Raw genomic sequence first — 115,343 nt, 5'->3', positions numbered from 1 at the left:
CTGCATCAACGATCCCCGGTACGGGCTTGCCGCGATCGGGTTGTTCCTCGGGCTCAGCCTGCTCGGCCTGGACGGCCCGGTGCTGCCCTGGCTCTGGGCCGACCTGGTCGACGGGACGGGCAACGCGTACCTGCCGGCGATCGGAATCGTGGCCGGACTGCTGATCACGCTGCCGCTGCCGTATTACACGCACGTCTGGTTCCCGCACTGGTGGGTACGGCAGATGCTGCGGATCGGCCTGCGCCTGGTGCACGGCCAGACCGGGCCGCGCCGGGTCAGCTCGCACACCCCGGCGGAGGTCGTGGCGCAGGGCGGTGACACCGAGCGGGTGGTCCAGCTCGCCGACAACGTGCTGGACCAGGCCGTCGCGCTGGTCCTGGTGGTCGCCATGACGGCGGTCACCGGCAGCGTCGTACCGGGGCTGTTCTTCCTCGGCACGATGGTCGTCTCCGGGCTGGCCGCGACGCTGTTCGGGCCGAAACTCGAACGTGCGGCACGGGCGACGGTGGCGGCGCGGGCCGCCTTCGCCACGGCGCTGGTCTCCGCGCTCTCCGGGGCGCGGACGGTGAAGCTCGCCGGCGCGACCACCGCGGTGCTGCGCCACCTGGCAAGCCTGGACGTGCTGCGCAGTGACCGGCAGCGGCGGGAGATCTCCGTGCAGGTGTGGGCGCGCTCCACGCCGTCGATGGCCAGCGGCCTGTTGCCGATCGGCGCGTGGGCGCTCTACCTGAGCGGCTCGCTCTCCGCCGGGGCGGTGCTGGTGGCCGTCTCCACGTTGGGCGCGGCGCGCTGGTTCGCCTGGACCACCGCCTCGTTGATCTCCCAGCTACCGTCGGCGCGGGTCTGGACGCGGCGCACCGTGGCGATGACCGGCGTGAGCGCGTACTCCGCGGGGGTTGCCGCGGTCGACCTGGCCGCCGGGACGGCGCCCGCGCCGACGCCCGCGCCGCGGCATCCGTTGCGACGGCTGGAGCTGCGCGGTTTCGGGGTGGTGCACTCCGACGGCACGGTGGCCGTCCGCAACGTGGACCTGACCGTGCGGCGGGGGCAGTTGGTGCTTGTCGTCGGGCCGGTGGGTTCGGGCAAGTCCTCGCTGCTGCGGGCGCTGGCCGGGATCGTGCACCACACCGGTGAGCTGGCCTGGAACGGCGACCCGGTCACCGAGCCGGAGCTGTTCCTGCGACCCAACCAGGTCGGCTACGTCGGTCAGCTGCCCCGGGTGCTGTCCGGCACTGTCGCCGACAACATCGCGCTCGGGCACCAGGTGGACGCCGCCGACGCGGTCAGCACCGCCCAGCTCGACCACGACCTGGCCGCCGCCGGCGGTGGGCTGGGTCTGCTCATCGGGCACAAGGGCACGAGGCTCTCCGGTGGGCAGTTGCAGCGGTTGGCGTTGGCTCGGGCGCTGGCGCCGCGTACCGAACTGTTGGTCGCCGACGACGTGTCGTCGGCGCTCGACGTCACCACCGAGCTGGCGTTGTGGCAGGCGTTGCGCGGACACGGGGTGACGGTGGTCGGCTCGACCGCGAAGCGCGCCGCGCTGGTCCGCGCCGACCACGTGGTGGTGCTGCTCGGTGGCACGGTGGCCGCCCAGGGCAGGTGGCAGGACCTGGAGGGCGACTGGTCGCACCTGGCGGGCTGACCCCCTCGGACGGCTGCCGGTCCCGGCAGCCGTCCGAGCGGCGGGGATCAGGCGCGGGCGTACTGCGGCGGCCCGGAGTAGACGACGCCGAGCTTGGCGGCGGCCCGGCGCGGCCAGTACGGGTCGCGCAGCAGCTCCCGGCCCAGCAGCACCAGGTCGGCCTCGCCGCCCGCGATGATCTGCTCGGCGTGCTCGGGCTCGACGATCAGGCCCACCGCGCCGGTGGGCACGCCCGCCTCGCGGCGGATCTGGGCGGCCAGCGGCACCTGGTAGCCGGGGCCGAGCGGGATGCGCTGGTCCGTGCTGACGCCACCGGAGGAGGTGTCGACCAGGTCGACGCCGACGCCGGCCAGCTCACCGGCGAGCACCACGCTGTCCTCGATCGTCCAGCCGCCCTCGACCCAGTCGGTGGCCGAGATGCGGGTCAGCACCGGCACGTCCTCGCCCACCGCGGCGCGTACCGCGCGGGCCACCTCCAGGGTGAGTCGCATCCGGGCGGTCCGGTCGCCGCCGTAGCCGTCGGTGCGCGTGTTGGTCAGCGGTGAGAGGAACTCGTTGAGCAGGTAACCGTGCGCGGCGTGGATCTCCACGGCGGCGAAGCCGGCGGCCAGCGCGCGTTCGGCTCCGGCCGCGAACGCCTCGACCACACCGGCGATGCCGGCCTCGTCGAGGGCGGTCGGCGTCCGGTAGCCGGCGGTGAACGGCTCCGCGCCGGGGGCGGTGGGCGTCCAGCCGCCCTCGGCGTCCGGCACGCCACCGCGCTCCGGCGCCCACGGCCGGTAGGTGGAGGCCTTGAACCCGGCGTGCGCGAGCTGCACGGCCGGCACCGCGCCGTGGGCGGCCACGAACGCGGTCACCGGCCGCCACGCGTCGACGTGCGCGCCGGACCACAGCCCGGTGTCCTGCGGGCTGATCCGCCCCTCGGGGAGCACCGCGGTCGCCTCGGTCAGCACCAGCCCGGCGCCACCCACCGCGCGGCTGCCGAGGTGGATCAGGTGCCAGTCGGTCGGCAGACCGTCCGGGCCGGCGGAGTACTGGCACATCGGCGCCATGGCGACCCGGTTGGGCAGGGTGACGGCACGCAGGGCCAGGGGAGTGAACAGGGAACTCATGGGGGTCATCCTCTCGAAGACGGCGACCGGCCCCTCCGGGGAGGGGCCGGTCGCCGTCGGTGTGCTCCGGTCAGGCGGGAACAGGAGTCAGCTCGTCGTGCCGATCCGGCCGGGGCTCGGTGGCCGGCTCCGGGTCGATCAGGTCGCGACGACCGGCGGACTCGTACGCGACCCGGTCGAGGGTGCCCTCGCGGGCGGCGACGACTGTCGGCACCAGGGCCTGCCCGGCCACGTTGGTGGCGGTGCGGATCATGTCCAGGATCGGGTCGATGGCCAGCAGCAGACCGGCGCCCGCCAGCGGTAGGCCCAGCGTGCTGAGGGTCAGGGTGAGCATCACGATCGCGCCGGTCAGGCCGGCGGTGGCCGCCGAGCCGACCACCGAGACGAACGCGATGAGCAGGTAGTCGGTGACGCCGAGGTGCACGCCGAACACCTGGGCCACGAAGATCGCGGCGAGGGCCGGGTAGATGGCGGCGCAACCGTCCATCTTCGTGGTGGCGCCGAAGGGCACCGCGAACGAGGCGTACTCGCGGGGGACGCCGAGCCGCTCGACGGAGCGCTGCGTCACCGGCATGGTGCCGACCGAGGAGCGCGACACGAAGGCCAGCTCGATCGCCGGCCAGGCGCCGGCGAAGAAGCGCAGCGGGTTGAGGCGGCCGGCGAGGATCAGCACCAGCGGGTAGACCACGAACAGCACGATGGCGCAGCCGACGTAGACGGCGGTGGTGAACTTCGCGAGGGGGGCCAGCAGGTCCCAGCCGTACGAGGCGACGGCGTTGCCGATCAGACCGAGGGTGCCGATCGGGGCGAGGCGGATGACCCACCAGAGCGCCTTCTGGACGATCTCCAGCAGGGAGCGGTTCAACGCGACGAACGGTTCGGCGGCGTCGCCGACCAGCAGGGCCGCGGCACCGACGACGAGGGCGAGGAAGACGATCTGCAGGACGTTGCCCTCGACGAACGCGCCGACCGGGTTGGTGGGCACGATGCCGGTGAGGAAGTCGGTCCACGAGCCGGTGTTCTTCGGCGGTGTCGCGCCACCCACGTCGAGGGACACGCCCTTGCCCGGGTTGGTGAGCAGGCCGATGCCGATGCCGATGCTCACCGCGATCAGCGCGGTGATGCCGAACCACATCAGGGTCTTGAGGGCGAGCCGGGCGGCGTTGGCCACGCCGCGCAGGCTGACGACGCTGACCACGATGGCGGTGAAGACCAGCGGCGGTACGGCCAGCTTGAGGAGCTGGATGAAGAGGCCACCGACGGTGTGCAGGGTGCTGGTCAGCCAGCTCAGGTCGTTGGCGCGGGCCAGGAAGCCCAGCGCGACGCCGAGCACGAGGCCGAGCAGGATCTGCACGGAGAAGGGAATCTTGCGCAGGCTGAAGGGCATGAGGAATCTATCCAATTGTCCGGGTCTGATCGGGGCAGGCGTGGAAGCGCAGCTAGCCCGGACAGATGCCGCTGGCCTGCAGTCGGAGATCGACATACAGGCGGACGGTGAGGCCCCAGACATTTGTCATCGCTAGGCGAGAATACGCCGCTGGCCGGGTATCGCAAGGAGCGGTCGGCGTGAGGATCCTTACTGGGAGCGTGCCTGCCCGCGGTCCAGGGCCAGGGTGGTGGCGGTGGCGAGACCCCAGGCCACGAGCAGCACGAGGACCACCCGTTCCAGCACGCCCACCACCGCGCCCCGGCCGACGACGAGCATGCACAGCCCGACCGTCGCGCAGAGTGGCAGGGCCAGCGCGGCGCTCCCACCGGCCAGGCGACGCACCGCCGTGCCGACCGACCCGGACACGGCGAGCGCGAGCATGGCGAAGACCACCGACGCGGTGGCCGCGATGCTCGCGCCGCCGTGCACCAGATCCGCGGTCGTGGCGCGCTCGAACGGCGGCAGTGGGCAGCCGGTGGAGCAGGTCACCGCGCCGGAGACCGCCGCGAACACGGCGCCGGTGGCGAGCAGCGCCGGCGCCGCCGACCACACCCCGGGAGGCAGCGCGGCGCCGATCAACAGCAATGCGGCGGCCAGGGCGAGGACTCCGATCCGGTACGTCGCGGCGTGTCCACTGCCGGCGATGCCGGCCTCGCTGACGTACCCGGTGAGACCGGGACCGGGACCGGCGACCACGGCGACCGTCACCGCCACCGCGCCCGCGAGCGCGCAACCCGCCGCGGCGGAACCGGCGGCCCGGCGGGCGACGTCCGCACCGGACCTCGGCGCGGTCGTGGTGCCGGGACGACCCGGCTCAGCCACGCCCGTGTGGCGTGTGCCAACCGGACTCGTCCGGCCCGAGTGGCACGATGCCGCTCGGGTTGATCTGCCGGTGGGTGCCGTAGTAGTGCCGCTTGATGTGGTCGAAGTCCACCGTCTCGCCGAAGCCCGGGGTCTGGAAGAGATCCCGGGCGTACGCCCACAGGACCGGCATCTCGGTCAGCTTGCTGCGGTTGCACTTGAAGTGGCCGTGGTAGGCGGCGTCGAAGCGGACAAGCGTGGTGAACAGCCGCACATCGGCCTCGGTGATCGCGTCACCCATCAGGTAGCGCTGCCCGGCCAGCCGCTCGGACAGCGCGTCCAGCCGGGCGAAGAGCGCCCGGAACGCCTCGTCGTACGCCTCCTGGGAGGTGGCGAACCCGCACCGGTAGACGCCGTTGTTGACGTCCGCGTGGATCTCGGCCATCAACGCGTCCAGCTCGGGGCGCAGCGCGACCGGATACAGATCCGGCGCGTCGGGCGCGTGCAGGGACCGCCACTCGGTGGAGAAGTCGAGGGTGAGCTGCGGATAGTCGTTGGTGACCACCCGGCCGGTGAGCGTGTCGACGAGCGCCGGCACGGTCACCCGGCCGGTGTAGTCCGGGTCGGTGGCCAGGTACGCCTCGGAGAGGAACCCGACGCCGAGGACCGGGTCGAAGCCGTCCGGGTCGAGGGCGAACGCCCAGCCCCGCTCGTCACGGATCGGGTCGACGGTGCCCAGCGAGATCGCGTCGTCCAACCCGAGCAGGCCGCGCACGATCCTCGCCCGGTGCGCCCACGGGCAGGCCCGGCACCAGATCAACCGGTAGCGGCCGGCCTCCAGGGGCCAGCGGTCCTGCTCGTCCGGACCGCCGCCGGGCGGGGAGGTCGAGTCGGCGGTGACCCGCCCGGTGAAGCGGTTGGGCTGGCGGACGAACGCGCCGCCGCCACTGGTCTCTGCGCTGAACTGGGCCCGAGCCATGCCGTCAACCTATCCGTTGCCGGCGCGGATATCCTGGCGGCCGGCAGCCCCCGCGACCCGGTGGGCGTGCCCACCCCCCGCCGTCTGCACCCCGAAGGACTCGCGATGACCGTGGCATACCTGGTGGCCGGTGTCCGCACCCCGATCGGCCGGTACGCGGGCGCGCTGGCCGCCGTCCGCCCCGACGACCTGGCCGCGTACGTGATCCGTGAACTGGTCGCCCGCCACCCGTCGGTGGACTGGGCGCGGGTGGACGACGTCGTGCTCGGCTGCGCCAACCAGGCCGGCGAGGACAACCGCAACGTGGCCCGGATGGCGGCGCTGCTGGCCGGCCTGCCCGAGGAGGTGCCGGGCAGCACTGTCAACCGGCTCTGCGGCTCGGGCCTGGACGCCCTCGCCATCGCCGCCCGAGCCGTCGTGTCCGGGGACGCGGAGCTGATGATCGCCGGTGGGGTGGAGAGCATGAGCCGGGCGCCGTTCGTCATGCCGAAGGCGACGTCGGCGTACTCCCGCTCGGCCGAGGTGTACGACACCACACTGGGCTGGCGGCTGGTCAACCCGTTGATGCGCGACGGGTGGGGCGTCGACTCGATGCCGGAGACGGCGGAGAACGTGGCCGCCGAGTACGGCGTGAGCCGGGCCGAGCAGGACGCCTTCGCGTACCGCTCCCAGCAGCGCGCCGCCAAGGCGCAGGCCGACGGCCGGTTCGCCGAGGAGATCGTGGCGGTGTCCGTGCCGGCCGGCCGGCGCGAGACCCGGCTGGTCGAGGTCGACGAGCACCCCCGGGAGACCACGCTGGAGAAGCTGGCCGGGCTGCCCACCCCGTTCCGCGACGGCGGCACGGTCACCGCCGGCAACTCCTCGGGCGTCAACGACGGCGCGGTCGCGCTGCTGGTGGCCAGCGAGGCGGCGGTGCACCGGTACGGCCTCACCCCGCTGGCCCGCATCGGCGGTGCGGCGGTGGCCGGCGTGCCGCCCCGGATCATGGGAATCGGCCCGGTGCCGGCCACCCGCAAGCTGCTCGACCGGGTGGGCGTCGAGGTGGGCGCGGTGGACGTGGTGGAGCTGAACGAGGCGTTCGCCGCGCAGTCCGTGGCGGTGTTGCGGGAGCTGGGCCTGCCCGTGGATGCCGAGCACGTCAACCCGAACGGCGGGGCCATCGCGCTGGGGCACCCGCTCGGCGCGAGCGGCGCGCGGCTGGCGCTGACGGCCGCCCTGGAGCTGCGCCGTCGCGGCGGCCGCCGGGCGTTGGCCACCATGTGCATCGGCGTCGGTCAAGGCATCTCGCTGATCCTGGAGTCAGCCGCCTAGAGTGGTGCACACCACACGACCCGCGGGTCGGCCGGTGCTCGCGAACGCCCGTCGACGCCGGTGCCGTCCCGCGCCGCGGCGATGAACTGGGGAGCACGCTGATGCCGGACGGACTGCCGACCGAGATCGATCTGACCAGGCCGAGCGCGGCCCGGGTGTACGACTATTTCCTGGGCGGGGCGCACAACTTCGAGATCGACAGGCAACTGGCCGAGCAGATCGCCAGCATGACCCCGAACCTCGCCGCCACCATGCGGTCCGGCCGGGAGTTCCTGCGGCGGGCCGTCCGGGTGCTCCTCGACGCCGGTATCGACCAGTTCCTCGACATCGGCTCCGGAATACCCACTGTCGGCAACGTGCACGAGGTGGCCCAGGCGGTCAACCCGAAGGCCCGCGTGGTCTACGTCGACATCGACCCGGTGGCGGTCGCCCACAGCCGGGAGTTGCTCGCCGGCAACGAGTTGACAGGTGTCATCCACGCCGACCTGCGCGAGCCGGAGCGGATCCTCGCCGCGACCCGGCAGCTCGGGCTCATCGACTTCAGCCGGCCGATGGGCATCCTGCTGGCCGGGGTGGTGCACTTCATCCCGGACCGCGACCGGCCCGAGGAGATCCTGACCACCCTGCGGGCCGTCGCCGCGCCGGGCAGCTTCCTGGTCGTCTCGCACTCCACCTTCGAGGACCAGCCACAGGAAATGCTGGACGCCCAGCGGCTCTCCGCACGGACCGACACCGAGATCACCCTGCGCTCCCGTGCGCAGGTCACCGGCTTCTTCGGCGACTGGACGGTCCTCGAACCGGGCGTGGTGCACATGCCGCTCTGGCGTCCGGACTCACCGTCGGACGTGGACGAGCACCCGGAACGGTTCGGCGCCTTCGGTGGCGTCGCCCGGTACGACCAGCCCGCCGGCTGATCGACATGACCGCCGTCCCGGACTCCGTCGGCCGGGCCGATGCCCAGGGGTACGCCGCCGACTGGGCCCGCGCGATCCGCCGCCTCGGTTTCGTGCCGCTCAGCGTGACCGAGACCGAGCGGCTGCTGCTGGCGCACACGAACCGGTTGGCGCAGGCGGTGCGGGCGGAACCGTTCCGTGTCGAACCGGCGGAGGAGGTCGGTCGGGCGCTTGTCGAGGCGCACCTCACCGCGCCGCAGGCCCTGGACTGGACGCTGCGCGCCCTCGGTACGGACTTCCCGGGCCGGGTGCTCTCCACCGTCGATGAGCCGGCGGACCTGACCGAGCGGATCGCGGCGCTGCAGGGCGGGCTGGCCGCCGGGTTCGCCCGCGCGCTGCGCGACCGCACGTTCAGCCAGCAGGAGCAGATCGCCAGGTCCGCCTGGCAGGCACGGGACCGGGTCGAGCAGGCACTGCGCGACAGTGAGGCCCGCTTCCGGGCGGTCTTCACCGGGGCCGCGATCGGCATCGGCATCGCCGGCGTGGACGGTCAGATCATCGACGTCAACCAGGCGTTCGCCGACATGCTCGGCTACTCGATCGAGGAGTTGCGCGGCAGCAACGTGGCGGCGCTGTTCCACGCCGACGACGCCGCCGGGATGTGGGAGCTCTACCAGGAGCTGATCGACGGCAAGCAGGACGCCGCCCGGGTGGAGAAGCGCTACCACCGCAAGGACGGCAGCGTCGTCTGGACGGATCTGGCCGTCTCGCTGATCCGGCACGGCGACGGGCGACCCCGGTTCACCGTCGCGATGATCGAGGACATCACCCAGCGGTACGAACTCCAGCAGCGGCTGCGTTTCCAGGCGCTGCACGACCCGCTGACCGGGCTGCCCAACCGGACGTTGTTCTTCGAGACGCTGGGCCGGGTCCTCGACGGCGCGGGCACCGGGCAGCGGGTCGGGGTGTGCTTCCTCGACCTGGACGGCTTCAAGGCGATCAACGACAGCCTCGGCCACGACCTCGGCGACCGGCTGCTGGTGATGATCGGCCGCAGGCTGGCCGCGTGCGTGGCCGACCACGGCCACCTGGTCGCCCGGATGGGTGGCGACGAGTTCGTGATCCTGGTCGACGGCGGGGACGACATCGACGACGCGGTGGCCGTCGCGGAGTCCGCGTTGGCCGCCGTCGCGGCCCCGGTGCACGTCGGTGACCACCAGTTGGCCGTGACGGCCAGCGTGGGCATCGTGCAGTGCCCGGCGGCGGAGACCACCCCGTCCGAGCTGATGAAGGCGGCGGACACCACGCTCTACTGGGCCAAGGGGGCGGGCCGGGGCCGCTGGGCGGTCTACGACCCGGAGCGCAGCGCCCGGGACATCGCCCGGTCGGCACTTGTCGCCGGGCTGCCGGCCGCACTGGACCGGGGCGAGTTCGTGCTGCACTACCAGCCGATCGTGTCGCTGCTGGAGGGCACGATGCTCGCGGTGGAGGCGTTGGTCCGGTGGGAGCACCCGGAGTTGGGCCTGCTCGGGCCGGACGGGTTCATCGGCCTGGCCGAGGAGACCGGCCTGATCGTCCGGCTCGGCGAGTGGGTGCTGCGGCGGGCCTGTCAGGACGCCGAGCGGTGGCGGCGGGAGTTCCCCGACGCCCGGCTGGTGGTCAGCGTCAACCTGGCGGCGCGGCAGGCCGACGACCCGGCGATCGTGGACACGGTGGCCGACGTGCTGCACACCAGCGGCCTGCCCGCCGACCTGCTCCAGTTGGAGCTGACCGAGAGCGCCGTGATGGGCAGCGCCGGTGAGCCGCTGCGCAGCCTGCATCGGCTCGCCGCGCTCGGCGTCCGGCTGGCCGTGGACGACTTCGGCACCGGTTACTCGAACCTCGCGTACCTGCGGCGGTTGCCGATCCACTCGCTGAAGCTCGCCGGCCCGTTCGTGGAGGGGATCCGCGCCGACGGGACCGACGTCGCGGCCGACCACCGCGACGAACGGATCGTCGATGCGTTGGTCCGGTTGGCGCACGCCCTGGAGCTGTGGGTCACCGCCGAGGCGGTCGAGACCGGCGTGCAGGCCGAACGGCTGCGGGCGCTACGGTGCGACACCGGGCAGGGCCGGTACTTCGGCGCCCCGGTCCCGGCCGACGCGATCACCGCGCGGCTGCGGGGCGGGGCGGCGTGAGCGGGGATCGGGTTGCCGGCGGCCGGCGCGGGCGCGCCACGGTGGACCGCCCGCAGGACGGCGTGCGCGAGGGGTCCCCACGGTCCGGTTGGCTCGGTTGGCGGCGATGGAGGGTGACGGCGTGGACCTGACGGATTCGCAGACGGCGGTGACAGTGGTGGCCGGGCTGGCCATCCTGGCCGGACTGGCCGGCGTGGTGGTGCCGGGTCTGCCGGCGTTGCCACTGTGCTGGGGCGGCGTGCTGGTCTGGGCGATCTTCGGCGGCGCCGGGGTGGGTGGTTGGGCGGTGTTCGCGGCCGCCACTGTCGTCGCGGCGGGCGGCACCGTGATCAAGTACGCGTGGCCGGGCCGCAACCTGAAGAACACCGGCGTGCCGATGTCCACCCTGCTCGCCGGCGGGGTGCTCGGCGTCATCGGGTTCTTCGTGGTGCCGGTCGTCGGGCTGGTGCTCGGCTTCGTCGCCGGGGTGTGGGCGGCGGAGCGGCTGCGGCTGGGCAGCAACCGGCTCGCCTGGCCGTCCACGGTGCAGGCCCTCAAGGCGGTCGGCCTGTCGATGCTCGTGGAGTTCCTGGCCGGTCTGACCGTCGCGGCCCTCTGGGTGACCGGCCTCCTCCTGACCTGACCCCCAAACTCCCAGACCCGCCCCTCTCCTCCGCGATCTTGCACTTTCTGCCGCGATATATGGGGCATACCCGCAGAAATCGACGACAGAAACTGCAAGATCGACGCGCGCGGGGCGGGCGGGCGCGCGCGCCGGGGCGCGCGCGGGGCGGGCGGGCGCGCGCCGGGGCGGGCGCGGGGCACTTTTTTGGGTACGGCGATGAGCCGTACGTGAGAGAGAGGCGTGCCCCGCGCCGTGGTCCGGGCGGTCCGAGCGCCCGGGAGCGGCCCCTGGATCGGGCCTGGTCACGGGGTCAAGGATGCGGGTCGGAGCGGCCGGCCGGCAACGCAATTAGCCCTCCGGCGGAGAGTTTCCCACCCGCGACGTATTGACCGTCTTGATCAGCCGGGACGACACTTTGCGCACTCGCACGCGGAACCACCTCAGGGAGGTGTGCAGTGGCCACGACGCCCGTGCCGACCGCCGAGCAACCGATGGACGACGACGCCCGACGGCTCGCCGAACTCGGCTACAAACAGGAGTTGCGCCGCAAGTGGAGCGGCTTCTCCAACTTCGCCATCTCGTTCTCGATCATCTCGATCCTGGCCGGCTGCTTCACCACCTTCGGCCAGGCGTGGAACAACGGCGGGCCGGTCGCCATCTCCTGGGGCTGGCCGCTGATCTCGCTGTTCATCCTGATCATCGGCTTCTGCATGGCGGAGCTGGTGTCGGCGTACCCGACCGCGGGCGGGATCTACTGGTGGGCGGCCACCATGGGTCGCCCGGTGCACGGCTGGTTCACCGGCTGGTTGAACCTGATCGGTCTGGTGGCGGTCACCGCCTCGGTCGACTACGGCTGCGCGACGTTTCTCAACCTCACCCTGTCGGCGCTCTTCGACGGCTGGGCCGGGACGCTGCGACAGGCGTTCGTGCTCTTCGTGATCATCCTGATCCTGCACGGCCTGATCAACATCTTCGGGCACCGGATCATCGACGTACTCCAGAACGTCTCGGTCTGGTGGCACGTGGCCGGCGCGGCCGTCGTGGTGGCCATCCTGGTCCTCGTGCCCGACAACCACCAGAGCTTCCAGTTCGTGTTCACCGAGCGGTTCAACAACTCCGGCTTCGGTGACGGGGACATCGGCGGACTGACGTTCTGGTTCTACGTGCTGCCGCTGGGCTTCCTGCTGACCCAGTACACGATCACCGGCTTCGACGCCTGCGCGCACGTCTCCGAGGAGACCCGGGGCGCGTCGCAGGCCGCCGCGCGGGGGCTCTGGCAGTCGATCTTCTATTCGGCGGTCGGCGGTTGGATCCTGCTGCTGGCGTTCCTCTTCGCGGCCACCGACGTCGAGGCGGTCAACGCGGCGGGCGGGTTCTCCGGCGCCATCTTCGAGTCGGCGCTGACCCCGGTCTTCTTCAAGATCGTCATCATCATCTCCACGATCGGCCAGTTCTTCTGCGGCATGAGCTGCGTGACGTCGATGAGCCGCATGGCGTACGCGTTCAGCCGGGACCGGGCGGTGCCGGGCTGGCGGCTCTGGTCGACAGTCGACCGCAACGGCACCCCGGTCAACGCGATCATCGGCGCCACGGTGGCCGGCCTGGTGCTGACCCTGCCGGCGCTCTACGAAAGCTCGGCCGGCATCCCGATCGCCTTCTACGCGGTGGTCTCCGTGGCGGTGCTCGGGCTGTACCTGTCCTTCCTCATCCCGATCGCGTTGCGACTGCGGATGGGCGACCGGTTCGTGCCCGGCCCGTGGACGCTGGGGCGGAAGTACAGGCTGCTGGGCTGGATCGCGGTGATCGAGATCGCGGTCATCGCCGTCTACTTCGTGTTGCCGATCGTCCCCGCCGGGGTGCCCGGCAACGACGGCTTCACCTGGTCGGCCGTGAACTACGCGCCACTCGCCGTCGGCGGGGTGCTGCTCGTGGTCGCCGTCTGGTGGTACGCCTCGGCCCGCAGGTGGTTCACCGGCCCGGTCCGTACCGTCGAGGAGTCGGCGGGGGTGACCGACCCGGCGCCGGCCGACGACCCGGTCTGACCGGCCACCGGGCGGGACGGACGGCGCCGTCCGTCCCGCCCGGTGGCCGTCGGGTTTGCCGCGGGTGCCGCCGGGGGCATTGACGGTGATCCGGTTTGCCAGTAGACCTTGGTGATGGAGGCCCGCGCATGACGAAAGCTCCGTTCACGCTTGAACAACTGCGGGTCGCTGTCGCCGACGGTGAGATCGACACGGTGGTGCTGGCCCTTGTCGACATGCAGGGTCGGTTGCAGGGCAAACGGTTCCACGCGCCCTTCTTCCTCGACCAGGTGGTCGCCAACGGCAGCGAGGGCTGCAACTATCTGCTCGCCGTCGACGTCGACATGAACACCGTCGACGGGTACGCGATGTCGAGCTGGGAACGCGGCTACGGTGACTTCGCGATGGTGCCGGACTTCGCCACGTTGCGCCGGATGCCCTGGCAGTCGGGCTCCGCGTTGCTGCTGGCCGACCTGGCCTGGCTCGACGGCTCCGGAGACGTGGTCGCCTCGCCCCGGCAGATCCTGCGACGGCAACTGGACCGGCTGGCCGAGCACGGGCTGACCGCGTACGCCGGCACCGAGCTGGAGTTCGTGCTGTTCCGCGACTCGTACGAGGATGCCTGGCGGCGCGGCTACCGCGACCTCACCCCGGCAAACCAGTACAACGTGGACTACTCGCTGCTCGGCACCGCCCGGGTGGAGCCGCTGCTGCGCCGGATCCGCACCGAGATGGCCGGCGCCGGGCTCACGCCGGAGAGCGCCAAGGGCGAGTGCAACCTCGGCCAGCACGAGATCGCCTTCCGCTACGACGAGGCGGTCGCCTGCGCCGACCACCACGTCATCTACAAGAACGGGGCCAAGGAGATCGCCGCCCAGGAGGGGATGGCGATCACCTTCATGGCCAAGCCGAACGAGCGGGAGGGCAACTCCTGCCACATCCACTTCTCGTTGCGCGACAGCTTCGGTGACTCGGCGATGCTCGGCGACGGGCCGGCGCACCTGTCACCGACCGGGCAGCGCGTGCTCGCCGGGCTGCTCGCCACCATGCGGGAGTTCAGCCTGCTGTTCGCCCCCAACATCAACTCCTACAAGCGCTACCAACCCGGCTCGTTCGCCCCGACCGCGCTGCGCTGGGGCGTGGACAACCGCACCTGCGCGCTGCGGGTCGTCGGGCACGGGCAGGGCATGCGGGTGGAGAACCGGGTGCCCGGCGCCGACGTCAACCCGTACCTGGCGATCGCCGGGCTGGTGGCGGGCGCGCTGCACGGCATCGACGGCGAGCTGGAGCTGGGCGCGGAGTGCACCGGCAACGCGTACGACGACCCGGAGGCCGAGCGCGTCCCCGGCACCCTGCGCGACGCCCTGACCCTGTGGGAGAACTCCACGGTGGCCCAGGAGGCGTTCGGCCCCGAGGTGGTAGCCCACTACGCCAACCAGGCGAGGGTAGAACTGGCCGCGTTCGACGCGGCGGTGACGGACTGGGAGCTGACCCGTGGCTTCGAACGCCTCTGACCCGCAGCCCCCCGCCGCCGCCACGATCTTGCACTGTGTGTCGCCGTTCTGTGGTGAATCGTCGCTGATGTCGGGGCAGTAAGTGCAAGATCGCGTGGAGGAAGGGTGGGTTGGGGCGTGAGCGTTGTCGTGGATCCGGCGAGCGGGGTTGGGTTTCGCGAGGTTCCTGCGGCGTCGGTGGCTGACGTCGACGGGGCGATCTCGCGGGCTGCCTCGGCCTTCGAGACGTGGCGTCTCGTCGCCGCGGGGGATCGGGCGCGGTTGCTGCGGCGGTTCGCCGCCGTGGTCGACGCCCACCTGGACGAGTTGGCCGCGCTGGAGGTGCGCAACTCCGGGCACACCATCGGCAACGCCAGGTGGGAGGCCGGCAACGTCCGCGACGTCCTCGACTACTACGCCGGGGCGCCCGAGCGGCTGACCGGGCGGCAGATCCCGGTGCCGGGCGGGTGGGACGTCACCTTCCACGAGCCACTCGGCGTGGTCGGCGTGATCGTGCCGTGGAACTTCCCCATGCCGATCGCCGCCTGGGGGTTCGTCCCGGCCCTCGCCGCCGGCAACACGGTGGTGCTCAAGCCCGCCGAGTTGACCCCGCTCACCGCGCTGCGGTTGGCCGAGCTGGCCCGCGAGGCGGGTCTGCCCGACGACGTGTTCACCGTCGTACCCGGTGCGGGTGCGGTGGTGGGGGAGCGCTTCGTCAGCCACCCGGCGGTCCGCAAGATCTGCTTCACCGGCTCCACCGAGGTCGGCACCCGGATCATGGCCGGCTGCGCGGCCCAGGTGAAGCGACTCACCCTGGAACTGGGCGGCAAGAGCGCGAACATCGTGTTCGCCGACGCCGACCTGGAACGCGCCGCCGCGACCGCGCCGGGCGCGGTCTTCGACAACGCCGGCCAGGACTGCTGCGCCCGGTCGCGGATCCTGGTCCAGCGTTCGGTGTACGACAGGTTCCTGGCACTGCTCGAACCTGCGGTACGCGCCTTCCGGGTGGAGGACCCGTCCCGGGAGACCGCCGAGATGGGTCCGCTGATCTCCGCGGCCCAGCGGGACCGGGTCGCCGGCTACCTGCCCGACGCGCGGGTCGCCTTCACCGGCTCCTGCCCCGACGGCCCCGGCTTCTGGCACGCGCCCACGGTGCTGCTCGCCGACTCACCGGCCGACCGGCACTGGCGGGAGGAGATCTTCGGCCCGGTGGTCTCGGTGCTGCCGTTCGACGACGAGGCCGACGCGGTCCGGCTCGCCAACGACACCGAGTACGGGCTCTCCGGCTCCATCTGGACCCGGGACGTGGGGCGGGCACTCCGCCTGGCCCGTGCCGTCGACTCCGGCAACCTCAGCGTCAACTCGCACTCCTCGGTGCGCTACTGGACCCCGTTCGGCGGGATGAAGCGTTCCGGGCTCGGCCGTGAGCTGGGCCCGGACGCGCTGCACTCCTTCACCGACGTCAAGAACGTGTTCATCGCGACAGAGGAGTGACGCCTGTGCAGGGTCGGTTGCAGGACCGGGTGGCCGTGGTCACCGGAGCGGGCAGCGGCATCGGGTTGGCCACCGTGCGGCGGTTCGCCGCCGAGGGCGCCCGGGTGGTCTGCGTGGACATCGACGCGGCGGCCGGCACGAGGGCCGCCGAGGAGTGCGGTGGTGAGTTCGTGGCCACCGACGTGGCCGACGAGTCGGCGGTACGCGACCTGTTCGACGGGGTGGCCGACCGACACGGTCGGGTGGACGTCGCGTTCAACAACGCCGGCATCTCACCCCCGGACGACGACTCCATCCTGGACACCGGCCTCGACGCGTGGGAGCGGGTGCTCCGGGTCAACACCACGAGCGTCTACCTCTGCTGTAAGTACGCCATTCCACACATGCGCCGCCAGGGCAAGGGCTCGATCATCAACACGGCGTCGTTCGTGGCGCTGATGGGCGCGGCGACGTCACAGATCGCGTACACCGCGAGCAAGGGCGGGGTGCTGGCGATGACCCGGGAGCTGGGTGTGCAGTTCGCCCGCGAGGGCATCCGGGTCAACGCGCTCTGTCCCGGCCCGGTGGCCACCCCGTTGCTGCTGGAGCTGTTCGCCGCCGACCCGGAGCGGGCCGCCCGCCGGCTCGTGCACGTGCCGATGGGACGCTTCGGGCAGCCCGAGGAGATCGCCGCCGCGGTGGCGTTCCTGGCCAGCGACGACGCCTCGTTCATGACCGCCGCGCAGTTCGTGGTCGACGGCGGCATCACGGGCGCGTACGTCACACCGCTGTGAGCACACCGGTCGTGCGAGCCCCGCGGTCGCGAACGGCGCCGGCCCGGCGGCGGCCGCTGATCGGGATCAGCGCGTACGTCGAGCCCGCCGCCTGGGCGAGCTGGCAGGGCGTACGGGCCGTGCTGGTGCCGGAGGCGTACGCCCGGGCGGTGACGGCCGCGGGTGGCCGCGCGGTGGTCCTGCCGCCGGACGACGTGGACGCGGACGTGGTGGCCGTCCTCGACGGGCTGCTGCTGGCCGGCGGCGCGGACGTGGGTCCCGGGCGCTACGGCCAGCGGCCCGACCCGCGTACCGAGGATCGGCCGGAGCGGGACGCCGGTGAGCTGGTGTTGTTGGCCGCCGCGCTCGCCGCCGGGCTGCCGGTGCTGGGCGTGTGCCGGGGCATGCAGTTGCTTGCCGTCGCCTACGGCGGCACCCTGCACCAGCACCTGCCCGACGTGGTCGGCCACGAGGGGCACCGGCCGGCGCCCGGCGTCTACGGGACCCATCCGGCACGGTTCGCGCCGGGGAGCCTGGCCGCGACGGTGCTGGCCGGGGTGGACCGGGTCAACTCGTACCACCACCAGGCGGTCGCCGATCCCGGTCGACTCGCGGTCACCGGGTGGGCGGAGGACGACGTGATCGAGGCCGTCGAGGACCCGACGCGGCCGTTCGTGCTGGGCGTGCAGTGGCATCCGGAGAACGAGAAGGAGCCGCGGCCGATCACGGCGCTGGTCCGGGCCGCCGCCGAGCGGCTGGCCAGCGGTGTGAGCTAGGTCGCCCCGACGGGTGGTGGGGCCGGTGGGAGGATCGCCGCATGGGCAAGGTCTATCCGGAGATCGATTCTCGACTACGTGACTTCATCGCGGACCAGCCGGTCTTCTTCGTGGCGACCGCGGCGTCCGGTGCCGAGGGGCATGTGAACGTCTCCCCGAAGGGCATGCGGGGCACGTTCGTGGTCCTCGGCCCGCACCGGGTGGCCTACCTCGACTATCACGGCAGCGGGGCGGAGACCATCGCCCACCTGCGGGACAACGGCCGGATCACGCTGATGTTCTGCGCCTTCGACGGGCCGCCGAAGATCGTCCGGTTGCAGGGCCGGGGCCGCAGCGTGGCGGTGACCGAGGACGACTTCGCCGACCGGCTCGCCGAGTTTCCCGCGCCGCCGGACGTGCACGCCGTCCGGGCCGTGATCATCGTCGAGGTGGAACGGGTCAGCGACTCCTGCGGCTTCGCGGTGCCATTGATGGACTTCCGCGCCGAACGCGACCTGTTACTCACCTCACACTCCCGTCGCACCACCGACGACCTGGCTGTCTACCGGGCCACAAAGAACGCGGCGAGCATCGACGGGCTGCCGGTCTTCTGACTCGTCGGGCGCTCTGGCGACCGCCGTTCGACGCCGGCGCGCCCGGCGTACCGTCCCGTGCCCGACGGCTCGGGCGGACGTCAACAGCGTCCAACTGTCGTCTTGCGTTACGTTGCTGGTCCGCTGGGGTACAAGTCGAAGCACGGCGGGTGAAGATCAACGGTCGCGGGGTGCCGGCCGGAGCGGGAGGCTGTATGAGCTCGGCCCAGGGGGGCGCGGACACTGGGCAGTCCGTCGCGCCCGGCCCGAAGGCTCCTCCGATGCTGGCGGCGGCGTTCGTGGCCGGCGGCGAGATGGGTGAGCTGCTGAGCCGCTTCGACTGGTCCACCGGCCCGCTCGGCGAGCCCGGCCGCTGGCCGCTGGCGCTCTCCAACGCGGTCGGCATGATGCTCACCTCCAGCGCGCAGGTCGTGATGTTCTGGGGCGACGAGCAGCTCGCCTTCTACAACGACGCCTACCGGCCGACAATCGGCGGCAAACATCCGGACGTGCTCTGCCAACCGGCCCGACACCACTGGGCGGAGACCTGGTCGGTGCTCGGCCCGCTGCTCGACGGCGTGCGGAGCACCGGGCGCTCCTACCGCGGCGACGACCACCCGTTCCTGCTGGACCGGCACGGTTTCGTCGAGCAGACCTACTTCAACGTCTCGTACGACCCGATCCGGGGCGAGGACGGCTCGGTCAGTGGCGTGTACTGCATCGTCAACGAGACCACCGGACGGGTCCTCGGCGAGCGCCGGCTGCGGGCACTTGCCGAACTGGGTGTCGAGTTGACCGACACGGGCAACGCCGCCGACCTCGGTCGGACCGCCGCCGAGGCGCTCGGCCGGCACCGGGCGGACGTGCCCTTCGCCGTGATCTACCTGGCCGACGAGAGCGGTCAGCTCGCCCTGGCCGGGTCCACCGGCATCGCTCCGGCCACTCTCGGCGACACCGCCGAGCTGCTGGCGCGGGTCACCGCCGACACCGCGCCCGCGACCGTCGACGTGGCCGAGCTGCTCGATCCGCCGCCGGCCGACGCTGCCGACCAGGCCCTCGTGCTGCCCCTCACGGCGGCCAACCAGACGGTCGGCGCGCTCGTCGTCGGCGTGGCCCGCCAGCATCCGCTCAGCGACGACTACCGCAACTTCCTGGAGCTGATCGCCGCCCAGATCTCCCGTGCGGCAGGCACCCAGCGCGCCTACGAACAGGAGCGGGCCCGCGCCGCCGAACTGGCGGCGCTGGATCTGGCGAAGACCAACTTCTTCGCCAACGTCAGCCACGAGTTCCGCACCCCGCTGACCCTGGTGCTCGGCCCGCTGGAAGACATGCTTGCCGACCCGGCCCGGCCCGCGGCCGAGACCGACCGACTCACCATGATGCACCGCAACGCGCTGCGCCTGCTCAAACTGGTGAACACCGTGCTGGACTTCTCCCGACTGGAGTCCGGTCGGCTCGCCGCCCGCTACCAGCCCACCGACCTCGCCAGCTACACGGCCCGACTGGCCAGCACCTTCCGTTCGGCGACCGAACGGGCCGGGTTGCGGTTGGTGGTGGACTGCCCACCGCTGCCGGCGCCTGTCGTCGTCGACCGGGACATGTGGGAGAAGATCGTCCTCAACCTGGTGTCGAACGCGGTCAAGTTCACCTTCGACGGTGAGATCCGGGTGCGGATCCGGGCCGTGGACGACGTGGCCTGCCTGGAGGTGACCGACACCGGCATCGGCATCCTGCCGGACGAGCTGCCGCACGTCTTCGAGCGGTTCCACCGGGTGCCGGGGGTGCGTGCCCGCACCCACGAGGGCACCGGGATCGGCCTGGCGCTGGTCCGGGAGCTGGTCGAGATGCACGGCGGCACCGTCGGTCTGACCAGTCAGGTCGACGAGGGCAGCACCTTCACGGTGACCGTTCCGTTCGGTGACGCACACCTGCCCGCGGACCGGGTCGTGGCCTTCGACCCGCTGCCGCCCGGTGAGCCCGAGCAGGCCCGGCTCTACGTGGCGGAGACCGCGCTGTGGACCGGCGTCGCGCCGGCGCCCGGGTTCGACGGCCGGCCGACGGACGGCGCTCCGGCCGGCCGGATCCTCGTCGTCGACGACAACGTGGACCTGCGCGAACACGTCACCAGACTGCTCTCCCCGACCTGGGAGGTGGTCACCGCGAACGATGGGGTGGTTGCCCTGCCGCTGGCCCGCGAGGGCGGCTTCGACCTGGTGCTCAGCGACGTGATGATGCCCCGACTGGACGGGTTCGGGCTGGTGAGCGCGCTGCGGGCGGACCCGCGTACCCGTCACGTGCCGATCGTGCTGCTCTCCGCCCGAGCCGGCTCCGCGGAGGCCGTCGCCGGCCTCTCCGCCGGGGCCGACGACTACCTCACCAAGCCGTTCTCCAGCCAGGAGCTGATCGCCCGGGTCCGGGCCAACGTCGAGCTGGGCCAACTCCGCGGCCAGATCATCCGTCGGCTCCGGGGGCTTGCCGACGCGGCGGTGGCCGTGAACACCGCCCGGTCCACCGCCGACGTGCTCCAGGTCGCCGCCCGGCACGCGCTGAGTCTCGCCGAGGCCGCGCGGGTGGTGGTCACCACCACCGGGGCCCGGGCCGAGGCGGACAGCGGCGGCGCCACCGCCACCGATCCGTCCTTCGTGGCCGACCTGACCGGCACCGCCGGCGAGCCACTCGGCGAGCTGCGGGTCTGGCGGCCGGCCGGCGACGGCGCACAGGCCGACGAGGCCGCGTTGACCCAACTGGCCCGCCTGGTCGGGGTCCGCCTGGAGAACGCCCAGCTCTACGAGGCCGAACACCGCATCGCGACCACCCTGCAACACAGCCTGCTGCCCCGGTCGCTGCCGCAGCTCCCCGGAGCGGTGGTGGCCAGCCGCTACCTGCCCGGCACCGCCGACGTCGAGGTCGGCGGTGACTGGTACGACGCGATAAACGTCGAGGACGACGACCTGGTGCTTGTCATCGGCGACGTGGTCGGCAAGGGCGTCCAGGCCGCCGCGGCGATGGGACAACTGCGCAACGCGCTGCGGGCGTACCTGCTGGAGGGCTACGGCCCGGGCGAGTCGTTGACCCGGCTCAACCGGCTCGTCGACTCCACCGAGGGCCGCTCCTTCGCGACGGTGGTCTGCCTGCTGTTCAACCCGCGCACCGGCCGGCTGCGGTACGCGAGCGCCGGTCACCCGTCCCCGCTGCTGGTCCGGGCGGGTGAGGTGTCGTTCCTGCACGACCGTGCGCTCGGCCCACCGGTCGGCGCGATCCCCGGTGCGACGTACGAGGCGGTCGAGGGCGAGCTGGCGCCCGGCGACCGACTGGTGCTCTACACCGACGGGTTGATCGAGGACCGCCAGCTCGGCATCGACGCCGCGCTGGCCCAGCTGTGCGTCGACGCGGCAACCCCCAGTGAGCACGTGGCGGACCTGATCGACGCGGTCGTCGCGCGGGTCGACGGGCGTCCGCGCCGCGACGACGTGGCGGTCCTCGCCCTCGAGGCGGCCGAGCTGAACCGTTTCGCGTTGCGGCTGCCGGCGGACCCGACCCGGCTCAGTGTGCTGCGCAAGCGCCTGGAGGACTTCCTCGTCGCGCACGCGGTCGACGAGACGGACGTGTTCGACCTGACCGTGGCCGTCTCCGAAGCCGCGGCCAACGCCATCGAACACCCGGTTCATCCCGCCGAGGCGGTGATCAGCGTGGAGGTGGGCATCGAGGATCGGACGGTGACGGCGACCGTGCGCGACAGCGGGCAGTGGCGTGCGTCGACCGGCTCCGGGTTCCGGGGGCGTGGCCTGGCGCTGATCAGGGCGTTGGGTGAGCTGTCGGTGCGGCGTACCGACGCGGGCACCGAGGTGACGCTGCGCCGGGAGTTGCGGAGCTGATCGTGCGGCCGGCGGCGGCCGGATCGACTCAGGTGGGCCGGAGCCAGCTCTGCTCGCCCAGGCCGGAGATCTCCAGCACCCGGCGGACCTGCCGCGACGGCAGGACGGTGAGCGCGCCCGAGAACTGCTGGGCGAGCCGGACCAGGGCGTGGATGGCGGCCGAGTCGAAGAAGGTGACGGCGCTCAGGTCGAGGGTGATCCGCTCGGCGGGCTCGCGCAGCGCCGTCTGGAGCATGGTGTCGGCCGTGGCCATGTCGACCTCACCGGCCACCACCACCTGGAGGTGGTCACCGTCGATCTCCGCGCTGGCGGAGAAGACGGGTGGTGCTCCCCCTTGATCCACGCTGACACCATGGCACAGCCGACCTGACGGGGCAACAACCCCCTTCCAGCGCCCGTGGCGCGGGTCACCAGCGGCCCCGGCGATAGGCTGACGGCATGACCGTCCGTCCGCCGCTGACACCAGGCACGCTCTCCCCGATGCGTCCGGTGCCGTCCCAGATCGCCCGACCGGAGTACGTGGGCAAGGAGCGTCCCGCCCAGTGGCGCGGCTCGCACGTGCAGACGCCGGAGACCATCGAGAAGATGCGGATCGCCAGCCGGCTCGCCGCCCAGGCGACCCAGCTCGCCGGCGAGCACTGCAAGCCCGGCGTGACCACCGACGAGATCGACCGGGTGGTGCACGAGTTCCTCTGCGACCACGGCGCGTACCCGTCGACGCTCGGCTACAAGGGCTTCCCGAAGTCCTGCTGCACGAGCCTCAACGAGGTCATCTGCCACGGCATCCCGGACTCCACGGTGCTGCAGGACGGCGACATCATCAACGTCGACGTCACCGCGTACATCGGTGGGGTGCACGGCGACACCGACGCCACCTTCTGCGTCGGCACGGTCAGCGAGGACGCCCGGCTGCTTGTCGAGCGGACCCACGAGGCGATGATGCGCGGCATCCGCGCGGTCGCCCCGGGCCGCCAGATCAACGTGGTGGGCCGGGTCATCGAGTCGTACGCCAAGCGGTTCGGCTACGGCGTGGTCCGCGACTTCACCGGCCACGGCATCGGCGAGGCCTTCCACAGCGGGCTCTACGTGCCGCACTACGACAGCCCGCGGCCCACGGACATCATGGAGCCGGGCATGACGTTCACCATCGAGCCGATGATCACCCTGGGCACCTACCAGTACGACATGTGGGACGACGGGTGGACGGTGGTCACGAAGGACCGGAAGTGGACGGCCCAGTTCGAGCACACGATCGTGGTGACCGACGACGGCCACGAGATCCTGACCCTGCCGTGACCGACACCCCAGCGGCGCTGCGCGAGGCGCACCACGCGGACGTCTCCGGCGGGTGGCTGCGCCCGGCCGTCTTCGGTGCGATGGACGGCCTGGTCACCAACATCGCCCTGATCGCCGGTGTCGGCGGCGGCGGGGTGTCCCCCCGCAACATCGTGCTCACCGGCTCCGCCGGCCTGGTGGCCGGCGCGATCTCGATGGGGCTCGGCGAGTACACGAGTGTCCGCTCCGCCAACGAGCAGGTCGCCGCCGAGGTCGCCAAGGAGCGACGCGAGCTGGAACGGCACCCCGAGGCGGAGGCCCGGGAGCTGGCCGACGCCTGGGTGGCCAGGGGGCTTCCCCGGGACCTGGCGACCCAGGTCGCCGAAGCGGTGCGGCGCGACCCGGAGGAGGCCCTGCGGGTGCACGTCCGCGAGGAGTTGGGCGTCGACCCCGACGACCAGCCCAGCCCGTGGGCCGCGGCGATCTCGTCGTTCCTGTTCTTCTCGGTGGGTGCGCTCGTGCCGCTACTGAGCTACCTGTTCGGCGCCACCGAGCTGTGGCTGGCACTCGGTGTCGGCGGGCTCGGCCTGTTCGTCGCCGGTGCGGTGGTAGCCCGCTTCACCCAACGCCCATGGTGGACCAGCGGGCTGCGGCAACTGCTCCTGGGCGCCGCGGCCGCCGGCGCCACCTACCTGGTCGGCACGCTGATCGGCGTGCCGGGCGGGCTGTGACGCCGGTCAACCGCTGAGCAGGTCGTCGATCGTGCCGTCGACCGCCCGGCCACGGGCGGCCAACTCCTCGGCCTGTCGACCGAGCACCACACCCACCTCGGTCATGTCCGCGCCGGCCAACCCGGTCCGTCGTACCGCGTCGCCGGGATCCCGGTAGTAGGTGCGGCTCAGCAGGCCCGTCACCGTGGCCGCCGCCAGCCGGGCCTCACCGAGCATCAGCAGCGCCTGGTCGGTCTCGTACCACTCGGCCAGCCGGGCGGCCCGAGCGTGCGCCGCGCTGCCCCGGTACCAGGCCTGCCGGGCCGGGGTGCTGAACTCCGCCGGCCGGGCCCGCGCCAGCCGGCCCAGATGCTCGTCGCGCAGCGTCCGCAACCAGCCGGTCGGATCGTGCAACGGCTGGGTGGTGACGTACCGGTCGGCGGTCAGCGGCCAGAGCGGGGAGATGACCCGGGCCTGCGCCAGGTAGTCCTCGGCGGCGGCCACGGTCAGATCGACGAGCACCCCGTCCACGCGCCGGGTCGCCGGCCGAGGGCCGGCCCGGGGCCGGTAGGTGACCACCAGCAGGCCCGCCTCGCGATCCCCGCCGCCGTCGTCGTCACCGTGCGCGAGCGGGCCGTGCACCGCGACCGCGAGCACATCGGCCGGAAAGCGCCGGCGGACCGCCTCGCCGACCCGCTCCGCGACCGCCCACCGACTGTCGTCGAGGCCCCGGCCGACCTCGGCCGGCCCGCCGCCTGCGCTCATCCGGCCACCAGGGTGCGCGACCGCGCGGCATGCGGGGCTGTCGCCGTGCGCGATCGCGCGGCTTGCGGGGCTGTCGCCGTGCGCGACCGTGGGTCTCGCGGGGGCGTCGCCGTGCGCGATCGCGTGGCTTGCCAGCCCGGCTCACTGCTCGCGCTCACGGGACCCGCCTCTGTTCGCGACCGAGCGTCAGCCTAGCCAGCCGACGGGGGACCGGCCGGCACGCCGCGCCCGGCCGGCACGAGCCGGAAGATGTGGATCTCCCGGCCGCCGGCCCGCCGCACGTACGTGTGGTACGCGGGCCACTCGGTGACCAACAGCTGCCACAGCCGGTCCCGTTCGGCGCCGGACGCCCGCTCGGCCCGCACCGGGATCCGCCGGCCCTTCAGCTGCACCTCGGCGGCGGGATCGGCGAGCAGGTTCATCGCCCAGCCGGGGTGCTGGGTCTGCCCCCAGTTGGAGCCGATCACCACGTAGGCGTCGTCGTCGGGCACGTAGAGCAGCGGGTTGCTGCGTGGCTTGCCGGAGCGGCGGCCGGTCGTCGTGATCACCAGGGACGGGATCAGGCCGAGCGCGACCACCCGCCCCCGGGTGAGTCGACCGACCACCCGGTCGGCCGGGACCAGCAGACGTGCGGCGGCGCCGAACCAGCGATGATGACCGACTCGACGGGTGAGGGTTCCGAGCACTGACACGCGGATCAGTGTGCCGGCTGCCGGGCCCCGCCGGCACCCCCCGTACGCGCCCGGCTTGCCAACCGGGCGGTCGCGCCACCAGTCAGTCCAGTCGACGTTCGATCGGCAGCCGGGCGCGGGTGAACAGGCCCGCCCCGAGCATCGCCACGATCGGCACCAGGACGAGCACCCCGAGCGCGGGCCACGGCACCACGTACGGGTACCGGTCGGGTACCGGCCAGTCGTTGGCGTACTGCCGGTTCGCCGAGAACAGCACGATCGCGGCGGTGCCCAGCCCGGCCACGATGCCGAGCACCGAGCCCAGACCGGCGATCACCCCCGCCTGGCAGATCGCCAGCATCCGGCGGAGCGCCGGTGCCGCGCCGACGGCCGCGAGGGTGGTCAGCTCGGCGCGTCCCTCGGCGGCGGCGAGCGCGGTGGCGATCCCGGCCGCGCCCATCGTGATGACGCCGGCCGCCGCAGCGAGCAGCAGCAGCAACGGGGAGATGTCGTGCGAATCACGGCCGTACTCCACGGACATCGAGAACGTGCCGAAGGGTCGCAGCGCGCTGGCGAAGCGTTCCCGTTGCTGCCGGTCCGGCGGTGTGGGAGCGCCGATCACCCAACCGGCCGGTGACCAGGTCAGGCCGAGGTGCCGGGCCGCGGACCCGGAGAGCAGCAGGTGGGACTGGCCGGCCACCCCGTGCAACGCGTACCCGGGGAAGTCGGCGGTGGGGCCCGGCCGGTCCGTCCCGGGATCCACCTGGTTCACGCGTACGGTCACCAGGCCGTCGTGCAGGTAGCGCGGCTCGGTCACCACCACACCCCCGGCACGCAGCACGGCGGTGGCGGCGGCTGTCGTCGCCGGGTCCGCACCGGTGAGCAACGGCAGTGCGGCCCCGTCGTCCACGCCCGTCTGCACGTAGCCGCCGTCGTAGTTCATCGGGTCGATCCGACAACGCCTGTCGGCCCGCGCCTGCCGACGGTGCGCCGCGGAGAGCTTGTCCCCGGGCTGCCAGGGGCAGACCTGCGCGGGCGGCAGCACCGGCGCGACGTCGCAGTAACCCACCTCGGGTGCGCAACTGACCGTGTTGACCGGGGCGATCCGATCGGCGCCCCACTGGTCCCGGGCCATGGCGGCGAGCTGGGTCAGCGAGGGCTGCCGGACCGACTCGCCCGCGTAGACGAGCACATGGCCGGTCGGCAGCATCGGCCGGTAGGCGTGCGAGCTACGGGCGTCGCTGCTGGCCAGGAACCCGCCGAGCGCCACACTGCTGGCAACCGCCGCCATCACGGCGCAGATGGCGGGCGCGGCGGCGGCGCGGTTGCGGCTGGCGTCGCGCAACGCGATTCGCGGTGCCAACGGCAACGCCCGACCGAGCCGGGCGAGCGCGCCGATCAACGTGGGCGTGCAGCACACCAGGCCCAACTCGCCGAGGATCAGGCCGGTGAGGATCACCACGGTGGAGGTACGGGACGCCCCGAACGCCGCCAACCCCACGCCGCCGGCCACCAGCGACAGCCCGAAGGCCAACCAGCGGATCTGGGACACCGGGGGAGTGCGTCGCCCGGCGAGGCCGGCGCTGACGTCCTGCCGCGCGGCGGTCCAGGCCGGCGCCAGCGCGGCGAGCACCCCGGCCAACACCGCGACGGCACCCAGCAGCAGCAGCGCGATCGGCCAGCAGCGGTACCCACCGAAGCGGGCGTCGAAGACGTACTGCTCCATCAGCGGACGACCGGCGAACGCCGCGCCGACGCCGACCAGCAGACCGGTGGCGGCACCCAGCACACCCAGCACCACGCCGTCGGCCAGCACGACCCGACGAAGCTGGGCGGCGTCCCCGCCGGCCACCGCGACGAGCGCCAGATCGCGCCGTCGGCGACGGACGCCGACCGCGAAGGCCGGCCCGACCAGCAGGACGACCTCCAGCAGCCCGAGGCCGGCGATGAGCACGCCGGTGCCCAGGTCGGTGGTTTCGCCCGGGTCGACGGGGCCGAGCCAGATCCGCTTCCGTTCGGCGGCCGACTCGCTCGGAGGACGGGCGGCGACCAGCACACCCCGGTCGTTGAGTCGGGACACCAGCGCCGCATCGATGGTGCCGGGCACGTCGACAAGCCAGCTGCTCTCCGGTTCGGGACCGGTCCGGGGCACCGCACCCGGGTGCAGCGCCACCACCGCGCCGAGGTCGTCGGGGAACTCGACCACCCCCACCACGGTGTACGCCCTGCTTCCGTCGGCGAGGGCCACGGCGCGACCAAGGCGCAGGTTCAGAAGGCGCAGCGCCGCCGGACTCACCGCGACCTCGCCGGGCTGCTCGGGCGCCCGTCCCGCCCGGAAGCGCACCAGCCCGCGGGCCAACGGGTCGCCGAGGTCCAGCACTCGCCCCTGCATGTCCTCGTCGCGGTGTGGGCCCCGCAGGGTCAGCCGGACGCCGCTGCGCATCTCGGTGACTCGACTGCCCGGCCCGAGCAGGGCGCTCACCTGGGCGGTGGTGGCTCGGGCGGTCGTGGGTCGCTGCGTCCCGTCGCGGGCGGTCCAGCTGTCCCCCCACTCGTCCTGGTCCAGCGGGGTGTCGGAGATCCAGCGCAGCTCCGCGTCGGCCACGCCGAGCCGGCGATCCACCTGTTCCTGGCCGGTCAGCACGGCCATGTCGTAGCTGGCGGCCAGGAAGGCGAGCACGGCCACCGGCAGGGCGATCATCGCGAGCACCAGGGCGGTCCGGCGCCGGGCGCGGCGGGACTCCCGGCGGGCGATCCGCAACGCCGCCCGCCACGAGCCGGTCAGCTCGGCGAGCCGCCGACGACCGGCCCGGACCGGTGGCGCGGCAGGTCGTGCCGCGGGGGTGTCGAGCCGGGAAGGCGCCGGCCTGGTACGGCGGACGGTCACCGCTCGCTGCCGGACAGCAACTGCTCGACGCTGCCCAGCGGCGTGGTCGTGTCGACGAGGACGCCGTCGCGCAGGAACACCACCCGGTCCGCCCAGCCGGCATGTCGGGCCTCGTGGGTGACGAGCACTCCGGCGGCCCCCGCGTCGATCCGGCGGCGCAGGAGGTGCAGCACCGCCTCGCCGGTCTGCGAGTCCAGGGCCCCGGTGGGCTCGTCGGCGAGCACCAGCCGGCGTTCGCCCACCAGCGCGCGGGCGATGGCCACCCGCTGCTGCTGCCCGCCGGAGAGCTGGTCGGGGAAGCGGTCACCAAGCGCGGGTAGACCCACCTCGGTGAGCGCGGCCATGGCCAACGTCCGGGCCCGACGTCCGCTGGTGCCGTCGAGCTCCAGCGGAAGCGCCACGTTCTCCAGCGCGCTCAGGCTACCCAGCAGGTTGAGCTGCTGGAAGATGTAGCCGATCCGACGGCGCCGCAGCTGGGCCAGCCCGCGACGGTCCAGCGCGCCCAGCGGTTGCCCCTCCACCCGGACCTCCCCGTCGGTCGGGCGGTCCAGCCCGCCGGCGAGGGCCAGCAACGTCGACTTGCCGGAGCCGGACGGGCCCATCACGGCGACCAGCTCGCCGGGCCGCACGACAAGGCTGACCCCGCGCAACGCGTGCACCGCCGCCGGTCCGGCGCCGTGGGTGCGGTGGACGGCGCGAAGCTCCAGCACCGCGTCGTCCGATCCGCTCACCGTCGCGCCTCCTCGCCGGCCCAGTGCGCCGCGTCCCGCGCGTCGGCGTCGCCCGGCCCGGGTGGGGGAGGTGCCGGGCCGCTGGGCTGGTGCCGCACCAGACTTGTCTCGCAGTGGTCCAGCCAGCGGACCTCGGCCTCGGCCTGGAACACCATCGAGTCCAGCACGAGACGCCAGGGCAGGTCCTCCGGTCGGTTGCTGCCGTACTTCAACCGGGTCAACTCCTGCAGAGCCCGCATCGTCGCGCTGCGCTGGGCCTGCACCACCGAGCGGACGTCCACGCCCGGGGTGGTCAGCGCCAGCGCCAGTTTGATCGCCAGCTCGTCGCGGGGCCGGTCGTTGCGGTTGACCGGGGTGGCGAACCAGAGCGTCAGATCCGCCCGGCCGGCGTCGGTGATCTCGTACGGGCGCTGCCCGGCCTCGCTCTCCGGCAGCGGGCGCACCAGACCGTCGCGTTCCAGCCGGGACAGTGTGGTGTAAACCTGCCCGATGTTCAGCGGCCAGGTCGAGCCGGTCGACTCCTCGAACGCGGCGCGCAGCTGGTAGCCGTACATCTGGCCGCGTTCGAGCAGGGCGAGCAACCCGTGACGGATGGACATGGCAACGGAGTATGCATACCTGGTATGCGCACCGCAACCGGAGTGGAACGGTTCAGGTCGGCCGACCGGGAAATGGGACAGTCAGCGGGGTCAGCCCGGCCGTCTTGCGCCACCTGGTGGCCCGTACCGCGTACTCGACGAGGGCGGCCAACGCCTGGTTGCGGTCGGCGCCGGTGGTGGACGCCAGAGCCGCCCGCCAGTGCGCGGCCGTGCGCTCCTCCACCTCCGCGGCGAGCCGCAGGGCGCTGGCCCGGTCGGTGACCGGGAACGGCAGCGCGTAGCCGGCGCGGTCCGGCGGCACGACGCCGCCAGCTGCGCTCAGTTGCACCACGAGGGCGTCGCGCCGGCTGCGATGTGCGGCCTCGGCCTGGTGTGCGGCCTCCCGCGCCGCCCCGGTGAGTCGGACCCCGATCCGCCCGTAGGCGTAGATGGCCGCGTACTCGGCGGACAGGGCGGCGGCGAGCGCCTCCCCGGCGGACGGCTGCCTCACTTCAGTGCCTCCTGGTGGGTGGCTCGGGCGGCGGCGATCGACCCGAGCAGCGCGGCCCGTTCCGCGCTCGCCGACCCGCAGGCGGCGGTGGCGGACTTCTGGGCGGTCTTCTCCAACGCGCGCAGGGCGGCGAGCGCGCCGGCCGGATCGGTTGCCGGGGCGGTGGTCGGCGCGGCCACAGTGCTGGGCAGGGCGACACCGATCACCCGGGCCAGTTCGGTGGCGTGCGCGGTGTGCGCCTCGGCGATCGGGCCGAGCCGGGCGGCCAGGTCGGGATGCGCGGCCGCGCCGGCCTGGTATGCGGCGGCCAGCGCGAGTGACTCGTCCACCATCGGCCGCAGCGGGTCCGGTGGTGGCGCCGGCTGGTCGTCACGGTCGAAAAGATCACAGCCGGTCAGCGGCGCCGCGGCGCCGCCGAGCGCCAGCAGGGCCCCGGCACGCAGGAGCTTTCGCCGGGAATGTCTGGATGCTTGGTCGCGCTGTGTCGTTCTGCCGGTCCCCACCCGGCAAGTCAACACCATCCCCGTCGGTCCGGGGGCCACCGACGTCGGTGCGCCGCCCGGCCCGCCGACGGGCAGGCGCGTTACGCTCTGCGCAGCCACCGGCGCGTCCGCTCCGGTGGTATGCCGGCATGTCGGGACGACCGATCACCGTCGACCAGGGAGAGGGTGCGGAGATGACGCAGCGTGGCCGTGCCACCAGGTCGACAGGGCGACCCCGCGATGCCGCGGGTCCCCGCGGTGGTGATCTCGCAGCGCGACGCACGCGACTGCGGGCCGTGATCGAGCCCGTGGTCAACGACGCCGGCTACGACCTGGAAGACCTGTCGGTTTCCCGGGCCGGTCGCCGGCACGTGGTGCGGGTGATGGTCGACACCGACGGCGGGATCGACCTGGACGCCGTCGCCGACGTCTCCCGCGCGGTCTCGGCCGCACTGGACGCCGCCGAGGAGGCCGGTGGCGACATCGTCGCCGGGGAATACCAGCTGGAGGTCAGCTCGCCGGGCGTCGACCGGCCACTCACCCTGCCCCGCCACTGGCGGCGCAACGTGGGCCGGCTGGTCAAGGTCACCGCCCGGGGCGCGGCCGCGTTGCCCGGCCAGCGTGGCGAGCAGCCCGCCGGTGACCGTCAGCTGACCGGCCGGGTGGTCGCGGCCGACGACGAGGGCGTGCAGTTGGAGACCGACGGCGACCGTAGCTCCTGGGCGTACGCCCAGCTCGGCCCCGGCCGTGTGCAGGTCGAGTTCACCCGGCTCGCCGAACTCGGCGAGCCGGACGAGGAGTTCGACGACGCGGACGACTCAGACGAGATCGACGATTCAGACGACATCGACGACGAAGATGATGTGGAGGACGAGGAGAGGTGAACATCGACCTCGCGGCGCTGCGCGCACTCGAGCGCGAGCGGGAGATCCCGTTCGACACGATTCTCGCGGCGATCGAGACCGCGTTGCTGACCGCCTACCGGCACACCGACGGCGCCGAGCCGCACGCCCGGGTGGAGATCGACCGCAAGTCGGGCGCCGCCCTGGTGTACGCGCAGGAGATGGACGCCGACGGCAGCCTGGTGCGGGAGTGGGACGACACCCCGCACGACTTCGGCCGGATCGCCGCCATGACCGCCAAGCAGGTGATCCTCCAGCGCCTGCGGGAGGCCACCGACGAGGTCCACTTCGGTGAGTACGTGGGCCGCGAGGGTGACCTGGTCACCGGCGTGGTGCAGGCGCACGAGACGCGTACCGAGAAGGGCATCGTCAGCGTCGACCTCGGCAAGCTCGAGGGCGTGCTGCCGCAGTCCGAGCAGGTGCCCGGTGAGCGCTACGCGCACGGTGAGCGGGTGCGCTGTGTCGTGGTGCACGTGGCCAAGGGCATGCGCGGGCCGCAGATCACCCTGTCCCGGTCGCACCCGGCGCTTGTCAAGAAGCTGTTCGCGTTGGAGGTGCCGGAGATCGCCGACGGCACGGTGGAGATCGGCGCGATCGCCCGTGAGGCAGGTCACCGTACGAAGATCGCCGTACGCTCCACCACCCCCGGGGTGAACGCCAAGGGCGCCTGCATCGGCCCGATGGGTCAGCGGGTGCGGGCCGTGATGAGCGAGCTGCACGGTGAGAAGATCGACATCATCGACTGGTCGGACGACCCCGCCACCTTCGTCGGTAACGCGTTGTCGCCGGCCAAGGCGCTGCGGGTCGAGGTGGTCGACCTGGCCGGTCGTGCCGCCCGGGTGACGGTCCCCGACTTCCAGCTCTCCCTCGCGATCGGTCGGGAGGGGCAGAATGCCCGGCTCGCGGCCCGTTTGACCGGTTGGCGGATCGACATTCGGTCCGATGCGGAGCAGACCGCGCCGGCCGCGCGTGCGGGAGCTGATCACGTGCGGGAGCCGGGCGGCGCGATCTCGGGCGGCTAGGGGTAGACTTCTTCCAGTGGTACGACGCGCAACGCCGGAACGCACCTGTGTGGGTTGTCGGCAACGTGCGCCGGCCAGCGAATTGCTGCGGATCATCGCGGTCCGGGACGAGGCTGGTTTCAGTCTTCGACCTGATCCGCGCCGCAGGCTGCCGGGTCGGGGAGCGAACATGCACCCGGATCCGGCCTGCTTCGCGCTGGCGGTGCGTCGCCGCGCCTTCGGGCGTGCGCTGCGCATCACCGAGGTCCTTGACCACGGTGTGCTGGCGGAGCACGTCGATGCGCCAACCACTACGTCCGGTCAGCCCGACCGGGCGAGGGTCGCTAGCAGGGTAGGACGACCGACATGAGCACACGATGAAGTCCCTGAAATGACCAGGCTTCAAGTGCACGAGTGAGGTCGCTGCGGGTGCTGCCCGCACGACCTCGGAGTGAGGAGTGCAGTGGCAGGCAAGGCCCGCGTACACGAGCTTGCAAAAGAGCTCGGGGTCGAGAGTAAGACCGTTCTCGCCAAGCTGAAGGAAATGGGCGAGTTCGTGAAGTCCGCGTCGAGCACCGTCGAGGCGCCCGTCGCCCGGCGGCTGCGTAACGCATTCGTCGCGTCCGCCGGTGCTCCGGCACCGGCCGCCGCCCCGTCGGCGCCCGCGCCGACGCCGGCTTCCAACCCGACCCCGACGCTGTCCCCGACCCCGGGCGCGCCCCGGGTCTCGGCCAAGCCGATGCCGCCCCGGCGGCCGACCGCGCCGGCTCCCGGCCCGAAGCCGAAGGGTCCGGTGCCTGGTGCGCCGCAGCCCGCGGCTCCGGTCGCCAAGCCGGCGAGTGCCCACGACATCGAGGTGGCGGCCGCCGAGGCGCGTGCCGCCGCGCTGAAGGCTGAGCAGGAGGCCGCGGTCAAGGCCGCACAGGCCGCCCGCCAGCAGCAGCGGGACAACCCCGTTCGCCGGGAGCCTCCGGCCGACGGCGGCAACCGTCCCGGCCCTCGGCCGGGTCCCGCCGCGATGCCACCCCGTCCCGGTTCACCGGCCGCTCGTCCGAGCACGCCGGCTCCGGGTCCGGGTGCCCGACCCGGTGGTCGCCCGCCGGCGCGCGGCGCCGGTAACAACCCGTTCGGCATCCAGGGCGGCCAGCAGCAGCGGCCCCCGGCCGCCGGTGCGGGTGGTCCCCGGCCCAACAGCCCGGCGGGCATGCCGCCGCGGCCCAGTCCCAACTCGATGCCTCCGCGGCCCAGCCCGGCCTCCATGCCGAGCCAGCGTCCGGCTGCCGGTCGTCCCGGTCCCGGTGGCGCTGGTCGCCCCGGTGGCGGCGGCGCCGGTCGTCCCGGTGGCGGCGGCGGTGGCTTCCGTGGCGGTCCCGGCGGTGGCGCCGGTGGCGGTGGCGGTTACCGTGGCGGCCCTGGTGGCGGCGCGGGTGCCGGCGGTGGCGGTGGCTACCGTGGCGGTCCCGGCGGCGGTGGCGGTGCCCCCGGTGGCGGTTTCCGTCCGGGTGCTCCGTCCGGTGGCGGCGGTCGTCCGGGTGCGGGTGGTCGTGGCCGTGGCGGCGGCGCAGCGGGTGCCTTCGGGCGTCCGGGTGGCCGGCCGACGCGCGGTCGCAAGTCCAAGAAGCAGCGCAGACAGGAGTTCGACAACCTGTCGGCTCCGACCATGAGCTCGGGTGCTCCCCGGGGTCAGGGTCAGATCGTCAGGCTCTCCCGTGGCGCCTCGCTGTCGGACTTCGCCGACAAGATCAACGCCAACCCGGGTTCGCTGGTCCAGGAGATGTTCAACCTGGGCGAGATGGTCACCGCGACCCAGTCCTGCTCTGACGACACCCTGCAGCTGCTGGGTGAGCACCTGGGCTTCGACATCCAGATCGTCAGCCCGGAGGACGAGGACCGCGAGCTGCTCGCGCAGTTCAACATCGACCTCGACGCGGAGGTGGCCGAGGAGCGTCTGGTCAGCCGTGCGCCGGTGGTGACCGTCATGGGTCACGTCGACCACGGTAAGACCAAGCTGCTCGACGCGATCCGTAAGGCGAACGTCGTGGCCGGTGAGGCGGGTGGCATCACCCAGCACATCGGTGCGTACCAGGTGCACGTTCCGCACGATGGTGTGGACCGCGCGGTGACCTTCATCGACACCCCCGGTCACGAGGCGTTCACCGCCATGCGTGCCCGTGGCGCGCAGGTGACGGACATCGTGATCCTGGTGGTGGCGGCCGACGACGGCGTGATGCCGCAGACCATCGAGGCGTTGAACCACGCCAAGGCGGCCGACGTGCCGATCGTGGTCGCGGTCAACAAGGTCGACAAGCCGGAGGCCAACCCGGACAAGGTCCGCCAGCAGCTGACCGAGTACGGCCTGGTCGCCGAGGAGTACGGCGGCGAGACCATGTTCGTCAACGTGGCCGCCAAGCCGGGCATCGGCATCGAGGAGTTGCTCGAGGCTGTCCTGCTGACCGCCGACGCGTCGTTGGAGCTGACCGCTCCGATCGACGGGCCGGCGCAGGGTGTGGCCATCGAGGCGCACCTGGACAAGGGCCGCGGTGCGGTGGCGACGGTGCTCGTGCAGAAGGGCACCCTGCGGGCGGGCGACTCGATCGTCGCCGGTGGGGCCCACGGCCGGGTCCGGGCCATGCTCGACGAGAACGGCAACCAGCTCTCCGAGGCTGGGCCGGCACGTCCGGTCATGGTTCTGGGTCTGACCGCGCCTCCCGGTGCGGGTGACACGTTCCTCGCCGCGGCGGACGACCGCACGGTGCGGCAGATCGCCGAGCAGCGGCAGGCGCGGCGGCGGGCGGCGGCATTCGCCAACTCCCGTGGTCGGGCCACTCTTGAGACGCTCATGGAGCAGCTCAAGGAGGGCGAGAAGACCTCGCTCAACCTCATCCTCAAGGGTGATGTCTCCGGTTCGGTGGAGGCCCTGGAGGACGCGCTGTTCAACCTCGACATCCCCGAGGAGGTCCAGCTCAAGGTCCTCGACCGGGGCGTCGGCGCGATCACCGAGAGCAACGTCATGCTCGCGAGTGCGTCGTCCGAGCCGGTCACGATCATCGGCTTCAACGTGCGGGCCTCGAACAAGGTCCGCGAGATGGCCGACCGCGAGGGCGTGGAGATCCGGTACTACACCGTCATCTACCAGGCCATCGAGGAGATCGAGGCAGCGCTCAAGGGCCTGCTCAAGCCGGAGTACGAGGAGGCCGAGCTGGGCAGCGCGGAGATCCGCGACGTCTTCCGCTCGTCCAAGATCGGCAACATCTCCGGTTGCATCGTCCGGTCGGGCATCATCCGACGCAACGCGAAGGCTCGGCTGCTTCGGGACGGGACGGTCGTGGCGGACAACCTCACGATCACCTCGCTCAAGCGGTTCAAGGACGACGCCACCGAGGTCCGCGAGGGCTTCGAGTGTGGTCTGACCCTGGGTGGTTACAACAACGTCCAGGTCGGCGACGTCATCGAGACCTTCGAGATGCGGGAGAAGGTTCGCGCCTGATCCGGCAGTGACACGCTGATCGAGGGGTTTACGCCACGCGGCGTAAACCCCTTGATCATGCGGGGTGGGTTGGCGGTATCGTCCGGGGCGATGTTCACCGGAACCGCGGTCTTCGACCTGCTGCTGCCGGGCGACTCCCGGTCGCTCAAAGCCAAGAGATCATATGTACGGCCGATCGTGGCGGCGTTGCGTCGCTTCGAGGTCTCGGCCGCCGAGGTGGGTGCGCTCGACCTGCATGGTCGGGCGCAGCTGGCGGTGGCCGTGGTGGCCGCCGAGACGGCGCACGTCCGCGAGGTGCTCGACTCCTGTGAGCGCCTGGTGGCCAATCGCCCCGAGGTCGAGTTGCTGTCGGTCCGACGCCGGTTGTACGGCGTGGACGACGACTGACCATGGTGCCGGCTGTGCCGGGCGACCGGTGCGGCCGCGAAGGTAGTGTTCGAGATGTTGGCCGGTCGGCCGGCGACCCCCGGGTCGTCGGCGCGACCGGGAGCAGGACGCCGTGGAGGTGGCGAGATGTCTGATCCGGCCAAGGTACGCCGGCACGCGGAACGGGTGCGTGAGCTGGTCGCGTCGGTGGTGCGGAGCCAGATCAAGGACCCGCGGCTCGGGATGATCACCATCACCGACGCCCGGATCACCGCTGACCTGCGCGAGGCGACGGTCTTCTACACGGTGCTCGGTGACGCGGTGGCCCAGGCGGACACCGCCGCGGCCCTGGAGAGCGCCAAGGGGCTGCTGCGCAGCACTGTCGGCAAGGCGCTCGGGTTGCGCCACTCGCCGACCCTCACGTTCGTCCTCGACGACGTGCAGGACCAGGTCAAGCACATCGACGACCTGCTCGCCGCCGCCCGTAACGCCGACGCCGAGGTGCAGCGACTGGCCGCCCAGGCGAAGTACGCGGGCGAGGCCCAGCCGTACCGGGTGGATGACGAGGACGACGAGACAGACGAGACGGACGAGGCCGACGAGGCCACCGACGTCAAGGACGCCCCGCGGGGTGGGGAAACGCGGTGACCAGCACCGCCAGCGCCCCGCTCGCCGGGGCAGCCGGGCTCGGCCCGGCCGAGAGTGACTGGGCTGCGGCCGAGGCGCTGGTGCGGGCTGTCCCGCCGGGTGGCCGGGTCCTGCTGATCTGCCACATCAACCCGGACGGTGACGCGCTGGGCAGCATGCTCGGCTTCGGTCTGGGCCTGCGGCAGTTCGGCGTCTTCGAGCTGCAGGCGACCTTTCCCGGGCCGCCGGAGGTGCCCGAGCCGTTCCGGGGTCTGCCCGGGCTGGACCTGCTGGTCCCGGCGGACGCCGCCGACCCCGCACCCGACCTGGTGATCTGCTTCGACGCGGCGAGTGAGTCGCGCCTCGGTGAGCTGGCCGGGCGGTTGTCGTCGGCGGGTGCGGCGCTGGTGCTCGACCACCACGCGTCGAACTCCGGCTTCGGCACCGTCAACCTCGTGGATCCGGGCGCCGCGGCGACGTCGGTCGTGGCGGAGCAGTTGCTGGCCCGGCTCGGGGTGGTGGTGGATCCGGCAATCGCGGAGTGCTTCTACGTGGCCCTGACCACGGATACCGGCTCGTTCCGGTTCGCGGCGACCACCCCGGCGGTGCATGAGATGGCCGCCCGGTTGTTGGCGACAGGCATCTCGCCCGGAGACATCTCCCGACAGGTCTTCGACACCCGGCCCTTCGGGGCGGTGCGTCTCTTCGGCGAGGTGCTCGGCCGGGCACGGCTGGAGCCGGCGGCTGCGGGCGGCCGAGGGTTTGTCTGGACCTTCGCCACGCTTGCGGATCTGACCCGGCACGACCAGCGGCCGTACGTGCTGGAGGCGCTCATCGACTCGGTGCGGTGCACCGCCGAGGCGGATGTGAGCTGTGTGCTCAAGCAGACCGCTCCCGCCGAGTGGGCGGTGTCCATGCGCAGCAAGGGCGCGGTGGACGTCAGCCAGGTCGCGGTGACGCTCGGCGGTGGTGGCCACCGGTTCGCGGCGGGGTTCACCGGTCGGGGCACCGTCGAGCAGGTGGTCGAGTCGATCCGCGGCCAACTGGACGCGGCGTTGCTCGACCCCGGCGCCTGACGGCGACGTTCCCCGTCATCGATCGCCCGGTCCGCAGGATCAGGGTCAACTCCGGGGAGTGTCGGTCTTCCCGCGCTCGGTGAGACCGGGAAGAATTGCGGGATGGAGCAGCCGCACGACCTCACCGTGGAGGCCCCCCGTGCCTGGGACCGGCCCACCGTCTCCGTTCCCGTCCTCGTCTGCCTGTCGCTCGTCGGTGGTCGGTTCGCGTCCTTCTCCACCGAGGCGAATCTCTTCACCATCGGCACCGGCGGGGTGCTGATCTGGCTCGGTCTGAGCAATCGGGTGCCTCGCCGACCGGCGCCGCGCCGGCTGGGCCCGGGGGCGGTCTGGTGGGCGGTGCCGGTGGTGGTCTTCGGGGTCTTCGAGGGCGTGACCTTCGTGCTGGCCGCCGGTGACGACTTCCCCACCTTCTCTCGGCTGGCCGACCCGCTTCTGGAAGATCATCTGACGCGGTCGGCGGTGTGGTTCGCCTGGCTGGCCGCCTTCTGGGGGCTGGTGCGTCGATGATGCGGGCGCTCGCCATCGGTGGTTTCCTCACCGCGTTGGCGCTCTTCGCGGTGGTCGAGTGGATGGCCCGGCGGGAGGGTTCCCGGATCCCCACCCTGGGCGAGGTCTGCGCGTACGTGATGCGCTACGAGGTCGGGTCGGTGCCGGTGGGCCGGATCGGTCTGTTCGGGTTCTGGTGGTGGCTGGGCTGGCACTTCCTGGCCCGCTGAGCCGGGTCTCCGCCTGTCCACATGGCGGGAACCGAGAGCAGCATGTGGACCTGAACGATAACTTGGGAGACGGCCGGGTACCGCGTCGCGGTGCAGGTCATGGGTGGTGGTGCCACACCTCGTGCTGCCTCCCTCCAGGGTCGGACCGACCCGGGCTCACGCTGCCCAGTCGGCTGCTCCGGTAATCCCGGACCGCCGTGGGACGCGCAGCACGACCGCCCGCGAGGGCCACCGCGTGTCGGTGGCTCGCTCCCTGGAAGGACCACCACCATGCCGAACAAGCCCAAGCCCGAGACCACCGACGACGCCCGCGAGCAGGCCCGCCGCGCCCTGCAGACGTCGATGGACACCCGTCAGTGACTCATCTCGACACGTGGTGACGCCGCCCATGCGCCGCGCTGACGGCGTCACCGCCCGGCCACAGGTGGGGATCGGGTCGTTCAGGACAGGAACGTGTCCAGGGCCGCCTCGATGGTGCCGGAGTCCGGCGTCGCGTACGCCCTCATTGTGGTCCTGTCGTACGAGATGAAACTCGGGCACCTGTTCGTCGGGGCGGTCACGGTGCCGCCGTCGCCGATCTTCTCGGCGGTCCGGGCCGCGTAGAAGGTCAGGGTGTAGCGCGACGAGACGTAGTCGACGCTTACCTGCTTCTCCGCCTTGTCCTTGTACTGACACTTCTTCGGGGCGCCCTGGCTGCCCTCGACGAATCTCAGGCAGCCGACCACCGACACCTTCTGGTAGTCCGCGCCCTTCGCGTAGTAGGACTTGTCCGAGGGGACGTACGTCGACGACCAGGACGTCGGCCGGTCGGGGTTGTTCGAGAACGTGTACGCCTTGGCGCCGGCCCGGCCCCCGTAGGGCGCCGCGTTCAGGATCGGGCTGCCGTCGCAGACGTTCGCCAGGTCGCTCGAGTAGCGGGCGGTCATCGAGTTGTTGTTCGGTGGATCCGCCTGCCCCGGCGTGGGGACGGTCCCCGTGCCCGGAGTGCTGGCGGCGCCGGGCGTGGGGGTGGAGGACGTGCCCCGTGCCGGCTCGTCGTTGTCGTAGGCGAGCAGGATGCCGATTCCCGCGCCACAGATGGCGAGTATGACGACCACCGCGCCGGCGACCAGCCCGATGATCAGGCCCTTGTTCGACGTGTTCGGCGGCGGCGGCGGCGGTGGCGCGCCGTAGTACGGCTGGGGTGGTGGCTGCCCGTACGGCGGGTAGCCGCCCTGCTGCGGCGCCGGGGGGCCGCTCCAGGGGGTGACGTTCGGGCCGGGCGGCGGGTAACTGTCGCTCACTGTGGTCAGGCCTATCGCTGTCGGGGTGCCCCCCGCGTGGGAGCCTCGGACAGGGTAGTGAGCGCCGCAAACCGGGATGCCGGCGACACCGAGCGCATCGGGCCCGCGATCCTCGATGCCGTCCACCGAGCCGGGCGAGAGCTGGGCCCGTAAGTTCCCGGTGGCCTTGTGCTCCTTACCGCAGTCGTGCCAGGATCGGCGGCGATGAACCACGCCGCCACCGCTCACCGACCCGCCTCTCCTCGGCGGATCGCCGCGCTCGCCCTGCCGGCCCTCGTGGTGCTCGCCGCCGAGCCGCTCTACGTGCTCGTCGACACCGCGGTGGTCGGACACCTCGGCCGGGTGCCGCTCGCCGCGCTCGCCGTCGGCGGCACGGTGATGACCCTCACCGCCTGGGTCGGCACCGTCGTCGCGTACGGCACCACCGGTCGCGCCGCCCGTCGCTTCGGCGCGGGGGACCGGGCCGCCGCGGTAGCCGAGGGAGTGCAGTCGTCCTGGCTGGCGTTCGGCGTCGGCCTGCTGATCGCGATCGGCATGCAGGTCGGCGGTGGCGCGCTCGCGCGTACCCTCGCCGGTGGCCCTGGCGACGTGGCCGACGCCGCCGCGCACTGGCTGCGGATCGCGGCCCTCGGCGCCCCCGGCCTGCTGCTCGCCGCCGCCGGCAACGGCTGGCTGCGCGGCGTGCAGGACACCCGACGTCCCCTGTTCTTCGTGCTCGGCCCCAACCTGCTCTCCGCGCTGCTCTGCCCGCTGCTGGTCTACCCCGGCGGCCTGGGCCTGGTCGGTTCGGCGGTGGCCAACGTCGTCGCGCAGACGCTCTGCGGGGCGCTGTTCGCCGCAGCGCTTGTCGCCGAGCGGGTGTCGCTGCGGCCCCGGCCCCGGGTGATCCGTCAGCAGTTGGTGCTCAGCCGCGACCTGCTCATCCGAGGGCTGGCGTTCCAGGCCAGCTTCCTCTCCGCGACGGCCGTCGCCGCCCGCTTCGGCGCCGCCGCCGTCGGCGCCCACCAGATCGCCCTGCAACTCTGGTTCTTCACCGCGCTGGTGCTCGACGCCCTCGCGATCGCCGCGCAGTCCCTGGTCGGTGCCGCGCTCGGCGCCGGCGACGACGCGGGCGCCCGGGCACTGGCCCGCCGGATCGGGCTGCTCGGCGGCGTCTGCGGCGTCGCCTTCGCGCTTGTCGTCGCCGCGGGCGCCGGCGTCGTGCCGTCCTGGTTCAGCTCCGACGAGGGGGTACGCGAGCAGGCCATGGTGGCCTGGCCCTGGTTCGTCGCCATGCTGCCGCTGGCCGGGGTGGTGTTCGCCCTCGACGGCGTGCTGATCGGCGCGGGCGACGTGCGTTACCTGCGCAACCTCACCATCGTGGCGGCGCTCGGCGGCTTCCTGCCGGCCATCTGGCTGGCCTACGTGCTCGACCTCGGGCTGGGCGGCATCTGGGCCGGGCTCACCCTCTTCGTGGTGGTCCGGCTGGTCGCCCTGCTGCTGCGGCTGCGCAGTGGCGGCTGGGCGGTAACCGGGGCCGTCCGCTGACCGACGTGCCCGCCGATCTTGCAGTTTTTGTCGTCGAAATGAGGTGGACGGCGCCTTATGTCGGGACAGCAACTGCAAGATCGCGGAGGGCGGGGGTGGGATTAGCAGATTTCTGCTTCTTCGGGGCTCCAGTGCGGGTCGTAGATGCTCTTGGTTGACCCTGCTGGCAGACCCTTTTCGAACCCGATCTCCAGGTCGATCATTCCCCGGAGGATCGCGGCGCAGGTCGCGTTGAGCACGTTGAAGTCGGTGCCTGTCAACCACAGGCCGGCCGAGCTGGCCAGGACGTCGTCCGGGTGCGGCACCTGCCAGACCACCTCGTCCCGGATGGTGACGAGCCCGGTGCCGGGCGGATGTGCCTGCCGTCGGGGCAGGGCAAAGGAGTACACCCACAGGAACCGGGTGGTGATCTCCAGGTTCCGGACACCGTCGTCGGTGACCGACCGGTACTCCATGGTGCCACTGACGCGGATGCCCGCCGCGGGGTCGAACCGCGGGTCGGCGGCGGGGTCGATGCGGGTGGCGTAGTCCAGGTTGTCCCCGGCCGCGAAGTGCTTGTCGATCTGGTACCGACCGTCCGGTGCCAGCAGGGCGATGAACTTCGCGGGGTCGCCGGCGAGCATGGACGGCTCGAGTCGACCGTGGATCAACGCCTGCTTGACCTTCGTCAGCGCGTCCGCGACCTGCTGGGCGGTGAACGGCGCGGCGGCCCGGGCTGTCGGGAGGGTGATTCCCGCCTCGCCCACGGCGAACGTCTCCGCCGGAGTGCCGGCGAACGGGCCGAGGGCGTTGCCGCTCCCGTCGACCGGCCGGGAGTTCGACTCGCGCCGCGCCAGGTTGATGCCCTGCCAGGTCAGCACCGTGACAAGCGTCAGCGTGACGAACGCGGCGGTCCCGCCGAGCACCTTTCCGGCGTGCTGCTCCCACCCCAGCCGCAGGCGTTCCACCCTGGTCAGCGCGCGTTCGGTCACCGGCTCGCGCATCCAGTCCGCCACTCGCAGTGGTTCAGGTTCGGCGGCATCCGGGGGGCGGGCCGGGGTGACGGGCGGGCTGGCGGGCTCTTCGCTTGTCATCTGTCGTCCTGGTCCGACGGGAGCGGGCGAGTGATCTTCGCATCCGCCGCGACGTCGTGGTGTCCCCTCCGCGATCGAGCCAGCGGGGTGTGGCGCCCGGCCGAGAGCCACCGCGACGACCGTCGCCGACTGGCGGTCTGGCAGGCTTGGCCGACGTGAGCACCGATGGTCTGATCGTGGTCGACAAGCCCGGCGGCATGACGTCGCACGACGTGGTGGCGCGGATCCGCCGACTGGCGAAGACCCGACGGGTCGGGCACGGCGGCACCCTCGACCCGATGGCCACCGGCGTGCTGGTGATCGGCGTGGGCCGGGCCACCCGGCTGCTGACCTACGTGATCGGCGCGGGCAAGAGCTACACCGGCACCATCCGGCTCGGTCAGGCCACCGTCACCGACGACGCCGAGGGCGACGTCATCGCCACCACCCCGGCCGGCCTGGTGACCGACGAGGCGATCCGGTCGGCGCTGGCCGGGTTGAGCGGCGAGGTCGACCAGGTGCCGAGCGCGGTCAGCGCCATCAAGATCGACGGGCAGCGGGCGTACAAGCGGGTCCGCGACGGGGAGAGCGTCGAGCTGCCCGCCCGGCGGGTCACCATCTCCCGCCTGGAGGTGCTGGCCATCCACCGCACCGAGCCGGACGTGGTGGACGTGGACGTGGACGTGACCTGCTCCTCCGGCACGTACATCCGGGCCATCGCCCGGGACGCGGGCCTGGCGCTCGGCGTCGGTGGCCACCTGACGGCCCTGCGCCGGACCGCCGTGGGCGGTTTCACCCTGGCCGAGGCGGCGACCCTCGACGAGTTGGAACAGCGTGCCCCGGACGTGGTGAACCTGCCGTTGGACGCGGCGGCCGACCGGTTCTTCCCGCGCCGGGAGGCCACGCCCGACGAGGCGAAGGTGCTGGCCCACGGCGGGCCACTGGACCCGGCCGGCATCACCGGGCCGTACGCCGTCTTCGGGCCGGCGGGCGGCCTGATCGCTATCGTCAGCGAGCGGGACGGACGGGCTCGGGCGGAGATCGTGCTCGCCCCGGCGTGACGGGTCGCAAGGCAGTCCCGCCGGCCCGGCCGGCGGTGTTGGGGACACCAGAGAGGAACGGCATGCAGCGGTGGCGGGGGTACGACGCGGCGCCCGGTGGGTGGGGACGCTCGGTCGTCACCATCGGCGTGTTCGACGGCGTGCACAAGGGGCACCAGGCGACCATCGGGCACACCGTGGCCCGCGCGCGGGAGTTGGGCGTGCAGTCGGTGGTGGTCACCTTCGACCCGCACCCGGCCGAGGTGGTCCGCCCCGGTTCGCATCCGGCGGTGCTCACCGAGCAGGCCCGGAAGGCGGAACTGGTCGAGGAACTCGGCGTGGACGTGCTCTGTGTGGTGCCGTTCACACCGGAGTTCTCCCGGTTGCCCGCCGAACAGTTCGTGCACGACGTCCTGGTCGAGCACCTGCACTGCGCGCTCGTGGTGGTCGGCGGCAACTTCCGGTTCGGGCACCGGGCGGCCGGCGACGTGGCGCTGTTGGAGCGGCTCGGTCAGACCTTCGGCTTCGGGGTGGAGGGCAGCCCGCTCGTCGCCGAGGACGGCACCGTCTTCTCCTCCACGTACATCCGCTCCTGCGTCGACGCGGGCGACGTCGGCGCCGCCGCCGCCGCGCTCGGCCGCCCACACCGGTTGGAAGGTGTGGTGGTCCGCGGCGACCAGCGGGGGCGGGAACTGGGCTTCCCCACCGCCAACCTGCTCTGCCACCGGTACGCGGCGGTCCCGGCCGACGGGGTGTACGCGGCCCGGCTGATCCGTCGCGGGCAGCACGAGCCGCTGCTGGCGGCGGTGTCGGTGGGCACCAACCCGACGTTCTCCGGGCGGGAGCGGCGGGTGGAGGCGTACGCGCTGGACTTCGCCGGTGACCTGTACGGCGAGCGGCTGGCCCTGGACTTCGTGGCGCACCTGCGCGGTCAGATCCGGTACGACTCGATCGAGCCGTTGATCGCCCAGATGAACCAGGACGTCGAACGCACCCGGCGCGCGCTCGCCTGAGCGCCGTGGGCTGCGCCGCCGAGCCCTTCGCCGGGTGTTACCGGCGAGTGCTGGTAGTCTTGCCCAGACGTCGGGAGACCGGCGTGGGGCCTCGCGTGCCTGCTCGACGCCGCGGGTGCGAGGTACCGGTCCGTTCCCGGTCCATCGGGACGACGGACACCTACTTGATCAACCCATCGAAACAGGGAGAACATGGCGCTCGACCAGGAAGCCAAGGCCAGCATCCGCGCGGAGTACGCGACCGCCGAGGGCGACACCGGTTCGCCGGAGGTTCAGGTCGCGGTCCTCACCAAGCGGATCGCCGAGCTGACCGAGCACCTGAAGGTGCACAAGCACGACCACCACAGCCGCCGTGGGCTGCTGCTGCTGGTCGGCCGTCGCCGTCGGCTGCTCAACTACGTCCAGAAGAAGGACATTGCCCGCTACCGGTCGCTCATCGAGCGGCTCGGCCTGCGCCGGTGACGTGACGGGGGAGTGGCCGACCGGCCGCTCCCCCGTACGGCGTCCCACCTGAAGAAACACGGGCCGCGCGACCACCCGAGAGGGAGCCGGTCAGCGTACCGGTCTCCGGTAGTGGCCCCCGGGAACCCCGGCATCGAGCCGGCCCCCGGGCGCTTCGATCGAAGACCGGCCGGCTGAGCAGCTCCCCGATGTCGTGGGCCCACGACGCGAAGGAGCACGACAGCACATGACCGAGACCAAACTCGGCACCGAATCCCGCACCGCCGTGATCGACAACGGGTCCTTCGGCACCCGCGAGATCACCTTCTCCACCGGCCGGCTGGCTCGCCAGGCCGCCGGTTCCGTCATCGCCCAGCTGGGTGAGACGGTCGTTCTCTCCGCCACCACCGCCGGTAAGCACCCGAAGGAGCAGTTCGACTTCTTCCCGCTGACCGTCGACGTCGAGGAGCGGATGTACGCCGCGGGCCGCATTCCCGGCTCGTTCTTCCGCCGTGAGGGCCGGCCCAGCGAGGACGCGATCCTCACCTGCCGCCTGATCGACCGGCCGCTGCGCCCGTCGTTCGTGAAGGGCCTGCGCAACGAGGTCCAGGTCGTCGAGACCATCCTCGCGCTCGACCCGCAGCACCCGTACGACGTCGTGGCGATCAACGCCGCCTCGATGTCGACGAAGCTGTCCGGCCTGCCGTTCTCCGGCCCGATCGGTGCGACCCGCGTCGCCCACATCGACGGCCAGTGGGTCGCCTTCCCGACCCTGGAGGAGCTGGCCCGCGCCACCTTCGACATGGTCGTGGCCGGCCGCACCCTCGAGGACGGCGACGTCGCGATCATGATGGTCGAGGCCGAGGCCACCCCGAACGCTGTCGCCCTGATCTCGGCCGGCGCCACCGCGCCGACCGAGGAGGTCGTCGCCAGCGGCCTGGAGGCCGCCAAGCCGGCGATCCGTGAGCTGTGCCGCGCGCAGAGCGAGCTGGCCGAGGTCGCCGCCAAGCCGGTCACCGAGTTCCCGGTCTTCCTGGACTACCAGGACGACGTGTACGACGCCGTCTCCGAGCTGGCCCGCGGCGAGGTCGCCGAGGCGATCACCATCGCCGGCAAGGCCGACCGCGAGGAGGCCCTGGACCGGGTCAAGGCCCGCGTCGCCGAGGAGTTGGGCGCTCGGTTCGAGGGTCGGGAGAAGGAGCTCAGCGCTGCCTTCCGGTCGCTCACCAAGTCCGAGGTGCGCAACCGCGTGCTGCGCGAGCAGGTCCGCATGGACGGCCGGGGCCCGCGCGACATCCGGGAGCTGACCGCCGAGGTCGGCGTGCTGCCCCGGGTGCACGGTTCGGCGCTGTTCGAGCGGGGCGAGACCCAGATCCTGGGCGTCACCACGCTGAACATGCTCCGCATGGAGCAGATGGTGGACACGCTGTCCCCCGAGAACCGCAAGCGCTACATGCACAACTACAACTTCCCGCCGTACTCGACCGGTGAGACCGGCCGGGTCGGCTCGCCGAAGCGTCGCGAGATCGGCCACGGCGCTCTCGCCGAGCGTGCGCTGATCCCGGTGCTGCCGTCGCGCGAGGAGTTCCCGTACGCCATCCGGCAGGTCTCGGAGGCGCTCGGCTCCAACGGCTCCACCTCGATGGGTTCGGTCTGCGCGTCGACGCTGGGCCTGCTCTCCGCGGGTGTCCCGCTGAAGGCGCCGGTCGCCGGCATCGCGATGGGGCTCATCTCCGACGAGGTGGACGGCAAGACCCAGTACGTGACGCTGACCGACATCCTCGGTGCCGAGGACGCGTTCGGTGACATGGACTTCAAGGTCGCCGGCACGCCGGAGTTCGTCACCGCGCTGCAGCTCGACACCAAGCTCAACGGCATCCCGTCGGACGTGCTGGCCGCCGCGCTGCAGCAGGCGAACGAGGCCCGGCAGGTCATCCTCGGCGTCATGAAGGCCGCGATCGAGGCTCCGGCCGAGATGTCGGACTACGCGCCGCGGGTCACCACCGTCAAGATCCCGGTCGACAAGATCGGCATGGTGATCGGCCCGAAGGGGCAGACCATCAACGCGATCCAGGACGAGACCGGCGCCGAGATCTCCATCGAGGACGACGGCACGATCTACGTCGGCGCGACGAACGGCCCGTCGGCCCAGGCGGCCGTCGACCGGATCAACGGGATCGCCAACCCGACGCTGCCGAAGCAGGGCGAGCGGTTCCTCGGCACGGTGGTCAAGACCGCCGCGTTCGGCGCGTTCATCTCGCTGCTGCCGGGCCGTGACGGTCTGCTGCACATCTCCAAGGTGGGCGACGGCAAGCGGGTCGAGCGCGTCGAGGACTTCCTCAACGTCGGCGACCGGGTCGAGGTCGAGATCGCGGACATCGACGCCCGCGGCAAGATCTACCTCGACAAGGTCCGCCCGGAGGGCGCCGAGGCGCCGCCCGCCGGTGAGGCCGCCGGCGGCGACCGGCCGGCCGGTCGGGACCGGGGCGACCGGGGTCCGCGTGACCGTGGCGACCGCGAGCGTGGCGGCGACCGGGGCGGCGACCGAGGTGGCCGTGGTCCGGAGCGTGGCGGCGAGGGCGGCAACGGCGGCGGCGAGGGTGGCGAGGGCGGCGAGCGTCCGCGCCGCCGGACCCGGCACAGCTGATCGTCGTACATCGCATCACCCACCCCTCGTCGAACCGGGAGCAAGTCGTGAGTCGGGCCATCAGCGCGCCGTTTCCACCGGATCGACGGGGGGTGGCCGCGTCCCCGGGGAATGGGACGGGCCGCTCCGGCGGCACCGCCCGTGCGGTGACCCGGACGCTCAGCGACGACCCGCTGGGTGGCACGGTACGACGTACCGTGCTGCCCAGCGGCCTGCGCGTCCTCACCGAGGCGATTCCGACGATGCGCAGCGTCTCGTTCGGCGTCTGGGTGGCGGTCGGCTCCCGCGACGAGACCGGCCCGCAGGCCGGTGCCGCGCACTTCCTCGAGCACCTGCTCTTCAAGGGCACCCACAAGCGCACCGCGCTGGAGATCTCCTCGCAGATCGAGGCGGTGGGTGGTGAGACGAACGCGTTCACCACGAAGGAATACACCTGCTACTACGCCCGCGTGCTGGACGAGGACCTGCCGCTCGCGGTCGACGTGATGTGCGACCTGGTCGCCGACTCGCTGCTGGAGCCGGCCGACGTCGAGACCGAGCGCGGCGTGATCCTGGAAGAGATCGCCATGCACGACGACGAGCCCGGTGACGAGGTGCACGACCTCTTCGTCCAGGCCGTCTACGGCGACCACCCGCTGGGTCGGCTGATCTCCGGCACCGCCGAGACCGTCACGCCGATGACCCGCAAGCAGATCCAGAGCTTCTACCGCGGCCGCTACACCGCGCCGCAGATCGTCATCGCCGCCGCCGGCAACCTGGACCACGCCGAGGTGGTCAAGATGGTCCGCCAGGCGGTGCGGGGCACTCCACTGGACAGCGACCCGGCCACGCCGGCGCCGTACCGGGCGGCCACCCCGGCGGTACGCACCAAGGCGGCGACCACCCTGGTGGAGCCGAAGGAGACCGAGCAGGCGCACATCATCCTCGGCTGCCCCGGCATCGACCGCCTCGACGACCGGCGCTTCGCCCTCGGGGTGCTCAACAACGTGCTCGGCGGTGGCATGTCCAGCCGCCTGTTCCAGGAGATCCGCGAGCAGCGCGGCCTGGCGTACTCGGTCTACTCCTACGCCAGCCAGTACGCCGACACCGGCCTGTTCGCCGTCTACGCCGGCTGCGCGCCGGGCAAGGTGGACGAGGTGCTGGCCCTGACCCGCGCCGAGCTGGCCCGGGTGGCCGCCGACGGGTTGACCGAGGCCGAGGTGGCCCGGGGTAAGGGGATGAGCAAGGGCTCGTTCGTGCTCGGCCTGGAGGACACCGGTTCCCGGATGAGCCGACTGGCCAAGGGTGAGCTGCTCTACGGTGACCTGATGCCTGTGGACGAGTTGCTCCGCCGGGTCGACGAGGTCACCGTGCAGGACGTGAACGTCCTCGCCGCCGAGTTGCTCAGCCGGCCGATGTCGCTGGCCGTGGTCGGCCCGTTCGGCGCGGGCGACTTCACGGTCTGAGGTCTGCCGCCCGACTCGTCGAGGGCGTCCCGGTCGGGGCGTCCCGGCCGGTGGAGCGCACCGGATCCGGCCCGAGGGGCGCGTCCCGATTGGGATAGGTTGTGCCCCGTGACTGACGAGCAGGAGAAGACCCCGGCCGGGACGTTGCGGGTCGGCGTGTTTGGTGCGCGCGGCCGGATGGGCATCGAGGTCTGCAAGGCGGTCGAGGCCGCCGACGACCTCGAACTGGTCGCGGCCATCGACCAGGGCGACGACCTCTCCGCCGCCTCCGGCGCCGACGTGGTCGTCGACTTCACCACCCCGGACGTCGTCATGGACAACCTCAGGTGGTGCGTCGACCAGGGCATCGACGCGGTGGTCGGCACGACAGGCTTCACCACCGAGCGGTTGGAGCAGGTGCGCGGCTGGCTGGCCGACAAGCCCGGCGTGGGCGTCGTCATCGCCCCCAACTTCGGCATCGGCGCGGTGCTGATGATGCAGTTCGCCGCGCGGGCCGCCCGACACTTCGAGTCCGTCGAGATCATCGAGCAGCACCACCCGGGCAAGCTGGACGCCCCCAGCGGCACCGCCACGCACACCGCCCGGAAGATCGCCCAGGCCCGCGCCGAGGCCGGCCTCGGCCCGGTCCCGGACGCCACAAAGGACGAGGTGGCGGGTGCGCGCGGCGCCGACATCGACGGGGTACGCGTCCACGCGGTGCGCGCCAGGGGGCTCGTCGCCCACCAGGAGGTGCTCTTCGGCACCACAGGCGAGACGCTCACCATCCGGCACGACTCGTACGACCGGGTGTCGTTCATGCCGGGCGTGCTGCTGGCCGTCCGCGCGGTGCGCAACCGCCCCGGTCTCACCGTCGCCCTGGACGCCCTGCTCGACTGACCGGTCCGCACGTCCGCCTCGCTGCCCGGGCCGGGCAACATCCCCGCGCGATCTTGCACTTACTGTCGCGACGTAAGGGACATTCCGTCCATCTCGACAACAGGAACTGCAAGATCGCCGGCGCGGGAGGGGGCGGGTCAGTCCTCGGTCGGGACCTTCTCGGTCGGAACGCCCACGTGCAGGCGTACCTGGGGCACGAGCATGTCGTCGACGTCCAGGGCACGGGCCGCGCCGTCGAGCTCCCAGCCGGTGCTGGTGAGGAACTTCCGGGTCGCCTCGTCGCCCTCGAACGCCCAGGCCACCGCCCGGCTCAGCCCGTCCTCCCGCCACAGGTCGACGGCGGCGGCGAGCAACCGGCTGCCGTGCCCGCGCCGGCCCCACCGCGGCTCCACAAGCAGATCGGTCACCGCGGCCACGCCCGGGCCGAGCGCCTCGGCCGGCTCGTCCGGGGCCAGCGCCTCGGCGTCGGCCGGCCCGGAGGCGGCGAACCCCACCAGATACGATTGCTCGGCCTGTTCGACGGCGACCAGCACCCGGTGCGCGCGCGAGGGCGGCTCCAGCACCGCGGCGTTCCACCGCCGGGCGAGGAACGCCTCGTCCAGGTTGTCGAGCACGTGCCGAGGCAGGATCCGGCGGTACGCGACCCGCCAGGTCGCGAGTTGGATGCGTGCGATCTCGCCGGCGTCCTCAGGACGCGCCGGGCGGACGTACCCGAGAGCCATGGGACGGAAGCCTACGCAGGGCGAGGGAGGCGACGGTGGCGCAGGGTGCCAGGAGGACGACCGGGCAGGTCGTCGGGGTTGTGGTGCTCGCCGCGGCGGTCACCGCGTTCCTCGCCGTCGCGGCGGTGCGGCACGGCTTCTTCGACCTGAAGGTCTACTACGGCGCGTTGACCTGGTGGGTGCACGACGGCGGGGAGATCTACGACTACCTCAAGCCGGGCACCCAGTACGGCTTCACCTATCCGCCGTTCGCCGCGCTGGTGATGCTGCCGATGGCGTACCTGCCGTGGTCGGCCGCGATCGTGGTGAGCGTGCTCGCCAGCGTGGTCACCACCACGGTACTGATCTGGTGGTGGGTCGACCCGATCGCCCGCCGGGCCGGCTGGACCCGGTGGTTCGCCCTCGCGGTGGCGCTCTGCCTGGTCGCCGCGTTCGAGCCGATGCGGGAGACCGTCAACTTCGGCCAGGTCAACACGCTGCTGCTCTTCCTGGTGGCGGTGGACCTGCTGCGGCTGCTGCCGGCCGGCAACCGGTGGGCCGGGGTGGGCATCGGGCTCGCCACCGCGATCAAACTGACCCCTGGCGTCTTCATCGTCTACCTGCTGGTGACCGGGCGATGGCGGGCGGCGCTCACCGCCTGCGGGACGGCCGCCGGGGTGTCGCTGCTCGCCGGTGCGCTCTTCCCGGACGCGTCCCGGGAGTTCTGGACCGAGGCGCTGTGGAACACCGCACGGGTGGGGGAGCTCGCCTTCGTCTCCAACCAGTCACTGCGGGGGGTGGTCGCCCGACTCGACCCGGAGCACCCGAGCACCCTGCTGTGGCTGCTGCTGGTGCTCGGCACCCTGGCGCTCTGGGCCTGGCGTTCCCGGGCCGCCGTCTCCGCCGGTGACGAGGCCACCGGCCTGGCGTTGACCGGTGCGGTGATGTGCCTGGTCAGCCCGGTCACCTGGGTGCACCACCTGGTCTGGCTGCTGCCCGCGCTGATCCTGCTCGTCGACAACGCGATGGCCGCGCCGGCCGGCCGCCGCCGGCGGGTCCTGCTGGTCGCCGCGACCATCGGGTACGCGCTGCTGATCAGCCGGACCGTCTGGTTCTGGGAGAAGGACTTCAGCGGTCTCGGTGGCTTCCTGGGGAGCAACGCCTACGTGTGGATCAGCCTCGCGTTGCTGGCCTTCCTGCCGATCCGTGGTTGGCTGACCCCGCCCGGGTCAGGTGTCGAGGAGCCCGACGTACCGCAGCTCGACAAGGCTGACCGGGGGTTGCCCACCGGCGAGCGGCACATGGTAGGTCGACCGCTCACCGTCCGCTGACAGCCCGGCCCGCGCGCAGAACCGGCGGGCCCGCCGGTTGTCCGCCAGCACCCACGCCCGGTATTCGCTCCAGCCCCGCTCGGCGAGCCCGGCCCGAGCGGCGGCCAGGAGAGCGGCGGCGCTCCCGTCCCCCCAGTACGCCGGCTCCACGTACAACGCCACCACCTCGCCGACCGTCGGGTCCAGGTCGTCCCGGTCCTGGTCGCGGCGGTACGGCCCGAAGGTGGTGAAGCCGACGACCAGCCCGTCCACCTCGGCGAGCAGTGTGGTGAACGGATGGTCCGGGTCGGCGGTGCCGAGGTCGCGGCGACGCTGCGCCCAGGCCGCCACGTTCAGCCGCGCCAGCACCTCGTCCGGCATGAAGCCCGCGTAGCCCGCCTGCCAGCCGTGCACGTGCACCCGGGCGACCGCCTCGGCGTCGTCCGGCTCCTCCCGACGGATGGTCAGCATTGCACCGTTCTATGCCCCGTTGGTCGTCACGTCCAGCTTCCCGCACCGGCGTCGTACCGATGAATTAAGGTCGCCGACGATGGCCGCACCGGAATCACTCTCGCTCGCCCAGGCTCGTCGGGTGGCGCTCGCCGCCCAGGGCTTCGCCGACCCGGCGCCAGCCGGCGTGCCCACCCGCCGGCACCTGCGTCGGGTGCTCGACCGGGTCAACCTGATCCAGATGGACTCGGTGAACGTGCTGCAACGCGCGCACTACCTGCCGCTCTACAGCCGGCTCGGGCCCTACCCGACCACGCTGCTCGACCAGGCCGCCTACCGCCGCCCACGGGAGCTGTTCGAATACTGGGGCCACGAGGCGTCGCTGGTGCCGGTCGAGCTGCACCCGATGCTGCGCTGGCGGATGGCCCGCGCGCACAGCGAGTCCTGGGGCGGCATGCGGCGGATCGCCCAGGAGCAGCCGGACCTGGTCGCCTGGGTGCGTGACGAGGTGGCCGCCCGAGGCCCGCTGACCGCTGCCGAGATCGAGCACGACGCACCGCGGGAGACCGGCAACTGGGGCTGGAACTGGTCGGCGGTCAAACGGGCGTTGGAGTTCCTCTTCTGGGCCGGCGAGGTGACCGCCGCGGAGCGCAGCACCTCCTTCGCCCGCCGCTACGACCTGCCCGAGCGGGTGCTGCCCGCGGCGGTGCTGGCCGCGCCCACCCCGACCGACGCCGAGGCGTACCGCACGCTTGTGGCCCTTGCCGCGCGGTCGCTGGGGGTGGCCGCCGAGCCGGAGTTGCGCGACTACTTCCGGCTGCCGCTGGCCGGCGCCCGGCAGGCCGTCGCCGAGCTGGCCGAGGCCGGTGAGCTGGTGCCGGTCACCGTGGCGGGCTGGCGTCAGCCGGCCTGGCTGCACGCGTCCGCCCGGCTGCCCCGGTGGATTCGCGGCAACACACTTGTCAGCCCCTTCGACCCGCTGATCTGGGAACGGGCCCGCACCGAGCGGCTGTTCGGCTTCAGCTACCGGATCGAGATCTACGTCCCCGCGCCGCAGCGGGTCTACGGCTACTACGTGTTGCCCTTCCTCCAGGACGACCGGTTCACCGCGCGGGTCGACCTGAAAGCCGACCGCAAGGCCGGCGTGCTGCTGGTGCCGGCCGCCTGGATCGAGCCCGGCGCCGACCCGGCGGAGACCGCGGTGGCGCTCGCCGCCGAGCTGCGCCGGCTCGCCGGCTGGCTCGGCCTGGACGCGGTGGCGCCGCCGCTGGCCGGCGACCTGGCCGGTCCGCTCACCGCCGCGTTGGCCGGCGTGCCCGGTGTACCGTGAGCGCGTGACGAGCGCTCCCGGTCCGGTCGACCAGCCGCAGCCCGCCCCCGGGGCGGTACACACCGTCCCGGCCGATCCGGCTGGCCTGGGTCCGGCCGGCGTGGGTTCGCCGGGTGTGGGTCCGGCCGGTTGGCCGATGACCCCGCCGAGTGAGCACCCGGGGGACCGGCTCACCCGCTTCGTGCTGCGGCTCAACGAGCGTTCGCCGCGCTGGGTGGGGCCGCTGGCCGCGGTCGGTTGCGTCGCCGTGGGCATGGGTTACGCGCTGATCAGCGACCCGGCCGACGCCGCCCCGGACGCCGCGCCCACCTGTCTGCTCAAGCTGACCACCGGGCTGGACTGTCCTGGTTGCGGCGGCACCCGCGCACTCTGGTACGTGCTGCACGCCGACCTGCCGGCCGCCGCCCGGCACCACTTCCTGTTCGTCTTCGCGCTGCCGTTCCTCGCGTACCTCTTCGTGGCCTGGGCGGCGAACCAGGCGTTCGGTTGGCGACTGCCGGAGCTGCAGATCAGCTCGAAGGTCATCATCGGGTTCATGGGCGTGTGGCTCGCCTTCTCGGTGCTGCGCAACCTGCCCTGGGCGCCGTTCACCTCCCTCTACGTCTGACCCTTCCGCCCTCTGGGCTGTCAGAGGGCCGGCGCGTCGTCGAGATCTTGGACACCTGCGACCCCCACGGTGTCGGGTAAGCGTCGCGGATTTGGTGGTAGCTGGGCGGTTTCTCTACCGCGAGCCCGAGTTGGGCCAGGGACCGACGGCCACTACAGTCCCAGGAATGCCGGAGATGGTGCAGCCCCAGGTCAAGTTGATCGCGTGGACCCAGTTCGCGGCCCCGGACGACGTGCCGTGGTCGACCGATGCGGAGGGTGGCCAGGCCCTCGCCGAGTTCGCCGGCCGGGCCTGTTACCAGTCCTGGAAGAAGCCGAACCCGGCGACCGCCACCAACGCCGGCTACCTGGCGCACATCCTCGACGTCGGGCACCTGTCGGTGCTGGAACACGGGTCGGTCACCTTCTACTTCACCGGGGTGTCCCGCTCCTTCACCCACGAGTTGATCCGGCACCGGCACTTCTCGTACTCCCAGTTGTCCCAGCGCTACGTCCCGGAACGGGACGCGGCCATGGTCGAGCCGGCGGTCATCGCCGACGACCCGGAGCTGCACAAGAAGTTCGTGGCGGCCGCCGAGGCGAGCGTTCAGGCGTACACCGAGTTGCTTGAGGGCCTTGAGCAGCGCTTCTCCGACGAGCCGAACCCGACGCTGCGCCGCAAGCAGGCCCGGCAGGCCGCCCGGGCGGTGCTGCCCAACGCCACCGAGACCCGGATCGTGGTCAGCGGCAACTACCGGGCCTGGCGGCACTTCATCGCGATGCGGGCCACCGAGCACGCCGACGTGGAGATCCGTGAGCTGGCCGTGGAGTGCCTGCGCCAGCTGCAGGGGGTCGCCCCGAACGTGTTCGCCGACTTCGTGATCTCCACGCTGCCGGACGGCACCGAAGTGGCGGCCAGCCCGCACGAGGCGTCCTGAGCCCTTCCCCGGCGGGCCCCGGCTGGTCGTCCGCTAGGTTGGAGGGTATGACGCACGACCACCTCGACGCCGCCGCCCGACCGGCGTCCCGCCCCTTCGGCCGGGTGCTCACCGCCATGGTGAGCCCGTTCACCCCCGACGGCTCGCTCGACCTGGACGGCGCCGCCCGGCTGGCGAGCCACCTGGTCGACGAGCAGGGCAACGACGCGCTGGTGGTCAACGGCACCACCGGCGAGTCGCCGACCACCACCGACACGGAGAAGGAACACCTGATCCGGGCGGTGGTGGAGGCCGTCGGCGACCGTGCCAAGGTGGTCGCCGGGGTCGGCACCAACGACACCCGGCACACCATCGAGCTGGCCACCGCCGCCGAGAAGGCTGGTGCACACGGCCTGCTGGTGGTCACCCCGTACTACAACAAGCCGCCGCAGGCCGGGCTGCTGCGACACTTCACCGCCGTCGCCGACGCCACCGGCCTCCCGGTGATGCTGTACGACATCCCACACCGCTCCGGCGTGCCGATCGACACCGAGACGCTGGTCCGGCTCGCCGAACACGGCCGGATCGTCGCGGTCAAGGACGCCAAGAGTGACCTGATCGCCACCGGCTGGGTGACCAGCCGGACCGCCCTCGCCTTCTACTGCGGCGAGGACGCCCTCACCCTGCCGGCGCTGGCCATCGGCAGCGTGGGGGTGGTTGGCACCTCGACGCACTTCACCGGGGCGCTGACCGCACAGATGATCGAGGCGTACGACGCGGGGGACATGCCGGCCGCGCTTGCCCTGCACCGGCGGCTGCTGCCGCTGTTCACCGGCATCTTCCGCACCCAGGGAACCATCCTGGTGAAGGCGGGTCTGGCGTCGCTGGGCCTGCCGGCCGGCCCGGTGCGCCCCCCGCTCGTGGACGCCACCACCGACGAGATCGCCCAGCTGCGCGCGGACTTCGCCGCAGCGGGCCTGGAGCTGCCCGAATGAACGAACGACACGATGGGCGCCGAGTGACGGCGTCGCAGAATGAGGTGGACGCGTGACCGAGGCGCACATCGAGGCGGAACTACCCCCGCCGCTGCCGGAAGGCGGCCTGCGGATCATCCCGCTCGGCGGGCTCGGCGCCATCGGTCGGAACATGACCGTCTTCGAGTACGACGGCAAGTTGCTGATCGTCGACTGCGGGGTGCTCTTCCCCGACGTCGAGCAACCGGGCGTGGATCTGATCCTGCCCGACTTCGGTCCGATCCTGGACCGACTCGCCGACGTCCAGGCCATCGTGCTGACCCACGGCCACGAGGACCACATCGGCGCGGTGCCGTACCTGCTCGCCCACAAACCCGACATCCCGCTGGTCGGCTCACAGTTCACCCTCGCGCTTGTCGAGGCGAAGTTGGCGGAGCGGCGGATCCAGCCGTACACGCTCACCGTGCGGGAGGGCGGCCGGGAGCGGCTCGGCCCGTTCGAGTGCGAGTTCTTCGCGGTCAACCACTCGATCCCGGACGCTCTCGCGGTGGCCATCCGTACCCCCGCCGGCCTGGTGCTGCACACCGGCGACTTCAAGATGGACCAGCTGCCGCTGGACGGCCGGATCACCGACCTGGCCGGCTTCGCCCGGCTCGGCGCCGAGGGCGTCGACCTCCTGCTGTCCGACTCCACGAACGCGGAGATCCCCGGCTTCGTCACCCCGGAGCGGGAGATCGGGCCGGTGCTCGATTCGATCTTCGCGAAGGCGAAGGGCCGCATCATCGTGGCCTCGTTCGCCTCGCACGTGCACCGCGTGCAGCAGGTCTTCGACTCCGCCGGCGAGCACGGCCGCAAGGTCGCGCTGATCGGCCGGTCCATGGTCCGCAACATGGGCATCGCCCGGGACCTCGGCCTGCTCAACATCCCGGCCGGCCTGGTCATCAGCATCGACGAGGCGACCACCCTGCCGCCGGACGAGATCGTGCTGATGTCCACCGGTTCCCAGGGTGAGCCGATGAGCGCGCTGGGCCGGATGGCCAGCGGCGACCACCGGCACATCACCATCGCCCCCGGCGACACCGTCGTGCTGGCCTCCTCGCTGGTGCCCGGCAACGAGACCTCGGTCTACCGGGTGATCAACCGGCTCGCCCGGGCGGGCGCGGTGGTCGTGCACAAGGACGTGGCCAAGGTGCACGTCTCCGGGCACGCCCCCGCCGGAGAGCTGCTCTACCTGCTCAACGTGGTCCGCCCCAGCAACCTGATGCCGGTGCACGGCGAGTGGCGGCACCTGCGTGCCCACGCCCGGCTCGGCATCGAGTCCGGGGTCGCCGCCGACCGGGTGGTGATCTGCGAGGACGGCGACGTGGTCGACCTGGTCGAGGGTCGCGCCACACTGGTCGGGCACGTGAAGAGCCGGTACGTCTACGTGGACGGCCTCGCCGTCGGTGACGTCAGCGAGTCGCTGCTCACCGAGCGGCGGATCCTCGGTGACGGCGGCTTCATCGCCACCACAGTGGTCGTGGACTCGGTCACCGGCAAGGTGGTCGCCGGCCCGACGCTGTCCGCGAAGGGCTTCTCCGAGGACCCGGAGGCGTTCAACCCGGTGGTCCCGCTGGTCACCGAGGCGCTCAACCGGGCCGCGGCGGACGGCATCACCGATCCGCACCAGCTCCAGCAGATCGTCCGCCGGACCGTGGGTCGGTGGGTCAACGACAAGTACCGTCGTCGCCCGATGATCGTGCCTACCGTCGTCGAGGTCTGACACACGGCTGACCGGGCCGGTCACCGACACCCCCTGTGGTTGTCGGTGACCGGCCCGGCCCGTACCGCGACCAGGCACCCGGTGTGCGACTCAGGGGAGCGCGGCGACCGCCTCGGCGTAGGCGACGCCGGTGGCGATGGCGGCGTCGACGAGCACCGTCAGTTGGGCCGGGGCCACACCGTGGCCCAGGTCGGTGGCCACGTCCCCGGCCAGCACCAACTCCCCGCCGATGTCGTGCACGTACGCCTTGGGCAGCAACCGGTCGTGGTTCCAGGCGTTGCAGAAGGCGTACGCCTCGGCGCGGCGGGTCGCCGGCAGCCGGCGGGTGGCCATGGCACGGGCGTGCAGCACCTCACCGCGTTCGCCGGCCCGCTGGAACTGGATCACCACGCCGTCCCACCGGCCGACGACCCGGTCGCCCTCCTCCACCAGATATCCGTCGCCGCGCCGGTCCAGTGACGCGGTGATCAGGTCGAGGGTCAGCGCCATCAGCTCCCGCCCGTCCGTCCCGCTCTCCCCGGCGGACTCCTCGGCGTACCCGTCCGGCTCCTCGTCGGCGGGTAGCGGGACCGGCGCCGCGAGCGGTCGCTCGGCGAGCCAGGCGGCCATCCGCCCGGAGTGGTGGCCGGTGCCGTTGCGGGCGTCGAAGCTGCCGGCCAGCTCGTTGGCCACCCCCAGCAGCAGCGCGCCGAGGCTGGCCACGTCCGGTTCGGTGGCGGGCCGCCCGCCGTACGCCGGGCGTGGCATCGTTCGCCCGCCCAGCCCGGCCGCCACGCCCAGACCGCAGACCAGCGCCCCGGCGGCGGCGAACTCCATGGCGGCGAGGTCGTCGGTGGGCCGGTCCCACCGGGGTAGTTGCTCGGCCAGGATGGTCAGCCCGCGCTCCACGTGCCCGCTCAGGGCACAGAACCGCAGGTGCGTGGCGAGGTGCGCGAACGCGGCGGGCTCGCGCCGGTGCCGGCGGTAGGCCCGCACGTGTGCCGTCGCGGCCCGCTCTGGCTCGCCGACCCGCAGAGCGGGCAGCAGGCTGGCGACCAGATTCCGTTCGGGCTGGTCGGTGCAGGCCTCCGGGTCGTCGTCGGTCGCCGGCAGCTCGTCCAGCGCGGCTCGCCACTCGCCCCAGCCGGCCAGCAGCTCCGCGCGCCGGGCCGGGGCGCAACCGGGGCAGCCGCCGGCCGGGCCGGGCCGCCGGCCGGACCACCGCTCGTACCAGTGTCGGGCGGTGGGTTCGTCGCCGAGGTGGTCGGCGATCCGGCAGTGCAACTCCGCGACCGTTGGCGTGTCCGGACCGTTCGCGCCGACCCGGTGGGCCAGGTCGTGCAGCAGGGCACGGGTCTGGTCCAGCCCGACCCGCGGGGTGCCGAGCAGCGCCTCCACCGCGTACCGCTGGTAGCCCAGCAGCAGCCCGGACTCGACGTCGGTGAGCAGGTCGGGCCGGTGGTCGGCGGCGGCCCGGCACCGCCGGACCGGCTCGACCAGGCGCCACCGCTCCCCGTGCAGCAGGTACGCCTCGATGAGCGCGAACCGTGCGTCCACCCCGGAGCGGACGTCCCCGGTGGCGTCGGCGCGTTCGGCGAGCCGTTCCAGGGCCACCTGCCGGGCCGGGCCGTCGGGCAGGTCCCGAGCGTCGGAGAGCGCGACAGCCAGGGCCGGCGGGGCGGCCGGGTCGACGGGACCGGTGGGTGGCGCGTCGCGGTGGCCTGCCCGGTCGGTGCGACTGCCGGTGAACTCGTCCCGGCCGGTCACGACGGCACCGCGCCGGGCAGTCGACGGACCGCCACGGCGAGCTGGCACCCGGTGGAGATGCCACAGTCGAGCAGGTGGTCGAGTTGGTGTGGGGTCACCCCGCGTTCCAGGTCGGTGACCACCTCGCCGTAGACCCGGGCCCGACCGTCGTCGTCGACGTGCACGAACGCCTTGGGCCAGAGCCGGTCGTGGTTCCACGAGTTGCAGAACGCGTACAGGGCGGGCACCTGCTCGATTCCGAAGGTGGGAGTGACCATCGTGCGGACCTGGAGCAGCTCGCCGTCCCCGCCGAGGCGGAGGAACCAGATCATGTTGTCGTCGAAGCGACCCACCAGTTCGCCGTCCTCGGTCCGGCCCACGGGCCGGCCCCGGGCGGCGAGCACCGCGGCGACCAGTTCGCCGCTCAACGGGCGTAGCGCGCCCGGGTGCCCGGCCAGCGGATCGTTCGGATCGCCCTCGTATTCCGGCGACGCCATGGGGCATCCCTTCTGAGGCGGATATCACGACCGGCGGCGGGGTTCGTGTTACGACGCGCGGACACGACCCGGAAAAGCGGGGATCTGCCCGGCCCCACCGTTACCGTGACTCTATGGCGGGCCGTACCTCTCAGGCGAGCCGGCGGCGCGGCGCGTCGCCGCGCGGTGGCACCAACAGTCGTGCCCGTCAACCGGCGAAGAAGACCCGGGCGCCGGTCCGTCGTCGTACGACGCCGGCGCGACCCGGCGCGGCCGTCTACGTGGGCCGCGCGGTGGGCGCACTGTGGATGGGCGTGGCACACGGGATGGGCTGGGCGGTGCGGGCCGCCGGTCGGCAGGCCGCCTCCGCCCGTGACCTCGACCCGGAGCACCGCCGGGACGGCGCCGGGCTGCTGATGTTCGGGTTCGCCCTGCTCACCGCCGTGGCGCTGTGGCTCTCCGGAGCGGGTCCGGTGGGCGCGCAACTGGCCGACACGATCCGGCTGTTCCTGGGCGCGATCTCGGTGGTCGTACCGGTGCTGCTGATGATCGGCGCGTGGCGGTTGATGCGTCAGCCGGCCGACCCGGAGCACCGGGGTCGCGGGTTGATCGGCTGGAGCTCACTGCTCGTCTCGACCGCCGCGCTGCTCCACATCGGTCAGGCCCCGGGCAACCCGCTGCAGCGGGACTTCGCGGGCGGGCTGGTCGGCGCCGGCATCGGCGGGCTGCTGGAACGCGCGGTCACCGCCTGGGTGGCGGTGCCGCTGCTGATCCTGCTGCTGCTCTTCGGTCTGCTCGTGGTGACCGCGACACCGATCAACAAGATCCCGGAGCGGCTGGGCCTGTTGGCCGGCGGGCTGGTCGCCACACCGGAGGCCGCCGAGGAAGCCGACGAGCCGGCCGCCCAGCGGCCGCGGAAGCGGCCGGCGAAGCGGACCCCTGCGCCGGTGGACCCGGACGACTTCGAGGACCTGGACGGCGCGGACCTCCAGGAAACCATGGTGCTGCCGCGCAAGTCCCCGGCGAAGGTGCCGGCGAGCCGCCGGCCGCCGGTCGAGCCGCCGGAGCACTCGCCCGCGCCGACGCGCGCCGAGCAGCTCGCGCTCACCGGACTGGCCGGCGACTACACCCTGCCACCGCCCAACATGCTCAGCGCCGGTGCCGCCGCGAAGACCCGCAGCAAGGCCAACGACGAGGTGATCGCCGCGCTGACCGGCGTGTTCGACCAGTTCGACGTGGACGCCGCGGTCACCGGCTTCACCCGTGGCCCGACGGTCACCCGCTACGAGGTCGAGCTGGGCCACGGCGTCAAGGTCGAGCGGATCACCCAGCTCTCCCGCAACATCGCGTACGCCGTGAAGTCGCCGGACGTGCGGATCCTCAGCCCGATCCCGGGCAAGAGCGCGGTCGGCGTGGAGATCCCGAACACCGATCCGGAGAACGTCGCCCTCGGCGACGTGCTGCGCTCACGTGCGGCGACAAGCGACCACCATCCGATGGTCGTGGCGCTCGGCAAGGACATCGAGGGCGGCTACGTGGTGGCCAACCTCGCGAAGATGCCGCACATTTTGATAGCCGGGGCCACCGGCGCGGGCAAGTCGAGCTGCCTCAACACCCTGCTGGTGTCCGTCCTCACCCGGGCCACCCCGGACGAGGTACGCCTGCTGCTGATCGACCCGAAGCGGGTCGAGATGACCGGCTACGAGGGCATCCCGCACCTGGTCACCCCGATCGTGACGAATGCCAAGAAGGCGGCCGACTCGCTGGACTGGGTGGTCCGCGAGATGGACATGCGCTACGACGACCTCGCCGCCAACGGGGTCCGGCACATCGACGACTTCAACCGCAAGGTCCGCAACGGCGAGATCAAGGCCCCGCCGGGCAGCGAACGGGAGATGCGCCCGTACCCGTACCTGTTGGTGATCGTGGACGAGTTGGCCGACCTGATGATGGTCGCTCCGCGCGACGTGGAGGACTCGGTCGTCCGGATCACCCAGTTGGCCCGCGCGGCCGGCATCCACCTGGTCCTGGCCACCCAGCGGCCCTCGGTCGACGTGGTGACCGGTCTGATCAAGGCGAACGTGCCGTCCCGGCTGGCGTTCGCCACCTCCTCGCTCGCGGACTCCCGGGTCATCCTCGACCAGCCGGGCGCGGAGAAGCTGCTCGGTCGCGGCGACGGGCTCTTCCTGCCGATGGGCGCCTCCAAGCCGGTACGCATCCAGGGCGCCTGGGTCACCGAGCGCGAGATCGCCGACGTCGTGAAGTTCTGCAAGGACCAGCGCGAGCCGGAGTTCCGCAAGGACGTGCTGGCCCCCGCGCAGGAGACCAAGAAGAAGATCGACGAGGACATCGGCGACGACCTCGACCTGTTGGTGCAGGCGGTGGAGCTGGTGGTGACCTCGCAGTTCGGCTCGACCTCGATGCTCCAGCGCAAGCTGCGTGTCGGTTTCGCGAAGGCGGGCCGGCTGATGGACCTGATGGAGACCCGTGGGGTGGTCGGGCCGTCCGAGGGATCGAAGGCACGTGACGTGCTGGTCAAGCCGGACGAGTTGGAGGAGGTCCTGTCCGGCCTGCGCGGTGACGTGGACTGATCGGCGGTCACCCGCACCACGGTTCCTCAGTGGAAGATCTTCAGGCCGATCACGCCGGCGACCACCAGCAGCAGGCACAGGATCCGGGGCAGACTCGCCGACTCGCCGAGCACCAGCATCCCGACCAGCGCCGTGCCGACCGCGCCGATGCCGACCCAGACCGCGTACCCGGTGCCGACCGGGATCTCGCGCAGCGCGTACGCCAGACCGGCCATGCTCAGGACCAGCGTCACCGCGAACACCACGGACGGGACGAGCCGGCTGAGGCCGGCGCTGCGGTCCAGGGCGACCGCCCAGGCCGTCTCCAACAGTCCGGAGATCACCAGTACCAGCCAGGCCATCGTTCACCTCACGCGGGAGTGCCCGGGCCGCCGGGGCCGGGGACGAGTCGGGTCTGCACGTCGCGGGGCGTCTTGGCCTGACCGGGTACGCCCACCACTCGTCCGGGGTGGCCGCGGGCCACCGAGGCCGACGCTAGCACCGGTCGGCCGTCGTGGCGGCTGGACGGGTGAGGCGCTGGCGGGTGGACGGGTCGGGTGCCGGTGGGCGCAGTGACTCCCGCCACCCCGTCTTGACCTGCACTTGACTCTAACTTGCAGGATGACCACCATGACGCTGATCTATGCCGACTCCGAGGTCGCCGCCGCGCTGGACGCCGCCACCACCGTCGACGTCATGCGGGCCGCCCTCCTGGCCGCGTACGAGGGACGTCTCGTGGCCCCGCCTCGGGCCGCCGCTCCGCTCAGCGGTGGGCGGCTGGTGCTCACCGCCGGGCACCTGGTCGGCGAGTGGTACGGCTTCCGCTCCTACGACACCTTCGGCCACCCACGGAGTGAGCAGGTGGTGGTGCTGCACGACGCGGGCACCGGGGCGATCCGGGCGGTCGCGGTGGGCGAGGAGCTGGGTTCCCGTCGTACCGGAGGACTGGGTGGCCTGGCGGTCGACGCCCTGGCCCGCCCGGACGCGGCCACCCTCGGCGTGGTCGGCTCCGGCCGGCAGGCCTGGACCCAGGTCTGGGCCGCCGCCGCGGTCCGCCCGTTGCGCGAGGTGGTGGTGCACAGCCGCTCCGCCGCCCGGAGGGACGCCTTCGCCGCGCGGGTCCGCGCCGAACTGGGCGTGCCCGCCCGGACGGTGACCGACCCCGGCTCGGCCGTCGCCGGGCGGGACATCGTGGTGCTCGCGACGACAAGCCCGACCCCGGTGCTCCGCGCCGCCGACCTCAGCCCCGGCACGCACCTCAACGCGGTCGGCTTCAAGCAGCGTGACCGCAGCGAGTTCGGCACCGACCTGCTGGACGCCGCCGACCTGCTGGTCACCGACTCGCCAGCACAGGCTGCGGACTACCAGCCGCCGATGCTCGCCGCCACGCCCCCGTACGCCGGGCGGTTGCGCGACCTGGGCGGCGTCCTGGCCGGCGCCGTTCCCGGCCGGACCACCGCGGATGAGATCTCGGTCTTCTGCTCCACCGGCCTGGCCGGCACCGAGGTCTTCCTGCTCGACGCGTTGACCCGCATGGGCGCCGTGGCGCGCTGAGCGCCGGCGGGGGACCCGGTGACCGATTCGGTGCCGGGCCGCGTGGCCGGGTCGTCACCGCAGCCCCGCGTGCGTGGGCTTCCCCGGACGGCCCGGTACCCTCGGATGGTGTCTGCCACCTCTCCCGCTCCCTCTGACAACGCCGAGGGCCGTCGCGTCGCCCTGCTGACCCTGGGCTGCGCCCGCAACGAGGTCGACTCGGAGGAGCTGGCCGCACGGCTGCACGCCGACGGCTGGCAGGTGACCACCGACGGCGAGGGCGCCGACGTGGTCGTCGTCAACACCTGCGGCTTCGTGGAGAAGGCCAAGCAGGATTCCATCCAGACCCTGCTCGCCGCCGCCGGGACCGGCGCCAAGGTGGTCGCGGCGGGCTGCATGGCCGAGCGGTACGGCCGGGAGCTGGCCGACAGCCTGCCCGAGGCGCAGGCGGTGTTGAGCTTCGACGACTACCCGGACATCGCCGCCCGGCTGAACGCGGTCGTCGCCGGTGAGCAGGTCACCGCGCACACCCCGCGAGACCGGCGTGAGCTGCTGCCGCTGACCCCGGTGAAGCGGCGCGACAGCGCCGTGTCGCTGCCCGGTCACGGCACCGTGAGCCGCACCGCCGTCGACACCGACGAGCACACCCCCGCGCACCTGCGGCAGATCCTGCGCCGCCGACTGGACACCGGCCCGGTGGCCTCGTTGAAGCTGGCCAGCGGCTGCGACCGGCGCTGCGCGTTCTGTGCCATTCCCGCCTTCCGGGGAGCGTTCGTCTCGCGTACCCCGGACGAGTTGCTCGCCGAGGCGGAGTGGTTGGCCAAGACCGGCGTACGGGAGCTGGTGCTGGTCAGTGAGAACTCCACCTCGTACGGCAAGGACCTGGGCGACCCCCGCGCGCTGGAGAAGCTGCTGCCGCAGCTCGCCGCCGTGACCGGCATCGTCCGGGTGCGGGCGAGCTACCTCCAGCCGGCGGAGACCCGCCCCGGGTTGGTCGAGGCGATCGCCAACACCCCGGGCGTGGCCCCGTACTTCGACCTGTCGTTCCAGCACTCCAGCGAGCCGGTGCTGCGCCGGATGCGACGTTTCGGCTCCACCGACCGTTTCCTGGAGCTGCTGGCGGGCGCCCGGGCGTTGGCCCCGGACGCGGGCGCCCGGAGCAACTTCATCGTCGGTTTCCCCGGCGAGACCCGCGCCGACGTCGACGAGCTGGTCCGGTTCCTGACCGAGGCCCGGCTGGACGCGATCGGCATGTTCGACTACAGCGACGAGGACGGCACCGAGGCCGCCGGCCTGCCCGGCAAGGTCTCCGCCGCGACGATCAAGCGGCGCTACGACCGGCTGAGCGCGCTCGCCGACGAGCTGTGCTCGCAGCGGGCCGAGGACCGCCTCGGCTCAACCGTCGAGGTGCTCGTCGACTCGGTCGAGGACGGCGTGGTGGAGGGTCGGGCGGCGCACCAGGCGCCGGAGGTGGACGGTTCCACCACCCTGGTCGCCCCGGCCGAGGGTGGGGTCGACCTCGCCGCGCTGCGACCCGGTGACCTGGTACGCGCAACGGTCACCGGCACCGAAGGGGTGGACCTGCTGGCGGTGCCGGATGAGATGATCTCGGCGGCGCCCGGCGCGGCACGGTGACGGTGGGCCCAGGCGGAGCGGGGGAGCCCAGTGGTGCGGTGCCGGGTACGCCACGGAGCGCGGCGGTGACCGGGGCGACGGAGTCGACGCCGGCCCGGGTGGTCGCCGTGGTGCCGATCGTCAACGCGGCCAACGCGCTCACCGCCCTGCGGCTCGCGTTGGTGCCGGTCTTCGCCGCCTCGGTGATCATGTCCGGGATGACCCACGCCGGCTGGCGGATGGCGGCCTGTCTGATCTTCGCGGTGGCGTCGGCGACCGACCTGGTGGACGGCTGGATCGCCCGCCGGTTCGGGCTCGTCACGTCGGTCGGCAAGGTGGCCGACCCGATCGCCGACAAGGCGCTCACCGGCGCCGCCCTGGTGTTGCTCTCCTGGTACGGCCAGGTGCCCTGGTGGGTGACCGCGCTGATCCTCGTCCGCGAGCTGGGCATCACGGGGCTGCGGTTCTGGGTGATCCGGCACGGCGTGATCGCGGCCAGCCGAGGCGGCAAGGTCAAGACCGCGCTCCAGATCCTGGCCATCGCCTGGTATCTCTGGCCGATGCCCGCCGCCCTCGCCGCCGTCGGCCCATGGATCATGGCCGCCGCCGTCCTGGTGACGGTCGCCACCGGCTTCGACTACATAGCCCAGGCCCTCCGCCTCCGCCGCCCCCGCTAAAGCCCCACCCCACCCCCACCCCCACCCCACCCCACCCCCACCCCCACCCCCACCCCGGCCCCCGGCTGCCCCCGCCCCCACCCCCGCCCCGCCCGAACCCCGTTGATCATGAGGTTATCGGCGTCCGGCGCGGCGTGTCGCAGCTATAACCTCATGATCGACGCGATCGGGGGGGGTGGGTGGGCGACGCGATCGGGGCGGGTGGGGTGGGTTGGGTGGGGTGGGGGTGGCAGGGTTGGGGGTTGGTGGGTGGGGAAGGGTGTGGGTGTGGCGGGAAGGACTTGTTGATGCAGCGGGATACTGGTCGTGAGCGGCCGGCGGATGGTGGGGCGGATGACGCCGAGGTGGGTAGTGCGGCAGCGGGAGTCGTGCACCGGCTGGTGCAGCGGCACGAGACCCTCGCCACCGTCGAATCACTCACCGGCGGGCTGCTGGCCGCGTCGATCGTGGACATCGCCGGCGTCAGCCGGATCTACCGGGGCGGCCTCGTGGTCTACGCCACCGAGTTGAAGGGCACCCTGGCCGACGTGCCCGCCGACCTGCTGTCCGAGCGGGGGCCGGTGGACCCGGACGTGGCGGCGGCGCTCGCCGCGGGTGGCCGCCAGCGCTGCGGCGCGGACTGGGGAGTGGCCACCACCGGCGTCGCCGGCCCCGAGCCGCAGGACGGCAAGCCCGTCGGCCTGGTCTACGTCGCGGTCGCCGGCCCGAACGGCGGTGCGGTCCGGCAACTCGACCTGGGCGGCGGGCGCGACCACGTCCGCGCCGCCGCGGTGGTCGAGGCGCTGCGGCTGCTCGCCGAGCGGATCCACGCCGCCGAAACCGCGACCCCCGCGCTGCCCACGACCTAGGCGACGAAGCGGGGGCGGACCGACGCGGTAGCGGCCCTCGCCAGGAAAACCGACTCCGCGACCGGCCCCGGGCATCCGGGCAGTTGGGAACGGTCGACGCCGCCCGACGTGAGCTGGTCTCGGCGAACCGACGGGCGGGGCGGGATGTCGGCTGGGCTCACAACGGGTACGGTTGCGGGAAGGCTCCGACGTTTCGGGGTCGGCGCGGTCCGCCGCGGCCGGCCGCCCAGCGCCGGGCGCGAGGTATCCCTCAGGGGGAGGTGCGATGATCCTGCTACGCCGGGTGATCGGTGACGCACTGCGGGCGCGCCGGCAGGGGCAGCAGCGCACGCTGCGCGAGGTCTCCACCGCCGCCAACGTCAGCCTCGGCTACCTCTCCGAGATCGAGCGGGGGCACAAGGAGCCGTCCAGCGAGCTGCTCGCCGCGATCTGCGACGCCCTCGGTGCCCGTCTGTCCGAGCTTCTCCGTGAGGTGAGCGACACCGTGGCGCTCGCCGAGCAGATGCCCGAGGTGCTCGTCTCGATGCAGGACGAGTCGGCCGACGCCGGGGCGGTGTCCAAGAACACCGGCCGGGGCGTCCGTCAGGTCACCTCCGATGGCAAGGTCGCCGTCTCGGTCCGCCAGGACTCGCCGCTCAAGGCCACGCTGCGCAGCTCGCGCGTCCGCCCGACCGAGCGCGACCGGGACGTGGTCTGCGCCGCCTGAGCCCGCCGCTCGGTCGGACCGTGGGAGGGCTGGCTCCGGCCGCGTAGGGTGGCCCACAGGAGCTGCCGGCGCGGTCGACCGCCCGGTACGGATGCCTCGTTGGCGTTCGGCTGGGACGATGGAGATCGGCCGGTGGTGGCCAGTCGGTCCATCCGGCCCGGCCGGCCGTGGTGGAGCGACGCTACTGAGGGGATACGGCGGAGATGGCGAACCCGTTCGTCAAGGGTTGGAACTACCTGATGGCGCTCTTCGGTGCGAAAATAGACGAGCATGCCGATCCGAAGGTGCAGATCCAGCAGGCCATCGAGGATGCCCAGCGGCAGCACCAGGCGCTCGTCCAGCAGGCTGCGGCGGTGATCGGCAACCAGCGTCAGCTGGAGATGAAGCTGTCCCGGCAGATGTCCGAGGTCGAGCGGTTGCAGGGCAACGCCCGGCAGGCCCTGGTGCTGTCCGACCAGGCCCGGGCCAAGGGTGACGAGGCCGAGGCCGTGCGGTTCGAGCAGTCGGCGCAGACCCTGGCCACCCAGTTGGTCTCCGCCGAACAGGCCACCGAAGACCTGAAGACCCTGCACGACCAGGCGCTGGGCGCCGCCGCCCAGGCCCGCCGTGCGGTCGAGAACAACTCGATGATCCTCCAGCAGAAGCTCGCCGAGCGCACCAAGCTGCTCAGCCAACTGGAGCAGGCCAAGATGCAGGAGTCGGTGGCCCGCTCGCTGGAGTCGATGTCGTCGCTCACCGCGCCCACGAACACCCCGTCCCTGGACGAGGTGCGCGATCGGATCGAGCGGCGGTACGCCAACGCGATGGGCCGTGCCGAGCTGGCGGGCAACTCCGTCGAGGGTCGGATGTTGGAGATCCAGAAGGCGACGATCGACTCAGCCGGTTCGGCCCGGCTGGAGCAGATCCGGTCCAGCATGGCGGGGGAGCAGCTCGGCGGCGCGTCGCAACGACCCGCCGTGCCGCAGGCCGAGAAGGCCGGCCCGGCCACCGACCCGACGGCCGCCGCCCGACTCGACGAGCTGCGCGCCAGCATGGCCCGTGAGCGGGGCACCGGCGACCCGACAGCCGCCGGCTGAACGACCGGACCGAGGAGGTCAGGGTGGCAGACGAGCGGACACGCTACTTCCGCAAACTGGGTCGGCTTCGCCGCTCCGCCCGACGGTGGAGCGTGCTCGCCGGTGGGCTCGGCGGCGCGGCTGCGGTGCTGACCCCGTACGCCGGCCTCGGTCTGCCCGACGCGGCCTGGGCCGGTGCCGCGGGCAGTGCGGTGGCGCTCGCCGCCTGGCGTTGGATCGACGTGCGTGCCCTCGCCGCCCAGCCGGCACCGCCCGCCCTCGACCCGGCGGAGGCCGCGGCCCGGTCGCGGGCCCGGCTGATCGCCGCCGTGGAGCGGCTGCCGGTCGGCCCGGGGGTGCTGGCCGAGGTCCGCCGGGTCCGCTCCCGGATCGCCCTGCGCGGCACCAGCGCGGGCGAGCAGTGGGCCCGACTCGACCGGGCTGCGCTCACCCTGGCCGGCATGGCTCCCCGGCTCACCGGGCTGGCCGAGCCGGCGGTGCTGGAGGCCGCCGCCGCCGACCGTTCGCTGCGTGACCTGGCCGCACGGGTGGCAAGCGTCGAACGGGCGTTGCGGCTGGCCCCGGCCGACGCCCGCCCGCCGCTGGCCGAGGCCCACGCCATGTTGACCGCCCAGTTGGAGGGCGGGGTGGCGGCCTACGAACGGCTGGTGGTGGCCGCCGCCGGTTACCTGGCCGAGGACGCCCGACCGGAGCCCGCGCACCCGGCGGCCGACCGGCTCACCGAGGCGACCGACCTGTTGCACGGGGTGGCCGGTGCGCTGGCCGAGCTGCGCGGCGTCGGCACTCCACTGCGCGCGCCGACCCGCTGAGAGCTGCGCGGCCTCGGCACTCCGCTGCGCGCGCCGACCCGCTGAGAGCACCGCGCCGGCCCGGTCACGGCGGCGTCGTGACCCGGACCGGTTCCGTGTACGGCGAACTGCCCACCACGTTGAACGACCTGATCCGGTAGTGGTAGGTGACGCCCCGGGTCAGTCCCGTGTTGCTGAAGCCGCGACCGGTCACCGTGAAGGTGGCCACCTCCCGGTCGAACGCCGGGTCCAGCGCCCGCTGCACGATGAACCCCGACCCCGGGCCGGCGGGGGTGCTCGCCGCCCACACCAGGACCACAGTCGCGGTGTCCGGCCCGGGTGCGCTCGCCGTGGCGTCCACCCCGTTCGGGGTGCCCGGCGCGGGCGGAGAGGTCACCGTGGCGACCGTCGACCAGGCCGAGGCGGCACCGAGGTAGGTGGTCCGCACCCGGTAGTAGTACGTGGTGTCCGGCGCGATCGAGACGTCCAGGTGGTTGTCGCCGGCACCGATCGCCGTGATGCCCGGCCCGCTGGTGAACGTCGGGTTGGTGGCCCGCTGCACGTCGATGCCGGTGGCGAACGACCGGTTCGTCCAGCGCAGGCCCGCCCGCAGCGGCGCGGCGGGCGGCAGTGCCGCGACCAGGCCACTCGGCGCGGCCAGGTGCACCGAGGCGGGCACCCCGTTGGACCAGGACGAGTAGCTGACCGCGTTCTCCGCCCGGATCCGGTAGTGGTAGGTCACCCCGGGAGTGACCGACGCGTCCGTGTACCGGCTGGCGGCCGCCGCGACGGTGATCGTGGTGACCTCCCCGTCGAATGTCGCGTCGGTGGCGCGCTGCAGCAGGTGACTGGTGGCCGGTGGACGGCCACCGTTGCTGGTCCAGGCGAGCGCGATCGCGGGTAGCGCGGTGGCCGAGCCCGGCACCGGCGTGGCGGTCAGCCCGGTCGGCGCCTTCGGCGTCACCCGCAGCACCAGTGGCCGGGTCATCCCGCCGTCGCGGTGGCCGGCGAGGTGGCTGTGCCAGCGGTATTCCCAGCCGAGGTTGACCAGCTGGTTGACCACTGTGGCGGGTCGCCCGTCCGCCGGGCTCACCGGGGTCGAGCCGGTCCGGGCACCGGCCGGGCGGCAGGGATCGAGCAGCCGGACGCTGTCACCCAGCTTGAACGGCAACGCCGGGGCGACCGGGCGCAGCGCCACGACCACGTCCTCCCGGGGGTTGACCCGGACGATCTGCTTCCAGCCCAACTCGGTGCCGTGCGGGAGCCGCAGCGTGCCGTCCCAACCGACCCGGTTGACCACCTGCACGTCGCAGCCGCCGAAATGCAGCGGTTCGGTCTGCCGGACGTTGCCGCTGATCCGCCAGAGCTGGGTGCCGTCGGTCGCGCTGCCCAACGGCACGGCCGGGTCGGTGGCGAAGAGCACCTCGGTGACCGGGTCGGTCGGACCGAGGGGCAGGGTCGTCGGGTTGAGCGGCCCGGCGTGCGGGTGTCCGACGCCGAGTCGGCCGACCAGCCGGCCGTGGTCGGGCTCGAAGACCTGCTGGACGGCCTTGACCGCGATCGGCAGCGTCACCGGGCCCGCCGCGGCCGTCGGTGTGATCGTCACCGAGGTGGCGTGCACCGGCACCGTCGTCGTCGACGCGGTACGGGTGCCGAACGCCGGGTCGTACGCCGGTTGCGGCACGATCGGCGGACGTTGACTGGCCGCGTACGCCACGGGCAGCCGGTCCCGCAGCCGGCCCAGGTCGTACGTCGGCGCCGGGGCCCCCGCCACCCGGAACTGGAGCAGGGTACGGGTGTTCGGGCCGTACCCCGGCTCGGTGCCCGGCGGCCCACCCTCGGCCGTCCGGTCCGGTGCGTCGGTGTGCTGGTCGTAGCGTGGGTCGAAGCCGGGCAGCGGCGCCGGGGCGTCGTTGTACAGGATCAGCGTGCTGCCCGGCGCCACGGTGGAGAAGTCGACAAGCACGTCGGCCCGTTCGCCCGGGGCGAGCAGCAGGGTGTGCCCGTCGACGTTCAGCACGGTGGGGTCGAGCCGGTCGTAGCGGTAGCCGACCGGCCGGTTCGGCAGCACCACCGGGGCGGGCAGCAGCCCGGCCTCGTTGCCGATCTGGATGAACTCCGGCCCGGCGGCGCGCGGATCCGGCACACCGCCGTCGCGTCCGTCGGTCGGCCACCCCGGCGGCCGGTCCGCCGCCCGCACCGCCGGCACCATCGGCACCTCCCCCGCTTCGGCCTCGGCGAGCGCCCCGTCGGCGGTCCACATCGGCGCGTCGGAGCAGGCCCGGTAGAGCTGGAGGTTGAGGCTGCGGTCCAGGCAGGCGTTGAGGATCCGGAACCGGTACGCGCGCGGCGCCACCTCCAGGTACGGGTAGGCGACGCCGTTGACGAGCGGGGTGTCGCCGTACGCCTCGGGCACCGCCGACGGGTACGGCACGCCGGGGCGCAGCGGTGGCTCGTCCGGTGCGTCGACCGGATCGTGGTGCGGGTTGGCGACGCAGCCGTCGGCGCGTGCGCTGTCCGCGGCGGGATCACGCGACCAGGGGCCGTAGTCCCACCGGCCGGTGGGGTTGCGTCCGCCGGACCGGTACGGGTTCTGCCGCGGCTGGTAGACGTGCGGGTGCCAGAGGCTGCCCCGGGCCCCCCAGCGTTCCCGGTCCCAGGTGGGGTCCTCGGCGGCGAGTTGGGCGTCGTCCGGCACGAACGTCTTGTCCTCGATCACCAGCGGCAGCTGGTCGGCCGGCAGCACCGCGTCGGCGACGAGCTGCTCCTCGGCCGGGTCGGTGAGCAGGTAGAGCGCGAGCTGTCCGCCGTACACGGTGAGCCGGGCCAGTCCGAGGGTGTTGTCGTGGAACCACAGCAGCCGGCCGCTCTGCTCGTTCGGGTAGTACAGGGTGGTGGCCCCGGCGCCCGGCGCCGGCATGTCCGGCACGTCTGTCACGCCCACCCCGATCGGGTACGGGGTGATCTCCCCGGCCGGCGTGATCCACTGCCCCGGGTTGCCGGCGCTGTTCCAGCCGGTGTGCGCCCCGGCCAGGTGCAGCACGGCGCGGTTCTGCGGAAACGGGGCGGGCCCGTCCAGCGGGCCGATCCCGGCCCCCTCGACGGTGTCGTCGACCGGCAGGAACAACTCGCCGGCCCGGCCGGTCGGCAGGTGGTTGATGAACTTCACCCGGACCGGTCGGCCCCGCCGGGCGAGGATCATCGGGCCGAGGTGCCAGGGCCGCTCCGGGGGCGCCACCGTGTTGTGGCCCGCCGGGTCGGTGCCCAGGTTGAGCTGCCGGTAGCCGCGCAGCCGGGTGGCCGGCAGGTCCCGGTGCAGCCGTTGCGCGTACTCCTGCACGACGATCTCGTAGTAGTCGCAGCCCGGAAAGGTGATGGTGTCCGGCGTTGCCACCGGCAGGTGGCCGCCGAGGTCGGTGCCGTCGCGCCGGCCCGGGACGGGCAGTGGGTCGACGAACTTGCGCAGCCCGCTCCCGGGCGTCAGCCGCCCGGCGGTGTCGCGCGTCGGGCGAGGGCTGTGGGCGAAGTTCGGCACCGGCCCGAAGCAGCGGGGCGGCACGGCCGGGTCCAGGCTCGGTGCCGGGGCGGTCTCCTCGGCGGTACGCGCGGCCGGCACGGACGCCGTCGCGCCGTTGACACGGCCGTCGGTGTCGCGGGTGGCCCGTTCGAAGAAGGTGGAGCGGAGTCTGCGGAACAACGCCATGACTCTCCCCGGGTCGGGGCGCGAGGGTCACCACCCCGGCGTGGCTGCCTCGGCGCTCTGTTGACGATCGGTGAGCACTCAACCGCAGCATGCGACTCCGACGGCCGGATAGGAATTACCCAATCGTCCGTATCTGGGCCGGACTTCGTAGATCGCCGCCCTGGTCAGCCGGATTCTGGGGTGCCGGGGTGGTCGGGCTGGCAGACCGGGCACCAGTAGGTGACCCTCTCGCCCAACTCCTCCTTGCGGATCGCGGTGCCGCAGCGGCGGCACGGCTGGGCGCGGCGACCGTAGACGTAGCTGGTCTGGCCCCGGTGCAGGGATCCGGTGCTGCTCTGCGTCCACCGGCCACGGTTGGCGGCGAGCAGCCGCTGGGCGAGGGCCACCAGGCCGGGCAGGTCGGGCACCGCGCCGACCGGCGTCCACGGGGACACCCCGCGCAGAAACAGCACCTCGCACTTGTAGAGGTTGCCCACCCCGGCCAGGTTGCGCTGGTCGAGCAGCGCCTCGCCGATGGTCTGTTCCGGGTGGCCGGCGAGTCGGCGGACCGCCTCGTCCGGGTCCCAGTCCGGGCCGAGCAGGTCGGGGCCGAGGTGGCCGACCAGCTGGTCCTCCTCGGCGGTCGGCACGAGGGTCAGCTCGTGCAGGTGATAGCCGACCGCGACCGCGCCGGGGCTGCGCAGCACCACGCGGATCAGGTGCGCGGGCCGGCCGGTCCAGCGTTCCCCCGGGGCGTACGCCCGCCAGGCCCCGTCCATCCGCAGGTGCGAGTGCAGGGTCCAGTGCGCCTGGTCCGGGGCGCAGAGGCGGAGCAGCAGGTGCTTGCCCCGGCTGGCCGACTCGCGGACGGTCCAACCGGTGAGGTCGGTGGTCGCCAGCCGGGGCACGCGGAAGTCACTGTCGGTGATCCGCGCGCCGGCGAGCGCGCGGTGCAGCACACGCGCGGTGTTCCAGACGGTGTCGCCTTCGGGCACCCTGTCATTCTCCCTCATTTGAGTGGCATTCGCATGTGTCGCTATTTGTACACCGGTTCCTCCTGATCTCCCGACATGCGATGGTCAGGGAGTTCTGAGGAGAATGCCTATGTCCAGGCTGCATTGTCGTACTCGGTCCCTCGCCCTCGTCGTCCCCCTCGCCCTCGCCCTCACCGCAACCCTCCTACCCGCCGCCGGCCAGACTCCCGCCGCCGGAAGCCCACTCACCCGCACCGCCGCCGCACCTGGCGGCGAACGGTGGAACGCCGACCTGTCCGTCGTCGACCGGGACGACGTAAACGTCCGGCGCACCGCCGCCGGGCTGCGCCTGCGCGAGGCCCGGCCCGCCGGACGCAGCCCGCGAAGCGCAGTCGCCGAGGGGATGCTGCTGAGCGCTCCCCGGACCCTCAGTCGGCCGGCCACCCGGGTCCGCGCCCAGGTCAGCGCCCATACCCCGGCGGGCGCCACAGTCGAGGCCCAGGTCCGTGGTTGGCGGGTCAGTGGCTGGACCGAGTGGCGGACCGCCACCGCAGGCGCCGTCTTCGACCACCCGGTGAGCCGGGTGCAGAGCAGGGTCGTCCTGACCGCCACCGCCGGCGGCGCCACCGCGACGGTACGGGGCGTCCAGCTCACCGCCGACACGACCGCCGCCGTCGCCGTCGCCACGCCGGGCCTCACCTACCGGGTGTACGCCACCCGCATCGGCCTGGTCGGCCAGCAGACCGCCAACGGCCGCACCGTGCAACCCCGGGACCATTTCGTGGCGCTACCGTCGCGGCGCAGCCTGTCCCCGCTCAACTCGGGCGACTACTCCGTGCGGGTCTGCACCACCAGCGGCTCCCGCTGCGAGTACGCCCCGGTCTGGGACGTCGGGCCGTGGAACACCCGCGACGACTACTGGAACCCGTCGGCGGTGCGGGAGAACTGGAAGATCCTGGGGCAGGGCCGACCCGAGGCGCAGGCCGCCTACCAGTCCGGCTTCAACGGCGGGCGGGACCAGTTCGGCAGGACGGTGCTCAACCCGGCCGCCGTCGACCTGGCCGACGGCACCTTCTGGGACGGTCTCCAGTTGACCACCAACGCGTGGGTGGACGTCGCCTACCTGTGGACCGGTGGCGGGCTGCGCGGCGTGGTCGGTGACGGGCCGCTCACCGTCCGCGCCGGGGCCAGCACGTCGTACCCGAGCCGTGGTCTTGCTGCCCGGTTCGCCAACGTGCCGATCCAGTGCTACGTCACCGGCCAGTCCGTGGCCGGTCCCTACGGCACCACCACCCGTTGGGACCGGCTGGCCACCGGCCAGTACGTCAGCCACGCCTACATCTCGGTCGTCTACGGAGGCGTCGTGCCGGTCTGCTGACCCGTGCTCGCCCCGGCGGGTGCCCTCAGGGGCGCTCGTCGGGGCGGGCCGGGCGCACCATGTCCTGGTAACGCGGGTGGCTGGCGCCGTAGACGGCGTAGTTGAGTCGAGCGTGCGAGAGGCTCAGGTCGCCGTTGGGGCCACCCCGGACCGCGTCGGCGTCGGCGTCGGTCTGGCCGTCGTCGGTCCAGAAACAGACCGGGCAGGTCCCCCCACCGGTCCGGGATGCACAGCAGGGACAGCCCACGGGAACCACTTGTTCACCCACCGGGGCAGCATTCCACAGTCGAATATCAGCGGGAAACCCGCAGGACGTCACCCGGGGCCACCCGAAGGAGGTCCACCGCCCGCCCGCCGTTGACCGCGACCGCGACGAGCCCGGCCGAGTCGACGTACACCACCAGGCCATCGGCCGGGGCGTCGCCGAAGGTCCGTCCCCGGACGGCCGTCCGGGTCGGCTCCGCACCGGGCGGCCCGACCCGCAGCTCCGCCGGAAGCCTGTCCAGCAGGTGCGCCGGTGCGGCCACCTGGACGTTGCCGAAATGGTCCACGGTCAACACCTCGGCGGTGAAGCCCTCGTCGTCGCGGGCCAGCGTCGGCGTCGGCAGCCGGACCAGGCCGTCCGGGTCGACCGGCGGCCCCGCCTCGGCCAGGGGCGCGCCGAGCGCCAGCCGGGCCGCCACCGGCGCGAAGACGTCCCGTCCGTGGAACGTGGCGGACACCCGCTCGGCCAGCCAGCGCGGCTCGGTCAGCCGCACCGCCGCGGTCACCCCGCCGAGAGCGGCGGCGGCGTCCGGCAGCAGCCCGTTGTCCGGACCGACAAGCAGCCCACCAGGGGTGGCCAGCGCGACCCCCCGCCGGGCGGTGCCCACCCCAGGGTCGACCACCGCCACGTGCACACCCACGGGCAGGTACGGCACCGTCTGCGCCAGCACGGCGGCGCCCCGCCGCACGTCCGCGGGTGGCACCAGGTGGGTCACGTCGAGGACCCGGACGGTCGGCGCGAGCCGGGCGATCACCCCGTGGCAGGCGGCCACGAAACCGTCGGTGAGGCCGTAGTCGGTGGTCAGGGATATCCAGGGCGTGTCGGACATCCCCGCAGGCTAACCCTCGACGTCGGTGCGCCGTTCCAGGACGAGTTCGTCGTGCAGCGGGATGCCGTCCTCGCCCACCAGCGGGATCTCCGGCTTGAGTCGACGGGCCCGGTCCACCGCGCCCCGGTCCACGTGCACCAGCCGCATGCCGCGCCGCTGGTAGAACCGCAGCGCCCGGAGGTTGTCGTTGGAGGTGATCAGCCACACCCGGGCCAGTCCCGCCTCCGCCGCGATCGAGGTCACCGCCTCCAGCAGGGCCGTACCGACGCCACCGCCGGGCGAGGCCGCGACGAGGGTGACCACCTCCAGGCCGTCCTCGTCGGTGCGGTAGGTAAGCGCCCCGAGCACCGCCGCGCCGTCGACCGCCACCAGGGTTGGCAGGGTACGCACGTCGTGCCGGGTGTCGTGGGCGACCACGTACGGGCCACCCCACTCGCGCTCGTGCAACGCGTCGACGGCCGCCCGCTCGGCGGATCGCGCCGCCCGTACCCGCACTCTGTCCACTGTCGACCCCCGGTCCCTCGCCGGCCCTGGAGCGTACCGGCGACGCGCGGTCGACCCGCGGATGGCGGAAATGGGACAGCGCGGTGGCCGACCGGCCCCTCCCGTCGCGCAGCGGTGCGGGGCAGACTGCCCTGGTGACCCTTCGGAGCGTGCCCGCCGTCGCGGTGCTGCTGGCCGCCGTCGCCCTCACCGCCGGCTGCGGCGGTGACGACGCCGACCCGCCGCGCGCGGTTCCCACCGCCTCGTCCGCCTCGCCGGCGTCGCCCGACGTGGCCCCGACGGCCGCCGTGTCGCCGAGCGCGCCGACGCCCTCGGTGGCCCCGCCCGGCACCGGCGGTGCGCCACCCCCACCGGCCGCACCCTCCGTTGTCCCGCCGGGGCCGCCGCAGCGCCGGCCGGCCAGTCCGCCGCCTGTGGTGCTGCCCAAACGACCGGCCGGGGCGCCCGGGGCGAAGCAGGTCGTCGACGCGTTCCGGGCCGCCGGCCTCAAGGTGCCGCGCCCGTTGGACCGCTCGGTCGACTGCGGACCGGACGGGCTCGGCCTGGGTTGCTCCGAACTGATCGCCACCGACGCCGTCACCGTGTACGTCTTCCCGGACGAGACAAGCGCCGGCGACATCGCGGAGACCTGGGGTGGCCAGTCGTACCGCCGTGGCGCGGTGGTGCTCAACTACCTTGAGGCGAAGACCCCGGCGGCCGACCGCCCGCGCTACGAGAAGGTGCTCGACGGCCTTCGCTGAGCAGTGCGCCGGGGCGGGTCAGCCGCGCAGGCGCAGGCCGCGCGGGGTCGCCCGGAAGCCGGCGGCGGTGAGCGCGTCGCGCAGCGGCGAGGAGTGCACCGCCTCGCCGTCGGCCCGCTCCACCGACAACGCGCCCAACGCGCCGGAGTGGACGGCGTCGGCGAGCGCCTTGCCGGCCACCGCGAGCGTCTCGGTGTCGTCGGTGAAGGACAGCAGCGTCCGGCCACCGCGTTCCACGTACAGCACCAGGTCACCGCCGACCTGCACGACCAGCGCGCCGGCCTTGCGGCCGGCCCGGTGCCCGGTTGCCGGGGTGGCCCCGTCGCCGGAGTCGACCACCCGGTCCGGCCAGGGCAGCGCGGCGCCGTACGGGTTGGCCGGGTCGGTGGCGGCGAGGACGGTGGCCGGCGCTCCCCGGGCCCGGGTGCCGTCCATCGGCTCGGCCAGCGCGCGCAGCCGGTCCACCGCACCGGGCACCGCGAACTGCGCCGCGCCCAGCCCCTCGACGAAGTAACCCCGGCGGGCGGCACCGCGCTCCTCGAGCGCCGACAGCACCGGGTAGACCGCCGAGAACCCGCCGACCACCTGTTCGGCCATCACCGCGCCGCGGGTGACCACCCCGTGCCGCTCCAACAGGACGTCGGCGAGGGCGGCCGCACGCCGGGTCGGGTCGACGTCGCGCTCCGGGAGGCGGGACCAGCGGCCGGCGACGGTCGGCGGACCACCCCGGGTGGGCAGCGCCACCCGACCGGGACGCCGGTAGCGGGTGCGCGGCGCGGACGGCCGGGATCGGTGCGCACCGCCGGCGCCGAGGACCGCGCGCAGCGGGGCGAGGGTGTCGTTGGTGAGGTGCCCGGCCCAGACCAGGTCCCAGATCACCCCGGTCAGGGCGGCGTCGTCGGTCGCGCCGACGCGGTCGGCCAGCGGCCGGAAGAACAGCGCCTGCCCGTCGCCGAGCGCGTCGAGCACCGCGTCGTGCAGCGGGGTGCGGGTCAGCGCCTCGTCGGGCGGCGGGAGCAGCAGCGGGGCGGCGTCCGCGTACGCCAGGGTGACCCAGCCGTCGCCCCCGGAGATCGCCCCCGACCCGGCCCAGAGCACCTCCCCGCTGGCGCACAGCTCGTCGAGCTGGGCGGGGGAGTAGTCGGCGACCCGGCCGGGCAGCACCAACCGTTCCAGGGCGGACGCGGGCACGGCCGCACCCTGCAACTGCTCGACCGTCGCGGCGAGCGCCTCCACCCCGCGGGCGGACGAGCCGACCTGCTGCCAACGGGGCAGGAACGCGGCCAGCGCCCGGGGCGGCACCGGCTCGATCTCCCGGCGCAGCGCCGCGAGCGAGCGGCGGCGCAGCATCCGCAGCACCTCGGCGTCGCACCACTGGGCGCCTGCCGAATCCGGGGTGAACTCCCCGGAGACCACCCGCCCGGTGGCGCCGAGCCGGCGCAGCGCCTGCTCGACGACGAACACGCCCAACCCGAAGCGGGCCGCGCAGCTGGCCGCGGCGAACGGCCCGTGGGTGCGGGCGTAGCGGGCCACCAGGTCGCCGAGGGGATCGGCCACCGGGGCGAGGTACGCCTCGGCCACCCCGACCGGCAACGCCACGCCGAGGGCGTCGCGCAGCCGGGCGGCGTCCTCGACACCCACCCAGCGCTGCTCGCCGGCGATCCGCACCCGCAGCACCCGCCGGGTGGCCTCCAGCCCGGTCAGCCAGGTCTCCGGCACGTCCCGCTCGGTCAACTCGGCGTCGCTCAGGTCACCGAGCACCCGCAGCAGCTCGACCACGTCCTCCGCGTCGCGGGGTCGGCGCTGCTCGGTCAGCCACCGCAGCTGCCGGTCGGTCTCGGCGAGCACGGCGGGGTCGAGCAGCTCGCGCAGGTCGACCCGGCCGAGCAGCTCACCGAGCAGTGTGGAGTCCAGGGCGAGCGCGGCGGCGCGCCGCTCGGCGAGCGGGGCGTCGCCCTCGTAGAGGAACGCGCCGACGTAGCCGAAGAGCAGCGACCGGGCGAACGGCGACGGCGCGCTCGTCTCGACCTCGACCAGCCGTACCTTCCGGCTGGCCAGGTCGCGCATCAGCCCGGCCAGCGCCGGCTGGTCGAAGACGTCCTGGAGGCACTCCCGGGCGGCCTCCAGGGTGACCGGGAAGTCCGCGTACTCGCGGGCGACGTCGAGCAGTTGCGCGGCGCGCTGCCGCTGCTGCCACAGCGGTTGCCGGCGGCGTGGGTCGCGGCGGGGCAGCAGCAGCGAACGGGCGGCGCACTCGCGGAAGCGCGCGGCGAACAGCGCGGAGGTGCCGACCGACTCCTCGACCAGCTGGGTGATCTCGTCCGGCTCGAAGACCACCACGTCGGCGCCGGGCGGCTCGTCGGCGGTGTCCGGCAGGCGCACCACGATGCCGTCGTCGGAGGGCATCACCTGGGCGTCCACCCCGTACCGCTCGGCCAGCCGGCGGCCCACCGCGAGCGCCCACGGCCCGTTGACCCGGGCACCGAGGACGCTGTGCACGGCGAGTCGCCAGTCGCCCAGCTCGTCGCGGAACCGCTCGACCACGACCGTGCGGTCGTCGGGCAGCGAGCGGGTGGCCTCGCGCTGCTCGCGCAGGTATGCCATCAGGTTGCCGGCGGCCCAGTCGTCCAGCCCACCGTCCCGCAACGTGGCCAGGGCCGCCTCGTCGCTCTGCCGCAGCAGGGTGCGCACCCGGGCGCCGATGGCCCGGCCCAGCTCCACCGGGCGGCCGAGCTGGTCGCCCTTCCAGAACGGCATCCGGGCGGCCTGCCCGGGGGCGGGCGAGACCAGCACCCGGTCGGGGGTGATCTCCTCGATGCGCCAGGAGGACGAGCCGAGCAGGAAGACGTCACCGACCCGGGACTCGTAGACCATCTCCTCGTCCAACTCGCCGACCCGGGCGGCCCGTTCGGCGCCGGCCAGGAAGACCCCGAACAGCCCTCGGTCCGGGATGGTGCCGCCGCTCGTCACCGCCAGTCGCTGCGCGCCGGGACGGCCGGTGAGCAGGTCGGTTGCCCGGTCCCAGACCAGCCGGGGGCGCAGCTCGGCGAACGCGGTGGACGGGTAGCGGCCGGAGAGCATGTCCAACACGGCGTGCAGCGCGGAGTCGGGCAGCTCGGCGAAGGGCGCGGCCCGCCGCACCAGGACGGCCAGGTCGCCGAGCGGCCACGGCTCCAGTGCCACCATCGCGACGATCTGTTGGGCCAGCACGTCCAGCGGGTTGCGCGAGTAGTGCAGCTCCTCGATCGCGCCGTCGGTCATCCGCTCGGCGACCACCGCGCAGGAGAGCAGGTCGCCGCGGTGCTTGGGAAAGACCACCCCCCGGGAGACGGCGCCCACCTGGTGCCCGGCCCGGCCGACCCGTTGCAGCCCGGCGGCCACGCTCGGTGGGGCCTCGATCTGCACCACGAGGTCGACCGCGCCCATGTCGATGCCCAGCTCCAGGCTGGAGGTGGCCACCACCGCGGGGAGCTGGCCGGACTTGAGCGCCTCCTCGATGTGCTTGCGCTCCTCCCGGGAGACGCTGCCGTGGTGGGCGCGGGCGATCACCGGCGCCGCGCCGCCGGCCGCGCCGGACTGGGCCATCACCTCGGCCGGCGGCCGGTTGCGCAGCGGACCGGCGGGCCCACCCCACCGCTGCGCGCCGGACACCGGGTCGTCGTCGGCCGCCGGGTCGTCGCCGGCCGACAACCCCTCGGGTACGACGATCGCGTCCTCGCCCGACGCGGAGGCCAACGCTTCGGCGGCCACCGCCTCGGCGGCCAGCTCGTTGAGCCGGGCGCAGAGGCGCTCGGCGCTGCGGCGGGAGTTGGTGAAGACGATTGTGGAGCGGTGCTGCCCGATGAGGGTGAAGACCCGTTCCTCCACGGCCGGCCAGATCGAGGCGCGCCGTGGCCCGGGGCCGCCCAGATCGTCCTCCGGTGGCTGCTCCCGCTCGTCCAGGCGGGTCATGTCCTCCACCGGGACCTGCACGCTCACCTCGATCGTCTTCGAGGTGGCCGGCTGCACGACGTCGACCGGGCGGGCGCCGCCCAGGAACTGCGCGCAGGCGTCGATCGGCCGGACGGTGGCGGAGAGGCCGATGCGCTGCGCCGGAGCGGGCAGCAGCTCGTCGAGGCGTTCGAGGGAGAGGGCCAGGTGGGCGCCGCGTTTGCTGCCGGCCACCGCGTGCACCTCGTCGACGATCACCGTCTGGACGCCGCGCAGCGAATCGCGGGCGGCGGACGTGAGCAGCAGGAACAGCGACTCGGGCGTGGTGATGAGGATGTCCGGTGGGGTGCGGGCGAAGGCGCGTCGCTCGTCGGCCGGGGTGTCGCCGGTGCGCATGCCGACGGTGATGTCGGGCGGTGCGACGCCCAACCGGGTGGCCGCCTGCCGGATGCCGGCCAGCGGCGCGCGCAGGTTGCGTTCCACGTCGACGGCGAGGGCCTTGAGCGGGCTGACGTAGAGCACCCGGCACCGCTGCCGCGCCTCGGCCGGCGTGGGCTCGCGGGCCAGCCGGTCCAGTGACCAGAGGAAGGCCGCGAGTGTCTTGCCGGAACCGGTGGGTGCGACCACGAGGGCGCTGCGGCCGGCGGCGACCGACCGCCAGGCGCCGGTCTGCGCGGCGGTGGGAGCGGCGAAGGCGGCCTCGAACCAGGCGCGGGTGGCCGGGCCGAAGCCGGCGAGCACCGCGCCGGCGTCTGCGTCTGCCCCGGTCACCGGTCCATCCTGCCCCGCCGGTACGACAACGACGACCGAGCGGCGGTGGAATGCGCCGGACAAAAGCAAAAAGCATGGAACGTGCGCTTAATACGTTAAGTCTCACTTAACTGCTTGCTTCCAAGGAGCAACATAAAGTAACTTCACTGCCAACGCGAACCGGGGGTGAGGGGATTTGATGGCCGGCGAGCAGCACACCGTCGAACCCGGCACCGACGTGCTGATTCGCAAGGTCGACAGCCACCTCGCCGCGCTCCGTGGCGGCCTGCACGGCGCCGAGTTCGAGCTCGCCGAACGCCTCGCCCGCTGCCTTCGGGAGCTGGTCCTGTGCACCGCCCAGGCCAGCGCCGCCGATCGCGGCCAGGTCCGCGCCGCCGTCCACTACTTCGTGCTACGCCGGGAGAGCCGCGGTCGGTTGCTCTCGGTGCGGTCGCTGGCCGCCGCGGAGCGGGTGGTCGACCGGGTGGCACGCCAGCTCGGCCGAGCCGACCTGCTGACCGAGCTGCGCCAGGACCGCCCCACCCCCGAAGCCCCCCACCCCCAGACCCTCCTCCACTAGCCCACCCCCACCCCACCCGGGTCGATCATGCAGTCGTGGTGGGTGACAAAGCCCCCGCCGTGGCACCAAACCGGCACCACAACCGCCTGATCGGCGGGTGGGGGACCCGCGATCTGCGGGGGGATTCCGGCAAAACCGCCCGAAGGGCGATGAACTGGCGTCTGATCGCTGCTAGGGGCCGCCGCTGCACGGGCGTCGGCCACCTGGATCGGGAGCGCAGGTGCTGGTACTGCTCGTCCTCCACCTCGTGGCGGCCCTCGTCGCACCCCTGCTCGTCCGGTGGTGGGGATCGGGCGCGTGCTACGCGCTGGCGCTGGCACCGGCTGCCGCCTTCGGCTGGGCGCTGGCCCGCACCCCGGCCGTCGCGGACGGCGGGGCGGTGGTCGAGACGTACCGGTGGATTCCGCAGTTGGGCCTCGACGTCGCGTTCCGGCTCACCACGCTCTCCTGGCTGATGACGCTGCTGATCGGGGGCGTCGGCGCGCTGGTGCTCGTCTACAGCGCCCGCTACTTCAGCACCGGATCGAGCGGGCTGGCGCAGTACGCCGGGGTCCTGGTCGCCTTCGCCGGCGCGATGCTCGTCCTGGTCTTCGCCGACGACCTGCTGCTGCTCTACGTCGGCTGGGAACTCACCACGATCTTCTCGTACCTGCTGATCGGGCACAGCACCGAGCGGCGGTCCAGCCGGTGGGCGGCGGCGCAGGCGTTGACGGTCACCACGCTGGGCGGGCTCGCCATGCTCGTCGGGTTCATCATGCTCGGCGTGCACGCGGGCACCTACCGGTGGTCGGAGATCGCCGCCGAGGCACCGCCCGGCGGCGGATACCTGGTGGTCGCCGTGCTGCTGATCCTGGCCGGCGCGCTGTCCAAGTCGGCGGTGCTGCCGTTCAGCTCCTGGCTGCCGGTCGCGATGGCGGCGCCCACGCCGGTCAGCGCGTACCTGCACGCCGCCGCCATGGTCAAGGCCGGCGTCTACCTGGTCGGGCTGCTCGCGCCGGTGCTCGCCACGGTCGGGCCGTGGCGCCCGGTGGTGCAGATCGCCGGCGTGGCCAGCATGCTGCTCGGCGGCTGGGCCGCGCTGCGGCAGACCGACCTGAAGCTGTTGCTGGCGTACGGGACGGTCAGCCAGTTGGGTCTGCTGGTCGCGGTGACCGGCTCGGGCACCCCGGACGCCGCCCTGGCCGGCACCGCGATGCTGCTGGCGCACGCCCTGTTCAAGGCGGCGTTGTTCCTGGTCGTCGGCATCATCGACCACGGCGCCGGCACCCGTGACCTACGTGAGCTGTCCGGCCTGCGGCACTGGTCCCGGCCGCTGTTCGTGGTCGCGGTGCTGGCCGCCGCGTCGATGGCAGGTGTGCCGCCACTCGTCGGCTTCGTCGCGAAGGAGGCCGTCTTCGGAGCGTTCACCGATCGGCCGCTGCTCCTCACCGGCCTGGTCGCCGGGACGGTGCTCACCGTCGCGTACAGCGCCCGTTTCCTCTGGGGCGCGTTCGCCGACCGCCCGGGTGTGGCACCGGCCCGGCCCGGCCCGATCGCCGCGTCGCTGCTGGTCCCGCCGGCGGTGCTCGCCGGGGTGGGTCTGCTCGCCGGCCCGGCCGCGAGCGTGATGGACGAGCTGCTGCGTCCGTACGCCGATCTGCTCGGTGGGGTCGACGCGCACCTGGCGCTCTGGTCCGGGCCGACCCCGGCGCTCGGCCTGTCCGTGCTGGCGCTCGTCGGCGGCGGCGCGCTCTTCGCCGTGCGGGGACCGCTGGCCCCGCTGCTGGCCCGGCTTCGGTCGCCGGTGACCGGCAACCAGGGGTACGAGTGGATCGTGGGCCGGTTCGACCGGCTGGCCATCGAGGTCACCGGCGCGACCCAGCGCGGCTCGCTGCCGCAGTATCTGGGGATCATCCTGGTTACGCTGGTGCTGGTGCCCGGCGCGGCGATGCTCTCCGCCGGCCCGTGGCGGGCCCGGATCCCGCTCTGGGACAGCCTGCTCCAACCGGTGGTCGTGGTGGTGATCGCGGTGGCCGCGGTGCTGGCGGTGGGCGCCCGCCGTCGCCTGACCGCGATGCTGCTGGTGGGGATGACCGGCTACGGCACCGCGATGCTCTTCGTCCTGCACGGCGCACCCGACCTGGCGCTCACCCAGTTCCTGGTGGAGACCGCGACGATCGCGGTCTTCGTGCTGGTGCTGCGTCGCCTGCCGGAGCGGTTCTCGGCCCGCCCGTTGCGGCGTACCCGCTGGGTCCGTCGGGCGATCGGGGTGGCGGTGGGTGTGGTGGCCGCCGGGCTGGCCCTCACCGCCGCCGGGGCCCGCCGAGCCCCGGACATCTCCGCCGCGTTCCCCGATCTGGCGGTGGCGCAGGGGTACGGCCGCAACGTGGTGAACGTGACACTCGTCGACATCCGGGCCTGGGACACCATGGGCGAGCTGGCGGTGCTGGTGGTGGCCGCGACCGGGGTGGCCAGCCTGATCTTCGAGCGGTCCCGGACCGGGCCGCGACCGCGTCGGCCGGATTCGGATCAGCGGGCCGACGAGCCCGGCCGGCCGGTGTGGCTGCGCGGCGGTCCCACCCTCTACGAGGGACGTCGCTCGATCGTGTTGGAGGTGGTCATCCGGCTGATCTTCCACACCGTGGTGCTGTTCTCGTTGTTCCTGCTCTTCTCCGGGCACAACGCGCCGGGGGGTGGTTTCGCCGGCGGTTTGGTGGCGGGTCTCGCCCTGGTGGTCCGCTACCTGGCCGGCGGCCGGTACGAGTTGACCGAGGCGGCCCCGATCGGCGCCGGCGCGATCCTCGGCGCGGGGCTGGCCCTGTCGGTGGGCAGCGGCGTGGTGGCGCTGCTGGTCGGCGGATCGGTGCTGGAGAGCGCCAAGGTCGACAGGTCGCTGCCGTTTCTCGGTGACGCCCACCTGGTCACGTCGATCTTCTTCGACATCGGTGTGTACCTGGTCGTGATCGGGCTGGTGTTGGACATCCTGCGCAGCCTCGGTGCCGAGGTGGACCGGCACATCGAGGCCACCGGAACGGCCACCGGTGGCCTGGCCGTCGACAAGGGGGAGCAGTGACCGAGAGCGATGCGGGGCCGACGCTGGTGCTGGTGCTGGCTGTCGCGGTGCTCGTCGGTTGCGGGGTGATCCTGCTGCTGGAGCGCACCCTGACCCGGATCCTGCTCGGGGTGATCCTGCTCGGCAACGGGGTGAACCTGTTGATCCTGTTGGGTGGGCGACCGGGTGGTGCGCCGATCGTCGGCACCGGTGCGGTGGATCGGATGAGTGATCCGCTGCCGCAGGCGATGGTGTTGACCGCCATCGTGATCACCTTCGGGTTCAGCGCGTTCCTGCTCGCGGTGGCGTACCGCAGTTGGTATCTGACCGGCGACGACGAGGTGCCCGACGACCTGGAGGACCGGCAGATCATCCGCCGGGCGGTGCGCAACGAGGTGGGCGCCGTCGACCACGGCGGGGAGGGCCCGAACGGCGACCCGGAGCAGGTCGATCCCGAGCCCGCCCGCCGCCGGCTCCGCCGTGGGAAGGAGTCGTGATGAGCGCGCTGGTGCCGTTGCCGGTGGTGGTGCCACTGCTCGGCGCGGCGCTGACGTTGCTGCTGGCCGGGAAACCCCGGCTCCAACGCTCGATAAGCGTGTCCTGCCTGGGCGGCACGCTCGCCGTGGCGCTGGTGCTGCTCGTGCAGGCGTACCGGCACGGGCCGGTGGTGGTGGCGGTCGGTGGGTGGCCGGCGCCGGTCGGCATCGTGCTGGTCGCCGACCAGCTCGCGGCGCTGATGGTGGTGGTCTCGTCGGCGGTGACCCTCTGCGTGCTGCTGTACTCCGTCGGCCAGGGTCGCAGCGAGTCCAGCGAGTCCAGCCCGGTGGAGATCTTCCACCCGACGTACCTGGTGCTCACCGCGGGCGTCACGAACGCGTTCCTGGCCGGTGATCTGTTCAACCTCTTCGTCGGCTTCGAGATCCTGTTGGCCGCCAGCTTCGTGCTGATCACCCTGGGTGGCACCGAGACCCGGATCCGGACCGGGTCGACGTACGTGGTGGTCAGCATCCTCTCCTCGATGATCTTCCTGACCGGTGTGGGTCTGGTGTACGGGGCCACCGGCACGCTCAACCTGGCCCAACTCGCCCAGCGCCTCGACGACCTGCCCGACGGCGTCCGGCTGGCCCTGGAGCTGATGTTGCTCCTGGCCTTTGCGATCAAGGCGGCGGTCTTCCCGCTGTCGGCCTGGCTGCCGGACAGCTATCCCACCGCACCGGCCCCGGTCACCGCCGTCTTCGCGGGTCTGCTCACCAAGGTGGGCGTCTACGCGATCATCCGCACCGAGACGTTGCTGTTTCCCGGTGGGCATGCCGACGTGCTGCTCATGGTCGTCGCCGGACTGACCATGGTGATCGGCATCCTCGGCGCGGTGGCCCAGTCCGATCTGAAGCGGCTCTTCTCGTTCACCCTGGTCAGCCACATCGGCTACATGATCTTCGGGGTGGCGCTGAGCACCGCCGCCGGGCTCTCCGGCGCGATCTTCTACGTGGTGCACCACATCACCATCCAGACCACGTTGTTCCTCGTCGCCGGGCTGGTCGAGGAGCGCGCCGGCAGCACCGACCTACGCCGCATCGGCGGGTTGGCCCGGGTGGCGCCGCTGCTCGGGGTGCTGTTCTTCGTCCCGGCCATGAACCTCGCCGGGGTGCCGCCGTTCTCCGGGTTCCTCGGCAAGCTCGGCCTGCTCCAGGCCGGGGTGGAGGCCGGCGGTCCGCTGCCCTGGGTGCTCGTCGCGGCGGGCACGCTGACCAGCCTGCTCACCCTCTACGTGGCGTCCCGGGTGTGGAACATCGCCTTCTGGCGGGCGCCCCGACTGGCCACCAGCGAGCCGGCCGTCCGGCTGCCGAAGCTGATGGTCGGGGCCACCGTGGCCCTGGTCGCCCTCGGGCTGGCGTTGACCGTACTGGCCGGTCCGCTCTTCGACGTCACCGCGGACGCGGCCGCCGACCTGCGGCTGCGCACCCCGTACGTGCATGCCGTGCTGCCGGGCGGCGCGCCGTGACCGGCCCCGAGTCGGCGCCCGCAGTGGTGGGGCGAGGCCGGCTCGGGCGCTGGCGCGACCAGGTGGTGGCGCTCGGGTGGCTGGTGGTGGTCTGGAACCTGCTCTGGGGGGACATCACCTGGGCGAACGTGCTCGGCGGCCTGCTGGTGGGCGGCGCCGTGCTGGTCTTCTATCCGTTGCCGGCGGTCACCTTCGTCGGCCGGCTGCGGCCCGGGGCGCTGCTGGTGTTCGGCGGCCGGTTCGTCGTCGAGTTGGTCAGCGCGAGCCTGCACGTGGCCCGCATCGCCGTGCAGCCCGGCTACCGGCCGCGTGGGGCGATCATCGCGGTCCGGCTGCGGGTGTCCACCGACCTGAACCTGGCGCTCACCGCCGAGGCGGTCTCGTTGGTGCCGGGCACGCTGATCCTCGAGGTGGACCGGGACTCCGGGACGCTCTACCTGCACGTGCTCGACACCCACGGAGCGGCGGACCTCGACGTGGCCCGCGAACGCACCCGCGCCGTCGAACGGCGAATCATCCGCGCGGTGGGCTCCGACGCCGAACTGCGCCTCGTCGAGACCCACCGATCCGAGAGGGGAACAAGCCGGTGACCACGTTCCTGGCCGTCGTCCTTACCGCCCTGCTGTCGGTGACCGCGCTGCTCGCGCTGGCCCGCCTCTACCGTGGCCCGTCGCTCGTCGACCGGGTGATCGCCGCGGACATGCTGCTCGCCACGATGGTCGGTGCGGTGGGCGCCGAGGCGGCGGTCAACAGGCATGCCACCACGCTGCCCGTACTCGTGGTGCTCTCCCTGCTCGGCTTCGTGGGCTCGGTGTCACTTGTCCGCTTCGCCGTGCGGGAGCAGCAGTGATCGCGACGATCGCGGACTGGCTGGGGGCCTGTTGCCTGGTGGCCGGCGCGCTGCTCGGCCTGGCCGCCGCGATCGGCGTCCTGCGGTTCCCGGACGCGCTGTCCCGGATGCACGCGGCCACGAAGCCGCAGGTGCTCGGGGTGCTGCTGTTGCTGGTGGGCATCGCGTTGCGCCTGCGGTCGCCGTCCGACCTGGGCATGGTCGCGCTGGTGGCGGTCTTCCAGTTGGCGACCGCGCCGGTCGCGGCCCAGATGATCGGGCGGGCCGCGTACCGGTCGGGGCGGCTGGACCGGAGTCTGCTCGACGCCGACGAGCTCGCTGAACGGGGCTCGGGCGGCGGTTCGACCGGACCGGCGTGAGGGCTGGCGAACCGGACATCTCGCTCCTTCGGCCCACCCCCAGCGGAGTCCCAGGCCGCGCCGATAAAATAGCGGCATGATCGACTCCTCTGCCCAGGAGGGCAGCAGTAGCCAGCCGGGTCGTGCCCGGCATATCCCCGTCCCGACGACCTCGGGAGCCCTGAGCGACAGGTGCTGATCGTCGTCGGCCTTCTTCTGATCATCGTGCTCACCGCCGCCACCGGTTACTTCGTGGCGCAGGAGTTCGGCTATGTCGCCGTGGACCGGGGCAAGCTGCGCCAGCTCGCCGACGACGGCGATCAGGCCGCCGCCCGGGCACTGACCGTGACCAGCCGGCTCTCCTTCATGCTCTCCGGCGCACAACTCGGCATCACCGTCACCGCCCTGCTGGTCGGCTACGTCGCCGAGCCGTACCTCGGCGGTGGCCTCGCCGACCTGCTCGGCGTGGCCGGCGTCAGCGAGGCGGTAAGCCTGCCGCTGTCGGTGGCGTTGGCCCTGGTCATCGCCACCGTCGTGCAGATGGTGCTCGGTGAGCTGGCCCCGAAGAACCTGGCCATCGCCCGGGCCGTGCAACTGGCCCGGGCCCTGAGCCGATCCACCCTGATCTACCTGGCCGTCGCCGGGCCGCTGATCCGGCTCTTCGACCGGGCCTCGGTACGGCTGCTGCGCCGCATCGGCATCGAGCCGATCGAGGAGCTGCCCAGCGGCGCCACCCCGGCGGACCTGGAACAGATCATCGCCGAGTCCCGCGAGGAGGGCAGCCTCGACGCCGAGATGTCCACGCTGCTCGACCGGGGTCTGGACTTCCGCGAGCTGACCGCCGGGGAGGCCATGGTGCCCCGGGTCGACGTGCACACCGTACGGGCGCACGAGCCGGTCAGCCGGGTGGTCGAGCTGCTGGACACCGGCCACTCCCGCTTCCCGGTGCGCGGTGCGGAGGGCGTCGACGACCTGCTCGGCGTCGTCGGCATCGCCGACGTGCTCGGCGTACCCCCGGGGGAGCGGGCCACCACCCCGGTGAGCGCGGTGGCCGTGCCGCCGCTGCTCGTACCGGAGACGTTGCCCCTGCCCACGGTGCTCGACCGGCTGCGGTCCGGGCATCGGCAGATGGCCTGCGTGGTCGACGAGTACGGCGGCTTCGCCGGGGTGATCACGTTGGAGGACATCGCCGAGGAGCTGGTCGGCCCGATCCGGGACGAGGACGACCCGCCCGACCGGGCACCGGCCCGGCAGGACGACGGGTCCTGGGTGGTGCCGGCGCGCTGGCGGATCGACGAGGTCGCCGACAGCACAGGCATCGCCCTGCCGGAGGCCCCGGAGTACGACACCCTGTCCGGACTGGTGATGCGGGAGCTGGGTCGGGTGCCGGAGGTCGGTGACCGGCTGGAGATCAGCCTGCTGCCCGAGGGCGCGGACGGCGAGGACAACGACGCCGAGCCCCGGGCGCTTGTCGAGGTGCTGGCCGTGGACCGGCACGTGGCCGACTCGGTGCGGTTGCAGCTGACCAAGCCGGGGGTGGTCGCGTGAGCCCCGGGATCGCGCTGTTCAGTTCGGTGATCCTGTTGGCGCTCAACGGGTTCTTCGTGGCCGCCGAGTTCGCACTGGTGGCCAGCAAGCGGTACCGCCTGGAGCAGGCGGCGGCGAACGGCGGACGGGCCGCGCGTGCGGCGCTGGACGGCGTCCGCGAGCTGTCGCTGATGTTGGCCGGCGCGCAGCTCGGCATCACGCTGTGCACCCTGGGTCTCGGCGCGCTGGCCGAGCCGGCGATCGAGCACCTGCTCAGCCCGCTGCTGCACGCGGTGGGCCTGCCCGACGCGGCCAGTCACCTCGTCGCCCTGGTCTTCGCCCTCGGGGTGGTCACCTTCCTGCACCTGGTGGTGGGGGAGATGGCACCGAAGTCGTGGGCGATCACCGACGCGGAGCGTTCGGCGACGCTGCTCGCGCTGCCCTTCCGCGCCTTCGCCCGGGTGTCCCGGCCGGTGCTGTCGGCGCTCAACGCCCTGGCCAACGCGATCCTGCGGCTGGTCGGGGTGAACCAGCAGGATCAGCTCGCCCAGGTGCACGGCCCGGACGAGCTGCGCATCCTGCTGGAGCAGTCCCGCGAGCACGGGCTGCTCGGCGCGGAGCAGCACCAGTTGCTGACCAGCATGCTGGAGTTGCAGGGCACGTCCGTGGCGCAGGTGATGGAACCGTTCGCCACCATGGTCACCGTCCGTCGGGACGACCCGGCCGAGCGGATCGAACAGGTGAGCCGGGACAGCGGTCGGTCCCGACTGGCGGTGCTCGACGAGGCGGGCGACGTCTGCGGCCTGGTGCACGTCCGGGAGGCGGTGCGGGTGGTCACCGCCGGCCGGGTCGCCACCGCGGGGTCGCTGATGACACCCGCGTTCACCCTGCCCGCGACGTCCTCGGTCACCGAGGCGGTGGCGGCGATGCGGGCCCGGCAGTCGCAGCTCGCGTTGGTGCGCAACGGCGGCGGCCCGGCCCGGCCGATCGGTTTCGTGGCGCTGGAGGACCTCTTGGAGGAGGTCATCGGCGAGTTCGACGACGAGACCGACATGGTGCCGCGCGGGCGGCGGCTGCGCTGAGCCGCCAACCCGGCCGCACTTACGAGGTGCGGCCGGGTCGGCGGGGCGTGAGGTCGTCTCGACGGGGTAGGCGCTGCCCGTGCGGGGCCGGCGGGGCCTCGTCCCGGAAGGGGGCGTGCGGTGCGGCTGACCGGGGTGTCCCGGGAGTCCGGTCGGACCGGGCTCTCCGTGCGGACCACGCTGCCCAACCCGAGCACCCGGCCGGGCCTGCGCCTGCCGGGGCGGGTGACCCTCGCCGCCGGGCCGGAGGACGTGCTGGTGCGACACGTCCGGCTCGGCCTGGTCACCACCGTCGAACCGGACGACCCGGCCGCCCCCCGGCGTCTCATGCAGTTTCACCACCTGCCGATCGCCGGCCGGTTCGTCGTGCCGGCCGGCCGGCGGCGGGCTGTCGACTTCGCGTTGCCGCTGCCGTGGGAGACCCCGGTGACCACCTTCGGCGGGGTGCCGCTGCTGAGCCTGCGGATGGGCCTGCGTACGGAGGTGTCGCTCGATCCCGACCTGGACCAGGGGGCCATGGTGCCCGTCTTCGTGCACCCGCTCCCCATCCAGCAGCACGTGCTGGCGGCGCTCGACACGTTGGGTTTCCTGATCCGCCAGTCCGGGTTGCAGGAGGGTGGGCTGCCCGGGGTGGAGCACACCCTGCCGCTGCACCAGCGCTGGGGCTACTGGGTGGGGCCGCTCTACGCCGGCCCGATCACCGAGCTGGAGGTGATCTTCGTGACCAACTCGGCGGGTCTGGAGGCGATCCTCTGGATGGATCGCCGGCTGGCGCTGGCCGGGATCACCCACCAGAGCATCAGCCGGTTCCGGATCTGGCACGAGGACAGCGAACGGCGGGACTGGGTCGCCACCGTCGACGGCTGGATCCGCCAGGCGATCAACCGGCACGCCGCCGCGGCCGCGCACGCCGACTGGTCCGCGCAGATCGCGGGTTCGGCCCACGTCACCCGCCACCCGGACGAGCCGGTCCAGTCCGGCTACGGCCTCGGCGGCACCGCCGGCGGCGCAGGCGTCGGCGGAGGCGGCTCCGGCGGAGACGGCACCTAACTCGGAAGTAGACCTACTTCCTCCCGATTAGGGCCGCTTCGCGCAGCGGAGCGACAGCGACTAACCCCCACCCTAACTCGGAAGTAGACCTACTTCCTCCCGATTAGGGCCGCTTCGCGCAGCGGAGCGACAGCGACTAACCCCCACCCTGCGGCCCCCACCCCCCACCCCCACCCACCCCGCACCCACCGCCCACCCCACCCCCCGCGTTGATCATGGAGTTGTAGTCCCGACACGCCGGGGCGAGTGGCTATAACCTCATGATCAACGCCAGGGGCGGGGGCAGGGCAGGGGCAGGGTGGGGGTGGGGCAGGGGGTTAGTCGCTCCGCTCCGCTCCGCTGCGCGAAGCGGCCCTAATCGGGAGGAAGTAGGTCTACTTCCGAGTTAGGTGGCGGTGGCGGTGGCTAGTTTGAGGCTGAAGGCTAGGAAGAGGGCTGCCACGGCGGTGGTGCCGCCGGCGGCCAGGCGGCGGCGTTGGCGGAACTGGGCGGCCAGGAAGGTGCCCGCGAAGATCAACGCGGTGAGGTAGAGCGCGCTCGTCACCTGGGCGATCAGCCCGAGCAGCAGGAACGACAGCGCCGGCCACGCGTAGCCGGGGTCGACGAACTGGATGAAGAACGAGATGAAGAACAGGATCGCCTTCGGGTTCAGCAGGCTGATCACCAGCGCCTTGCGGAACGGGCTGCGCATCGCCGCCGGCTCCGCGGCGTCGATGAGCCGCGGCGTGCTCGGGTCGTTGCGGTCGCGCCAGCGCCGCACGGCGCCGACAAGCATTGTCACCCCGACATAACCGAGGTACGCGGCGCCGGCGTACTTGACCACCAGGAACAGCGGGGGGTACGCCTTGAGCAGCGACGCCACCCCGGCGGCGGAGAGGAACATCAGCACCCCGTCGCCGACGAACACCCCACCGGCGGCCCGGTAGCCAACCGCGACGCCCCGTTTGGCCGCGGTGGAGAGCACGAAGAGCGAGTTCGGCCCGGGCAGCAGGATGATGGCCACGGTGCCCAGCACGTACGTCCAGATGTCGGTGATCCCCAGCACGCCCGCCATCATCACGCCACCGGCGCCGTTCGCAGAAGTCTTTCCCGCAGCCGGGCCTGTGCCTTCGGCCACTCGTCGACGGTCATCGCGTACTGCACGGTGTCCCGCCAGGAGCCGTCCGGGCGTTGCCGGTGCATCCGGAGCACCCCTTCCCGGGTCGCGCCGAGCCGTTCGATGCCGGCCTGGGAGCGAAGGTTGCGGATGTCGGTGTGCCAGACGACGCGTACCGCGTCCAGGTCGTCGAAGGCCCGGCTGAGCAGCAGCAACTTCGCCTCGGTGTTGATCCCGGTACGCCACCAGGGCCGGCCGAGGAAGGTGTGCCCGATCCCCACCGATCGCCGCTGCGGGTCGATCTCGTAGTAGGACGTGGTGCCGACCACCGCCCCGGTCCTCGCGCATCGCTGCACCCAGGCCACCCGCTCGCCACGGTGCTGGGCGGCCAGGGCGGTGCGGATCACCTCGGCCGTCGCGGCGGGCGTGGTGGGCAGTGCGGCGCTGAGGTGCCGCCACACCTCCGCGTCCGCCGTGGCGGTGTGCAACTCGTCGGCGTGCGCCACCTCCAACGGCTCCAGCCGGACGTGCTCGCCGTGCAGTGCCACCGGATCGTGCCAGGGCGTGCGGGCCGTGCGGAGGAACGCCGGCAGCGGCGCGGTGACCCCGGCGTCCGGCTCGGGTTGCCCGGCGGTCAGCCGCAACGGCAGCACGCCGGCCCAGTGCGGCAGGTCCAGGTCGGCCTCGTCCTCGCGGACCCCGCCGCTGCGGGTCCGGACGGACACCTCGTGCAGGGGCAGCGCCAGCACGGCGGTCTCGGCCAGCTCGCGCCGGCTGGGTGGGCGGGTGTCCGTGCTGCGCCCCGAGCCGACCTTCTCGACGAGCGCGGTGAGCATGGCGCTCTTCTCCCGCTCGTCGGTGACCAGTCGGGCGGTGCCGAGCGCGACGACCGAGCGGTAGTTGGCGCTGTGGTGGAACTGCGAGCGCGCGTAGACCAGGCCGTCCAGCAGGGTCACCGTGACGCAGACCTCCAGCCCGTCGTCGCGGGCGGCGAGCAGGGGCCGGCTGCCGGTGGAGCCGTGCAGGTAGAGCGTGTCGCCGATGCGGACGTGCAGGGTGGGGAGCACCCGTGGCTGGCCGTCGACGGTGAAGCCGAACGCACAGTGGTACGCCTCGTCGAGCACCGCGTGGGCGGCGGCCCGGTCGTAGCTCATCTTGTCGCGGGAGCGGTGGGGTGTGGTCCGGGCGGTGGGTGGATACATGCGCGCGCCCCTTTGTTCTAGTACAATCTAATATTTGTGTCAGCACACTATCAGCTCAGTGGTACGACGGCCGCCGAGATTTCGGCCAGCATCGAGTCGGGCATCCGCACGGACGCCCTGCCGCCGGGGGCCGCCCTGCCGTCCGTGCGGGCCCTCGCCGCCGAGCTGGGGGTCAGCCCCGCCACCGTCGCCCGCGCCTACCAGGACCTGCGTCAGCGCGGCCTGCTCGCCACCGCCGGGCGACACGGCACCCGGGTACGCCCGCGCCCGCCGGTGGCCGCCCGCCGCTCCGCGCTGCGTCCTCCACCGTTGCCCGGCGCCCGCGACCTGTCCCGCGGCGAACCCGACCCCCGGCTGCTCCCGCCGCTGGCCCCGCACCTGGCGGCCCTCGCCGCCGACAACCGCCCGTCGGTCGGCTACTCCGACGCCGGGGTGTTGCCGGAGTTCGCCGAGGCGGCCCGCGCCCGGCTGAGCGCCGACGGCGTACCGGCCGGGGAACTCACCCTCACCGGCGGCGCGCTGGACGGCATCGAACGGCTGCTCGGCGCCCACCTGCGCCCCGGTGACGCGGTGGCGGTGGAGGACCCGGGCTGGGCCAACCTGCTCGACCTGGTCGCGGCACTGGGGTTGCGCCCGATCGGCGTACCGCTCGACGACGAGGGGCCACGTGTGGCCGGGGTGGCCGCCGCGCTGGCCGCCGGAGCACGGGCGCTCGTGGTCACCAGCCGGGCGCAGAACCCGACCGGCGCCGCCGTCTCGGCCGCCCGCGCGAAAGCCCTCCGCGCGCTGCTCGCCGGTCGGCGGGACCTGCTGCTGATCGAGGACGACCACGCCGCCGAACTGGCCCGCGTACCCCTGCACCCGCTGGCGGGGGCGACCCCGAGTTGGGCCTTCGTCCGTTCGGTGAGCAAGCCCTTCGGCCCGGACCTGCGGCTCGCGGTGCTTGTCGGCGACGAGACCACGGTGGCCCGGGTGACCGGCCGGACCCGGGTCGGCGCCGGCTGGGTCTCCACCGTGTTGCAGCGGTTGGTCCTCGCCCTCTGGCAGGACCCGGTGGTCGCCGAGCAGGTGGGGCGGGCGGCACAGAGTTACGAGCGGCGGCGCGAAGGGCTGCTGGCCGCGTTGGCCGCGCACGGGCTGACCGCACACGGCCGCAGCGGCATCAACGTCTGGCTGCCCGTGTCCGACGAGACGAGCGTGGTCACCGCCCTGCGCGACGCCGGGTGGGCGGTGGCCCCCGGCGCGCTCTACCGGATCGCCGCGCCACCCGCTGTCCGGATCTGCGTCAGCCCCCTGACCACCGAGGATCTGGCCCCGCTGGCGGCCGCCCTGGCCCAGGCCGAGAATCCCGCCCCGCCCCGAGGTTTCCCGACGTAGCCCACCCGGCCCCGCGCCCCGGCCCCGCGCCCCGGCCCCCGCGATCTTGCACTTTCTGTCGCCGATATGTCGATTAATGCCGTGTTTGCCCGGGCAGAAAGTGCAAGATCGCGGGGATTCGGGGCGGACAAGGCGGGTATGCGGGGCGCCGGAGGTGGGGTCATGGCTTCAGGTGGGGCACGTAAGGGCGTCTGGATCGCGGTGGCAGTGGCGATCATCATCATCATTATCGTGCTGATCGCGATCGCTTCCGGTGGGGACGGCGGAGGTAACGGGTACTGACGCCTGTGGGGTGGCACCGCGGCGCCGACCACCTGGCGTGGCCGGGGCGCGTCGCGCCGCCGTCGAGGGCGCGCCGCGTCGCGGTACCGCGTTGTGTCGGGGCACCGCGTCGCGGTACCGCGACGGGTCGGGGTGCCGCGCCGTGTCGCGGCACCGCGCCGTGGACGTACCGGGCGCGGGGTGCCTGACGGGTATATAACAGTCGGCATGGCCGAGCAGACCGGGAGCGCTCCGGGCGCCCAGCGGTTCATCCCGCCCGACGCTGACACCATCGATGACCTGCGCATCGCGGCCGGTGGCTGCCGGGGTTGCGAGCTGTACCGCGACGCCTCGCAGACGGTCTTCGGTCGGGGCGACGAGAGCGCCCAGGTGGTGCTCGTCGGTGAGCAGCCCGGTGACATGGAAGACCAGAAAGGGCTGCCGTTCGTCGGCCCGGCCGGACGGCTGCTGCGACGTGCCGTCGACGACGCCGGGTTGGAGCCGGGTCACCTCTACCTGACCAACGCCGTGAAGCACTTCCGGTTCTCTCTACGCGGCAAGCGGCGGATCCACCAGACGCCGGACCAGGTGCACATCACCGCCTGCCGGCCCTGGCTTGTCGGCGAGTTCGCCCGGCTGCGTCCGGAGGTCGTGGTGGTGCTCGGCGCCACCGCCGCCAAGGCGCTGCTCGGCCCGTCCTTCCGGGTCACCCGGCAGCGGGGTGAGTTGCTGCCCTGGCCCGAGTCGGCACAGCACCCGGAGGACTTCCAGCGGGTGCCGGTGGACAACTCCGGAAAGCGTGCCGACGTGCCGACGGCGCGACTGCTGGCCACCATCCACCCGTCCGCGGTGCTGCGGGCCGACGATCAGGACAAGGCGTACGAAGGGCTGGTCGCCGACCTCACCGTCGTCGCCCGCGCCCTGCCCGAGTAGCTGACCGACGGCCTGTCGAAAAGTGCCACAGCGGTCGGGTATCGAGGCGATACCCGCCAGAAACGACAATGCGCGACGCGCGTAACAGGTCCTCTGCAGACTCATGCGAGTCGATCTTGTAGGGGAGGCCGTTATGAGCGATCAGACACAGTCGATGGTCAGCCGGCGTGGGTTCCTGCGGGCGGTCGGGGTCAGCGGCGGTGCCGGCGCGATGCTCGCCACGATGGGCGCCATGGGGCTCGCTCCCAGCGCGGCCGGATCCGTGCTCCCCTCATTCCGGGCGCCGGAGCGATCTGACTTCACCCTCACCGGGCGGTCGGGCGCCAGCGTCGTCGTCCTCGGCGGCGGCATCGCGGGGCTCACCACCGCGTACGAGTTGGGCAAGGCAGGCTATGACTGCACGATCCTGGAGGCCCGGCACCGCGTCGGTGGGCGGAACCTGACCATCCGCGGTGGCGACGTCGAGACCGACCTCGACGGACGCACCCAGCGGGCCGGCTTCTCCGACGGGGTCTACTTCAACGCCGGGCCGGGTCGGATCGCCCAGTGGATGGTCACCATGGACTACTGCCGGGAACTCGGCGTACCCATCGAGGTCTTCACCAACCAGAACGCCGACGCCTGGATCTACAACGAGTCCGCCGGGATGACCGAGCCGATCCGGTACCGCACCGCCAAGGCGGACGTGTACGGCTACGTCTCGGAACTGCTCGCGAAGGCCACCGACCAGGGTGCGCTGGACAGCCGGCTGACCACCGACGACCGCGACCGGCTGCTGTCGTTCCTGCAGAGCTTCGGCGCGATCGGCGGGCGGGCCGGCGAGTGGGCGTACACGGGGACCAACCGGCGCGGGTTCTCCGGGTATCCGGGTGCGGGCAACGACGTGGGCGCCCTGCTCGGCTCGCCGCCGCCGCTCTCCGACGTCTTCGCCAGCAACGTGGGCAGGTACTTCTCGTTCGAGCTCGGCTACGACCAGGCCATGCTGATGTTCCAGCCGGTCGGCGGGATGGACCAGATCCCGCGCGCCCTGGCCAAGGCCGTGGGCACGAGACGGGTACGCCTCAACGCCGAGGTGACCGGGGTGACCGACCGGGGCAGCCGGGTCGAGGTGACCTACCGGCAGGGTGGCCGGCAGTCGCAGATCACCGCCGACTACTGCGTGGCGGCGCTGCCGCCGCACCTGATGGCCCGGGTGCCACACAATCTCGGCGCCGAGGTGACCGCGGCCCTGGCCGACTTCCCGGTCACCGCCGCCGGAAAGATCGGCCTGGAATACCGCAGCCGCTGGTGGGAGACCGACCAGCGGATCTACGGCGGCATCACCGAGACCGACCTGGACCTGTCGCACATCTGGTACCCGTCGCACGGCTTCCACGGCAGGCGCGGCCTGGTCGTCGGCTACTACAACACCGGGGCGAACGCCAGGGCGTACAGCGGGCTCGCGCCGGAGCAGCGCAGCGAGCGCGCCGTCAGCCAGGGTGTGAAGATCCACGGTGACAAGTACCGCACCGAGTTGGCCACCTCGTACTCGCACGCCTGGGACCGGACCCGCTACATCGAGGGCGCCTGGACCTCGCCCCGGTACGGCACGCCCGGATACAACCTGCTGCTCCAGCCGGCGGGGCGGGTCTACTTCGCCGGGGACTGGCTGAGCCACGAGGTGGCCTGGCAGCACGGCGCGTTCGTGGCGGCCCGCTCGGCGGTCTCCGCGCTGCACCAGCGGGTGATGGCCGGCTGACCGACACGGATCGTGGACAGTTTCCGTTCGGCGCGAACGGAAATTGTCCATGTTCGACGGTGCGTTCTGGACCGCGCCGGTGGGTATCGAGGGTCGATGGACGTTGACAACGAGGAGCGTCGCGCGGATGCGCCCGCGGTGGCCGCCGGGCGTCGTGAGAGATGGAAGCGGTTCCTCAATCGGGCGCCCGGCTTGCAGCTCATGGCGATCTACTGGGTGCCGATGACGGTGGTCATCGGGCTGCCGGTGCGCTGGCTCTTCGACCGACAGGAGTCACTTGTCGAGGCCGTGCTGGGCGCCGCCCTGAACCTCGTCTCGGTCGGCCCGGCGCTGTACGTGGGCAGGCGGGCGGCGGACCAGCAGAATGCCCGCCAGGATCCCGAGGGGTACGCGCTAAGCCAGGCACTGCGTACCGGCAGTGTGCCCGAGGACGACGCGGTACGGGCCGATCTGCCCACGTACCTCGCGGGGCAGCGGCGGGCCACCTGGGCGGCGCTGCTGGCCATCCTGGGCATCTCCCTCGGGCTGATCCTGCTCGCCCTGCTCACCGCCGACAACGAGGGCTTCGCGCTGATCTTCGGCGTGGTCGCCGCCGTCACGGTGGCCGTCGCCGCGCTCACTCTGACCCGGATCCGCCGGCTGTCATCCCTGCTGGCCGTGCCCGACCCACCACAACTGCGCGAGTAGGGCGACCTCCCGCGCGCACGAACCACGGCCCGCGCGACTTCGGGGAAAGTGCTGCTTCCTGGCGCGCTGAGACAGCAACTTCACCGAAGTTGTGAGGATCTTGCGGCGGGCGGCGGGCGGCGGGCGGCGGGCGGCGGGCGGCGGGCAGCGGGCAGCGGGCGGGGCGCGGCGGGCAGCGGGCAGCGGGCGGGGCGCGGCGGGCGGCGGGCGGGGCGCGGCGGGCGGCGGGCGGGGCGCGGCGGGCGGGGTGGGGGTCGGTGCGCGAGGATGGGTTACCCCTTCCCGAGGAGCGCCGATGGCCACCGACCTGACCGCGCCGCGTACCGCCGCCCGACCCGACGTCGCGTCGATCCAGCGTCGTACCCTGCGGTTGCTCTTCACCACCCAGATCGTCGGTGGCATCGGCGTGACCATCGGCATCGCCGTGGGCGCGCTGCTCGCCGCGCGGATCGCCGGCACCGCGATGGCCGGTGTGGCCCAGAGCGCCGGGGTGGTGGGCGCGGCGCTGCTCGCCGTCCCGGTCACCCGGATCATGGCGCGGCACGGTCGTCGGCCCGGCCTGGTGCTGGCGTACGCGATCGGCGCCGTCGGCGGCGTGCTCGTGGTGCTGGCCGCGGCCACCCGCTGGGTGCCGCTGCTCTTCCTCGGGATGCTGCTCTTCGGTGGCGGCACCGCCGCGAACCTTCAGGCCCGCTACGCGGCGGTGGATCTCGCCGAGCCGGTCCGCCGCGGGCGGCAGCTCTCGCTGATCGTCTGGGCCACCACCATCGGCGCGGTGGCCGCGCCGAACTTCGCCGCGCTGGCCGACCGAGTCACCACCGGGTGGGGGCTGCCCCCGTTGGCCGGGCCGTTCGCGTTCAGTTCGGTCGCGTTCGTGCTGGCCGCCGCCGTACTCCTCGGGTTGCTCCGGCCCGACCCGCTGCTCACCGCGCGGCGGCTCGCGGCGGACGCCGCGCCGGTCGCCGGCCCACCGCCGGCGGCCGACGCGCGGGCAACCGCCGTGGCGGCCGAGACGCCGGGGACCGCCGTGGCGGCCGAGACGCCGGGGACCGCCGTGGCGGCCGAGGCGCCGGGGACCTTCGTGGCCGCCGAGGCGCGGGGGACCGCCGTGGCGGCCGGGACGCCGGCGGCCGGTGGCGGTGGGACGCCGGTCGCCGCGCCGGTCCGGGTGCGCGCGGCGCGCGGCGCCGGGGTGTGGGCGGCCTGGTCGGTGGTACGCCGGCGGCCGGCCGCCCGGCTCGGCATCGCCGCCGTGGCGATCGGTCACCTGGTGATGGTGGCGGTGATGGCGATGACTCCGGTCCGGCTCGGCGAGTCGCACGCCGACGCCGACGTGCTGCGGCTGGTCGGCATCGTGTTGAGCCTGCACATCGCCGGCATGTACGCGTTCTCCCCGGTGGTCGGCTGGCTCACCGACCGGCTCGGCCGGCGGGCGGTGATCCTCGGTGGGGTCGGGTTGTTGCTGGCCGCCTGCGCGGTCGCCGGCACCGCCGGGCACCACACACCCCGGCTGTCGGTGGGTCTGGTCCTGCTCGGCCTGGGCTGGTCGGGGACGATGGTGGCCGGCTCGACGCTGCTGTCCGAGTCGGTGCCGGCCGGTGTGCGGCCAAGTGTCCAGGGGTTCTCCGACCTGATCATGGGGTTGGCCGGGGCCGGGGCCGCCGTGGTCAGCGGGTTTGTCATGCAGTCCGCCGGATATCCCGTGCTCACCCTGCTCGCGGCGGTCGCGGTGGTGCCCCTGGTGGCGCTAGCGTTGCGGCCGGTGCCGACCGGGGCACCGGACGAGGAGGGCTGATCACTGTGCGGCTGACCGACTTCTGGACGCGCCTTGACGAGGCGTTCGGGCCCGGCTACGCGGCCAGCATCGCCCGCGACCAGGTGCTGTCGCAGCTCGGCGGACGGACCATCGAGCAGGCACTGGCGTCGGGGGAGCAGACGCACGTGGTGTGGCGGGCGGTTTGTGCCGCGTACCCCGACCGCGTGCCCGCCCGACTACGCTGAGCAGCCTTTTCGCCGCTTCCGCGTGTCGCTTGTCTAGTCGTACACCTGTTCGGCTATTGTCCACAGCGAGGTGCTCGTCCACAGCTCGCGGCCCGTCGGCTGGTTTTCTGTCGGACCCAGCGCCTAGCGTGTCCGCGTGACGCGAAGCTCAGCAAAGACGCCGGCGAAGGCAGGGGTGGCAACCATGGCAGCAGGGCCTGACCGGGAGAAGGCACTCGACCTAGCTCTCGCTCAGATTGACAAGCAATTCGGCAAGGGCTCGGTGATGCGGCTGGGTGACCGGCCGGTCGTCCAGACCGCAATCATCCCGACCGGCTCCATCGCGCTCGACGTGGCGTTGGGCATCGGCGGTCTGCCGCGTGGCCGGGTGGTCGAGATCTACGGTCCCGAGTCCAGCGGTAAGACCACGGTGGCACTGCACGCGGTGGCCAACGCCCAGCGCAACGGCGGCATCGCCGCCTTCATCGACGCCGAGCACGCGCTCGACCCGGAGTACGCGAAGGCCCTCGGCGTCGACACCGACGCGATGCTGGTCTCGCAGCCGGACACCGGCGAGCAGGCGCTGGAGATCGCGGACATGCTGATCCGCTCCGGCGCCCTGGACATCATCGTGATCGACTCGGTGGCGGCCCTGGTGCCGCGCGCCGAGATCGAGGGCGAGATGGGCGACAGCCACGTGGGTCTCCAGGCCCGGCTGATGAGCCAGGCACTACGAAAGATCACCGGTGTGCTCAGCAACACCGGCACCACGGCCATCTTCATCAACCAGCTGCGGGAAAAGATCGGCGTCATGTTCGGCAGCCCGGAGACCACGACAGGTGGTCGGGCGCTGAAGTTCTACGCCTCGGTCCGGCTCGACGTGCGACGCATCGAGAGCCTCAAGGACGGCACCGACGTGGTCGGTAACCGCACCCGGGTCAAGGTCGTGAAGAACAAGGTCGCCGCGCCGTTCAAGCAGGCCGAGTTCGACATCATGTACGGCAAGGGCATCTCGCGCGAGGGCTCGCTGATCGACGTCGGCGTGGAGCAGGCGATCATCCGCAAGTCCGGAGCGTGGTACACGTACGACGGCGACCAGCTCGGCCAGGGCAAGGAGAAGGCCCGGGAGTTCCTGAAGGAGAACCCGGACGTGGCCGCCGAGATCGAGAAGAAGATCCTGGAGAAGCTCGGCGTCGGTGTCGGTGCGGGTGACGCCGCCGGTGGCCCCGAGCTGCCGCCTGTCGACTTCTGACCGGTCGCTGACCCATGGCAGGACGACGCGCCCGTACGGGGCGGGGCTGGGATGCCAGCCCACCCCGTACGGGCGACGCCACCGATGCGCCGCGCCCCCGCCAGGGTCGCCGTGGACGCTCCGCCGAGACCGACGCGGTCGAGTCTCCCCCTCGTGACGAGTCGGAAGTGGCCCGCGAGATCTGCCTGCGGCAGCTCGCGGTCCGGCCCCGCACCCGGGCCGAGCTGGCCGGTGCGCTGGCCAAGCGGGGCATCTCCGAGGAGGTCTCGGCCGAGGTGCTCGACCGGTACGACGAGGTCGGCATCATCGACGACGCCGCGTTCGCGCGGGCCTGGGTGTCCAGCCGGCACTCGGGGCGTGGGCTGGCCCGCCGGGCGCTCGCCAACGAGCTGCGCCGCAAGGGCGTGGACGGCGAGGTGGCCACCGAGGCGCTCGGTGAGCTGGACGAGGAGACCGAGGCGGACACCGCCCGCGCCCTGGTGGAGCGCAAACTGCGCACCGCCCGAGGCGAGCCGGACGCGGTGTTCCGCCGGCTGGTGGGCATGCTGGCCCGCAAGGGTTACCCGCCCGGCGTGGCGATCCGCGCAGTGAAGGACGCGTTGGCCGCGCAGAGCGCCGAGGCGGCCGAGTTCGCCGAGCAGATCGACGCCGACGCGCTCGCCGACGCCGAGGGCGAGTTGGATCGCGACAACCGCTCGATCGGGTGAGAGTCGCGCTGGGCGCTGTGGGGTGGTCCGATGGTGAAGGCGTGTCTGAACGGTGGACGCGGCCGCGACGTCCACCCGGCGGTGCCGATCACGCCTGCGGAGTTGGCCGCCGACGCGGCCCGTTGCGCGGCGCTCGGCGTCGCGGCCGTGCACGTCCATCCCCGTGAGGCGTCGGGTGCCGAGTCGCTGCGCCCAGAGGTGATCGCCGACGCGCTCACCGCGATCCGCGCCACCCAGCCGGGGCTGCCGGTGGGGGTGAGCACCGGCGCCTGGATCGCGCCGGCCCCGGCCGACCGGGTGGCAGCCGTCCGGGCCTGGTCGGTGCTGCCCGACTTCGCCTCGGTCAACGCGCACGAGGCCGGTGCCGAGGCCGTCGCCGCAGCCCTGCACGAGCGGGGTGTGCTCGTCGAGGTGGGGCTCTGGACGCTCGACGCCGTCGAGGCGTACCGGAGTTGGCGGGTGCCGGCCGGCCGGATCCTCGTGGAGTGCATGGCCGAGGAGGTGCCGGTCGCGGTGGCCGACGCGGCGCGGATCCTCGCCGCCCTGCCGGCGCGGGGGACCCCACCGGTGCTCCTGCACGCCGAGGGGCCGGCCACCTGGGCGGTGCTCGCCGACGCGGTCAGCCGCAGTCTGCACACCCGGATCGGCCTGGAGGACACACTCCTGCTGCCCGACGGCACACCAGCACCGCACAATGCCGCGCTGGTCACCGCCGCGCTGGCGGCCGGCGCCCACTGAGCGCACCGCCCTGCTGGGCGCTGTCGTGCTGGACGGGTTGCCGTGCTGGGGCGGCCGGCGTCGTGCTGCGCGCGCTGTCGTACTGGGCGCTCGGCGTCGTGCTGAGGGCGCGCCGCCGTGCTGGGTGCGCTGCCGTGTTGGGGCGGCCGGCGTCTGCTAGGCGGTCGGCGTCCGCTGGGCCGTCGGCGTCCGCTGGGCCGTCGGCGTCCGCTGGACCGCCGGCCAACATCGTGCTCGATCCAGGATGTAGTTGGGTCCTCGCGCGGTGAGGCCACTATTTCCTGGATCGAGCACGATCACGGCGAGCACGATCACGGCGAGCACGATCACGGCGAGCACGATCACGGCGAGCACGATCACGGCGAGGGCGATCAGGGCGAGGGCGATCAGGGCGAGCGCGATCACGGCGGGCGCGATCACGGCGAGCGCGAGCTTGCGGGGGAGGCGCGATCCTGGCGGGACGAGTGGGATCTTGTCAGGCGCGAACCTGACGAGGGTCGGGCAGGGATGTGGGGTCGCTGGTGTCACACAGTTGGCTCGGCGAGGGGTGCTGCCGTCGCTGAACAGGCACGACATCCGGATTCATGGCGGCGGATCGCCAGGTTTGTCACCGCGTGTCCGCAACGGCATCAGCGTTGCGTGACGACGCAACTTCTCTCCGTTCGGGGGGTTTGATCATGAGTCCTTGACCAGACCACCCCCGGCGACCTAGCCTCGCCATACAGGCTCACATTGCCCGACCAGCGCAGGCTAAGCGCACAACATAGATCGCGTAACAAGACAGCATCACTTTGGCCGACTCCCGGCCTTTGGCGGCAGATCTGGACAGGCCGGTCCGGACCTCCGCGACAACTGCACCCGGTCGCCGACGATGCCCGAGGGCACCGCCGGCGGAGAGAGCTACCCCACGGCCAGTCGCTCCGGTCGGGCGTCCACAGCCGCAGGAGTGTGCCCCGGCACGGTCGCTGCGGTCTCGACGTTAGGGGAGGCGGCCATGGCGGGGCGGCGGCACAGGTTCATCGGTAGACCCGACGGGGTCCCGGCATGAACGCCTTCGACGTCGTGCTCCTCGCGGCCGTCCTCGTCCTCGCCGTGGTGGTGATCGGGGCCGTGCTTGTCGGCATCCGGACGCTGCGGCGGATGGGTGCCGCGCCGGCTCCGGAGGATCCCGCCTTCATCGCCGAGAAGGATCGTCAGGAGCAGTCCCTCGCTGCCCTGCGGACCGCGGCCGACGAGGCGAACAGCACGATCGACGTGGCGAAGTCCGCGGCTGCGGCGGCCCGTGCCGAGGCGGCGGCGGCGAAGGCCGAGGCGAAGGCCGCTCGCGCCGAGGCCCGCCGGGTGCTCGACGACGCTCGCGCCGAGGCGGACACCGTCCTGGAGCGCGCCCACAAGCAGGCCGAGGCGGACGCCGAGCAGTTGCGGACGACGGCCCGGCGCAGCGGTGAGCGGGAGGTCGCGGTGCTCGCCGCCACCACCCGCGAGCAGGCCGCGGAGGTGGAGCGTCGGGCGGCCCGGATGGACGAGCGGGAGCGGATGCACACCGAGGAGGTGGAGCGGTTCGCCGAGCGGGAGCGGCAGCTCACCGAGGCGCGTGCGGCACTCGCCACCCGGGACTCCGCGCTGGCCCGACGGGAGACCGAGCTCGCCGAGTCCGAGGAACTGCGCCGCCGGGAGTTGGAGCGGGTCGCCGGGCTCAGCGCCGACGCGGCCCGACTGGAGCTGGTCGAGGCGATCGAGACCCAGGCCAAGCGGGAGGCGGCGCTGCTGGTGCGCGACATCGAGTCCGATGCGCGCAACACCGCCGAGCAGCGGGCCCGCCACATCGTGGTGGACGCGATCCAGCGGGTGGCCAGCGAACAGACCGCGGAGAGCGTGGTCAGCGTCCTGCACCTGCCCGGTGACGAGATGAAGGGGCGGATCATCGGCCGGGAGGGGCGCAACATCCGCGCCTTCGAATCGGTGACCGGCGTCAACCTGATCATCGACGACACCCCCGAGGCGGTGCTGCTCTCCTGCTTCGACCCGGTCCGCCGCGAGGTGGGTCGGTTGACCCTGGAGAAGCTGGTCCTGGACGGGCGGATCCACCCGCACCGGATCGAGGAGGTCTACGACCTGGCCCGGCAGGAGGTGGAGCAGCTCTGCCTCCGCGCCGCCGAGGACGCCCTGGTCGAGGTCGGCATCACCGAGATCCACCCGGAGTTGGTGGCCCTGCTCGGTCGCCTGCGCTACCGCACCTCGTACGGGCAGAACGTGCTCAAGCACCTGGTGGAGACCGCGCACATCGCCGGCATCATGGCCGCCGAGCTGCGGTTGGACGTGCCGATCATCAAGCGGTCGGCGTTCCTGCACGACATCGGCAAGGCGCTCACCCACGAGGTGGAGGGCAGCCACGCCATCATCGGCGCGGACCTGGCCCGCAAGTACGGCGAGCACGAGGACGTGGTGCACGCCATCGAGGCGCACCACAACGAGGTGCCGCCGCAGACCATCGAGGCCGTGCTCACCCAGGCCTCCGACGCCTGTTCCGGTGGTCGGCCGGGCGCGCGCCGGGAGAGCCTGGAGGCGTACGTCAAGCGGCTGGAGCGCATCGAGGAGATCGCGGCCGGCAAGCTCGGCGTGGACAAGGTCTTCGCCATGCAGGCCGGCCGGGAGATCCGGGTGATGGTCAAGCCGGACGACGTGGACGACATCGGTGCGGCCGTGCTGGCCCGCGACGTGGCCAAGCAGATCGAGGAGGAGCTGACCTACCCGGGTCAGATCCGGGTCACGGTGGTCCGCGAGTCCCGGGTCACCGAGATCGCCCGCTGACCGGCCCGATCCTCACGAGTTCAGCAAGATCGGGGTGTCCCCACGGAGGGGACACCCCGATCTCACGAGAAGCGCCGGTCAGATCATCCGGCCGGCGGCGTCGCCGACATCCTGGGACGGCACCACCTTCGCGGCCGTCCGCGGGGTGCGACCCATCCGCTTCTGCAACCACCACGCCAGGGCCGACAGCGCACCGCAGATGGTGATGTACATCGCCCCCACGACGAGGTACGCCGGCACGTACGGCAGCCCGAACGGCAACCGGCCGCCGATCTGCTTACCCACGAAGAGCAGCTCGGGGTACGTGATGATGAAGCCCAGCGCGGTGTCCTTGAGCAGCACCACGAGCTGGCTGACGATCGCCGGCAGCATCGAGCGGACCGCCTGCGGCAGCAGGATCAGCCGCAGCACCTGGTTCTTGCGCAGGCCGATCGCGTACCCGCCCTCGGTCTGCCCGTACGGCACCGCGTTGATGCCGGCGCGGAAGATCTCCGCGAGCACCGAGCCGTTGTAGAGCATCAGCCCGATGACGAGCGCCCACAGCTTGTCGATCGACCAGCCGTACTGCAACGGCACGTAGTAGCCGAAGAAGATCAGGATGAGCAGGGGGATCGCCCGGAACAGCTCGACCACGAAGGTGGCCGGGGTGCGCAGGATCCACTTGTCGCTCAACCGGGCGCTGGCGAAGAACGCGCCGAAGAGCAACGCCAGGACCGCGGCGATGCCGGCGGCCTTCAGCGTCGCCCCCAGGCCGCCGAGCAGCTCGCGCTGCACCGAGGCGTACTGGAACTGCTCCCACTTGCGGGCCTCGAACTGGCCGGTGTCGGCGAACTTGTAGCCGATGTAGGCGAGCAGGGCGATGATGCCGGCGGTGGAGAGGACGCCCAGGATCGCGTTGCGCCGCTTGGCACGCGGCCCGGGCAGGTCGTAGAGGATCGACGCCTGGCTCAACTCAGCCACCTTCCGTTCGCGGCCGTCGGGCTCGCCAGCTCACTCATCGGGCCACCCTCCACTTGCGCTCCAGCAACCGCTGCAACGCCACCAGCGGCAGGACCAGGATCAGGAAGCCGATGGTGATCCAGAGCAGGACGGCGAACTGCGGCTCGCCCCGCTCCGCCATGTAGGCGGGGATCGCGCCGGCCTCCAGCACCGAGAAACCGGCGGCGATCGTGGTGTTCTTCAGCATCGCGATGAACACGCTCATCATCGGCGGGACCATCGCCCGCAGCGCCTGCGGCAGCACGATGAGCGTGAGCACCTGACCGAAGGTCATGCCCAGCGCGCGGGCCGCCTCGGCCTGCCCGGCGGCGACGGTGTTGACGCCGGAGCGGATCACCTCGCAGACGAACGCCGAGGTGTAGACGGTAAGCGCGATGGCGGCGCTGGCGAAGTAGTCGATGTTGACGTCGAGCTTCGGCACCGCGAACACGAGGAACGCGAAGACAAGCGTCAGCGGGGTGTTGCGCACCAGGTTGACGTACGTGGCGCCGAACGCGCGCAGCGCCGGCACGGGGGAGACCCGCATCGCGCCGAGCAACGTGCCGAGGACGAGGCTGCCGACCGCGGCGATCAGGAAAAGTTTGACGGTGTTGGTGAACCCCTCAACGAACAGCTGCCCGTTGTCCGTCAGTACGCGGAAGAACTCGCCCATGCCTCGCTCTCAGTCCTCGGACGGGCGCCGGGCGGGGACGAGCCCCGCCCGGCGCCGCTACTCGTGTCGAGCCGGTCGGTCAGTACCGCTCAAGGGTGGGCGGGGCGCCCGCCGAGCCGGACAGGCCGAGCGTGCCGTCGTAGATCTTCTGCCAGGTGCCGTTGCCGAACGACGCCTCGATCTGGTTGTTGACGTAGTCGCGCAGCGCCTTGTCGTCCTTCGGCAGGCCGATGCCGTACTTCTCGGTGCTGAACGGCTTGCCGACCACCTTCAGCTCGCTCGGGCTCTGGGCCGCGAAGCCCTTGAGGATGGCGTCGTCGGTGGTGACGGCGTCGACCTTCTTGTCGAGCAGCTGCGAGACGCACTCCGAGTAGGTCTTGAACTCGACGATGTTGTTCGCCTCGGTCAGACCCTCGTCACGGACCTTCTGGATCGGCGTCGAGCCGGTGGCCGAGCAGACCTTCTTGCCCTTGATGGTGTCCTTGCCGGTGATCGACGTCTCGTCCTTGCGGACCAGCAGGTCCTGGCCGGCGACGAAGTACGGGCCGGCGAAGGAGATGTCGTTCTTGCGCTTGTCGGTGATCGAGTAGGTGCCGACGTAGTAGTCGACCTCACCACCCTTGATCGCGGTCTCCCGGTTGGCCGACGCGATCTCCTTGTACTCGATCTTCGCCGGGTCGATGCCCAGCGTGCTGGCCACGTACTGGGCGATCTCGATGTCGAAGCCGCAGCGCTTGCCCTGGGCGTCCTTGTAGCCGAGGTTCGGCTGGTCGAACTTGACGCCGACGGAGACCTTGCCGGCCGACTTGATCTTCTCGAAGGTCGGGCTGCCGGCGACGGCCGCGTCCGTCTTGGGGGTGAAGGTCGCGCCGGAGCTCTTGCAGGTGTCGGACTGGGCGCCACCGGGGGCGCTGCCGCCCGCGCTCGGGGTCGGCTCACCCTCCTTGCCGCAGGCCGCGGCCGACAGGGCGAGGGAGGCCATCATGGCGACCGCCGCCACGCGCTTCATACGCATACTCTTCTCCTTCTTTCAGAAGCCCGCCGGTGGTCGGCGCGCTCCACTACGGACGCCTAGTGCGTGAGGATCTTGGAGAGGAAGTCCTTCGCCCGGTCGCTGCGCGGGTTCTCGAAGAACTCCGCCGGGGAGGCGTCCTCGACGAGCTTGCCGTCGGCCATGAAGATGACCCGGTTGGCCGCGTGCCGGGCGAAGCCCATCTCGTGGGTGACCACGACCATCGTCATGCCGTCGCGCGCCAGCGAGGTCATCACGTCCAGCACCTCGCCGACCATCTCCGGGTCGAGAGCGCTCGTCGGCTCGTCGAAGAGCATCGCCTTCGGCTGCATGGCCAGGGCGCGGGCGATGGCCGCCCGCTGCTGCTGCCCGCCGGAGAGCTGGGCCGGGAACTTGTCGGCCTGGTTGGCGATGCCGACCCGGTCGAGCAGGGCCAGGCCGCGCTCGCGGGCGGCGGCCGGCTTCTCCTTGCGGACCTTGATCGGGCCGAGGGTGACGTTCTCCAGGATGGTCTTGTGGGCGAAGAGGTTGAAGGACTGGAAGACCATCCCCACCTCGCTGCGCAGTCGGGCGAGGGGCTTGCCCTCGGCCGGCAGCGGCTGGCCGTCGAAGATGATCGTGCCGGAGTTGATCGGCTCCAGCCGGTTGATGGCGCGACACAGCGTCGACTTGCCGGAGCCGGACGGGCCGATCACCACGACCACCTCACCCCGACCCACCGACAATGAGACGTCGTCCAGCACGTGCAGCGGTCCGAACCACTTGTTGACCGCGTCCAGCACGATGAGCGGTTCGCCCGTCGTCACGTCGTCCACCGTCCCCTGTCGTCTCCCGGATCGGGGTCGGTTGACCCCCGGTGCGGCCACTGTAGGCGGCCTGATGTGGCGGAATGCAACTCAGCGGGTCACGGAGCGGTAACACCGGTCACGATCGTCGACGAGCGTCCGATTCCGGTCACTGTGCGGGTGGCAACGGTGGCGATCGTGGCGCGTTGTCGAGATCATGGGGGGATGACCGAACCGGTACGCCTGACCCGTTACGCCCGTGGTGGCGGCTGCGCCTGCAAGATCCCGCCCGGTGAACTGGAGATCATGGTGTCCGGTCTCGGCCCGGCCACCGGCACCGCGGAGCTGCTCGTCGGCTTGGACCACGGTGACGACGCGGCGGTGGTGCGCCTGGACGAGCGGACCGGCCTGGTCACCACCGCCGACTTCTTCACCCCGGTGGTCGACGACGCGTACGACTGGGGTCGGATCGCCGCCGCCAACGCGCTCTCCGACGTGTACGCGATGGGCGGCACCCCGCTTGTCGCGCTCAACCTGCTCTGTTGGCCGCGCGACGTGCTGCCGATGGAGTTGGCCGGCGAGGTCCTGCGCGGCGGCCAGGACGTGGCGCGGGAGGCCGGCTGTCACCTGGCCGGCGGCCACAGCGTGGACGACGACGGCCCGAAGTACGGCCTCGCGGTCACCGGCACGGTCCGTCCGGAGGAACTGATCACTCTCGACGCCGGGGTGGCCGGGGTGCCGTTGTCGTTGACGAAGCCGCTCGGGGTGGGTGTGCTCAACACCCGACACAAGGCCACCGGTGAGAGCTTTCCGGAGGCGGTGGCCTCGATGAGCGCGCTCAACCGGGACGCGGCCCGCGCGGCGGTCGCCGCCGGCATCCGCTGTGGCACCGACGTGACCGGGTTCGGGTTGCTCGGGCACGCCTCGAAACTGGCCCGGGCCAGCCAGCTCACGGTGGCCATCGACGCGGCTCGCGTGCCGTACCTGGCGGGTGCCCGGGAGGCGCTGCGCGACGGGTACGTCAGCGGCGGCAGCCGACGCAATCTGGAGTGGGTGACGCCGTGGACGGATTTCGGCGCCGTGGGGGAGGACGAGCGGTTGTTGCTGGCCGACGCGCAGACCTCCGGCGGCCTGCTGGTTGCCGGCGAGGTTCCGGGCGCTCCCGTGGTGGGTGAGTTGCTGCCGCGCGGCGAGCACCTCGTCGTGCTGCGCTGAGCCTTTCCGCAGCTCGACGCCGGGGAGGCGGCGGTCGCCGCCCGCCGGACACGCGAGACCCGCTCGCCGGACACGCGGTCCTGGTGGTGCGGTTGGCGCACCATAGCCGATAAACTGTCACCTTCCCGCTACTCCGAGCAATGTGGCTCAGGGAAATTTTGCCCGGAATGGTCACAGACCGGTAACTTGCCCCCGCCTGGGGTCAAATGCCCCCCACCATCGTGTGTAAGGCCCGATCCGGAGGCCGGTGGGACGAACGCAGCGAGGAGGCGGAATGACCGAGCTGTGGAACTGGAGAATCGACGGGGCTCGACCCGTGGAGGTCTACCCGGCGCTGGCCGAGGCGCTCGGCCGGGTGGTGATGCCGCTGGCGGTGGCCGACCCGGCCCGGCTGCCGGCGTACGCGGTGGTGTGCGACGTCTGGGAGGCGCCGGGCGAGTTCGCGACGGTCGTGGACTGCTACGGGGTGCCCGAGCAACTCCCCGAGCACGCCAGCATCGCCGCGCTCGCTCGACTGTTGGGCCGCAACTGCCTGTTGCGCGACGACACGCTCGACGCGGGCCGGCACCTGCTCGTCGCCCCGGACGGCACGGTCCGTCCGGTGCACTTCGACGTACGGGACACCGAGGACGGCGAGGTGCTCAGCAGGCATCGGCTCTGCACGGCCGGCGACCCGGGCTGCCGGGGCTGGTCGCAGTGCCACCGGTCGCGCTGGGCGCCGGACACGGTCGTCCCGGCGCTCGCGGCGGCCTGACCCGCGTACCAGGGTCGCGGCCGACTCGCCGCGGCAGGGTTCGGGGCCGACTCGCCGCGGCCTGACCCGTCCCAGGGGGCGGGCCGGGTGTCGCGCCGGCGAGTCGGGCCGCGCCGGCGGTCAGGTGGTGGCGGCGGCCTGCCGGTCCGGACTGCCCGATCCGGCGCCCCGCACCACGAGTTGGTCGAGCAGGTCGCGCGTCGCCGCGGTCACGGCGGCCACCGCGGCGTCGAACGCGGCGGCGTTGTGTGCGGCGGGCGCCCGGAAGCCAGAGATCTTCCGGACGTACTGCAACGCCGCCGCCTCGACGTCCGCGTCGGTCACCTGCGGGGTGAACGGCTCCCGCAGGGTCTTGATGCTCCGGCACATGTGGGTTCCTCCTCTGCCGGCACCCGGATCACCACCCGCGGTGCTGACGGTTGTACCGACGGTGACACTGGGTCGATATTTGTCTATCCTGGTCACGGACCAGAGCCTTTCGCGCAATTATCGCCGCTCGCGCTCACCGCGCCCGGGCCCTCGGAGACTCATTGTGGACCATGCCCCCACCCGCTCGACCCGTCCCGACCTCGACAACCTCACCCGTTGCCTGCACACCCCGCTGGAGCGGATCGCCGCCGAGCACGCCGATCTGGTCGAGGCGGTCCGCCGACGCGTCGTCGTGAACGAGTCCGTGCCGTCCGGCAGCGTGCCCGTCGCCGCCTTCAACTCGTCCATCTGAGCTGATGGCCGACCGGCGCGGTCCACCCGGAGCGGGCGGGTCCAGCCGGCCGATCAGCCAGTTCGTGCTGAAGGTGCACAGCCGGTGCGACCTCAGCTGCGACCACTGCTACGTCTACCAGCACGCCGACCAGACCTGGCGGGGTCGGCCGGTGCGGATGGCGGCGGCCACGGTCCGGGCCGCCGCGCACCGCATCGCCGAGCACGCCCGCGAGCACGAGCTGCCGGTCGTGCACGTGGTGCTGCACGGCGGCGAGCCACTGCTGCTGGGTGCCGCCGGGCTGCGCGAGGTGCTGGCCGAACTGCGGACGGCGATCACGCCGTGGACGCGGCTCGACCTGCGGATGCAGACAAACGGGGTGCTGCTCGACGACGAGCTGTGCCGCCTCCTCGTCGACTACGACGTGCAGGTGGGTGTCTCGTTCGACGGCGACCGCGCCGCGAACGACCGCCACCGGGTCTTCGCCCACGGCGGCAGCAGCCACGACCACGTCCGGCGGGCACTGGCCCTGCTCCGACGCCCGGAGCACCACGCCAGCTACGCCGGCATCCTCTGCACCGTCGACGTCCGCAACGACCCCGACCGGGTGTACGAGGCGCTGCTGGCCGAGAGCCCGCCCCGGGTGGACCTGCTGCTGCCCCACGCCACCTGGGACCACCCACCGCAGCGCCCCGGCCCCGGCTCCACCCCGTACGCGGACTGGCTGGGGCGGCTGCACCGGCGGTGGGTGGACGAGGGGCGGCCGATGTCGATCCGGCTGTTCGAGGCGTTGCGGCCCGGTGGCGGTGGCACCGAGGCGTTCGGCCTCGCGCCGGCCGACGTGCTG

103 protein-coding genes and 1 riboswitch (2 of these 104 only partly in view) are annotated in these 115,343 nt (G+C 72.7%); of the genes, 70 read left to right on the top strand and 33 right to left on the bottom strand.

Annotation, left to right across the window (positions count from 1 at the left end; genetic code table 11):
- Positions 1-1,642, top strand: the end of a protein-coding gene (locus ACPXBU_RS29060) for an ATP-binding cassette domain-containing protein (protein ID WP_425760551.1). 2,036 nt of this gene lie to the left of the window's left edge; only the last 1,642 of its 3,678 coding nucleotides appear in the window; its start codon lies off the left edge, out of view; the stop codon is at positions 1,640-1,642.
- Between the two features lie 47 nt (positions 1,643-1,689).
- Here ACPXBU_RS29060 and ACPXBU_RS29055 read toward each other — a convergent pair whose 3' ends face one another.
- The 4 genes from ACPXBU_RS29055 to ACPXBU_RS29040 all read right to left on the bottom strand — a co-directional run bounded on the left by ACPXBU_RS29055 (position 1,690) and on the right by ACPXBU_RS29040 (position 5,963).
- Positions 1,690-2,754, bottom strand: coding sequence for an NADH:flavin oxidoreductase/NADH oxidase (locus tag ACPXBU_RS29055; protein ID WP_425760549.1), 1,065 nt, complete (start codon positions 2,752-2,754; stop codon positions 1,690-1,692).
- A 70-nt stretch (positions 2,755-2,824) separates the two neighbouring features.
- Positions 2,825-4,129 (bottom strand): dicarboxylate/amino acid:cation symporter, encoded by a 1,305-nt coding sequence (locus tag ACPXBU_RS29050; protein WP_393375427.1) that lies wholly within the window; start codon positions 4,127-4,129, stop codon positions 2,825-2,827.
- A gap of 201 nt (positions 4,130-4,330) precedes the next feature.
- On the bottom strand, positions 4,331-5,005 hold the full coding sequence (locus tag ACPXBU_RS29045; protein WP_425760547.1) for a DUF998 domain-containing protein: 675 nt from the start codon (positions 5,003-5,005) through the stop codon (positions 4,331-4,333).
- Entirely contained in the window at positions 4,998-5,963 is a 966-nt protein-coding gene (locus tag ACPXBU_RS29040; protein ID WP_393375175.1) for a glutathione S-transferase family protein, read from the bottom strand. The genes ACPXBU_RS29045 and ACPXBU_RS29040 overlap by 8 nt, the downstream gene beginning before the upstream one ends.
- A 105-nt stretch (positions 5,964-6,068) precedes the next feature.
- Here ACPXBU_RS29040 and pcaF point away from each other — a divergent pair, with 105 nt between their 5' ends.
- The 11 genes from pcaF to ACPXBU_RS28985 all read left to right on the top strand — a co-directional run bounded on the left by pcaF (position 6,069) and on the right by ACPXBU_RS28985 (position 21,931).
- On the top strand, positions 6,069-7,274 hold the full coding sequence (pcaF, locus tag ACPXBU_RS29035; protein WP_425760544.1) for a 3-oxoadipyl-CoA thiolase: 1,206 nt from the start codon (positions 6,069-6,071) through the stop codon (positions 7,272-7,274).
- A 101-nt stretch (positions 7,275-7,375) separates the two neighbouring features.
- The gene (locus ACPXBU_RS29030; RefSeq protein ID WP_425760542.1) at positions 7,376-8,188 is read left to right on the top strand and encodes an SAM-dependent methyltransferase; all 813 of its coding nucleotides are present in this window, start codon (positions 7,376-7,378) and stop codon (positions 8,186-8,188) included.
- A 5-nt stretch (positions 8,189-8,193) separates the two neighbouring features.
- Positions 8,194-10,344 carry a putative bifunctional diguanylate cyclase/phosphodiesterase gene (locus tag ACPXBU_RS29025; RefSeq protein ID WP_425760540.1) on the top strand — a complete coding sequence of 717 codons (2,151 nt, stop codon included), beginning with the start codon at positions 8,194-8,196 and terminating at the stop codon, positions 10,342-10,344.
- A gap of 121 nt (positions 10,345-10,465) precedes the next feature.
- Positions 10,466-10,966, top strand: a complete 501-nt coding sequence (locus tag ACPXBU_RS29020; RefSeq protein ID WP_393375184.1) for a DUF456 domain-containing protein — start codon at positions 10,466-10,468, stop codon at positions 10,964-10,966.
- A 437-nt stretch (positions 10,967-11,403) separates the two neighbouring features.
- A complete protein-coding gene (locus ACPXBU_RS29015; protein WP_393375187.1) occupies positions 11,404-12,990 on the top strand; it encodes an amino acid permease in 1,587 nt (528 codons plus the stop codon).
- A 128-nt stretch (positions 12,991-13,118) separates the two neighbouring features.
- A complete protein-coding gene (locus ACPXBU_RS29010; protein ID WP_425760537.1) occupies positions 13,119-14,483 on the top strand; it encodes a glutamine synthetase family protein in 1,365 nt (454 codons plus the stop codon).
- Between the two features lie 117 nt (positions 14,484-14,600).
- Positions 14,601-15,956, top strand: a complete 1,356-nt coding sequence (locus ACPXBU_RS29005; protein ID WP_425760536.1) for an aldehyde dehydrogenase family protein — start codon at positions 14,601-14,603, stop codon at positions 15,954-15,956.
- 5 nt (positions 15,957-15,961) lie between these two features.
- The gene (locus ACPXBU_RS29000) at positions 15,962-16,729 is read left to right on the top strand and encodes a 3-oxoacyl-ACP reductase (protein WP_393375194.1); all 768 of its coding nucleotides are present in this window, start codon (positions 15,962-15,964) and stop codon (positions 16,727-16,729) included.
- Between the two features lie 11 nt (positions 16,730-16,740).
- Complete coding sequence (locus ACPXBU_RS28995) at positions 16,741-17,484, top strand: gamma-glutamyl-gamma-aminobutyrate hydrolase family protein (protein WP_393375196.1); 744 nt, start codon at positions 16,741-16,743, stop codon at positions 17,482-17,484.
- Between the two features lie 41 nt (positions 17,485-17,525).
- A complete protein-coding gene (locus ACPXBU_RS28990; protein WP_393375198.1) occupies positions 17,526-18,077 on the top strand; it encodes a pyridoxamine 5'-phosphate oxidase family protein in 552 nt (183 codons plus the stop codon).
- Between the two features lie 194 nt (positions 18,078-18,271).
- Complete coding sequence (locus ACPXBU_RS28985) at positions 18,272-21,931, top strand: SpoIIE family protein phosphatase (protein WP_425760534.1); 3,660 nt, start codon at positions 18,272-18,274, stop codon at positions 21,929-21,931.
- 28 nt (positions 21,932-21,959) lie between these two features.
- On the opposite strand, the gene ACPXBU_RS28980 is transcribed toward ACPXBU_RS28985, so the two are convergent.
- Positions 21,960-22,274 (bottom strand): STAS domain-containing protein, encoded by a 315-nt coding sequence (locus tag ACPXBU_RS28980; RefSeq protein ID WP_393375204.1) that lies wholly within the window; start codon positions 22,272-22,274, stop codon positions 21,960-21,962.
- A gap of 95 nt (positions 22,275-22,369) precedes the next feature.
- Between ACPXBU_RS28980 and map the strand changes: the two genes are divergently transcribed.
- Together map and ACPXBU_RS28970 are read left to right on the top strand one after the other, a co-directional pair.
- Positions 22,370-23,227, top strand: coding sequence for a type I methionyl aminopeptidase (gene map / locus ACPXBU_RS28975; protein WP_425760533.1), 858 nt, complete (start codon positions 22,370-22,372; stop codon positions 23,225-23,227).
- Complete coding sequence (locus ACPXBU_RS28970; RefSeq protein ID WP_393375209.1) at positions 23,224-23,937, top strand: VIT1/CCC1 transporter family protein; 714 nt, start codon at positions 23,224-23,226, stop codon at positions 23,935-23,937. The genes map and ACPXBU_RS28970 overlap by 4 nt, the downstream gene beginning before the upstream one ends.
- A 6-nt stretch (positions 23,938-23,943) precedes the next feature.
- Here ACPXBU_RS28970 and ACPXBU_RS28965 read toward each other — a convergent pair whose 3' ends face one another.
- The 7 genes from ACPXBU_RS28965 to ACPXBU_RS28935 form a co-directional block, all read right to left on the bottom strand.
- On the bottom strand, positions 23,944-24,681 hold the full coding sequence (locus tag ACPXBU_RS28965) for a nucleotidyltransferase domain-containing protein (RefSeq protein ID WP_425760531.1): 738 nt from the start codon (positions 24,679-24,681) through the stop codon (positions 23,944-23,946).
- A gap of 191 nt (positions 24,682-24,872) precedes the next feature.
- Complete coding sequence (locus ACPXBU_RS28960; protein WP_393375212.1) at positions 24,873-25,373, bottom strand: nitroreductase/quinone reductase family protein; 501 nt, start codon at positions 25,371-25,373, stop codon at positions 24,873-24,875.
- Between the two features lie 82 nt (positions 25,374-25,455).
- Positions 25,456-28,239 carry an FtsX-like permease family protein gene (locus tag ACPXBU_RS28955; RefSeq protein ID WP_425760529.1) on the bottom strand — a complete coding sequence of 928 codons (2,784 nt, stop codon included), beginning with the start codon at positions 28,237-28,239 and terminating at the stop codon, positions 25,456-25,458.
- Positions 28,236-28,970: an ABC transporter ATP-binding protein gene (locus ACPXBU_RS28950; protein ID WP_393375217.1), complete on the bottom strand. Its 735-nt coding sequence runs from the start codon at positions 28,968-28,970 to the stop codon at positions 28,236-28,238. Before ACPXBU_RS28950 ends, ACPXBU_RS28955 begins: the two co-directional genes overlap by 4 nt.
- On the bottom strand, positions 28,967-29,569 hold the full coding sequence (locus ACPXBU_RS28945) for a PadR family transcriptional regulator (RefSeq protein ID WP_425760527.1): 603 nt from the start codon (positions 29,567-29,569) through the stop codon (positions 28,967-28,969). Before ACPXBU_RS28945 ends, ACPXBU_RS28950 begins: the two co-directional genes overlap by 4 nt.
- Before the next feature lie 52 nt (positions 29,570-29,621).
- Positions 29,622-30,059, bottom strand: coding sequence for a ferritin-like domain-containing protein (locus ACPXBU_RS28940; RefSeq protein ID WP_425760525.1), 438 nt, complete (start codon positions 30,057-30,059; stop codon positions 29,622-29,624).
- Positions 30,056-30,580: a hypothetical protein gene (locus ACPXBU_RS28935; protein WP_425760579.1), complete on the bottom strand. Its 525-nt coding sequence runs from the start codon at positions 30,578-30,580 to the stop codon at positions 30,056-30,058. The genes ACPXBU_RS28940 and ACPXBU_RS28935 overlap by 4 nt, the downstream gene beginning before the upstream one ends.
- Before the next feature lie 155 nt (positions 30,581-30,735).
- Here ACPXBU_RS28935 and rimP point away from each other — a divergent pair, with 155 nt between their 5' ends.
- The 9 genes from rimP (at position 30,736) to ACPXBU_RS28890 (ending at position 38,719) form a co-directional block, all read left to right on the top strand.
- A complete protein-coding gene (rimP, locus tag ACPXBU_RS28930) occupies positions 30,736-31,425 on the top strand; it encodes a ribosome maturation factor RimP (protein WP_425760523.1) in 690 nt (229 codons plus the stop codon).
- The gene (gene nusA, locus ACPXBU_RS28925) at positions 31,422-32,465 is read left to right on the top strand and encodes a transcription termination factor NusA (RefSeq protein ID WP_425760521.1); all 1,044 of its coding nucleotides are present in this window, start codon (positions 31,422-31,424) and stop codon (positions 32,463-32,465) included. Before rimP ends, nusA begins: the two co-directional genes overlap by 4 nt.
- Before the next feature lie 16 nt (positions 32,466-32,481).
- Positions 32,482-32,814: a YlxR family protein gene (locus tag ACPXBU_RS28920; protein WP_387200354.1), complete on the top strand. Its 333-nt coding sequence runs from the start codon at positions 32,482-32,484 to the stop codon at positions 32,812-32,814.
- Positions 32,815-32,907: 93 nt separating this feature from the next.
- Positions 32,908-35,931, top strand: coding sequence for a translation initiation factor IF-2 (gene infB, locus ACPXBU_RS28915; protein ID WP_393375234.1), 3,024 nt, complete (start codon positions 32,908-32,910; stop codon positions 35,929-35,931).
- 90 nt (positions 35,932-36,021) lie between these two features.
- Positions 36,022-36,318 (top strand): DUF503 domain-containing protein, encoded by a 297-nt coding sequence (locus tag ACPXBU_RS28910; protein ID WP_091400377.1) that lies wholly within the window; start codon positions 36,022-36,024, stop codon positions 36,316-36,318.
- A gap of 126 nt (positions 36,319-36,444) precedes the next feature.
- Positions 36,445-36,945, top strand: a complete 501-nt coding sequence (gene rbfA / locus ACPXBU_RS28905; protein WP_425760518.1) for a 30S ribosome-binding factor RbfA — start codon at positions 36,445-36,447, stop codon at positions 36,943-36,945.
- A complete protein-coding gene (locus ACPXBU_RS28900; RefSeq protein ID WP_425760516.1) occupies positions 36,942-38,000 on the top strand; it encodes a DHH family phosphoesterase in 1,059 nt (352 codons plus the stop codon). Before rbfA ends, ACPXBU_RS28900 begins: the two co-directional genes overlap by 4 nt.
- 102 nt (positions 38,001-38,102) lie before the next feature.
- Entirely contained in the window at positions 38,103-38,510 is a 408-nt protein-coding gene (locus tag ACPXBU_RS28895; RefSeq protein ID WP_393375243.1) for a hypothetical protein, read from the top strand.
- Positions 38,510-38,719, top strand: coding sequence for a DUF6186 family protein (locus ACPXBU_RS28890; protein WP_393375430.1), 210 nt, complete (start codon positions 38,510-38,512; stop codon positions 38,717-38,719). The genes ACPXBU_RS28895 and ACPXBU_RS28890 overlap by 1 nt, the downstream gene beginning before the upstream one ends.
- A gap of 440 nt (positions 38,720-39,159) precedes the next feature.
- Here ACPXBU_RS28890 and ACPXBU_RS28885 read toward each other — a convergent pair whose 3' ends face one another.
- Complete coding sequence (locus ACPXBU_RS28885; RefSeq protein WP_425760514.1) at positions 39,160-40,002, bottom strand: hypothetical protein; 843 nt, start codon at positions 40,000-40,002, stop codon at positions 39,160-39,162.
- 204 nt (positions 40,003-40,206) lie between these two features.
- Here ACPXBU_RS28885 and ACPXBU_RS28880 point away from each other — a divergent pair, with 204 nt between their 5' ends.
- Positions 40,207-41,529, top strand: coding sequence for an MATE family efflux transporter (locus ACPXBU_RS28880; RefSeq protein WP_425760512.1), 1,323 nt, complete (start codon positions 40,207-40,209; stop codon positions 41,527-41,529).
- A gap of 101 nt (positions 41,530-41,630) precedes the next feature.
- Here ACPXBU_RS28880 and ACPXBU_RS28875 read toward each other — a convergent pair whose 3' ends face one another.
- A complete protein-coding gene (locus ACPXBU_RS28875; RefSeq protein ID WP_425760510.1) occupies positions 41,631-42,602 on the bottom strand; it encodes a hypothetical protein in 972 nt (323 codons plus the stop codon).
- A gap of 155 nt (positions 42,603-42,757) precedes the next feature.
- Here ACPXBU_RS28875 and truB point away from each other — a divergent pair, with 155 nt between their 5' ends.
- The 6 genes from truB to dapB all read left to right on the top strand — a co-directional run bounded on the left by truB (position 42,758) and on the right by dapB (position 50,043).
- Entirely contained in the window at positions 42,758-43,642 is an 885-nt protein-coding gene (truB, locus tag ACPXBU_RS28870) for a tRNA pseudouridine(55) synthase TruB (RefSeq protein ID WP_425760508.1), read from the top strand.
- 62 nt (positions 43,643-43,704) lie between these two features.
- Positions 43,705-44,634, top strand: coding sequence for a bifunctional riboflavin kinase/FAD synthetase (locus ACPXBU_RS28865; protein WP_393375256.1), 930 nt, complete (start codon positions 43,705-43,707; stop codon positions 44,632-44,634).
- Between the two features lie 192 nt (positions 44,635-44,826).
- A complete protein-coding gene (gene rpsO / locus ACPXBU_RS28860; RefSeq protein WP_030337594.1) occupies positions 44,827-45,096 on the top strand; it encodes a 30S ribosomal protein S15 in 270 nt (89 codons plus the stop codon).
- Between the two features lie 226 nt (positions 45,097-45,322).
- Positions 45,323-47,722, top strand: coding sequence for a polyribonucleotide nucleotidyltransferase (locus tag ACPXBU_RS28855; RefSeq protein ID WP_425760506.1), 2,400 nt, complete (start codon positions 45,323-45,325; stop codon positions 47,720-47,722).
- Positions 47,723-47,769: 47 nt separating this feature from the next.
- Complete coding sequence (locus ACPXBU_RS28850) at positions 47,770-49,167, top strand: M16 family metallopeptidase (RefSeq protein WP_393375262.1); 1,398 nt, start codon at positions 47,770-47,772, stop codon at positions 49,165-49,167.
- A gap of 108 nt (positions 49,168-49,275) precedes the next feature.
- Complete coding sequence (dapB, locus tag ACPXBU_RS28845) at positions 49,276-50,043, top strand: 4-hydroxy-tetrahydrodipicolinate reductase (protein ID WP_425760504.1); 768 nt, start codon at positions 49,276-49,278, stop codon at positions 50,041-50,043.
- A gap of 137 nt (positions 50,044-50,180) precedes the next feature.
- On the opposite strand, the gene ACPXBU_RS28840 is transcribed toward dapB, so the two are convergent.
- Positions 50,181-50,765 carry a GNAT family N-acetyltransferase gene (locus tag ACPXBU_RS28840; RefSeq protein ID WP_425760502.1) on the bottom strand — a complete coding sequence of 195 codons (585 nt, stop codon included), beginning with the start codon at positions 50,763-50,765 and terminating at the stop codon, positions 50,181-50,183.
- 35 nt (positions 50,766-50,800) lie between these two features.
- Here ACPXBU_RS28840 and ACPXBU_RS28835 point away from each other — a divergent pair, with 35 nt between their 5' ends.
- Positions 50,801-52,075 (top strand): glycosyltransferase family 87 protein, encoded by a 1,275-nt coding sequence (locus ACPXBU_RS28835; RefSeq protein ID WP_425760500.1) that lies wholly within the window; start codon positions 50,801-50,803, stop codon positions 52,073-52,075.
- On the opposite strand, the gene ACPXBU_RS28830 is transcribed toward ACPXBU_RS28835, so the two are convergent.
- Entirely contained in the window at positions 51,974-52,525 is a 552-nt protein-coding gene (locus tag ACPXBU_RS28830; protein WP_425760498.1) for a GNAT family N-acetyltransferase, read from the bottom strand. The two genes, ACPXBU_RS28835 and ACPXBU_RS28830, sit on opposite strands and share 102 nt — an antisense overlap.
- 79 nt (positions 52,526-52,604) lie before the next feature.
- Between ACPXBU_RS28830 and ACPXBU_RS28825 the strand changes: the two genes are divergently transcribed.
- The 5 genes from ACPXBU_RS28825 to ACPXBU_RS28805 all read left to right on the top strand — a co-directional run bounded on the left by ACPXBU_RS28825 (position 52,605) and on the right by ACPXBU_RS28805 (position 58,072).
- Entirely contained in the window at positions 52,605-53,834 is a 1,230-nt protein-coding gene (locus ACPXBU_RS28825; protein ID WP_425760496.1) for a winged helix-turn-helix domain-containing protein, read from the top strand.
- Positions 53,835-53,838: 4 nt separating this feature from the next.
- Entirely contained in the window at positions 53,839-54,441 is a 603-nt protein-coding gene (locus ACPXBU_RS28820) for a DUF2752 domain-containing protein (protein ID WP_425760494.1), read from the top strand.
- Between the two features lie 175 nt (positions 54,442-54,616).
- Positions 54,617-55,357 carry an FAD-dependent thymidylate synthase gene (thyX, locus tag ACPXBU_RS28815; RefSeq protein WP_355031682.1) on the top strand — a complete coding sequence of 247 codons (741 nt, stop codon included), beginning with the start codon at positions 54,617-54,619 and terminating at the stop codon, positions 55,355-55,357.
- Positions 55,358-55,404: 47 nt separating this feature from the next.
- A complete protein-coding gene (gene dapA, locus ACPXBU_RS28810; protein ID WP_393375283.1) occupies positions 55,405-56,331 on the top strand; it encodes a 4-hydroxy-tetrahydrodipicolinate synthase in 927 nt (308 codons plus the stop codon).
- 52 nt (positions 56,332-56,383) lie between these two features.
- On the top strand, positions 56,384-58,072 hold the full coding sequence (locus ACPXBU_RS28805) for a ribonuclease J (protein WP_327032393.1): 1,689 nt from the start codon (positions 56,384-56,386) through the stop codon (positions 58,070-58,072).
- A 90-nt stretch (positions 58,073-58,162) separates the two neighbouring features.
- Here ACPXBU_RS28805 and ACPXBU_RS28800 read toward each other — a convergent pair whose 3' ends face one another.
- Complete coding sequence (locus tag ACPXBU_RS28800) at positions 58,163-59,818, bottom strand: YbjN domain-containing protein (protein ID WP_425760493.1); 1,656 nt, start codon at positions 59,816-59,818, stop codon at positions 58,163-58,165.
- The gene (locus ACPXBU_RS28795; RefSeq protein ID WP_393375286.1) at positions 59,815-60,294 is read right to left on the bottom strand and encodes a YbjN domain-containing protein; all 480 of its coding nucleotides are present in this window, start codon (positions 60,292-60,294) and stop codon (positions 59,815-59,817) included. The genes ACPXBU_RS28800 and ACPXBU_RS28795 overlap by 4 nt, the downstream gene beginning before the upstream one ends.
- Before the next feature lie 113 nt (positions 60,295-60,407).
- Between ACPXBU_RS28795 and ACPXBU_RS28790 the strand changes: the two genes are divergently transcribed.
- Positions 60,408-62,864: an FtsK/SpoIIIE family DNA translocase gene (locus ACPXBU_RS28790; RefSeq protein ID WP_393375288.1), complete on the top strand. Its 2,457-nt coding sequence runs from the start codon at positions 60,408-60,410 to the stop codon at positions 62,862-62,864.
- A 26-nt stretch (positions 62,865-62,890) separates the two neighbouring features.
- Here the strand turns inward: ACPXBU_RS28790 and sugE are convergent, their stop codons facing one another.
- Positions 62,891-63,205 (bottom strand): quaternary ammonium compound efflux SMR transporter SugE, encoded by a 315-nt coding sequence (gene sugE / locus ACPXBU_RS28785; protein WP_393375291.1) that lies wholly within the window; start codon positions 63,203-63,205, stop codon positions 62,891-62,893.
- 61 nt (positions 63,206-63,266) lie between these two features.
- Positions 63,267-63,330, bottom strand: a riboswitch (guanidine-III (ykkC-III) riboswitch).
- A gap of 143 nt (positions 63,331-63,473) precedes the next feature.
- Between sugE and ACPXBU_RS28780 the strand changes: the two genes are divergently transcribed.
- The 7 genes from ACPXBU_RS28780 (at position 63,474) to pspM (ending at position 70,106) form a co-directional block, all read left to right on the top strand.
- Positions 63,474-64,397, top strand: coding sequence for an ornithine cyclodeaminase family protein (locus ACPXBU_RS28780; RefSeq protein WP_425760491.1), 924 nt, complete (start codon positions 63,474-63,476; stop codon positions 64,395-64,397).
- A 105-nt stretch (positions 64,398-64,502) separates the two neighbouring features.
- Entirely contained in the window at positions 64,503-66,011 is a 1,509-nt protein-coding gene (rimO, locus tag ACPXBU_RS28775) for a 30S ribosomal protein S12 methylthiotransferase RimO (protein ID WP_393375297.1), read from the top strand.
- Positions 66,012-66,076: 65 nt separating this feature from the next.
- Positions 66,077-66,667 carry a CDP-diacylglycerol--glycerol-3-phosphate 3-phosphatidyltransferase gene (gene pgsA, locus ACPXBU_RS28770; protein ID WP_393375300.1) on the top strand — a complete coding sequence of 197 codons (591 nt, stop codon included), beginning with the start codon at positions 66,077-66,079 and terminating at the stop codon, positions 66,665-66,667.
- 287 nt (positions 66,668-66,954) lie between these two features.
- Entirely contained in the window at positions 66,955-67,515 is a 561-nt protein-coding gene (locus tag ACPXBU_RS28765) for a CinA family protein (protein ID WP_425760490.1), read from the top strand.
- A 265-nt stretch (positions 67,516-67,780) separates the two neighbouring features.
- Positions 67,781-68,221, top strand: coding sequence for a helix-turn-helix domain-containing protein (locus tag ACPXBU_RS28760; protein WP_425760488.1), 441 nt, complete (start codon positions 67,781-67,783; stop codon positions 68,219-68,221).
- A 203-nt stretch (positions 68,222-68,424) separates the two neighbouring features.
- Positions 68,425-69,297 (top strand): PspA/IM30 family protein, encoded by an 873-nt coding sequence (locus ACPXBU_RS28755; protein ID WP_393375307.1) that lies wholly within the window; start codon positions 68,425-68,427, stop codon positions 69,295-69,297.
- Between the two features lie 23 nt (positions 69,298-69,320).
- Positions 69,321-70,106 carry a phage shock envelope stress response protein PspM gene (gene pspM, locus ACPXBU_RS28750; protein ID WP_393375310.1) on the top strand — a complete coding sequence of 262 codons (786 nt, stop codon included), beginning with the start codon at positions 69,321-69,323 and terminating at the stop codon, positions 70,104-70,106.
- 64 nt (positions 70,107-70,170) lie between these two features.
- Here the strand turns inward: pspM and ACPXBU_RS28745 are convergent, their stop codons facing one another.
- Positions 70,171-73,788 (bottom strand): hypothetical protein, encoded by a 3,618-nt coding sequence (locus tag ACPXBU_RS28745; protein WP_425760486.1) that lies wholly within the window; start codon positions 73,786-73,788, stop codon positions 70,171-70,173.
- Positions 73,789-73,952: 164 nt separating this feature from the next.
- Complete coding sequence (locus tag ACPXBU_RS28740; protein ID WP_425760484.1) at positions 73,953-74,762, bottom strand: DNA-formamidopyrimidine glycosylase family protein; 810 nt, start codon at positions 74,760-74,762, stop codon at positions 73,953-73,955.
- Between the two features lie 109 nt (positions 74,763-74,871).
- Between ACPXBU_RS28740 and ACPXBU_RS28735 the strand changes: the two genes are divergently transcribed.
- A complete protein-coding gene (locus ACPXBU_RS28735; RefSeq protein WP_425760482.1) occupies positions 74,872-76,119 on the top strand; it encodes a hypothetical protein in 1,248 nt (415 codons plus the stop codon).
- Between the two features lie 25 nt (positions 76,120-76,144).
- Here ACPXBU_RS28735 and ACPXBU_RS28730 read toward each other — a convergent pair whose 3' ends face one another.
- From ACPXBU_RS28730 to ACPXBU_RS28720, 3 genes are read right to left on the bottom strand one after another with little or no spacing between them, the layout of a single operon-like run.
- Entirely contained in the window at positions 76,145-76,387 is a 243-nt protein-coding gene (locus ACPXBU_RS28730; protein ID WP_110566168.1) for a CPCC family cysteine-rich protein, read from the bottom strand.
- Positions 76,388-76,412: 25 nt separating this feature from the next.
- Entirely contained in the window at positions 76,413-77,213 is an 801-nt protein-coding gene (locus ACPXBU_RS28725) for an SAM hydrolase/SAM-dependent halogenase family protein (RefSeq protein ID WP_425760481.1), read from the bottom strand.
- A 9-nt stretch (positions 77,214-77,222) separates the two neighbouring features.
- On the bottom strand, positions 77,223-77,708 hold the full coding sequence (locus ACPXBU_RS28720; protein ID WP_425760479.1) for a GNAT family N-acetyltransferase: 486 nt from the start codon (positions 77,706-77,708) through the stop codon (positions 77,223-77,225).
- 143 nt (positions 77,709-77,851) lie between these two features.
- Here ACPXBU_RS28720 and ACPXBU_RS28715 point away from each other — a divergent pair, with 143 nt between their 5' ends.
- Complete coding sequence (locus ACPXBU_RS28715; RefSeq protein ID WP_425760478.1) at positions 77,852-78,457, top strand: hypothetical protein; 606 nt, start codon at positions 77,852-77,854, stop codon at positions 78,455-78,457.
- Between the two features lie 18 nt (positions 78,458-78,475).
- Here the strand turns inward: ACPXBU_RS28715 and ACPXBU_RS28710 are convergent, their stop codons facing one another.
- Entirely contained in the window at positions 78,476-83,158 is a 4,683-nt protein-coding gene (locus ACPXBU_RS28710; RefSeq protein ID WP_425760476.1) for an Lhr family helicase, read from the bottom strand.
- Positions 83,159-83,336: 178 nt separating this feature from the next.
- Between ACPXBU_RS28710 and ACPXBU_RS28705 the strand changes: the two genes are divergently transcribed.
- The 10 genes from ACPXBU_RS28705 to ACPXBU_RS28660 all read left to right on the top strand — a co-directional run bounded on the left by ACPXBU_RS28705 (position 83,337) and on the right by ACPXBU_RS28660 (position 93,597).
- Positions 83,337-83,717 (top strand): hypothetical protein, encoded by a 381-nt coding sequence (locus ACPXBU_RS28705; protein ID WP_393375332.1) that lies wholly within the window; start codon positions 83,337-83,339, stop codon positions 83,715-83,717.
- A 220-nt stretch (positions 83,718-83,937) separates the two neighbouring features.
- Positions 83,938-86,769, top strand: coding sequence for a Na+/H+ antiporter subunit A (locus ACPXBU_RS28700; protein WP_425760475.1), 2,832 nt, complete (start codon positions 83,938-83,940; stop codon positions 86,767-86,769).
- Positions 86,766-87,245, top strand: a complete 480-nt coding sequence (locus ACPXBU_RS28695) for a Na(+)/H(+) antiporter subunit C (RefSeq protein ID WP_425760474.1) — start codon at positions 86,766-86,768, stop codon at positions 87,243-87,245. Before ACPXBU_RS28700 ends, ACPXBU_RS28695 begins: the two co-directional genes overlap by 4 nt.
- Entirely contained in the window at positions 87,245-88,750 is a 1,506-nt protein-coding gene (locus ACPXBU_RS28690; protein WP_425760473.1) for a Na+/H+ antiporter subunit D, read from the top strand. Before ACPXBU_RS28695 ends, ACPXBU_RS28690 begins: the two co-directional genes overlap by 1 nt.
- Positions 88,747-89,340 carry a Na+/H+ antiporter subunit E gene (locus ACPXBU_RS28685; RefSeq protein ID WP_393375344.1) on the top strand — a complete coding sequence of 198 codons (594 nt, stop codon included), beginning with the start codon at positions 88,747-88,749 and terminating at the stop codon, positions 89,338-89,340. Before ACPXBU_RS28690 ends, ACPXBU_RS28685 begins: the two co-directional genes overlap by 4 nt.
- Positions 89,337-89,600 carry a monovalent cation/H+ antiporter complex subunit F gene (locus ACPXBU_RS28680; protein ID WP_030489433.1) on the top strand — a complete coding sequence of 88 codons (264 nt, stop codon included), beginning with the start codon at positions 89,337-89,339 and terminating at the stop codon, positions 89,598-89,600. The genes ACPXBU_RS28685 and ACPXBU_RS28680 overlap by 4 nt, the downstream gene beginning before the upstream one ends.
- The gene (mnhG, locus tag ACPXBU_RS28675; RefSeq protein WP_425760576.1) at positions 89,600-89,959 is read left to right on the top strand and encodes a monovalent cation/H(+) antiporter subunit G; all 360 of its coding nucleotides are present in this window, start codon (positions 89,600-89,602) and stop codon (positions 89,957-89,959) included. Before ACPXBU_RS28680 ends, mnhG begins: the two co-directional genes overlap by 1 nt.
- Before the next feature lie 171 nt (positions 89,960-90,130).
- Positions 90,131-91,486 (top strand): hemolysin family protein, encoded by a 1,356-nt coding sequence (locus ACPXBU_RS28670; protein WP_393375347.1) that lies wholly within the window; start codon positions 90,131-90,133, stop codon positions 91,484-91,486.
- The gene (locus tag ACPXBU_RS28665; protein WP_393375350.1) at positions 91,483-92,547 is read left to right on the top strand and encodes a hemolysin family protein; all 1,065 of its coding nucleotides are present in this window, start codon (positions 91,483-91,485) and stop codon (positions 92,545-92,547) included. The genes ACPXBU_RS28670 and ACPXBU_RS28665 overlap by 4 nt, the downstream gene beginning before the upstream one ends.
- A gap of 120 nt (positions 92,548-92,667) precedes the next feature.
- A complete protein-coding gene (locus ACPXBU_RS28660) occupies positions 92,668-93,597 on the top strand; it encodes a sporulation protein (protein WP_425760470.1) in 930 nt (309 codons plus the stop codon).
- A gap of 385 nt (positions 93,598-93,982) precedes the next feature.
- Here ACPXBU_RS28660 and leuE read toward each other — a convergent pair whose 3' ends face one another.
- Positions 93,983-94,654, bottom strand: a complete 672-nt coding sequence (gene leuE / locus ACPXBU_RS28655; RefSeq protein ID WP_393375354.1) for a leucine efflux protein LeuE — start codon at positions 94,652-94,654, stop codon at positions 93,983-93,985.
- The gene (locus ACPXBU_RS28650) at positions 94,654-95,895 is read right to left on the bottom strand and encodes a bifunctional pyridoxamine 5'-phosphate oxidase family protein/GNAT family N-acetyltransferase (RefSeq protein ID WP_425760469.1); all 1,242 of its coding nucleotides are present in this window, start codon (positions 95,893-95,895) and stop codon (positions 94,654-94,656) included. The genes leuE and ACPXBU_RS28650 overlap by 1 nt, the downstream gene beginning before the upstream one ends.
- 36 nt (positions 95,896-95,931) lie before the next feature.
- Here ACPXBU_RS28650 and ACPXBU_RS28645 point away from each other — a divergent pair, with 36 nt between their 5' ends.
- The 9 genes from ACPXBU_RS28645 to ACPXBU_RS28605 all read left to right on the top strand — a co-directional run bounded on the left by ACPXBU_RS28645 (position 95,932) and on the right by ACPXBU_RS28605 (position 105,568).
- Positions 95,932-97,272 (top strand): aminotransferase class I/II-fold pyridoxal phosphate-dependent enzyme, encoded by a 1,341-nt coding sequence (locus ACPXBU_RS28645; RefSeq protein WP_425760468.1) that lies wholly within the window; start codon positions 95,932-95,934, stop codon positions 97,270-97,272.
- A 489-nt stretch (positions 97,273-97,761) separates the two neighbouring features.
- Positions 97,762-98,466, top strand: coding sequence for a UdgX family uracil-DNA binding protein (locus ACPXBU_RS28640; RefSeq protein WP_425760467.1), 705 nt, complete (start codon positions 97,762-97,764; stop codon positions 98,464-98,466).
- Between the two features lie 133 nt (positions 98,467-98,599).
- On the top strand, positions 98,600-100,204 hold the full coding sequence (locus tag ACPXBU_RS28635; protein WP_425760465.1) for a flavin monoamine oxidase family protein: 1,605 nt from the start codon (positions 98,600-98,602) through the stop codon (positions 100,202-100,204).
- A 96-nt stretch (positions 100,205-100,300) separates the two neighbouring features.
- A complete protein-coding gene (locus ACPXBU_RS28630) occupies positions 100,301-100,891 on the top strand; it encodes a hypothetical protein (protein WP_425760463.1) in 591 nt (196 codons plus the stop codon).
- A 295-nt stretch (positions 100,892-101,186) separates the two neighbouring features.
- Positions 101,187-102,686 (top strand): MFS transporter, encoded by a 1,500-nt coding sequence (locus ACPXBU_RS28625; RefSeq protein WP_425760462.1) that lies wholly within the window; start codon positions 101,187-101,189, stop codon positions 102,684-102,686.
- Positions 102,687-102,691: 5 nt separating this feature from the next.
- Positions 102,692-102,892 (top strand): DUF3046 domain-containing protein, encoded by a 201-nt coding sequence (locus ACPXBU_RS28620; protein WP_030489422.1) that lies wholly within the window; start codon positions 102,692-102,694, stop codon positions 102,890-102,892.
- 184 nt (positions 102,893-103,076) lie between these two features.
- On the top strand, positions 103,077-104,123 hold the full coding sequence (recA, locus tag ACPXBU_RS28615) for a recombinase RecA (RefSeq protein ID WP_007456801.1): 1,047 nt from the start codon (positions 103,077-103,079) through the stop codon (positions 104,121-104,123).
- Positions 104,124-104,137: 14 nt separating this feature from the next.
- Positions 104,138-104,830: a regulatory protein RecX gene (locus tag ACPXBU_RS28610; RefSeq protein ID WP_425760460.1), complete on the top strand. Its 693-nt coding sequence runs from the start codon at positions 104,138-104,140 to the stop codon at positions 104,828-104,830.
- Between the two features lie 30 nt (positions 104,831-104,860).
- Complete coding sequence (locus ACPXBU_RS28605; protein ID WP_425760458.1) at positions 104,861-105,568, top strand: 3-keto-5-aminohexanoate cleavage protein; 708 nt, start codon at positions 104,861-104,863, stop codon at positions 105,566-105,568.
- 156 nt (positions 105,569-105,724) lie between these two features.
- On the opposite strand, the gene ACPXBU_RS28600 is transcribed toward ACPXBU_RS28605, so the two are convergent.
- Positions 105,725-105,988, bottom strand: a complete 264-nt coding sequence (locus ACPXBU_RS28600; RefSeq protein WP_425760456.1) for a hypothetical protein — start codon at positions 105,986-105,988, stop codon at positions 105,725-105,727.
- Between the two features lie 624 nt (positions 105,989-106,612).
- On the opposite strand from ACPXBU_RS28600, the gene rny reads away from it, so the two are divergent.
- A complete protein-coding gene (rny, locus tag ACPXBU_RS28595) occupies positions 106,613-108,379 on the top strand; it encodes a ribonuclease Y (RefSeq protein ID WP_425760454.1) in 1,767 nt (588 codons plus the stop codon).
- Between the two features lie 78 nt (positions 108,380-108,457).
- On the opposite strand, the gene ACPXBU_RS28590 is transcribed toward rny, so the two are convergent.
- From ACPXBU_RS28590 to ACPXBU_RS28575, 4 genes are all read right to left on the bottom strand, one after another.
- Positions 108,458-109,330: an amino acid ABC transporter permease gene (locus ACPXBU_RS28590; protein WP_425760453.1), complete on the bottom strand. Its 873-nt coding sequence runs from the start codon at positions 109,328-109,330 to the stop codon at positions 108,458-108,460.
- 43 nt (positions 109,331-109,373) lie between these two features.
- Entirely contained in the window at positions 109,374-110,030 is a 657-nt protein-coding gene (locus tag ACPXBU_RS28585) for an amino acid ABC transporter permease (protein ID WP_393375385.1), read from the bottom strand.
- Positions 110,031-110,109: 79 nt separating this feature from the next.
- Positions 110,110-111,045 carry a glutamate ABC transporter substrate-binding protein gene (locus ACPXBU_RS28580; protein WP_393375388.1) on the bottom strand — a complete coding sequence of 312 codons (936 nt, stop codon included), beginning with the start codon at positions 111,043-111,045 and terminating at the stop codon, positions 110,110-110,112.
- Between the two features lie 56 nt (positions 111,046-111,101).
- Complete coding sequence (locus tag ACPXBU_RS28575) at positions 111,102-111,857, bottom strand: amino acid ABC transporter ATP-binding protein (protein ID WP_393375390.1); 756 nt, start codon at positions 111,855-111,857, stop codon at positions 111,102-111,104.
- Between the two features lie 195 nt (positions 111,858-112,052).
- Between ACPXBU_RS28575 and selD the strand changes: the two genes are divergently transcribed.
- Together selD and ACPXBU_RS28565 are read left to right on the top strand one after the other, a co-directional pair.
- Positions 112,053-113,042: a selenide, water dikinase SelD gene (gene selD / locus ACPXBU_RS28570; protein WP_425760452.1), complete on the top strand. Its 990-nt coding sequence runs from the start codon at positions 112,053-112,055 to the stop codon at positions 113,040-113,042.
- Between the two features lie 274 nt (positions 113,043-113,316).
- Positions 113,317-113,796 carry a hypothetical protein gene (locus ACPXBU_RS28565; protein WP_393375394.1) on the top strand — a complete coding sequence of 160 codons (480 nt, stop codon included), beginning with the start codon at positions 113,317-113,319 and terminating at the stop codon, positions 113,794-113,796.
- A gap of 120 nt (positions 113,797-113,916) precedes the next feature.
- On the opposite strand, the gene ACPXBU_RS28560 is transcribed toward ACPXBU_RS28565, so the two are convergent.
- A complete protein-coding gene (locus ACPXBU_RS28560; RefSeq protein ID WP_393375397.1) occupies positions 113,917-114,165 on the bottom strand; it encodes a DUF2277 family protein in 249 nt (82 codons plus the stop codon).
- A gap of 163 nt (positions 114,166-114,328) precedes the next feature.
- Here ACPXBU_RS28560 and ACPXBU_RS28555 point away from each other — a divergent pair, with 163 nt between their 5' ends.
- Together ACPXBU_RS28555 and ACPXBU_RS28550 are read left to right on the top strand one after the other, a co-directional pair.
- Complete coding sequence (locus ACPXBU_RS28555; RefSeq protein ID WP_393375399.1) at positions 114,329-114,517, top strand: hypothetical protein; 189 nt, start codon at positions 114,329-114,331, stop codon at positions 114,515-114,517.
- Between the two features lie 4 nt (positions 114,518-114,521).
- Positions 114,522-115,343, top strand: the start of a protein-coding gene (locus ACPXBU_RS28550) for an FxsB family cyclophane-forming radical SAM/SPASM peptide maturase (RefSeq protein ID WP_425760450.1). It continues 1,524 nt past the right edge of the window; the window shows 822 of its 2,346 coding nt (coding positions 1-822); the start codon lies at positions 114,522-114,524; its stop codon lies off the right edge, out of view.

The organism is Micromonospora sp. DT231 (assembly GCF_049847025.1).
Lineage (GTDB): Bacteria > Actinomycetota > Actinomycetes > Mycobacteriales > Micromonosporaceae > Micromonospora.
This window is presented reverse-complemented; position numbering and strand designations above follow the sequence as displayed.

Excerpts from the sequence above, each read along its gene's own strand:
- ACPXBU_RS29055 (WP_425760549.1), bottom strand. The coding sequence starts at position 2,754 with ATGAGTTCCCTGTTCACTCCCCTGGCCCTGCGTGCCGTCACCCTGCCC.
- ACPXBU_RS29040 (WP_393375175.1), bottom strand. The coding sequence starts at position 5,963 with ATGGCTCGGGCCCAGTTCAGCGCAGAGACCAGTGGCGGCGGCGCGTTC.
- pcaF (WP_425760544.1), top strand. The coding sequence starts at position 6,069 with ATGACCGTGGCATACCTGGTGGCCGGTGTCCGCACCCCGATCGGCCGG.
- ACPXBU_RS29030 (WP_425760542.1), top strand. The coding sequence starts at position 7,376 with ATGCCGGACGGACTGCCGACCGAGATCGATCTGACCAGGCCGAGCGCG.
- ACPXBU_RS29025 (WP_425760540.1), top strand. The coding sequence starts at position 8,194 with ATGACCGCCGTCCCGGACTCCGTCGGCCGGGCCGATGCCCAGGGGTAC.
- ACPXBU_RS29010 (WP_425760537.1), top strand. The coding sequence starts at position 13,119 with ATGACGAAAGCTCCGTTCACGCTTGAACAACTGCGGGTCGCTGTCGCC.
- ACPXBU_RS28990 (WP_393375198.1), top strand. The coding sequence starts at position 17,526 with ATGGGCAAGGTCTATCCGGAGATCGATTCTCGACTACGTGACTTCATC.
- ACPXBU_RS28985 (WP_425760534.1), top strand. The coding sequence starts at position 18,272 with ATGAGCTCGGCCCAGGGGGGCGCGGACACTGGGCAGTCCGTCGCGCCC.
- map (WP_425760533.1), top strand. The coding sequence starts at position 22,370 with ATGACCGTCCGTCCGCCGCTGACACCAGGCACGCTCTCCCCGATGCGT.
- ACPXBU_RS28965 (WP_425760531.1), bottom strand. The coding sequence starts at position 24,681 with ATGAGCGCAGGCGGCGGGCCGGCCGAGGTCGGCCGGGGCCTCGACGAC.
- ACPXBU_RS28945 (WP_425760527.1), bottom strand. The coding sequence starts at position 29,569 with ATGTCCATCCGTCACGGGTTGCTCGCCCTGCTCGAACGCGGCCAGATG.
- ACPXBU_RS28935 (WP_425760579.1), bottom strand. The coding sequence starts at position 30,580 with ATGGTGTTGACTTGCCGGGTGGGGACCGGCAGAACGACACAGCGCGAC.
- rimP (WP_425760523.1), top strand. The coding sequence starts at position 30,736 with ATGACGCAGCGTGGCCGTGCCACCAGGTCGACAGGGCGACCCCGCGAT.
- ACPXBU_RS28910 (WP_091400377.1), top strand. The coding sequence starts at position 36,022 with ATGTTCACCGGAACCGCGGTCTTCGACCTGCTGCTGCCGGGCGACTCC.
- rbfA (WP_425760518.1), top strand. The coding sequence starts at position 36,445 with ATGTCTGATCCGGCCAAGGTACGCCGGCACGCGGAACGGGTGCGTGAG.
- ACPXBU_RS28895 (WP_393375243.1), top strand. The coding sequence starts at position 38,103 with ATGGAGCAGCCGCACGACCTCACCGTGGAGGCCCCCCGTGCCTGGGAC.
- ACPXBU_RS28890 (WP_393375430.1), top strand. The coding sequence starts at position 38,510 with ATGCGGGCGCTCGCCATCGGTGGTTTCCTCACCGCGTTGGCGCTCTTC.
- ACPXBU_RS28880 (WP_425760512.1), top strand. The coding sequence starts at position 40,207 with ATGAACCACGCCGCCACCGCTCACCGACCCGCCTCTCCTCGGCGGATC.
- ACPXBU_RS28875 (WP_425760510.1), bottom strand. The coding sequence starts at position 42,602 with ATGACAAGCGAAGAGCCCGCCAGCCCGCCCGTCACCCCGGCCCGCCCC.
- ACPXBU_RS28865 (WP_393375256.1), top strand. The coding sequence starts at position 43,705 with ATGCAGCGGTGGCGGGGGTACGACGCGGCGCCCGGTGGGTGGGGACGC.
- rpsO (WP_030337594.1), top strand. The coding sequence starts at position 44,827 with ATGGCGCTCGACCAGGAAGCCAAGGCCAGCATCCGCGCGGAGTACGCG.
- ACPXBU_RS28855 (WP_425760506.1), top strand. The coding sequence starts at position 45,323 with ATGACCGAGACCAAACTCGGCACCGAATCCCGCACCGCCGTGATCGAC.
- ACPXBU_RS28840 (WP_425760502.1), bottom strand. The coding sequence starts at position 50,765 with ATGGCTCTCGGGTACGTCCGCCCGGCGCGTCCTGAGGACGCCGGCGAG.
- ACPXBU_RS28830 (WP_425760498.1), bottom strand. The coding sequence starts at position 52,525 with ATGCTGACCATCCGTCGGGAGGAGCCGGACGACGCCGAGGCGGTCGCC.
- ACPXBU_RS28825 (WP_425760496.1), top strand. The coding sequence starts at position 52,605 with ATGGCCGCACCGGAATCACTCTCGCTCGCCCAGGCTCGTCGGGTGGCG.
- thyX (WP_355031682.1), top strand. The coding sequence starts at position 54,617 with ATGGTGCAGCCCCAGGTCAAGTTGATCGCGTGGACCCAGTTCGCGGCC.
- dapA (WP_393375283.1), top strand. The coding sequence starts at position 55,405 with ATGACGCACGACCACCTCGACGCCGCCGCCCGACCGGCGTCCCGCCCC.
- ACPXBU_RS28795 (WP_393375286.1), bottom strand. The coding sequence starts at position 60,294 with ATGGCGTCGCCGGAATACGAGGGCGATCCGAACGATCCGCTGGCCGGG.
- ACPXBU_RS28790 (WP_393375288.1), top strand. The coding sequence starts at position 60,408 with ATGGCGGGCCGTACCTCTCAGGCGAGCCGGCGGCGCGGCGCGTCGCCG.
- sugE (WP_393375291.1), bottom strand. The coding sequence starts at position 63,205 with ATGGCCTGGCTGGTACTGGTGATCTCCGGACTGTTGGAGACGGCCTGG.
- ACPXBU_RS28780 (WP_425760491.1), top strand. The coding sequence starts at position 63,474 with ATGACGCTGATCTATGCCGACTCCGAGGTCGCCGCCGCGCTGGACGCC.
- rimO (WP_393375297.1), top strand. The coding sequence starts at position 64,503 with ATGGTGTCTGCCACCTCTCCCGCTCCCTCTGACAACGCCGAGGGCCGT.
- ACPXBU_RS28765 (WP_425760490.1), top strand. The coding sequence starts at position 66,955 with ATGCAGCGGGATACTGGTCGTGAGCGGCCGGCGGATGGTGGGGCGGAT.
- ACPXBU_RS28760 (WP_425760488.1), top strand. The coding sequence starts at position 67,781 with ATGATCCTGCTACGCCGGGTGATCGGTGACGCACTGCGGGCGCGCCGG.
- ACPXBU_RS28755 (WP_393375307.1), top strand. The coding sequence starts at position 68,425 with ATGGCGAACCCGTTCGTCAAGGGTTGGAACTACCTGATGGCGCTCTTC.
- ACPXBU_RS28745 (WP_425760486.1), bottom strand. The coding sequence starts at position 73,788 with ATGGCGTTGTTCCGCAGACTCCGCTCCACCTTCTTCGAACGGGCCACC.
- ACPXBU_RS28735 (WP_425760482.1), top strand. The coding sequence starts at position 74,872 with ATGTCCAGGCTGCATTGTCGTACTCGGTCCCTCGCCCTCGTCGTCCCC.
- ACPXBU_RS28725 (WP_425760481.1), bottom strand. The coding sequence starts at position 77,213 with ATGTCCGACACGCCCTGGATATCCCTGACCACCGACTACGGCCTCACC.
- ACPXBU_RS28705 (WP_393375332.1), top strand. The coding sequence starts at position 83,337 with ATGGCCGGCGAGCAGCACACCGTCGAACCCGGCACCGACGTGCTGATT.
- ACPXBU_RS28690 (WP_425760473.1), top strand. The coding sequence starts at position 87,245 with ATGAGCGCGCTGGTGCCGTTGCCGGTGGTGGTGCCACTGCTCGGCGCG.
- leuE (WP_393375354.1), bottom strand. The coding sequence starts at position 94,654 with ATGATGGCGGGCGTGCTGGGGATCACCGACATCTGGACGTACGTGCTG.
- ACPXBU_RS28650 (WP_425760469.1), bottom strand. The coding sequence starts at position 95,895 with ATGTATCCACCCACCGCCCGGACCACACCCCACCGCTCCCGCGACAAG.
- ACPXBU_RS28640 (WP_425760467.1), top strand. The coding sequence starts at position 97,762 with ATGGCCGAGCAGACCGGGAGCGCTCCGGGCGCCCAGCGGTTCATCCCG.
- ACPXBU_RS28635 (WP_425760465.1), top strand. The coding sequence starts at position 98,600 with ATGAGCGATCAGACACAGTCGATGGTCAGCCGGCGTGGGTTCCTGCGG.
- ACPXBU_RS28630 (WP_425760463.1), top strand. The coding sequence starts at position 100,301 with ATGGACGTTGACAACGAGGAGCGTCGCGCGGATGCGCCCGCGGTGGCC.
- ACPXBU_RS28625 (WP_425760462.1), top strand. The coding sequence starts at position 101,187 with ATGGCCACCGACCTGACCGCGCCGCGTACCGCCGCCCGACCCGACGTC.
- recA (WP_007456801.1), top strand. The coding sequence starts at position 103,077 with ATGGCAGCAGGGCCTGACCGGGAGAAGGCACTCGACCTAGCTCTCGCT.
- ACPXBU_RS28610 (WP_425760460.1), top strand. The coding sequence starts at position 104,138 with ATGGCAGGACGACGCGCCCGTACGGGGCGGGGCTGGGATGCCAGCCCA.
- ACPXBU_RS28605 (WP_425760458.1), top strand. The coding sequence starts at position 104,861 with ATGGTGAAGGCGTGTCTGAACGGTGGACGCGGCCGCGACGTCCACCCG.
- rny (WP_425760454.1), top strand. The coding sequence starts at position 106,613 with ATGAACGCCTTCGACGTCGTGCTCCTCGCGGCCGTCCTCGTCCTCGCC.
- ACPXBU_RS28585 (WP_393375385.1), bottom strand. The coding sequence starts at position 110,030 with ATGGGCGAGTTCTTCCGCGTACTGACGGACAACGGGCAGCTGTTCGTT.
- ACPXBU_RS28580 (WP_393375388.1), bottom strand. The coding sequence starts at position 111,045 with ATGCGTATGAAGCGCGTGGCGGCGGTCGCCATGATGGCCTCCCTCGCC.
- selD (WP_425760452.1), top strand. The coding sequence starts at position 112,053 with ATGACCGAACCGGTACGCCTGACCCGTTACGCCCGTGGTGGCGGCTGC.
- ACPXBU_RS28565 (WP_393375394.1), top strand. The coding sequence starts at position 113,317 with ATGACCGAGCTGTGGAACTGGAGAATCGACGGGGCTCGACCCGTGGAG.
- ACPXBU_RS28560 (WP_393375397.1), bottom strand. The coding sequence starts at position 114,165 with ATGTGCCGGAGCATCAAGACCCTGCGGGAGCCGTTCACCCCGCAGGTG.